Here is a 114168-nt window from a genome sequence, read left to right as displayed (position 1 = left end):
GGGTTTGTCCTCGTCTTTGGCGTGCGCGGTGACGGCGGCCTGGGCTTCACCGGCTAGCTTCCTCCAGTGCTGCCAGGCCTGTTCGTACGTCTCGGTCTGCTCTGGCGGCCACGGGGTCACCGTGGGACGGCCGTAGGTGTCCCGCAGTTCCAGGACCCGGCCGTGCGCCTCATCGGCCGCCTTCTGCATCTCCACGAGACCGTCGAATGTGTGTGCCACGTTCATGGATCCTATGTTGCTCGCGCTAGGCAGCCTCGCATCGTCGACCGCCGCGCCCGCAGGTCATGCGTTCTCGGCAGTGGTCTCGCCTCCATCTGTCCGACGATGGCTTCCGCTGGGCCGTGCCTCTTCCGCCGTCGCCTTCAGTGGTAGGCAGCGGCCGCAGGTCGGCCGGTCGCACACCTGCAGCGGACCGTCCCATCGGTGGCGTCCTTCCCAGCGCTGTTCGTAGCACAGCTGGTCAGGCCCAGACTGCGGCGTCACCCGCAGTGCGCAGCGCATGGCCGACCGGGCCGCGGTCAGCGCCCCGAGCACGGTGGGTGGAGCCGACGAAATGCGGATCGAGCGGTGACGGAATGCGCGGATGGGAGCAGGTCGGGCAGCTGCTGGGGGTTCAGGAGTGCTGCGGAACTGGACAACCGTCGCACGGCGATCGACGGTCGCGGCAGCCGGGTTGGCCCGTTTCACTCAAAGTGATCTCCGGTTGGCGGGTCGGTGTCTAAACTTCTTCCAGCTCTCGCGGGGAGCGCCATTGACGAGGAACGGGGGGCTAGATGGCCCAGGTGCGGATCACGGGGGAAGTTCCGAATCTGAGGATGCTGCTGGATGACCTGAACAGCAGTCAGGAATTCTCGATCGGTGCATCCACGTCCATCATCCGAGTCGAGCAGGACAGCCACCGGCTCGGCAACGCTGAGCTCGTCACCTTGATCATCGAGGTTGGCGTCGGTGTGGCCAGCAGCGCTGTGTACGACTTGATCAAGCTCGCGGTGCTGTCCGCCCGCAGACGCGGCACCCTTACGACGGAGGGCTTGGGCGCGACCCAGAGCTTGGAGCAGCGTCCAGAGGAGGAGACGGCGGAGCCTGATGCCGTCGACTCCGGGGCCTGAGGTGTTTGCGGCGCCCCTGCTGTCTGCGGGTCCATGCGGCTGGCATCTGGACCTGAGAAGCCACATCCTCTTCAGCCCGGACCGCTTTGAGAGCGACGAGGATGCCCGGGACTTCTGGCACGCGACTTACCAGCACGAGATCGCCCATTGGGTTCGCTACCAGACCTCCAGCATTGGGCTGCTTCTGGTTCTGCTGCAGCGTGCACGCGCGATCACGGCCCAGCGGGCGATCCAGGAAGTGCCCGATCGAATGCGCGATCAGATCGTCGAGCGGTTCAGGGCCGGGCACCCGTTATGGTCGTACGAGTCCGGTTACGACCCTTCCATGGCAGGTTCCGAGTTCGCCCTCATGGGCCAGATCTGGCTCGACCTGCGCTTCACCTACGAGGCGCTCCTTGACTTCGAGAATCTCAGAGGAGTCCGCTGGCGCGCTGCGGATGCCGTGGGAAACGCGATCTCCGACACGGCAGCTGTAGTTCTTGATCACGGTTGGTCGTGACGGTGGTGTCGTTGCTGGTGGCAGGCGGTCGCGACGGCTTGGTGATGGCGTCGCCAGGCGGTCCAGTGCAGGACGTGCTCGCGGTCGCGGACGGGTGGCGGCAGCACGAGGGCTCGCAGGAGCCGGATGAGTTCGGGGCAGCTCAGCGGGACGAGCGCGGGCTCGTCCTCGGCGGCATCGTGGACGGCGGTGGCCGTGAGGGCAAGGACGGCGGCGGCGATGAGGGAGAACAGTGACCAGCGCATCCAGGAGTTCCAGCAGGTCACCTGGCCCTGGTCGAGTCCGGTGAAGCCCTTGGCGAGTTGGAAGGTTTCCTCGATCCGCCACCTGCGACAGATCACTTCCACCAGCGTGCCGAGCGAGACGTCGCCGGGTGCCCAGCAGCGGAAGTAGGACACCTCACCGGTGTAGCGGTGCCGCCGCGCGACCAGCACACTCGTCCCGGGCTCCTTCTCGTTCCGGTTCTCCTCGGGAGCGTCGTCGGGGCGGACATCGAGCCAGGCCCAGTCGTACTCGCGGGTGCCCTTGGTGCCGTGTCCGGTCTGCCGGCGCATCCACTGCCCGGGCCGCACTTTATTGATCATTTTGCGGGCCTCCCACCGGCGTCCGGTCCCGTCGATGACCTGGTAGGTGGCGGCGATGCCAACGGTGTAGCCGAGCCCCAGCGCCCGTATGCCCCGGCGTAGTTCGCGCCCGCAGTACACCTCGTCGCCGGCGAACCAGCGGGCCTTCAGCCCGGCGGCGAGCGCGTCGGTGACCATGGCCAGCGCCTGCTGCGGCTTCGTCGCGAAGGCGATCTCCTCCGGCACTCCGGCGACCTCGCGGCGTTCCTCGTCCGCAGCCCAGTCCGCCGGGAGATACAGGGCCCGATCGATGATCACCTTCGTCGTCGCGGTGACCGCCGCCAGGTGTACCGCCACCTGGCACAGTCCGACACCGCCGATTGCACCGGAGTATTGACGGCCGGCGCCCACGCAGTCCGTGGACGACTTCGCATCCCCCGTCTCGTCCGCCACCAATACCACGCTCTGACCGGCGAGTTCATCGATCACGAGGCAGGCGATCTCCTGCCGGGCCCGCTCATGGTCGAACCGGGCGCGCGAGAGCAGGTGCTGCAGCCGGTGCGGGCCCGGATGTCCCAGAACCTGCGCGAGCGTCCAGCAGTTCCGCGTGTCCACCTCCAGCAACAGCCCCGCGACCAACTCCGCCGCCGTCGCCCGGGCTTCACGTCGCGCGAAGCAGCCCGCGACCGTCCGCATCGCCCTCCCGAACGCCTCGCCCCACGCCCGCTCGGCTATCGTTGCTTCCGCGGCCACCGCGTCTTGATACGTCGTCACAAACGTTCATGATCACGGTGGCCGTACTCATGCCCGCACCCGCCCCGGCAACTCACTGACCAGCGCAGACGCTGGAACTACAGCTGCCGTGTCCGACGCGTGGCGAGCGGCTGAGTCTTTTTCTGGCATGACCGCGCATCCAGGCAACGAGATAGCCGACGGTCTCCTGCGCGGGCGAGTGAGACCCGTTGTGGTCGACGGAGTCCACCTGACCACCCGCTCGTTGTGGGAGAGTGCCTCCACGCTGGATGAGCTTCGGCCTAAGTGGAATGCCAATGCGAGCAACTTGGTCGAACTGTCCAAACTTGTCCGCTATAAGCTGGACGAGCCGGTCTACGGCGACGCATGGAAGGTGGCGAACCAGCTCTGCCGGGCGGGTACGACACCCGAGATGTTCCTGGTCGTCGTACACATTGCCACCAACCCCGCACTGCCTTACTGGGGCTCGCCGATCACTCGCCTGCAATGGGAGGACCTGTACCCACCAAGCCGGTTCCTCAGGATCTATGAGTTCATCGCCCGGAACATGTACCTGCACGACTTCCCGGGGCTGGGCCAGGAGGAAGGCATCGCCTACGTATTCGACCAGATCCCCCGCAAGGCAGGCGTGAGCTATGCCGGCCCGATCACTCACGCCGAGCCCGGCCTGGACAGTCATCCCGCAGCCAACCAGCACTTGGTCGGTGATCTCAACGCCGTCATTCGGTGCGGCCTGTACCTCCGCCACCACTGGAGCGAGTCGCCGTTCAGCTTCGTCTTTCCCAGCACCTCGCATGTCTCCGCGATGGCTGACGGCGGGAAGGGCGAGATCGATCACCTCAGGCTGGTCTGGAGCGCGGCGCATCCGCCGCTCATGCAGTTCACCGACGGTCTCTGGACCGGACCCTTGTTCCACGACAGGTGTCCAGCGTTCCTCCTCAACGCGTGGGCGCACAACACCTTGGATGCGCTCATCACAGGCGGCGATCCGGGAGATCAGTCATACCTCCCGGAACAGTCGCGGCAAGATGGGGTGTTCGAGCGCTTTTGTCAGCGGTATTTGACCGACAATGTCGCCGTCTGGTAGCGGAACGGCTGCACCGCACGATGGCACCGGGGCGACACTGCTGGCATCTCCTCCAGGTCCTCGAACGGCAGCGTCTCCTGTATGGGAGATCACCGCACCTGCCCGTCCGCGGGTTCTTTCAGGCTGTCAGCGAAGATCGGGTGTGCTTGTAGGCCTGTCGTGGGTTACGAGGTACGGCTCGTCAGATGACGGAATGCACCGGCACGGAACACCCGACCGACGACGCCGACGGACGGCCGTTCACCGGGAACCCCTCTCACTCCAGCACGGGAACTCCACACAATGCGAGCCATGTTCCCGCAGGTCAGCGAATTCCGTCGGTAGCCCGGTGGGGTCGGCCAGCAGTCGCACCACCTCGTCGATCGCAGCACAGCCCTGGCGGTAGCCCGGCAGCTCGCCCGGGGGGACGCCTGGGCCGTGGACACGGTCGGCCGTGTCCACGGCCTGGCGCCATTCCCGGGCGCCCGGCTCGTCCTGCCATGTCGCCATCGGCCCTCCGCCCGTTCCTTCCCGCGCCGGTTCCCCCTCCTTGTAGCGTCCGGGCTCCGGTCAGGGCGCTGGTGACACCGCCCTCTTCACCCGGACGGCCCCGGCTCGGCCGGACCCAGGTCCTCGCGGAGGCGAACGAACCGCACGGTGCGGTGCCGGGTGGTGCCCACCTCGATCTCAGCGAGCAGCGGCGTGACCACCCGGTGGCCTCCGCCGGGCAGCGCCTCCCGGACGCCTTCGGCGAGCGCCCGGCCGACGGCGGCGCGCTGCCTGCTGTCCAGCTGCGCGGTCTGGGCGAGGGTGCCGTCCGGGAGCCGGACCACGAGGTAGGCGGGGCGGGCCGGGGAGCCCGCGATCGCCACGATCTCCGTGTCCACCGTGTCGACATGCTTGATCTTCAGCCAGCGGGTGCGGCCGGGAGCGTACGAGCTGCCCAGGCCCTTGGCGACCAAGCCCTCCAGGCCATGGGGCCGGAGCTCCTCGTACCAGGCCAGGGCCTCCATGCGGCTGGTGGTGGCGGGCACCGGCTGGATCACACTGGGCGGTGGCCGCAACAACTCGCCGAGCCGGTCCAGGCGTTCCTGCAGCGGGCGGGGGCGCAGGTCGGTGCCGGTGATGGCGAGGCAGTCGAAGACCAGGTACACGATCGGTGGCCATCGCCGGCGGTCGCGGCCGCGGCGGCGGGCCAGCGCGGTGAAGTCGAGGCGGTCGCCGACCACGGCGCACAGCTCTCCGTCCAGGACCGTTCCGACCGGCAGATCGTGCAGCTCGTCCAGGACCTCCGGGGCCATCGCGCCGAGGTCGCCTCCCTGCCGCGAGTACAGGACGGGACGGTGTTCTTCGAGGACGCCGGCGACGGCCCGCCACCCGTCGGCCTTGACCTCATAGCGGGTGTTGGCGCCCGGCCAGTGGTCCTCGGCAGGAAGGTCCCGCGCGGTGACGGGGCGTACGACATCGACGGGCGGGCGTACGGGGACATCCTCGCGGGCCATGGCCTTCAGCGCACCGGACGAGCGCTCCGCACCGGGTGTGACGCGCGGGGAGCAGAAGCAAGATCCACCGGTTGGCCGTGCCCGCCGGCCCGGTCGCGAGTGTCGTCGCCGTAGCGGCTGGTCGGGCAGGATGGCCCCGTGGGGACATGGCACGTCACGATGCAGTTCAGGCCCAGCGGCCCGGCCGTGGAAGGCACCTGGACCGACCACGCGGTGGCGTTGGAGAAGTTCCGCGGCTGGCTGGGGATCCACGGCAGCCGTGACGGAGTGACCATCGTCTTGCTGGAGGACACCGGCGCGGAGCGTGAGCCTCTGCGAACGTGGACGAAGGAGCGGGGCGAGGTCATTCACCGTGCCGCATAACGCATCCGGCCCCCGCGACATGGCGTCAAGGGGGCCGGAGTTGGTAGCGGGGACAGGATTTGAACCTGCGACCTCTGGGTTATGAGCCCAGCGAGCTACCGAGCTGCTCCACCCCGCGTCGATAGACCGCAGCCTACGGCATGCGAGTGGTCCGAGCGCGCCATTACTCGCGGCCGAAGCTGTACGGGCGACTCCAGACGGTGCCTCAACCCCGGTCCGCTGAAGCGATCTACGGTGCGGTGTCTTCAAGGAGTTGAGGGCCGTTGTTGCGGACGTTGTTGACTGCTGTGGAGACCGGCCGGGCGTCCAGGTGGCCGTCGGCGGGCTGGGTCAGCAGTGCGCGCAGTTCGTCGGGGTTCTGGTGGTGGGGGTCGAGCCACGCGTCGTAGTGCTCCGGGGTGAGCGCCAGCGGCATGCGCGGGTGCACGTGGCCAGCTGCGTCGGTGGCCTCGGTGGTGATGATGGTGCAGGTCATCAGCCAGGCGGACGGGTCGTCGTCCTGCTTGACCGCTGGATCGCGCCAGTACTCGTACAGTCCGGCGAGCGCCATCACCTGGTCGTTCTCGGGATGGATGAAGTACGGCTGCTTGCGGGCCTTGCCCGTGTCCTGATCTTTGAGCTGCTGCCACTCGTAGAAGCCGTCGGCGGGCAACAGACAGCGGCGCTTGGCGAACGCGCGGCGGTAGGCGGGCTTCTCGTGCACGGTCTCCACCCGTGCGTTGATCATCCGGGCGCCAACCTTCACATCCTTCGCCCACGACGGCACCAAGCCCCAGCGCAGCGGCCGCAACTGCCTGCCCTCCGGTGCGGCATGATCATGTCCACGCGCGGTGCGCTCGAGGACAGCCCACACATCGCTGGTCGGCGCGACATTCCAGTTCGGCGCGAGCGTCTCCTCGGCACGCCAGTCGGTGACCTGGAAGAGCTGGACCAGATCCTCGGCACTGCGGGTGGAGACGTATCGGCCACACATGCAGCCACTGTGCCACCGGCCGGGCTTACGACTCCTAACAAAAGTGCTGGGCTTTGGCCTGGTCAGCGGTCGGTGTCGTGCACGAGGCCGCCAGGTAGCAGGACGCGGTCAGCCGCGCAATCGCACGCGCTAAACCCGGCGACGTCGACGGTCATCCGGGATATTGGTCGCCATGGATGAGGTCAAGGTCGTCGTCGCCCATTCCGAGCGCGCGACCCTGCGCGTCGGCGACGTGTTCCTGAAGGTGGACGCCGATCACGCACGCATCGACGTCGAGGGCGAGGCGATGCTCCTGGCGCCGGTCCCGACCCCGAAAGTTCTGTGGCGCAAGCCGCCCGTGCTCGCGCTCGGCGCGCTGCCGGGGTGTCACTGAGCGAGATGGTCGCACGGTCCCGGGACCAGAGCAGATGAGATGGTCGGCGCCCCGGTGCTACTCAATCACAGCCCCCTATGGTTGGGTGGATCCGGCAGATGGGACGCGTTGTCGGCGCAGGAGCAGCCCTGCGGGCCGCCACAGGGCGAAGGCCAGGCCGAGGCCGAGTGGGATCTGCAGGAACTGCTGGATCACCGGAGGCCCGGGCTTGTCCCCCCGACTGAGCGGGGCACTGCCCTGGGGATCGACGGTCACCGTGTAAGTGCCGCCTACCACCCACTTCCAGCCCATGAGCCCGTTCTCCTCGAACGGAGCCAGCGGTGGGCCGTCGAGGACGGTGACCGTGTAGCGGTGGACACCCGGATCCATGCCGTCATCGGCGGACCACTGAATCTGTCGGACCCTGACGTGTTCGGTATGCCCGTGCTGGTGCAGTGCCTGCTGTTCCAGCTCCAGGTTCTGCAGGATCAGCACCCCGAAGAGGCACACCGCACACAGCAGCCACCGGAGGTCCAAGTACCAGCACGTGCACAGGAACACGCAGCCGAGGAGGATCGCCAGCGCGCACAGCAAGTCGATCCACTGGGCGTGCGCGACGAAGGCCGTGCGCCCGATCAGACGCACGATCGCCCACAGCGCCAACGCTGCGCCGGTGCTTGCGGCGCCCACCAGCACCCGCCAAGCCACGCCTGTCCGCCCTGTGCCTGCTTTCTCCGCGCTCACCCTCACCCCTGCTTTCGACGAAACCGCCGGCCTGGTGGTGCACGCGTTCCAATGTATGGATTGTTGAACGATCCTTCAATAGGATGGTTCAACATTCCATCGTCGGCTTCGCGGACGCGGAACGGCAACCAACCGGAGGGCTTCAGGAGATGAGCAGGCGTCAGTTCGAAGAGGTGGACGACCACGGGCAGATCCTGTTCAGCGACGACCCCGCGCTGCGGCTCGAGGCCGTCCTGATGGGTCTGGAGACCGCGGAAGGCACAGTCACCCTCGATCACGCACAGACACGTCACATGCCCGCTGCCCTCTTCGAGTTCAGGCGTTCCCTGCGTGTGGGCGGCTACGGGATCCAGTACGCCGTGCCGGAGGCGGCCTCGATCGACGAGGTACCCAAGGAACCGCAGATCGAAAGCGCCATCCTGTTCGGCATGAGGCGCCTACCGCCTGAATTCTCCGACCTGCGCCTGCCCGACCCGCCAAGGTCAGACGACGAGGGCTGTCTCGACGAGAAGCGGCCCACCATATTCGACGAGCTGCGCATGCGCGAACCACCGCGACGCGACCCCGACGAGGTCTACTTCGGCATGAAACGCAGGCCGCCCGGCGACGCCGACCTGCGCTCGATCCCCGGCTGGGAACTGCACGAGATCCCCGATGACCAGCCAGGGCCGTGGCAGGACTTCGGATACACCTACTCCCGGCTGGAACTGCGGACGCCCGACGGTGAGCTCTACTCGCGGATCTGGGTCCCGCACGACCCCGAATGGGAGGCCGCCGCCCTGCGTCACGGATACGTCGTGTGCCTGTGCGGCGTGAGACTGGGGGTCCGCTTCCCGTACGGGATGACCGACGCGCAGTACACCCCGAGCATGCGCTACGAATACTTCCGTTACGGATGCGCAGTGGGTCTGACCGTCGGCGGACTCGTCGCCTACGTCAGCCACCGCTGACGCGCAACACCGAGCCGGCACACATCGAGTACGAACCGGGCCGCGACGCGGCGTTCGAGCGGGCCCGGCGGACGATGCGGTTCACCTGGTACGGGATGCCGGCGCGGCGTCCCCTCGCGAAGATCGAAGCAGGTAACAACTTCAGCGCTCACATGGTGACAGCCGGCACGCTCAACCCGACGACGGACCCCGCGTCGCCGCACAACTGTGGTGACAACTACCTTGCTCAATCACACGGGGACGGCACTCGGCCGCCTCGGCGAGCCGTCGCCGACGGCGTGAGCACGGCGGGTGCTGCCATCCGGAAGTTGCACGGCGCACCGTTGCCGCCGTGGCCCGGCCAGAGCGGCCGGAGTCTCGACAAGTTGGCGGCGGATCTCGACGGCGAGTGCGAGTGGCTCCTGACGAACGGCGTCGTGCCCGCCGACCTGGTCACCCGCAACCGCCAGGTCGCCGAGGCCGTGCTCCGGCCGTGGCCTTTGGCGTTCGCGCACGGCGACCTGCAGATCGCTCACGTGTTCGTCGACGGCGACGAGATCACTGGCATCATCGACTGGTCCGAGGCGGGCCAGGGCGATGCCCCATACGACCTCGCCACCTTCACACTCGGACACGAGGAGCACCTCGGCGACGTCGTCGCCGGCTACGGCACCGACACCGACGTGATCCCACGCGTGGTGGTCGTTGCGAAGCCTGCTGGCGGTTCGCTGGCTGAGCAAGCACGGCTTCGACCTCGCACCAGGCTGCGAGGTCGACGTACTGAGAGCCCGGCTGTGAGGCTGCACGGGCTCGACTACCACGAGTGCGTTCTGACGCATCGAGCAGGCCAACTCCTCAAGCGCATCGCCTGCCCTCACTCCCGGCAAAGTGCGGTGCGCAGTCGACGCCAGCAGATGACGGCGCAGCCGAGGGTGACGAACGCGTGGTGGATGTCGTCGCGGATCTCCCAGCGGGTGCGCAGGCGGCGGAACCAGTGCAGCAGCGCGATCGCTCCTTCCACGACCCAGCGGTAGACGCCCAGGCCGGAGCCGTGCCCGGTGCCGCGCCGGGCGATGTGCGGGGTGATCTGGAACCGGCGAACCCTGTCCCGGTAGACCTCGTGGTCATAGCCACGGTCGGCGTAGAGGTGCTTGGGGCGGCGCAGTGGCCGGCCGCGCTTGCCGCGGATCGGCGGGACGGCCTCGATCAGCGGGATCAGTTGGGTGACGTCGTTGCGGTTGCCGCCGGTGGTGATCGTCGCGAGCGGGATGCCGTGTGCCTCGACGATCAGGTGGTGCTTGCTGCCGGTCTTGCCCCGGTCCACCGGGGACGGACCGGTAGCCGGCCCGCCCTTCATCGCGCGGATGTGGCTGGAGTCGACCGCAGGCCGGGAGAAGTCCAGCAGGTCTGCGGCCCGCAGCTCGCAGAGCAGCAGCTCGTGCAGGCGCTGCCAGACCCCGGCCTCATTCCAGTCCCGCAGCCGTCGCCAGCAGGTCATCCCCGAGCCGAAACCCAGCTCCTGGGGCAGAAACTCCCAGCGGATCCCGGTGTACAGCACGAACAGGATCCCACACAGCACCTTGCGACTATCCAGACGCTTACGACCTGGACGCCGCGGATTACGCGGGACGACCGGCAGTAGCGGCTCGATGCACGCCCACAACTCGTCTTCGATCTCCCAGGGCCTGGCAGCGGTCTTCCTGGTCTCGACTGGCTCGCACCCCCTTCGGTCAGCATCAACGAAAACTGACACGCCGTCATTCCCGGAGGTCCAGAAGCCGCCTTTTGTTAGGAGTCGTTATCGAAGAACCATCTGGCGCCCCCGTGCCGGGTCGTGTCCCGAAGCTGCGGCAGGGCGTCCGTAGTGCCGACGCGGGACATGGTCGTAGTTCTCATGGCCAGGCCCGTGCTCGTACGTGATGAATTGAACCGGTTGGCCAGCTCAACAGCGTCACCGAGGGCCGCGACACGACAGGTCGGAGGTGCCGATGGCCGCGCGAAGTGGACGGTGCTGGCAGATCGGCGGGGGGTGCCGGGTTCAGTCGAGGGTTTCGTCCGACAGGACGACTTCGGCTTGGGCGGCCCACTCCCGTACGGCGGGGCCGTACCGTTGCGCGCTCCAGTACTTGCTGCGGATCATGCCGTCCGTGGTCATCTGCGGCGTCTCGGGGTAGCCGAAGTGCTGGATGAGGCCGGCTGACATGGCGGAGGTAGCCGCGATCAGTGCTGGCCCATTCTCGGCGAGGTCGTCGATGTCGAAGACTGACGTTACTCGGGGTGTCTCCGTTGTCTGATGGGTGCCGAGCTGACCACCGATGTGCCCGCGTGGGTGCCGCAGTTCGGCTGGCAGTTCGGGTGCGACAGGACAGATGGTCGCGGAGACCGTGGCAGGACCGCCGGCGGCAGCCCGATCCCGCGCATGGCGGGCCAGCAGGCGCAGACCGGACCAGATGTCCACGACCAAGTCCTCGTCGATGATCCGGCTCACAGCCGCGGTCTCGTCCTGGTGGCCCGGCGTGGCAAGGGAGGCGCGGTCGGAGGCGAGGGCGGCGAAGGAGCCGGCGCCACTCTGGTGCAACTCGCACGCGATCCAGCTGGCCTTGGCTGGCTCGCGGCCGCCGTGCGCGATCAGGCGGCGGCTGCCCACCATCACGTGGCGGACATGCACCCCTCGCGGGAAGACGAGCAGGTCCTTGTCGCGGGTTTCCTGCTGGAAGGCACGGAGGGTCCTGGTGTCGAGGGTGAAGTCGCCGCCGAGATCCGGGACCAGGGTGACGACGACGTACGTCTGGTCGCTCACGTCCAGACGGCTGATCAGGTCGCCTTCGTAGCGGAGCAGGTCCTCGTGGCGGGTCTGGCGGCGGGCGAAGCGGTCCTGATAGGCGGCCGCGACCTCGGACTCAGACAGGTAGATGATGCTGGCCCCGTTGCGCCTGGGGTAACGCAGGCCCTCGTTGACCAGCACCCCGTGCGGGGCGGAGGGGCTGCGGAGCACCGCGATCATCAGCAAGCCCTGACCGGGCTTGTCCGGGTCCTCGATCTGGCGGACGTCGAAGGTGGGCAGCGGGTGGACCATGTCGGCGACGATGCTGCGGTATCGCAGCACCTCACTGTCGCTGAGCGCGACGCCGGGAAGCCCGGCCGCTCGGGCCTGGTCGTCTTCGGCAACCCCGAGGAGCAGCACTCCGCCGGCCGTGTTGGCGAGCGCCGCCACGTCACCGGCCAAGTCCCGTTTGGCCTTGTCGTTGCCGCCGTAGAGCTCCCCCTTGAACTCCAGGTCGTAGGACTCGGAGACCGAGTTCGTCTTCAGGGCGGCGATCTGGGTGTACGAGACCGCGTCCAGCGGGGCTCCGAAGAGCCCTTCCAGACGACGGGAACGAAGAGCGACCATGCCGCCAGATCCTGCCTGAACCACCCCTTTTTGTCACTGAGATTGACAACTGTCCCGCTAGTTCCGGCGCGGCACCACGACGAGGTCAGGGAGCGTGTTCCATGTGTTCCTCGAGCTCGACGGCGAGCGCGGGGTCGGGACGGGGCACGAGGCCGTAGTCCTCGTCGGGGTCGGCTTCGAGGCGGCACACGGCATCGGCGAGTTTGAAGTGATCAAGTGCCCAGCTGAACACTCCTGCGGCCGCGCAGGTCGGCACGTCTGCGCGATCGCCGGAAGCGAGCGGGGTGATGGCGGCGATCGCGGCGGCGACGGCGCGGGGGGTATGGCAGCTGTTGGTGAGGGGCGTGGGGGGCTCGGTGTCGATGCGCGGGTAGAGGTCGCCTCCGGTGTGGTGGTGGAGGGTGAGGGCCTGGCGATACCAGAAGCGTGCAATGTCGTCCTCGCTGCACTGCGTGTGGTGCAGGTAGAGGCAGTAGGCGGCGGTGGCGACGCCGGCGCCTGCGGCGAACTGCCACCAGAACTGGGCGCCTTCGGAGCGGTCGGAGAGGTAGAGCAGGCAGGCGAAGGTGAGCGCCCCGGCCGGCTCGATGCGAGAGCGTGAGTTGACGAGCTGGGCCATGGCCTCCACCGTGTCGGGGTCGCGTACGACCCGGCAGGAGAGTTCTGCCAGGTTCATGGCGGCCCGCCGGTAGACCGGTGGGTTCGCGGGCACCGGCTCTGGGCGCGGCCGGCCGGGGGCCTCGGCTGTGACGAGGCGGGCGCATTCGTCCATGGCGTCGGTGGCCCGGCTCAGCGCCCGGCGCGCGATCCGGCTGAGCATCGCGGCGCTTTCGGCGTCGTCGAACTCGAAGCCGGGCACCATCACCTGGGCCTGAGGCAGCAGGTCGTCGATGTGGTCGTGGTCCTCCCTGCGGGTCATGCGATCTCCTCCGCTTCCGTTTCCTTGCTGTACTGCACCCCGAGGTCACGCGCTAACCGCCGGCGCGCGGCATGAACGTGCGAGCGCACCGTCCCCGCCGAGACGCCCATGATCTCGGCGACCGTCAGCACGTCGTAACCCAGCACGAAGCGCATGACGACGACGTCCATCTGCCGTTCGGGCAGGCGCGCGATGGCGGCGTACAGGCCGAGCGAGGACTCCAGCACCTCCAGCTGTCGGCGCGTGGCCATGCGCACCTTGGCGAAGGTCGCCGTCTCCACCAGGGCCGTGTTGCCGTGGCGCAGCACCATCTGGTTGGCGAGGGTGCGGCGCAGCACGGAGTGGGCGTAGCGCTGCACGCTGGGCTGCGTGAGGACGTCGGACCAGCTCTCCAGGAGCTGGACGAAGACTGATTCCACCGTCTCGATCGCGGCCTTGCGCTCCCCGAGGTGTAGGTACGCGTAGCGCAGGTAGGCGCGGTGGTAGCGCTGGTAGAAGGCCTGGAAGTCAAGCGGCGGGTCTGGCACCGGGCGGGTCATCGGGCCTCCTTCGCGCTCTCACCTGAGGCTGCCGGCTCGGTGGTTCCACGCCGTTCACGGGCGATCTCAGCCGCTCCGACACGAACCCCGGCGCCCAGGAGTCGCCGTCCGAACAATGCGACGTCCCGGCCGAAGACGCGCGCCGCGACTGCCGCTGACGTCACGTCGCCCCATCCCCAATCCACCACGGCTCCCCTATCGGGTCGACGCCGGACGAAGCCCGGCGCGTGATCACTGTATGAAGTCATCCCATCGCACAGAGGCCTCGAACGTTCAGTCGCTCCACAAGACTTTTTGGCGAACAGGCGCACGCCCGTTTACGCGCGCCCCCTTCCCGAAGACGCCGCACGGCCCCTGGTGGCGGCAGCTGTTGGCGCCTTCCGCAGATCGAGGAAGAAGATCACGCTGCGGGTACGGCCGTGCCAGCCACCGCTGTAAAGCCCGCCTCGCGCGACATGGGGACGAAGTCATGTCGCGCATTCGAACGTATTATCGATTATAGTGGAGGTCTGGGGGGACGCAGATCAGGGAGGGGCACGCGAGAGGCGGGAGGTGCAGCACTGTGGATTTACTCATCTGCACGTCGCCTCCGGATACTCCGCCCGCTACGGCGCATCCCTCCCCGGTGCCCTCGTGCAGCGCGCTGCCGAGCGTGGGATGACGACGCTCACGCTCACCGACCGGGACACCGTCGCGGGCACGGTCCGCTTCGCCACCGCCGCCGCGGCCGCCGGTATCCGCCCCGTCTTTGGTGTCGACGTCGCCGTCGCCCCGCTTGCCCCGCCCGACCCGGCCGCGGGTCGGCCGCGTACGCCCGTGCGCGGCGGCGCCCACGTGGTGGAACCGCCGCTGCGGATCACCCTGCTCGCGCAGAACGCGGCCGGGTGGGCACGGCTGTGCCGCCTGGTGTCCGCCTCCCACACCGAGGCCGGCGGCGCGGCGCCGGTCGTGTCCTGGCCCACCCTGCGTACGTACGCCGACCAGGACCTGGTGGTGCTGCTCGGCCCGGCCTCCGAACCGGTGCGGGCCCTGTCCGCCGGCCGCCCCGACGTCGCCGAGCAGCTGCTCGCGCCGTGGCGGGAGGTGGCCGGCGAGCGGCTGCGGCTGGAAGCCATGTACCTGGGACGGCAGGGCACCGGCGCGGGCTCGCTGCGGCTGGCCGCGCGCACCGTGGGCCTGGCCGACCAGCTCGGCGTACGTACGGTGCTGACGAGCGCGGTCCGCTACGCCGACCCCGACCAGCACCGGCTGGCCGACGTGCTCGACGCGGCCCGGCTGCTGCGGCCCGTCGACCGCCGGCACCTGGACGGCGGGGAACGGTGGCTGAAGGACCCGGCCGCCATGGCGGCGGCCGCCGACCGCATTGCCCAGGCCGTCGGCGACGACCCCGCCCGGGCGGTCCGCCTCCTGGCCGAGACCGAGGCCACCGGCCAGTCCTGCACCCTCACCCCGGCCGATCTCGGGCTCGGGCGTCCCCACTTCCCCGAACCTGCTGTCGTCGGCGCCGGCCCCGAGCGCGGTTCGGCCATGCGGTTGCTGCGGCAGCGGTGTGAGACCGGGATGGTCGCCCGTGGCCTGGACACCGACGAAAGTGCCGTACGACAGCTCCGCTACGAGCTGGACGTCATCGGTCGGCTGGGTTTTGAGGGGTACTTCCTGGCCGTGGCCCAGGTCGTCGCGGATACCCGGGCGCTGGGGATCCGGGTCGCCGCGCGCGGCTCCGGCGCCGGCTCCATGGTCAACCACAGCCTCTTCGTCGCCACCGCCAACCCGCTCGAACACCGGCTCCTGTTCGAGCGCTTCCTCAGCGAGCGGCGTACGTCGTTGCCGGACATCGACCTCGACGTGGAGTCCGAGCGGCGCCTGGAGGTGTACGACGCGATCATCAAGCGGTTCGGGAAGGAGCGGACCGCGGTCACCGGCATGCCCGAGACCTACCGGGCCCGGCACGCCCTGCGGGATACCGGCCTCGCCCTCGGGATTCCGCCGCAGGTCGTCGGCGACATCGCCATGAGCTTTCCGCACCTCCGCGCCCGGGACATTCGCGGCGCCCTGGCCGAGCTGCCGGAGCTACGCCAACTCGCCTCTCAGGCGGGGAAGTTCGGACCGCTGTGGGAGCTCGCCGAAGGCCTGGACGGGCTGCCCCGCGGCTACGCCATGCACCCGTGCGGAGTGATCCTGTCCAACGCGGCACTGCTGGACCGGCTTCCGGTGCAGCCGACCCCGGCTGGCTACCCGATGGTGCAGGCCGACAAGGAGGACGTCGAAGATCTCGGCCTCCTGAAGCTCGACGTCCTGGGCGTCCGCATGCAGTCCGCGATGGCGTACGCGGTCGCTGAAATCCGCCGCACGACCGGACGCCTGCTTGATCTCGACAACCCCGACCACGTCAGCCTGAACGACCAGCAGGCCTTCGAGATGATCCGCGCCTCGGACACCGTCGGCCTCTTCCAGCTCGAAAGCCCTGGTCAGCAGGATCTGGTGGGACGTCTGCAGCCGCGGCACATGCAGGACGTCGTCGCGGACATCAGCCTATTTAGGCCAGGACCCGTCTCAGGGGGCATGCCCGCTTTGTATATCGCCGCCCGGCACGGCGCCGCCCCCAAGTACCCGCACCCGGACCTGGAGCCAGTGCTCAACGACACCTACGGCGTGGTCATCTGGCACGAGCAGATCATCGCCATCCTGTCGAAGATGACCGGGTGCGACCGTGCCGCCGGTGATGTCGCCCGACGCGCCCTGGCCGACCCCGACCGGCTGCCGAAGGTCGAGGCCTGGTTCCGTCGCACGGCCGGGGAGCGCGGCTACGCCAAGGAGGTGCTGGATGAGGTGTGGGAGATCGTTTCCTCCTTCGGCGCGTACGGCTTCTGCCGCGCGCACGCGGTGGCCTTCGCTGTCCCCGCCCTGCAGTCCGCGTACCTGAAGGCGCACTTCCCGGCGTATCTGTACGCCGGCCTGCTGGAACACGATCCGGGCATGTGGCCGCGCCGGGTCCTCGTCGCCGACGCCCGCCGCCACGGCATCCCCGTGCTGCCCGTCGACGTCAACCACTCCCGCGGGCAGCACAGTGTGGAGGAGACCGGACAGGGCTGGGGGGTGCGCCTGGCGTTCTCCACGGTCAGGGGCATCAGCGAGGCGGAGACCGCCCGCCTGGCGGCCGGCCAGCCCTACACCGGGCTGCAGGATCTGTGGGTGCGCGCCCGCCCGTCTCTGCCGCTCGCGCAGCGCCTGATCCGCATCGGCGCCCTCGATGCCCTCTCCCCCGGCCTGACCCGGCGGGACCTGCTGCTGCAGGCGGTCGAGTTGCACCGGCAGTCCCGCAACCGCACCGCCACCGACGGGCAGCTGCCGCTGGGCGGCGAGCTGGTGACCGCGGCCCCGAGCGGGCTGCCGGAGATGACGAGCCGCGACAAGCTCGGCGCCGAACTCGACACCCTCTCCATCGACGTGAGCCAGCATCTGATGGAGCACCACCACCGGCTGCTGCGCGAGCTCGGCGCGACCGATGCTGCTCACCTGCGCGGCTTGGTGCCCGGACAGAAGGTGCTGGTCGCCGGAGTGCGGGCCTCCACGCAGACGCCGCCGATCCCGTCCGGCAAGCGGATCATCTTCTGCACCCTGGAGGACGGCTCCGGACTGGTCGACATCGCCTTCTTCGAGGACTCCCACGAGCACGTGGCGCACACCGTGTTCCACTCCGGGCTGCTGCTGGTGCGCGGCACCGTCGAGGCGCGCGGCCCGCGCCGCACCGTCGTCGGCGAGATGGCCTGGGACCTGGACGAGGTGGCCGCCGCCCGCCGCGACCACGGCCCCCAGGCCGCCCTCGACCTCCTCGGCCGCACCGGCCCGGCCCCCACCCCCGCACAGCCGAACACGCCCCAGCGCACGCTCGCCGACGGAACGGCCGGGGCTCGGCTCCACCCGTACGCCGACCTCCAGCCCGCCGGGACCCGCTCGGCGGATCTGCGACGGCTCGGCCACCGAAGTCAGGGAAGCGCAGGGTGATCATGATGAGCGGCCGCAGCATCCTCCGCCTCTCTTTGGACCTGCCGCCCGACACCTCCGCCGAACTCCTGGAACGGTTGCGCCGCTTGCTGGAGGACTTCACGCCGCGCGTGCAGATGCTCGAGGACGGCGCTGTCCTCGACCTCACCGGGGCGATCCGGTGGTGGCAGCGCGACGCTCGCGGCATCACCGAACTCGTCCAGCTCCGCACGCTCGCCCACTTCGGGGTGCGCAGCTCGGCGGGCGTGGCCGGAACCCCGATGCTCGCCGCCATGGCGTGCGCCCTCACCCCGCTCGGGCGGCGCACCGTCATCGACGACTCCCCCGAGGCGATCGCGGCATTCCTTCGCCCCCGTCCGGTACGGGAACTGCCCGGCGTAGGCGGGAAGACCGCCGCGTTGCTGGGCGAGTACGGCCTGCGCACCGTCGGCGACGTCGCCGACGTCCCTCAGCACACACTGCAGCGCCTCCTCGGAGCCCGCGCCGGCCGCGCCCTCTACGAGCACGCCCAGGGCCACGACACCACGGTCGTCGACCCCACCCCGGCCCCGGCGACCCTCAGCACGGAACACCGCTTCCCCCGGGACGAACTCGACCCGGCCGCCCACCGACGCATCCTGCTCGCCCTCGCCGACGACCTCGGTGCCCGCCTCCGCGCCACCGACCAGATCGCCACCGGCGTGACCTGCACGATCCGCTACGCCGACCTGAGTGCCACCCGCCGCAGCCGGACCCTGCCCGAAGCCACCCAACACACCGTCCTCCTCGCCCGCGCCGCCTACGCGGTCTACGACTCCCTCGGCCTCCAGCGCGCCCGGGTCCGCAGCATCGCGCTGCGCGCCGACGCCCTTCGGCCCGCGGCCCGGGCCACCCGGCAGCTCACCCTCGACTCGGCGGACGACCCCTCGCGATCGAAGCCGTCGCCGATCGCGCCCGCGTCCGCTACGGCCGCCAGGTGCTCTACCCCGCCGCCCTCGCCATAAGCTCCCGTCCCCCGTCAGCCCGGCATCAGGACGGAGGTGGCCGCCCAGAGGACGCGCGTGGACGTCGTGCGACGTAACTACCCCAGACGCCCGCGATGTGGCCCATTGCTTGGGTGCCGATGCCGGATCCACTTGGTTTCTGCGACCATCTACCCATGGTCGACAGCTGGGATCGTTCAACGCTGCGCGCACTGGTTGGCGAGGTCGTCTCGGGGCTTGGCAGCCTGACGCACCGGGAGCTGAACCCGGCCTTCGAACAGCTGGGGATGCCACCGGTCCCTGATGACGCCGGCAGCAAGCGCGAGCGGATCGAGATGAGTCTCAGCCAGGTACCCGACGCCGAGCTGCCACAGGTCACGCAACGCCTCCTGGAACAGAGCCACCTCCACGTGAGTCCGTCGCGGCGCTACCGGCTCGAGGACCTGCTGTGGGAAGAGGACGCACCGCCCGAGATACCCAAGAAGGCCCGCCGTGAACTGGCGCGCGCCCTCGACCTGTCGGAGTTGGCCCGGCACCACGACCGTTTCATGCGGCTACTTGAACGATTCTGGATAGCCGAGGACTCGGGCCTCTCCTTCGCGGAGCTGGAGGGCCTGCTGTTGAACGGGGTGCGTCCGGTGACGCTGAGGGACCGCATCGAGCGGTATGTCTTCCGTAATCCCGGGGACTGGTCCACGGAAGACCTTTTCGACAACCTCGGGGCGTTCGAAGCCGGGGACGCCAGGCTCGCCCGCTTCCTCGAGGGCCTGGTATCGGCGGATGTCCTCCTTGACGAGCACCTCCAGGAGAAAACCGTCAGTACGATCAACGGTCATCTCCAGGCTGCTGGAGTCGAGTTGAGAGTGACCGGCAACGATGGCGGCTATCCAGTGTTCACCGTGGTATCGACCCGACTGCCCGGCAACCGGCGGCCGAAGAACATCATCTTCGCCTCGTTCACCAAGCCGGACATCCGCTTCCAGTCCTCAGTGGACAACGACATCGAGATCGTCGGAGGCAACCCGGACGACACCCTCGTCTATGACCGTGAGATCCCCATCGAGGGCCTGCGCTGGCGTGATCTGCATGCCTGGTGGCAGGACACCCGCGAGATCAGCAGTGACACCGAGGCCAGAGGGGACCTGTACCAACGACTCCTCACGAGCCTGCCGGACAACTCGGAAGGCCAGAAGAACCTCTTCATCGCCTACCACCAGATCCTCGGGCCCTCCCCGGAGGATCCCGCTCTCCTGCCCGAAGTGTGGCTGCACTGGGACCACAGGACCGTTCAGGAGCGCGGCCCCGAGGCGTTGCTGCGCTCCCGCATGGATTTCCTGCTGCTGCTGCCACATGGACAGCGTGTCGTCCTGGAGGTCGACGGATCCCAGCACTACACCCGCGACCGCGGCCGCACTCCGGATACAGGCAAGTACGCGGACATGGTTGCCGCTGACCGAGATCTCAAGCTCAGAGGGTACGAGGTGTTCCGCTTTGGGCACGACGAACTCAAGCGTCTCGATGCCGCCCAGACCCTTCTGCGGCATTTTCTCCCGGACATGTTCCGCCGCTTCAAGGTAAGCAACTGACGCCGGGGTCGGTGCAGGATGCTAGGTACAGGCCAGCGCGCCAGTCCGACCGATACCCGCGAGGGCTGCTCAGACAAGAGGCAGCTGACCGAGCGGCCGTCCGTGATCGGCCTGCGCTTCCAGCACAGCATCCACGTCCGGCTCCCTCGTGAAGGCCGGGCCCTCCCAGTGCGCCGGGACCGCCACGGGTGTCAGGCGCACCCCGGTGCCGTGGACGCGCGCGGTGTCGAAGAGGGCCTGCAGCAGTTGCAGGCCTGCCAGGTCGAGCGCGCCGAGGCGGGCATGCCACGTCTGGGTCTCGGGGTCATACGAGGCGATTCCGCGGAGCCTGTCGAGTTGCTCCTGCCATTGAGGATTGGCGGCCGGCGCTGTCCGGATGGTGGCCTCCAACACCCATGCGTCCTCAGGAGAGTTCGGCAAACTGGTCATGCAAGGGACGGTAGACGTCGCCACTGACAACTCACCCGGTCAGGTGAATCCGGAGTCTGAACAGAACCCTGGCGCCCACGAACACGTACTGACAGACGTGGACCCGATCCGAGAAGTGCACCTGTCCGAACCCGGCCTGCTCGTCATCGACGTCGCGGGCGCCGACGAAGCGACTGTGATGGCTTTCCAGCACGCCGTCGCCCGGACGTGGGGGACGGCGACGGCCGAGCGTGCGACGCGGGATCCGGGTCAGCCCGGCGTACGGATCCGCCTGTACACCGATCTCCGACAAGCGCTTCCCGGGCCCATGGACGCGGAGGAGTCCGGAATGCAGTGAGGCTGGCTCCGTCGCTACGGGGGAAAGCGGCGGAGCCAGCCTGGCTCTACGGTGCCATACCGGCGTGCGACGTGCTCGCTTCCTGAGCAGAAGTCGCCTCCGCAGGAGTTACCTGAGCACCTTCAGGGGGTGAGTTCGTCCAGGAGGTGGGCTCCGTTGTTGCGGACGTTGTTGACGGCGGTGGAGACGGGGCGGACGTCCAGGTGCCCGCCGGCCGGCTGGCCGAGCAGGGCCCGCAGCTCGTCGGGGCTCTGGTGGGCGGGGTCGAGCCAGGCGTCGTAGTGGTCGGGGGTGAGGGCGAGCGGCATGCGAGGGTGGACGCGGCCGGCCGTATCGGTGGCCTCGGTGGTGATGATGGTGCAGGTCATCAGCCAGGCGGCCGGGTCGTCGTCCTGCTTCACGGCCGGGTCGCGCCAGTACTCGTACAGCCCGGCGAGTGCCATCACCTGGTCATCCTCGGGATGGATGAAGTACGGCTGCTTGCGCACCTTGCCGGTGGCGGGGTCCTTGGCCTGCTGCCACTCGTAGAAGCCGTCGGCGGGCAGCAGACAGCGGCGGCGGGTGAACGCGCGACGGAACGCGGGCTTTTCGTGCACCGTCTCGACCCGCGCGTTGATCATCCGGGCGCCGATCTTCACGTCCTTCGCCCACGACGGAACCAGGCCCCAGCGCAGCGGCCGCAGTTCCCGCTGCACGTTGCCGGAGTCCTCTTCGTCGCGGGGTGTGCGCTCGAGGACGGCCCACACGTCGTTGGTCGGGGCGACGTTCCAGTTCGGCGCGAGCGTCTCCTTCGCGGGGACGTCGGGCACCTGGAAGAGCGGCGCCAGTTCCTGCGGGCTGCGAGTGGATGAGTATCGACCACACATACCGCCACTCTTGCACTAGGGCGTGTGTCGAAAGTGGATCTTGAGCGTGAGATGATCTTGATTCGTGGCGCGGGGAGATCTGACGGACGAGCAATTTGCGCCGTGAGGCGCTGTCGATTCGAGCGGAGGTGTGAGACCTTCGCCGCCGATCCTGTCGCAGCAGGAGGGCGGAGCTGAGGGCAGCCTGATCCGGGTGATGCCGGGGAGGGCGGGAGCAGCCCTGACAACGTCGGGACGTGCCAGTACTGCCAGATGGTGCGGGTCCGGTCAGCGTGGTGGAGAGGAGTACGAGAGGAACCGGCGCCGTTACGTCCTAACTTCGTCACCGGCTCAAATCTGGTGGATATGGGCCGGGTGCGGTGCGCACGGCCGTTCGCGGCCGGAACTCTGAGGGCGTCTTATTGTTTGCGCCCAGGAGGCCATGAGGAAAGCCTGCGGCGTACTCATGGCGATGCCGCTGGGATACAGCCGGGCTCCTACTTCGCCAAGCGAATCACAGTGAACACGGGAACCACCCATCCGCAGTTCCCGGTTGGCGGGCATCCAGCTTGCGGGCCGGGATAGGCACATCGACTGCTGAACGGGATGGGTGGGGCGGAGCCGCCGTAGTACTCCGAGCCGGGGAAAGCCCGGCACATGGGGAAGGGCGGCAGCGGTTTTGAGGGGGGAGGAGGCTGCAATGCCGAAAGACGCACAGGTGAATACCAGTGCATCGCTGGAGGAGGTCCCGCTGGGACCGCGTCAGCGGGTATCGGAGATGCAGGCCAAACTTCACCGTTGGGCGGTGGCCGATCCGGGCCGCCGATTCGACGACTTGTTCAACCTCGTGCACGATCCGGCGACGCTGGTAGTGGCGTTCGACCGGGTGGCCGGCAACCGGGGAGCGCGAACCGCAGGCGTGGACGACCTTACGGTCGCCGACGTTGAGGAGCGGATCGGGGTTCCCGGGTTCCTGAACGACCTGCGTACTCAGATCAAGACGGGTGCGTTTCGGGCACTTCCGGTACGGGAGAAGAAGATTCCCAAGCCGGGCGGGTCGGGGAAGGTCAGACGACTGGGGATTCCGACGGACACGGCATAGCGCCGTAGCGTCCAGGCAGTCTTTGGGTTCTTTGACGGTGACCCACCCGTTCCACGCGCTGGCGGGCCAGCAGTTGGACATTCTGTTCGTCAAGCGGCGCAGTGGCGCGCTGGTCTTCGTCTGCGCGTACGGCGTAAGCCGGAGTGTGACGTTGCCGCAGGAGTGGACGGATCGCGGCGGGGAGCCGGGCGGGGACCGGCTCGCGGTCGAGGGGCTGAGTGCTCTTCGTGCGCTGGTGGATGCCCTGGTGAGCCGTGGTGCTGGCGCGAGCGGAGGCGGATCCTGATGCGACGAGAGTTGTGTCGCGCATCAGCCCCGGGGCGGGCGGAAGCGAGGGGCCGTGCCGTCATCACCGCAGTGCCGCGTGGAGATGGTGATGGTGCTGGCCAACATGGTCGAGTCCGCGTTGGGAGGCAGCCGTGATCGTGAACGGGACCTCGAAGATCACAGCGTCCCACCGCTTGAGGACAGCGGCGGTCTATCTGCGGCAGAGCACGTTGATCCAGGTCCGCGACAACACCGAGTCCACGTTGCGGCAGTACGCGCTGGGCGACGAGGCGGTCCGGCTGGGCTGGGACCGCGAGGATGTGCTGGTCATCGACGCGGACCTGGGCCTGTCGGGGAAGTTCGGGCAGGTCCGGGAGGGTTTTCGCGATCTGGTCGCCAAGGTCTGTCTGGGCGAGGTCGGAGCGATCTTCGGCCTGGAGGTCTCGCGTCTCGCGCGGTCCTCGGCCGACTTCGCCCGGCTGCTGGAACTCGCGCGGCTGACGGACGTACTGCTGATCGACGACGACGGGGTCTACGACCTGACCAACTTCAACGACCGACTCCTGCTCGGCCTCAAAGGATCGATGAGCGAGGCCGAGCTGCACATCCTGTCGAGCCGGCTGCAGGGCGCGAAGCGGGCCGCCGCCGAGCGCGGCGACCTGCGGTCCCCGCTGCCGGTGGGCTACGTCTACGACGACGAGGGCAACTGCGTGATCGACCCGGATATGGAGGTGCAGGCCGCGATCCGCGACGTCTTCGCCGCGTTCGCGGCCGGCGGCTCGGCCTACCAGGTCGTCGCAGCATTCGTCGACCGACGCTTCCCGCTCCGCGCCTACGGCGGCGCGTGGGCAGGCCAGTTACGGTGGGGCAAGCTCACCCACGCCCGGGCACTGGGGGTACTGAGCAACCCTTGTTACGCGGGCACGTATGTCTATGGCCGCAACACCACCCGGCGCCGGGTCCAGCCGGACGGCAGCGTGCGCACCAGCCTGACGCGGGTACCCCGCGAGCAGTGGCCGGTGGTCCTGCATGACCACCACGAGGGCTACTGGACCTGGGCGGACTACGTGGCGGCCGAGGCGAAGCTCAAGGCCAACTGCACCCGCGACGGCGCCAGGCCGGCGCGTGAGGGACTGGCCCTGTGTCAGGGGATCATGTTCTGCGGATCGTGCGGACGCCCGATGACCACCCGCTACCACTCGAGCGGCCGGGCTGCCTACGAATGCTCGCTGTCCCGGGCCGACCACGAGGCCACCGCGACCTGCCGCTCGATCCGCGCCGACATCGTGGACGACGCCGTGGTGGCGGCACTGCTGGAAACCCTCAGCCCTGAGCACATCGAGCTGGCCCTGGCCGCCGCCGACGAGGTCGCCGGCCGGCACACCCGCTCGCACCGCGCCGCCGAGCTGGCGGTGGAGCGAGCCCAGTACGACGCGGACCGCGCCGAGCGGACGTTCACCGCCGTCGATCCGGAGAACCGCATGGTCGCCCGCACCCTGGAAGCCCGCTGGGAAGCCAGACTCGCCGCACTCGACCAGGCCCAGGCGGCCCTGAACAGCGCCCGCGAAGCCAAGCCGGCCCTGCCGGACCGCTCCGCACTGCAGGCCCTGGCCGCTGACCTGCCCGGACTGTGGCACGCCCCCGACACCAGGGACCGCGACCGCAAACGCCTGCTGCGGACACTGATCTCGGATGTGACCCTGCTGCCCGAGACCGACCGGGCCCGCGCCCGGGTCGGGGTGCGCTGGCACACCGGCGCCACCGACGAACTCGCCCTGACCCGCCCCCGGCTCTCGGCCGACATCCGGCGGACCCCGGCGGCGGCGCGGGAGTTGATCGCGACCCTGCGTCCGGACCACAGCGACGAGCAGGTCGTCGCCGCGCTCGCCGCCGCCCAGCTGACCACCGGGACCGGGCGCCCCTATGACGTGGCGGCCGTCAAGTGGGTCAGCTACACCTACAAGATCCCGGCACCGGTCCCGTTCCGGGACGGGGAGATCTGCGTGAATCAGGCAGCCCAGATCCTGGGCATCACTGCGGACGCCGTCTACTACTGGCTCACCCACGGGCGCCTGGACGCCCGCAAGGATTCCGGCGGCCGCTGGTGTATCCCGTGGAATGACCAGGTCGAAGCCAACTGCCGCCGCCAGATCGACACCTCCGGCCACCTCACCCCCCGCCCCACGACACCGCCGCAGACCTTGCCCGGCGAGGTCAGCGTCCAGCAGGGCGCCGCCCACCTGGGCGTGGTCGAGCACGCCCTCTACTACTGGATCCGCTGCGGACGGCTGACCGCGCGCAAGGACGTCGGGGGCCGCTGGTGCATCCCTTGGGACGACCAGGTCGAAGCCGACTGCCGGGACTGGATCACCCACCCCGAGCAGTTCATGCCCACCGGGCGCCGCCCACTGCCCGCCGAGGCCGCCCGAGCCGACGAGATCAGCATTCCCGAAGCAGCAGCCCGCCTCGGAGTCCTCGACGCGGCCGTGCGCTACCAAGTACGTATCGGACGCCTGCCCGCACATCGCACTCCCAGCGGCCGCATCGCCATCCCCTGGAACGACCAGGTCGAGGCCGCGTTGCGGGCCGACCTGGACCGGCCCAAACACTCCGGCCCCACCGGCCCCGGCAGTCACCCACTGCCCGACACCACCACCGCACGCGGCGAACTGAGCGTCCAGCAGGTCGCCGACCGGCTCGGCGTCCGCGCCGGCGCGGTCTACTACTGGATCGCCCGCCACCGCCTGGACGCCCACCGCGCCGCCGACGGCCGCCTGAGCATCCCCTGGACCAGCGACAACGAGGCCGCCGGTCTCCAACTCGCCGCCCAGACCATGAAATCCGACCTCACAACCCGAACACCCACAGCAGGAGGGGCAGTATGAAGCCACCATGCCCGTGGTCGCTGACCGGGTCGTTCAGGCCGCGCTGAAGCTGGTGCTGGAACCGATCTTTGAGGCCGACTTCAAGCCGGTCTCCTACGGGTTTCGGCCCAACCGGCGGGCTCAGGACGCCATTGCTGAGATCCACTTCTTCGGGACCCGCGGATACCGCTGGGTCCTGGATGCGGACATCCAGGCGTGCTTCGACGAGATCGATCACACGCCGCTGATGGCCCGCGTCCGAAGCCGGATCAAGGACAAGCGGGTCCTTGCCCTGGTGAGGGCGTTCTTGAAGGCCGGAGTGCTTACCGAACTCGGCGAACTTCAGGACACGCACACCGGGACGCCGCAGGGCGGCGTCATCTCTCCTCTCCTGGCCAACATCGCCTTGTCCGTGCTTGATGAGCACGTGCACCGGGCCTGGGAGCCAGACGGTGTGATGGCGACACAGCGACGGCGCGAGCGACGTCGCCTCAAGGATCTGCCGAACTGGCGGATCGTCCGTTACGCGGACGATTTCGTGGTTCTGGTCCATGGGACCGCGCAGGACACCGAGGCATTGCACGAGGAGATCGCGCACGTGTTACTACCGATGGGGCTTCGGCTGTCTCCAGCGAAAACCCAAGTGGTGCACATGAGCGAGGGATTCGACTTCTTGGGGTTCCACATCCAGTGGCGCCGCAAACGAGGCACGAATAAGTGGCACGTCTACACTTTCGTCGCTCAGCGGCCCTTGCGGTCGGTGAAGGCGAAGATCCGTGCCCTGACCCACAAAACGTCACAGCAGGACCTGGGTTACGTGCTGACCAGCTTGAATATGGTCATGCGCGGGTGGGCCAACTACTTCCGGCACGCCGTCGCGAAGAACACTTTCAGCACGTTGGACAACTTCACCTGGTGGAGACTGATCCGCATGTTGCGCGAAAGGCATCACTGGACGTGGTCGGACGTCCGTCGGCGGTTCACCACTGCCTCCGGGCGGTGGCTGCCGATCACGGCGGGTGAGATCGAGCTGCGGAAGATCAGCGAAATCCGGGTCACTCGGTATCGCTACCGCAGCAAGTCGATTCCCAGCCCTTGGCTCTTGCAGCAAACCTGACGGCAGAGGCCGTGGAGAGCCCGTTGCGTTGAGAGGCGCACGGCGGGTTCGGCGAGAGGTCCGGAGAAACGGACCGAGAGTGATCTCGGCACCGCGCTCCGGGCCTACTCAGCGGGCCGTGCTGGAGCTGTTGTTGCCGAAGGGCAAGAAGCCCGGGCGGCCACCGAGATGGACCAGGCGGCAGCTGATTGACGGCATACGCTTCCGGGTTCGCACGGGCATCCCGTGGCGGGACATGCCCGAGAAGTACGGGCCATGGGGGCGGGCGTACGACCTGTTCCGCCGCTGGCAGCGCAACGGCACCTGGCAGCGCATCTTCACCGAACTCCAGGTCAGGGCCGATGCGAAGGGCTTGATCGCCTGGGACCTCAACATCGACTCCACCGTCTGCCGGGCCCACCAACATGCCGCCGGAGCGCGGAAAAGGGGGATCTGCAGAAGGAGCCGCCCGGCGGCGTCGCCACCGAGCCTGACGACCACGGCCTCGGGCGCTCACGCGGCGGCCTGACCACCAAGCTGCACCTGGCCGTCGAGCAGGGGCAGAAGCCCATGTCTATCGTGATCACCGCCGGGCAGCGCGGGGACTCCCCGCAGTTCGAGGTCGTCCTGAGCCGCGTCCGGGTGCCCCGGCTGGGGCCCGGCAGACCGCGCACCCGGCCGAGGCGAGTGCGCGCCGACAAGACACCCCATGCAGCTATCGGGTCAAGCAGCTGCGGTGAGTGGTGATGGTTTCGGTGGCGCGAATGCGATCGCCTCGTTGAACTTCTGGTGGGTGGTCAGGCAGTGGTGGAGCTGGCCGAGCATGCGGTTGAAAAGGTTTCGGAGAGCCGCGTAGTAGCGATCGCCGGTCTGCCTTCGGCGGTTGTAGTGGTCGTGGGCGCCGATTGAGGCAGTGAGTGCGGCGAAAGCCCAGTGTCGGCCGGTTGCGGCCAGGCGGCTGTTCTTGATCCGGCGGTGGCTGACGCGGCGGCTTTTGCCGGACTCGCGCGTCACGGGGGCACTTCCGGCGTAAGCCTTCAGATCGCGGGCTGTGTCGAACCGGGTGCGGTCGTCGCCAATTTCGGCGAGGAGCCGGGCACCGGTCAGCGCGGCGAGACCCGGGAAGCTCGTGATGATCTCCGCGTCGGGGTGCTGAAGAAAGAGCTCCTCGGTGGCGCTCGCCAGCTCGTCGCAGGCCCTGCAGGCGGCTTCGAGCTGGGCGAGCAAGGCAAGTGTTTGGTGTCCCATCGCCGTTTCCACCAAAGCCGGCTGACGAAGCCAGGTCCGGCGGAACACCTCGAGCAGGCGGTCGGTCTCGGCCTCGATCCGGCGCTGGCGGCCAGCCTGTTTGACGGCGGCTTTGAGCTTGCTGCGGGCGAGCTTGGCGGCTTTGGCCTGTGTGGGCGCGATCGCCAGTATCGCTCGAGCCTCTCGTGCCAGTAGCTTCTCGCGCTTGTCGGCAAACGCTTCAAGGACTGCCGGGTAGTACTCGCGCAGATGCGAGCGCAGCCGGTTGTGGGCACGGGTGCGGTCCCAGACCGCGTCCTGCTGGGCTCTGGCGAGGACGGCGATCGCCTTGACCAGCTCAGTGCGTTGTGGCAAAGGGAGTCCCTGTTCGATGAGCAGGGGCTTCTTCGTGTGCGGGGCATGATCGCGACGGGGTAGGGGAGGCAGCGGACGGCGTGTTGTGGATCGAGGAGGGTGCGATGCCGTCGGTGCTGGGGTTGATGGAACGGCGTGAGGCGCGGGCGAGGCAGGATCTCGAGTCCTGGACGGAGGTCCTGGAGCAGGCTCAGGCGGAGGTGGATGCCGCGCGGGAGTGAGTCGAGCGGGCCCGGGTGGGGCGTGAGGAGCTCGTGTCGGTGCTGGCGGAGGAGAGCACGGTGAATATGCCGGTTTCCGTGCCTTCGGGTGGTGAGACGGCTGCCGCCGTGGGATCGAGCGGCCCCGGCGCGGGGCATGGCGAGCGGCCGCCGGTGTGGCGGTCGGGCATGGGTGAGGAGGTGCTCAGCGGCCTGTACCGGGAGGTGTTCGCCGCGGTGGTGGCTGCGTCGGGGCCGGTGAACGGGGTGGAGCTGACGCGGGCGGTGGGCCGGGAAGCGGAGATCAAGAACGAGGTGGAGAAGATCCGTCACCGTGCCTACGTGCTGGAGAAGCGGGGCTGGCTGGTGCGGGCGAAGGACGGACGGTTCATGCCCGCGCCCGCAGCAGTCGGCCGGGGCGCTTCTCCGGCCAGTGCGGAGCGTCCCCGGCCAGGCGCCGGGACAGCCTGATCACGGCGGCCCACCACACCATCTGGGCGTGGTGGTCGGGGCGGCGTTCGTGGTCGCGGTTGAGGCGGCGTGAGCGGGAGAGCCAGCTCAGCGTGCGCTCCACCACCCACCTGCGGGCCAGTACGACAAATCCGCGTCGCCCGTCAGAGCGGCGCACGACCTCGACGCGCACTCCGTGGCATGCGAACGCCTTCGCCAGCGCCGGACCCTGGTAGGCGCTGTCGACCCACACCAGCTTCAGCAGCCGGCCGGGCTGGTCCATGAACGTCTCCAGCAGCGCGGGGGCGGCCTTGGAGTCGTGCACGTCGGCCGTGGTCACGGTGACCTCGAGCAGCAGACCGTCGGTGTCGGTCAGGACGTGACGCTTGCGCCCGTCACGTGCCTTGCCGCCGTCGTATCCGCGACTGTCCTCGCCGACGGTCTCGGAGGCGTCCACCGACTGACTGTCGATGACTCCCGCACTGGGCTCGGCGTTGCGGCCTGAGCGTTCCCTCGCCGTGCGGCGCAGGCGTTCGTGCAGTTCCCGCACGTAGTCGCAGGCCCGCCAGCGGCGGAAGAAGTCGTAGACCGCCCGCCAGTACGGGAAGTCGACCGGCATGGCCATCCACTTCACGCCGTTGTCGACCAGGTAACGCACAGCGTCGAGCATCTCACGGTGGCAGTACGCCTCCGGACGCCCGCCCTGTCTGAGCAGCCAGGCCGGCACCGGCACGGGCTGTCGGTGAAGAGGGCGTGGTGGCGCCAGACGCCGAACAGTTCGGCCTGCCCCTCGGGCACGCTCTTGGGGTTCAGCCGCTTCACGCGGCGCACGATCAGCCGGACGGTGGTGTGGTATGCCTTCTTCTTGCTGGTGAAGGCAGTGAAGGGGACTTCGGCGATCTCGGCGTCGGAGATCCAGCGTTCCTCCCGGTCGTCCCAGACGGCGGCGGTGTACTTGATCGGCGCCCAGGCGTCCTCGGCGATGTGTGCGATGGCCTCGCGGATCTTCTTCCTGACCGCGACCGCGAGCGAGAACCGTGCGCCGGCCTTGCGGCAGACCTCGACGACCTTGTGGGAGAAGTACGCGGAGTCGGCGCGGACGATGATCTGGGCGGTGATGCCCATCGCCCGCACGGTGGCCAGCGCCTCGCGCAGCAGACTGGCCGCACCCTTGCCGGAGTTGGCAGAGCCCTTGCGCAGCCTCGTTGCCACGATCACCGGCGCGCAGGTGCCCGTCTTGACGGTGACGATCTGGAAGTGCAGGCCGCGCTGTCTGGTGTAGCCGAACGAGGCGCCCTGCTTGGCTGGTCCGTAGACCTGCTTGACCTTGGAGTCGATGTCCACGAACACCACCTCGTCTCCGGTGGGGACCAGGCCGGTGTGCGTGGCGAGGTTGCAGGTGAACGCCCGTGCGGCTGACTGCAGTTGGCGTACGTGTCCCCAGGTGAAGGCGCGCAGGAACGTGCCGAGCGTGGAGGGCGCACGCACCCCGCCGAACAGGCGGGACAGGCCACCGTGGCGAAGAACGTCCAGGTCCTCGATGCTGTCCGCCCCGGCGATCATGCCACCCACGATCGACAGGGCCTTCGCGTCGGCTGCCGTACCGGCACCGTTGGCCGCGCCGGTGAGCTTCACCTTCTCGGCCACCAGCCGGGGCAGCCCGCACCGCTCGGCCAGCCGGATCATCGGGACCAGCCCGGCATGCGCGATCAGGTCCGGGTCGTCGAAGGCGGCGAACAGGGCCGCCGGGCTGTGGGAGACTTTCACTTACGAGGTGCCTTGCTTCGTGGGACTGATGAGGGTGTAGGAACTCCCATCATCCCAGGTCAGCGGGCACCTCTTCTTATTTCGTCGTCCACAGACCGACTATCGCGCGGTGGATCCAGGCTGAGTTAGTAGGAGAAGCCATGGGAAGTGCGAATTTTAACATCTTCACCAACCAATTCTTTCGCGAGAAAAAAAGCGCCGCTCGCGTCCCAGAGATAGTACATGCGAGCCCGGTAAATGTACAGCGCCGATTCGGCAACAAGTGGCTCAGAAGTGCGCAATTCGGCGAAAGTGAAGGGGTATCCTCGATTGCCCCCGAATTCGGTACTTGGGATATAGGGCGACTCTGACTGGAGAATCTCTTTGTATGTTTCGTTCCCCTGGTAGGCTCTGTTTATGTTCTCCCGAGAGACTTCGATTATCCAATCAGGAACAGGCCAGCTGGAAATGTCTCTCGTCAGTGGCGGCAGCGAATTCATGGTAACGAAACCGGAGTAACTCGATTTCCATTGCGATGCAAAGCGTTCCCTTCTTTGGGATGCCAAAGTTGAGTCTGTTTCTGTCTGAGCGACCCTCAGGTCGTCTGGGAGAACTCCAGTATAGTCACGCGTGTACCATTTCGTGTCCGGCAGCGGACTGTCGGTACGGTCGCCCTCTACATCGCCCGGCATTTCCCCCGCATCCGGTCTGGGTGTCCCCGCCGCACGGGCATCCTGCCCGTGCGGCGCACGGGCAGGATGCCCGCTCAGCGGGACCTGCCGTCGGCTTATTTGCGTCAGGCTGCCGACAGCTCCGGACACGCCGCGTTGAGCTTGGGCGGCTCGCACGCCGTAGACAAAAGTCATCGCGGTCGTCGCCGAGGGGCTAGCACCTTCCTGGGAGCTGTGGGTCTGCCGGAACCCTGCGGCGAAGAAAGGACGACGCCAGCCTCTCGCCGGCAATCTGCTTGAGCCCGCCGACTCGCTCTCCCGCTGTACTGACACTTCATTGGAACCACGACCCACTGCCCGACCCGCGTCACGCACATCCAGCGATGAACGACGCCCGCTTTCGCCGACGCTGCTACTCTGCCGCTCTTCACCGTCGTCCGATGGCCTGAACGGCGAGGAAAAGAAGTTCCCAAGACGCCTGCCCACCCCGCCGCGCAGACGTGGCGTATGGAATTCGTCGGGCCCGAAAGGTTCGCCCGGCGCGGGTGAGGGCGCACGCAGGCCCGAGGACCGGCCCGGCGCGGGTGAGGGCGCATGTCTGCCAGCGGGGCCTGCCGCCGGGGGCCCCACGGGACCAGTGGCGGCCCGATTGCCGGGCTGCCATCCACCCGAAACCGGGGCCAGGGAGCCTGTCCCGGCCGGGCCAGGCTCCCTGGCGAAGCCTGCTGCGGATGGCGGGCGGGGCAGGCCCGCGGTTGCCGGGGAGGTGAAGGGCTGTCCGCTCAGTGAGCCCCGGCGGCCTCCGCCGCTACTGTTGCTGGGGCCGGCTACCGGGTGGCGTGTGCCGCCCGGGGGGTTCCTGCTGACGGCGTATTGCGCCGGACGGGCACTGCCCAGGGCCGAAGCGGGGCGAGCGGACGGCTGTGGGTTCGGCGCGGGTGAGGGCGCATGTCTGCCAGCGGAGCCTGCCGCCGGGGGCCCCACGGGACTCCGATAGCCCTCAGGAAAGACCGGGCGGGGTTCCGTGGCGCCAGGTGTCGCCGAACGCCGAAGCCCGACCACACCAGCGGCGTCCGTCCCGGCCAGACCAGAACGCCGGCCGACCACGTCACGACCCGGGCCCGACAGACCAGACCTCGAAGGCTCTGCCCGCCCCACGACGGGGCCGGCGCCGGCACCGGCCGACGAATCCCGCACACCCAACGAAGAACGACGCCCACTCCCCCCAGCACCACCGGCACCACTCCGCCTGTCACCGCCGCCCCCCGACGACCCGAACGGCCCGGACGGCCCGGACGGCCCGGACGGCCCGGACGGCCCGGACGGCCCGGACGGCCCGGACAACGAAGAAAAGAAGGCCCCCGCACCCCTGCCCGCCCCCCCACGCAGACGCAACAGACCAGCACCATCAACCTCTCCGCCCGGAACGCCCCCGGAACCAACCGCGGAAGCGGAAGACCCCGCCGCCGGGTGACCCGAACGGGAGAACAGCCGGTCCATGACACGGCGCAGGGACCCGCCACCGCTCCAGCCACTGCTGCCACCCCTCGGACGCATCGGCTCTCCGGGTGACCTGCCCGCAGAGGAAGAGGCGGCCGAAGCGGGACGGCCCCCGCCCAGGGCCGAAGCAGGGCGGGCCCCGCCCAGGGCCGAAGCAGGGCGGGCCCCGCCCAGGGCCGAAGCGGGACGGGTGGCGGGAGCGGGGGGACGGGAGGCTGCCGGCGTCAGGGAAGCGCTGGTCCCGCGATCACGGGAGAAGAAGAAGGATCCGCCGCCGCTCACGGACGTGCTCGCCTCGTGTCCGCCAGTGCCGACGGGCCGTTGACCTTCCGGCCCGCCGGTGCCGAGCCGCCGCTCCCTCAGCAGCGCCGAAGGAGCCTGCGGGGGACCGGCAGGGAAGGGCCTGGCCCCCGCAGCCGCGAGCCTGCCGTCACGCGAGGTGCTGGGCATACCGGAGCCAGTCACACGCGAAGGCCCGGGCACGGGCCCGCTCCCGCTCCGGCTGGGTAGCCGGGGAACAGCAGGACGGGCAGCGGGAGCCGGGGGAGCCGGTACGGACGGCGGGGAAAAGCCGCTGCTGTGGCTGGTTGCGCGGGGGCGGGTGGAGAAGAAGGAACCACTGCCGCCGGCCACGGACGCGCCTGCGGCGCCGGCCCCGCCGCCGGCCGGCCGCCAAGGTTCCGCCCGTCCGGTGCTGAGCCGCCTTTCCTGTCGCCAGGCGGGGGCGGACGGGGCCGTCGGCACAGGTGGCATACCAGGCATACCCGCAGCCGTTCCCCCCCGTGGCGCCGCTGACCGAATTTGTTCGGCCGTCCCGCCCCGCCCGGCCGGCCCCGCCGCCGGGAGCCGGGAAGCCGTGCCCGCCTGAGGTACTGGTTGTGCGCTGGACGGCCTTCGTGGTGGCTGGACGACGAAGAATGGGGAAGGCTGTGGGCGCTCTGGAGGAGCGATGCTTCTGAACGTGCGGGACGCTTCCCGGACGAGCACGTTCGATGGACCGTCGCCGGATTCGTGGCTGATCCCACCGCGCCGCATCGAGACGTGCCGCGCCCCCCAGTCGTCCCGTCCACTGGTCAACTTGCTCGTGGGTCTGGGGCGGCCGGTTTCCGGATTTACCCGGATGCGCCCCTCTGCGACACGAGCCCCGAATCGGCCGCCCAGCAGCTGACCCGGGGGGCCTTTCGGGGCTCTTGGTGCAGTCAGGGGTTTTGCCACGTCTGTCCGGTCGGATGTCCTGTCGGCGGCGTGACGTTCTTCATCCATCAGGTGGCGGAGCGCCTGCAGAACCTGATCGTAGGCCGGGTCCTGGGCGCGCGCGGTCAGGTCGGTGAAGTATTTGCCAAGTGTTGTTCCTGGATCACCCGCCTCGGTAATGGCGTCGGCCACGAAGCGGATCCGGCCGGAGCTGAGTTCCACGGACAGATGTTTTTTCTGCTCACGCAGTTCTACGACAAGATTTGCGTGAGCTTCTGCAATTCGATCCTGCAGGTGCTTCAAGCGTTCAACCGGGAACGTGTACGCGGGAAGTTTCGTCCCGGAGTAGCTGGCGTCCCGGATGCCCTCAAGTCCGAATGAAAGAAGATGGGCCACCTTGGCGGTATCACCCAAAATCCGTTTGATGCCATTTTCGCCGAGAAGTTCCCTGATGTCTTCCATCACCTCGACTGTAAGCCTGGGTTCTTGCGCCCAGCGGTTTTCCAGCACACTTTCGCTGGTTTGGATTTTTTCGTATAGCTCAGGTGCCTCGTCTTCGATGGCCCGCGCCCACCGCGTTTTACGAGTAATATATTCCGTAACTCTCTGCAATCTGCGTGGTGCCTCGGAATGATGATCGGGGTATGGCGTCTCATCGGTCTCCACCGAGAAGAACGAACGACGGAGTAGCATAGTCAGGTTGAGGGTGTTGGGCCCTTCCAGGACTCTGGGCAGCGTGCCGATCCGATAAAGCTGCCGGAAGACGTCCTGGGGCAGCGCGCCCGCGCGAACTAATAGGACATCTCCGTTTCTCAAGTTTTTGATCTTCCCTTCCAGGTCATCGGCTTCGAGATCGGCACGGAACAGCCATCGTTTAGCGTATTCAGGGGTGAACTCTATCGCCACATTCTTGATGGCCATTACGATGGCACCCCGCCTTCCCGCCGGAGCCTGTAGCATGGATTCACGGATCCCGTGAGCGAGCGTGTTCAAGGAAGACTCGCGCACCAATTCAGATATACTGTGCAGCCCGTACACAGGCATGAATTCAACACGCGCAGTTTGACGAGTTGTCGCGGCTACGATGGCCTGCATCCCCCTCGCCGAGGCCCCATTCGCCCGCCCCATGCTTCTACTGATTAAGTCTCTGATTTCACCCGGTGTTTGCCGCGGTATTTCGAATTGATACATTGCATCTCTTCTGATCGCGCGCGGGCCAGTCTCCGGAACCTTCACATCTGGCTCAACCGACCACGGTCCCAGAAGCCGTGTCTTCAGCTCGCTATTCGGCCCGGTGCGCGTGAAGAGAATTCGCGGCGCGTGCTTCCAGAGGAATGGCTGGAGAAAAATAGCCCGGTCAGCGCCCAGGAAGTCCAACAGGGCGGTAGCCTCGCCCGAATCATCACCCAACGAGTCGTTCGCGGCGACGAAAACCAGCGCCGAATCTGCACCCTTGCCAATTCGCAGATTATGGGGATCTTGCCGGGCGTCAGAGCTGTTGAATTTTTCCTCAATCCGCCTGATGCCCTCCCGTTGAGATTCGAATATGAGTACGTCAAGATCACGCTGCATATCTCGGGAAGCAACTACGGTTATGTTGCCCCAGTATCCGTTCTCCCTTAAGGAGGCTATCGCATGAGGGGTCGCCGACTGGTGTCCATAATGCGGCGTATCCTCCACATAGAAAATGACACTCTTCAGATTCCCGAGGAATCGACGCACCTCAGCGTCGCCCTCTCTGGCCGGCGTGTAACCGGTTCGCTGGGGTGGTGCTACCGGACCGGGTCTCTCATAACCTGATTCCTTTCCGGTCGGAGCTCTCAGGTAGCCTCCCAACGAATGGTCAGAAAGCCGGCGTGCTGCCCGCCTGGCGGCGTTGTCCCCCGGCGTTCCTTTTCGGGGAGCGGCATCTCGAACAGTCAACGAGTGGTCGGTCGCCCATTGCGCCGGACGGGCGCTGCCCAGGGCCGAAGCGGGGCGAGCGGGCGGCTGTGGGTTCGGCGCGGGAGAGGGCGCACGTCTGCCGGTCCCCCCTGCCGCCGGGAGCCCTTGGGGACCAGCAGCGGCCCGGCTGCCGGAAGGCCGTCCGCCCAGGCTGGGATGCCGGATCTGGGCGGCAGAGCCCGGGCGCTGCGGGTCCGGGGGGAAGAAACCGGCGGGGCGCGACGGGCCGGCGTCACCGTAGTTGCTCGCGCGGCGGTCCGTTCCGCCCGGCAGGAACCCCGTCGTACGCGCCGTTCCGTAGGTCGAGGCAAGCTCCCGGGACCGGAGCATTGCCTCCTGCGCGCCCTTGGTCGCGTAGACATGGGCGACGAGTTTGATCATATGATCCAGCAGGTCACGCCGGTGGGCAGCCGCCGACTCCGGCGCATCCCCGCGCGACAGCAGACCATGGTGATCCATGTTCACCTGTCGCGCGGCCCAGACCAGCTTTTCATCGGACAATTTCCCTCGTGCGTCGATTGAGGCCAGGGTGGTCTTGTCCGCCTTGGTCAGGTCGCTGGGCCCGGCCGGGGACGCGGCCCGCCCTGCGCCGGCCGGCGGCGGCGACCTGAAGTCCCGTACGGCGGGAACCGGGCCACCGGACGGATCGCCCACCGCAGGCCCGGGCCGCGAACGCTGTGCCCGGCCCTGGGCCGCAGTGCCGTGCGGGGAAGGGTCATCACCGGATCGGGCACCGCTTCCGCCGGGCGGACGCGTCAGCGGATCCCGTCCGGCGCTCTCCCCGGCTCCCGACGGCTCGGCGTCCGGCGCGTGGTAGGGACGAGCGGTGTGCCCGCCGGTGCGGGCCCCCGCACCCGCGGGTGGTGTGCTTGGACGTGTGCCGCCGGACGCCGCGGCGTCGTCGGTCCGGGCCGGTGTGCCGGGGTCTTCCCGTCCGGGGCCGCCACGCGTTGCCGGGGACCGGTCCGGGACATGCTCGGCGGCAGGAACCCCGGAGGTGACGGCGGTGACGGAGGTGACGGCCGTCGGTGACAGCGGCCGGCCCGCCGTGGTCCCGCCGGCCGAGGCCGTCTTGGTGGTCTCGCCGGCTCGTCGCGAGCCCGGGCCGGAGGCGCTCTTGTCGCCGACGGCGTCGGTCTGCGCAGCGCGGTCCGGGCCAGGTGTTCCCGGCCCTCGTGTGCTGCCGTCCCCGGCGTCGGTGGCCGCGGTGGCGAGCCCCGCCGCCCGGCCGCCGGCACCCACCGCCCCGGCCGGGACCACGCCGTCGCCGTGCGCGGGACCAGGTCCGGGCGGGGGCCCTGCGGCACCCCTCGTGCCGCCCTCGCTCACCGACCCGGCACCCAGGGGTGAGTCACTGCCGGGGACAGGCGCTGTCCCGCCGTGTGCCGTCATCCCACTGCCGGGCCCCCCGGTACCGCCGCCGCGACGACCGCGTCCGGCTGGGGCCGGCCGGCGGCCCGGAAGAGATCCGGCCTCCCGGCCGCCGCGGGCACCGCCGACGCCGCGGTGTGCTCCGCGTGGGCTGCCGGCCCGCGTCCGCCCACGCCTTCGGTCTCCCTGACCCCACCGGAGGGCATCGCGCGTGCCTCGGTCCGCGCGAGGGTCGAAACGGCGGGCTCCGCCCCGGGAGCGGCGGGCTCCGTCCCGGGATGACCGCTGCGCAGCTCAGTGTGGAAACCGGGCAGTCCACCGGGCACGGCCGCGCCACCCGCCGTGACCGGCCCGGTCGCGGACGTCCCGGCTCGCGGCGGTCCCGATTCGGCCCGAGCCTGCCCGGACACCGTGACATCCCCGGCCCCAGCCCCGGCCCCAGCCACGGCCCCAGCCCCGGTCCCAGCCACGGCCCCAGCCCCGGTCCCGGGAGCGGCGACCGGACCCGTCCCGCCCGCAGCCACCGGCCCCACCTGCGCCTGCGCCTGCGGCGGCCCGGCCGCGCGGGAGGAGACACCGGCATTCACGGATCCGCCGGAAGACACGAACCGTGACATGCCAGCCGGAACCACCGACCCCGGCAACCCCGTTCCCGGCAACCCCGATCCCGTCGCCCCGGGAACCGTCGACCCGGCTCCAGCCGGCCCCGTTCCCGCCGTTCCTGTTCCCGCCGTTCCTGTTCCAGCCGACCCCGTCGACCCCGCCCCCGTTCCCGGGACCGTCGACCCGGCTCCCGCCGCCTCCGGCTTCTCCTTCGTGTCGCCGGTCTTGAAGTCCTGGTCCGTAAACCCGCCACCGCCCTCACCATGGGGGATGTCGATGTGGGGAACGTGGATGTGGGGGCGTTCGGCCATGACACCGACCGCTCCCGAGATGAAACCCAGTCCCAGACCACCGTTGTAACCCGAGGCCGCGTTACCGATGACCGTGGCACCCAGCCCCGCCGCCCCGCCCACCGCGGCCCTGGCGGGCAGCGACCTCAGCCCCGCGGCACTCTTCCACTCCGTGAAGTTCTCCGTCTTCCACGCCGGCCGCGTCACCGCCGGCGGCGTCACCCAGCTCGTCATCTCCGCCCGGACCTCGGCCACACGAATGACCCGCTCCGGGCCCTTGAGGCCCTCCGCGTCAGCCCTGCGCGCCCCGAACTTCTCCCCCAGCCTGCCCACCGCGGACTGCACCCCATGGATCAGACCCGCGCCCAGCACGCCACCGGCCACACCCGTCAACGCGCCGAACGCCGTGGCCTGCGTGTTCCACGACTGCCGCACCCCCGCCGCCATCTGACCCGCCTGGATCCCCACGTCCAGACCCACGTTGAAAGCCGTGCCCGCCAGCGCGCCGTTGACCATCCTGCCGCCCAGCTCACCCGCCGAGCGCGCCACACCCTTGTCCACACCCAGCCGCTCCAGCAACTGCGCGATCCGGCTCGCGGAAGCCGCACCCGCCGCCTGCAACGCACGCGAGAACGACGCACGCGCGGCCACCGAACGCAAAATCCGGCCCAGCAGCGTCCTGGCCACCACCGCCGCCGCGGCCTCCACCGCCTCGATCAACGCCGAAACACCCGGCACCCACGACCACGGCAGCAACGCCGCCAGCTCCGCCGCCAGCCAGATCATCACCCCGATGATCATCAACTTGCCGTACTGGATCTCCGCCGCGGTCGACTTCGCCGAATCCCCCAACGCGGTCGCCGTCTCCACCAGATCCGGTATCACGGACGACAGCCGGTCCAGCAGATCCGTCATCGCCTCACCGGCCGGACCGGTCGCACTGGCAGCCGCACCGGGAATCACACGCCGCAACGCCTCAAGGATCTCACCCAGCAGCCGGGCCGCCTCCTGGTCCAGCTGCCCCAGCTCCCACAGGAGCCCCTCCTTGACCTTCGGCCACTCACTACCCACCACGATCTTCGCCAGCCAGGCCAACGCCCCCGGCACCTCGATGGTGTCCACGCTCAGCCGTCACTGAGATCGGCGGCGATCTTTCCGGTCGTCTCATCCACCTGCTGGAACACACCCGCCGTGCCGTGCGCCGCGTCCGCCGAACCCGCACCCAGCGGCCCCAGACCCTGTATTGCCTCCACCAGCCCCTGCTGAGCCGGCAGGAAACTCTCCCTCAACTGCCGGCCCTCCTCACCATCACCGATGAACATCCCCCGAGCCCAGCTCCCGCGTCCGCGCCTGGAGCCGGTCCGCGAGCTCCTTCCACCGCTCACCCAGCTCACCCAGGGCCGACCCCACCCGGGCCATCGCCTCGGCGTCATTCCTGACCGTCTCGCTCATCACCGACCACCCCTCGCCTAGGCAGAACACACCCCGCGACCCAAGCATCCGAACCGCCGTCGCACTGCCGTCCCGGGCGCAGCCTGCCCTTCTGGCCGCGAGGAAGTGCCCCAACGGGCCCGTGGTCAGGCGGCGGCGCCACGAATTCACGGGCTACTTCGGTGGTGCGCGGTCGGCGCTGGCAGGTTGTCTCCTGGCCATCGACGAAGCCCGACCGTCGGTTAGGTCCCGGACGAATCTCCGGGCCGCCCCCAGACAGGCCGGGGATGCAACCATTCCCTTCAGAGCTGGAACCCCCGGAAGCCGACCGCGCGTGAGAGACCATAACCGCGGGCACTGACAACGGACCTGCCGGTGATCGACGGTATGGGTGCGCGTTCCCGAATCGAGAGTGCCGGCCGGCCGCTCACGGACGTAACACCTGGCCGGGCCGGCCTTCGCCGTTGCGCCGCCGTCCATCTCGAACCAATCGCGACGGGGATCGTCAACTATCGTCTGCGGCTGTAGACGTACGTTCGACAAGGAGAGCCGACCCGTTGAACCGAGCCTCGGCCGGCAGGTCTCGTACGGTGGCGATCGGTGCCGCCGCGTCGCGGCCCTGCACACTGGTCGTCTGCCGTGGGTGTTGCTGCGGCGATCCGCGGAAGTATCCCGACGACGATCACGTCTGGCAGCTGGAGCGGTTGCGGGCCGGGGCCGAGGCGTCCGGGGGACGCTTCGTGGTGCGGACCGTGGACTGTCTCGGACCCTGCGACCAGGCCAATGTCGTGGTCGTGCAGCCTTCGGGGGACGCGCGGCGCCGGGGTGCGCGGGCGATCTGGATCGGGTTCGCGATGGGGGACGACTGCACCGAGGAGCTGGTGAGTTGGGCGTCCGCCGGAGGGCCGGGGGTCGCCGAACCTCCGGTCGCGCTGGAGTTGCAGTTCGTCCGGCCGCCGCGCGAGGCACGGGCCCGTACGCGTCGCTGAGGCGACGTCGGTCTGCCGGCCGCCCTCTGGAACCACACCTCCCCGTGCGGCACTCTTCTCCCTCGTGGGGACCCTTCCGTATCAAAGCCCGTCGACCGACACGACCGCGCACATGGTGGTGGCCGGTGACGACGCCCTGGCGCACCGGCTGGCCGCCGAACTGCGGGGTGTGTACGGCGAACGGGTGACCCTCGTCGTGCCGCCCACCCAGCGCAGTGTGCGGCCGCCGGTGGTCGGGCGGGCGCGGGCCTCGACTCTGTTCGACCGGATGTCCGCGGCGGTGAACCGGGCCGCGGGCAACGGGGAGGGTCCGCCCAACCGGACGGCCGAACCCGCCGGTTCCGAGCGGGTGTTGGAGGCCACCGAACTCACCGAGTCCGTACTCGCCGAGGCGGGTGTGGAACGGGCCGCCGCCCTCGCACTCGTCCATGACGACGACGAGACCAACATCCGGGCCGCGCTCACCGCGCGCCGCCTCAATCCGCGGCTGCGGCTCGTCATACGGCTCTACAACCGGCGCCTCGGGCAGCACATCGAGGAACTCCTCGATCAGGCCTCGGCGTTGGCCATGACCGTGGCCGATGGTGAGGGAGACGGTGGCGGCGGGAGCGGGGGGATCGGGTTCGATGCCTCCACCACCGTGTTGTCCGATGCCGACACCGCCGCGCCCGCGCTCGCCGCGACCGCCGTCGCCGGGACCAGCAAGGTCGTCCAGACCGATGGGTTGATGCTGCGGGCGGTGGAGCGGCCGCCGCCGGGGCCCGGTGAGGTCGCCGATCCCGGGCTGTGCACGCTCGCGCTGCTGTCCGCCACCACCAACGACCCCGCCGGGGCCGACGGTTCGGAGAGCAGCGGGTCGCAGGGGCCTCGGCTGCTGCCCGACGAGCGGGCCGTGGCGGCGGCCACCGGGCGCGGGACCGTCGTCCTGGAGACGGTGTCGTACGCCGCGTCCGCGCCGTCCGCCGGGCGCAGCGTCGTGCCCTTCGGCTCGCTGCTGTCGCGGCGGCTGCGCTGGTCGTTCGCCGGACTGGTGGGGTGTGTGGTGGGGCTGGCGGTCGCGTCGATGCTCGTCACCGGGGAGCCCCCGCTGCAGGCGACCTATCTGACGTTGCTCGATCTCTTCGCCATCAACAACCCCGCCATCGGTCAGCCCATCGGGCGGCAGATTCTTCAGTGCGTTGTGGCAAAGGGAGTCCCTGTTCGATGAGCAGGGACTATTCCGTGTGCGGAGCATGATTGCGGAGGGATAGGGGCAGGCAGCGGACGGCTTGTTGTGGATCGAGGAGGGTGCGATGCCGTCGGTGCTGGGGTTGATGGAACAGCGTGAGGCGCGGGCGAGGCGGGATCTGGAGTCTTGGACGGAGGTTCTGGAGCAGGCTCAGGCGGAGGTGGATGCCGCGCGGGAGCGGGTCGAGCGGGCCCGGGTGGGGCGTGAGGAGCTCGTGTCGGTGCTGGCCGAGGAGAGCGACGTTGATACGCCGGTTTCCGTGTCGTCTGGCGGTGAGACGGCTGCCGGTGTGGGATCGAGCGGCCCCGGCGCGGGGCAGGGCGAGCGGCCGCCGGTGTGGCGGTCGGGCATGGGCGAGGAAGCGCTCAGGGGCTTGTACCGGGAGGTGTTCGCCGCGGTGGTGGCTGCGTCGGGGCCGGTGAACGGAGTGGAGCTGACGCGGGCGGTGGGCCGGGAGGCGGAGATCAAGAACGAGGTGGAGAAGATCCGTCACCGTGCCTATGTGCTGGAGAAGCGGGGCTGGCTGGTGCGGGCGGGGGACGGACGGTTCATGCCCGCGCCCGCAGCAGTCGGCCGGGGCGCCTCTCCGGCCAGCGCGGAGCGTCCCCGGCCAGGCGCCTCGACAGCCTGATCACAGCGGCCCACCACACCATCTGGGTGTGGTGGTCGGGGCGGCGTTCGTGGTCGCGGTTGAGGCGGCGTGAGCGGGAGAGCCAGCTCAGCGTGCGCTCCACCACCCACCTGCGGGCCAGTACGACAAATCCGCGCCTGCCGTCGGAGCGGCGCACGACCTCGATCCGCACTCCGTGGCGGGCAAACGCCTTCGCCAGTGCCGGACCCTGGTAGGCGCTGTCGACCCACACCAACTTCAGCAGCCGGCCCGGCTGGTCCATGAACGTCTCCAGCAGCGCGGGGGCGGCCTTGGAGTCGTGCACGTCGGCCGTGGTCACGGTGACCTCCAGGAGCAGGCCCTCGGTATCGGTCAGGATGTGACGCTTGCGCCCGTCACGTGACTTCCCGCCGTCGTATCCGCGGCTGTCCTCGCCGACGGTCTCGGAGGCGTCCACCGACTGACTGTCGATGATTCCCGCGCTGGGCTCGGTGTTGCGGCCTGCGCGTTCCCTCGCCACGCAGCGCAGGCGTTCGTGCAGCTCACGCACGTAGTCGCAGGCCCGCCAGCGGCGGAAGAAGTCGTAAACCGCCCGCCAGTACGGGAAGTCGACCGGCAGGGCCATCCACTTCACGCCGTTGTCGACCAGGTAGCGCACAGCGTCGAGCATCTCGCGGTGGCAATACGCCTCCGGACGCCCGCCCTGCTTGAGGAGCCAGGCCGGTACCGGCATCGCCGCGCGGACCTCGGCCCACTCCGCGTCCGTCATGTCACTGGGATAGCAGCCTGCCCGCCGTCCCGGAGCGATCGAACCGAACCTGTGCGCGTAGCAGTCGCACTCCGGGGTGACCGCGGTGGACGCGGGTACAGCAGAGATGGTCAACTGGTCGGACAACGGGTCTCCTTGCTCGTGACCGGCCTCAACAACCACGTCACTACCAAGGGGCCCGTTTCTTCATGCCCGCGACCACACCGGCAACTCTGTCCGAACGATCACCCGCGCCGCAGGCTTCGAACGAGATCCGGTTTGCCACAACGCACTAAGTTCTCCAGACGCTCGTGATGTGTCTCGGTGCCCGCATACGGGTGCCGCTGCCGGTTCCTCTTGGTTTCTGCGACCATCGCCGAATGGCCGAGAGCAGGGATCGTTCAGCGCTTCGCGCACTGGTCGGCGAGGTCGTCGCCGGCCTTGGCAGTTTGACGCACCGCCAGTTGAACCCGGCCTTCAAACAGCTGGGCATGCCGCCGGTCCCAGATGATGCCGGGAGCAAGCACGACCGGATTGAGCTGAGCGTCAGCCAGGTACCCGACAGTGAGCTGCCGCAGGTCACGCGACGCATCTTGGAACAGAGCCACGTCTATGTGAGTGCGTCGCGCCGCTACCAGCTCGAGGACCTGCTGTGGGAAGAAGACACACCGCCCGAGATACCCAAGAAGGCCCGCCGTGACCTGGCGCGCGCCCTCAATCTCTCGGAGTTGGCTCAGCACCACGACCGCTTCATGCGGCTACTTGAACGATTCTGGATAGCCGAGGACTCAGGCCTCTCCTTCGCAGAGCTGGAGGGCCTGCTGTTGAACGGGACGCCGCCGGTGACACTGAGAGGCCGCATCGAACGGCACGTCTTCCGCAATCCCGGGGACTGGTCTACGGAAGACCTCTTCGACAACCTCGGGGCGTTCGAGGCCGGGCACGCCAGGCTCGCCCGCTTCCTGGAGGGCCTGGTATCAGCGGACGTCCTCCTTGATGAACACCTCCAGGAGAAAACCGTCAGCACGATCAACGGTCATCTCCGGGCCGCTGGGGTCGAGTTGAGAATGACCGGCAACGACGGCGGCTATCCCGTGTTCACCGTGGTGTCGACGCGACTGCCCGGCAACCGGCGGCCGAAGAACATCATCTTCGCCTCGTTCACCAAGCCGGACATCCGCTTCCAGTCCTCGGTGGACAACGACATCGAGATCGTCGGAGGGAAGCCGGACGACACCCTCGTCTACGACCGTGAGATCCCCATCGAGGGCCTGCGCTGGCGTGATCTGCATACCTGGTGGCAGGACACCCGCGAGATCAGCAGTGACACCGAGGCCAGAGGGGACCTCTACCACCGACTCCTCAAGAGCCTGCCGGACAACTCGGAAGGCCAGAAGAACCTCTTCATCGCCTACCACCAGATTCTCGGGCCCTCCCCCGGGGATCCTGCTCTCCTGCCCGAAGTGTGGCTGCACTGGGACCACAGGACCGTTCAGGAGCGCGGCCCCGAGGCGCTGCTGCGCTCCCGCATGGATTTCCTCCTGCTGCTTCCTCATGGACAGCGTGTCGTCCTGGAGGTCGACGGATCCCAGCACTACACCCGCGACCGCGGTCGCACTCCGGATACAGGCAAGTACGCGGACATGGTCGCCGCTGACCGGGATCTCAAGCTCAGGGGGTACGAGGTGTTCCGCTTCGGCCACGACGAACTCAAGCGTCTCGACGCCGCCCAGGCCCTTCTGCGGCAGTTCATCCCGGACATGTTCCGCCGCTTCAAGGTGAGCAACTGACACCATCCGTGTCGGCCAGCGTGCCGGTCCGATACCGGCGCGGGCTCCTCAGGCCAGAGGCAGCTGACCGAGCGGCCGGCCACGATCGGCCTGCGCCTCCAGAAGAGCGGCCACGTCCGGCCCCCTAGTGAAGGCGGGGCCCTCCCAGTACGCCGGGACCGCCACAGGCGTGAGGCACACCTCGGTGCCATGGACGCGCGCGGCGTCGAAAAGGACCTGCAGCATCTGCACGCCCGCCACATCGAGCGCGCCCAGGCGGGCATGCCACGTCTGGGTCTCCAGGTCGTACAAGGCGATCGGCCGGAGCCTGTCGAGTTGCTCCTGCCATTGAGCATCGGCGGCCGACGCTGTCCGAATGGTGGCCTCCAACACCCATGCACTCTCGGAGGAGTTCGGCGAATTGGTCATGCAAGGGACGGTAGACGTCGCCACTGACAACTCGCCCGGTCGGGTGAATCCCGAGCCTGAACAGAACCCCGGCCGTCCACGAACACGTACTGACAGACGTGGATCCGATCCGAGAAGCGCACCTGTCCGAACCCGGCCTGCTCGTCGTCGACGTGGCGGGCTGCGACGATGCCACCGTCTTCGCCTTCCAGGCGGCGATCGCCCAAATCTGGGGGACTTCGACCGCCGAGCGCACCACCCGGGATGCCGGCCAGCCCGGTGTGCGGCTGCGGATGTACACCGATCTGCGGCAGGCCCTCGAGGAGACCTCGTCTCCGAAGCCGGCGCCGTCGGCCACGTAGACAGGCATGGTCCGCCACCACGGGGGGAGTGACGGACCACGCCTGCGTCCACGGTGCCACACCCGTCCCCGGCGCGCGCAGTCTGCGGGTGAAGCCACCGCAGAAGAAGGCGACTTCGTCCGACTGGCGGCGTTAGGTGCGGGCCGGGCTGTTCAGAGAAGGCGCAGGACGCCGACGACCTTGCCGAGGATCTGCGCGTCGTCGCCGGGGATCGGCTCATAGGCGGGGTTGCGGGGCATCAGCCACACCTGACCGTCCTGCCGGCGCAGCACCTTGACGGTGGCCTCGTCGTCCAGGAGCGCGGCGACGATGTCGCCGTGGTCGGCGCTGTCCATCTTGCGCACGGTGACGATGTCACCGTCACAGATCGCCGCGTCGATCATGGAGTCGCCGACCACGGTCAAGGCGAACAGGTCGCCGTCCCCCACGACCTGCCGGGGCATCGAGTAGACGTCCTCGACCATCTCCTCGGCGAGCAGTGGTGCGCCGGCGGCGATCCGTCCGACGAGCGGCACGTCGACCGGCGCCTCGCTCCTGCCGCCCAGGTCGGGTGCCCACGAAGGCCTCACCCGGTAGGCGCGCGGCGTGTGCGGGTCACGATAGAGGACGCCCTTGCGCTCCAGCGCCATCAGCTGGTGGGCCACCGAGGACGTACTGGCGAGCTGCACGGCCTGGCCGATCTCCCGCATCGACGGCGGGTAGCCCTGCAGGTCGACAGCCTCAGTGATGTAGCGAACGATGGCTGACTGGCGGTCGGTCAGCTCCCCTTCAGCAGTCCGGGGGCCCGGGGGCCGGCCCCGGCGGGCGGGCGCGTTGCTCTCCATTCGGGACACCTCCGTACAAGATCCCTGCGGAACGTGACCCTAACCCGGCCCACCCCACGAATGGAACACTGTTTCGATATAGGTCGCCTTCCACCAGATCCGGCACGTGGGGCCGATGGGCACCCTCGGCGCCGGATGCCGCTCCGCCTGCCGTATCGATACGAAGGCACACACCCTGTCCTGGGTGCGTGCCTTCTGCGTTCAGAGGTGCGGCGTTACCCCATGGCGGCATAATCCTGCGGCGCCTTGCTCAGCCTCTCGAACATCTGCTCTTCGCTCATCCCCCGCCAGGCCACTGCGGAGGCACTAGCGATCTTCCGGAACAGGACGTCGGCGGGGATCGGCGGCAGACCGGCGAAGAGGGGGTGATGGTCTGCACCTGCGCCTTCGCTGAACTCGCGGTGCAGCAGCCACACAACCTCGGCGAACATGGCGTAACTACTCTGGTGCTTGTTCCACAGGCACCGCAGTGCATCGCCGCCGAAATCGCGCTTGATGAAGCCCCACAGGTACGACATCTCTGCCGTCTTGTCCGGGAGCTGATCGTCATTCAGGTACCGGACCCAGTCATTCAGGATGTCCCACCGCAGCGCGTTGGTGATCACACCGGCTGGTGCCACGCTCTGCCGCAAGTCGGCCGCGAACTCATCGTTGAACGTCATCCGGCGACCGTAGCTAGAACGACACCGGCGCACCACGGCGCCCGCCGCGCCGATCGTGACGCCGATGTCGCCGGGCGGTCAGCGAGGGGCCTGACTCCCCGGCCGTCGTTGATAGCCCAGCCGGAACGCCGGGCCGCGGAGAGGTCGCTTCGCACCCTGTAGGGCCACGGCCCACTTCGGCGATGCGCTGACAGTACGGAGGAGCCCCGGAACCGCGAGGTCCCCGGGCGCTCCGGCCTACTTCTCCGGCTCCAGCACCCTCTGTGGCGGGGATCAGTCCAGTACGACGGGCAGCGCTGGCGTGCGCCCTTCTACTACGGCCTCGACCAGGTCTGCCAGACGTACGGGATACACCGTCTCCGTGGCGGCCCGCAGGTCGCTGACGGTCCACCAGCGGGCTTCACAGATGTTGTCGGTCTGCGATGCCCGGTCCGGGGCGACGTCGGCTGCCGAGACGCGGGTGAGGAAGTACTTCTCCACCTGGCGGACCAGACAGCCGCCGACGACATGGTCCTTGCTGCGCTCCGCGAGCTGCGCCCCCAGTTCGACCGCCTTCTCGTCGATGCCGAGTTCTTCGCGCAGTTCGCGGAGCGTTGCCGTGGCGTGGTCCTCCCCGTCCTCCAGTGAGCCGCCGGGCGTCGCCCAGAAGCCGCCCTCCTCGTCGTAGCGCAGCAGCATGACGCGGTCGGCGGCGTCGAGGACGATGGCGCGGGCGGCTTCCCGCAGCGGAGGGATGGAGGTGGTCATGCCCTCCAGTGTGGCCGTTACTGTCCGGCTGCGGCTTCCTGGTCCTCCCGGGTCCATTGCACGATCTTGGGCCAGGGAATGCGGAGGGGATCGTGCTGCTTGGTGGCCTGGATCGCCTTCCACAGGCCGCTGTTGTGGGAGCGCTGGCCGACAAGGCGGTTGAGCCATTGGGAGGTGTCTTCCCACCCGTCGAGGGTTGCGGCCGTGAGCGCGTCGTACAGCTGGCCGGGTCCGGTGCCGGGGTAGCCCCAGGTGTACTCGGTGGCGCCGCCGGAGGACGGCAGCGGGTCGATCCGCAGCTCGCCGTCCGGGGTGGGGGTCAGGGCGAAGACGCCGTCGCTGGATTTGTCGCCGGCGATGACGGTGTGCTCGCCCCAGCCGGCGGGCGGTTTGCCGGTCGGCCATTCGATGGCGAGGTCCGGGTGGTCGGTGTCGTCGACGTGGCTGTGCCCGGGCTTGAACTCGGCGACCCAGCGTCCGGCCGGGTCGGTGTAGAGCTGGGTGAGATCCTCGAGCTCTTTTTCGAGGAAGCGGTAGTGCTTGAGGGTCGGTAGGTGCGTCTCGTTGGTGAGCAGGCGCATCAGTCGTCGTGTGGGCTTCGCCCGCAGTGTCGTCACGGTCTGTGGTGGGAGCGGGGTCAGCTGAGCCCGGTAGTCCTGGGCGACCGGGCCCGCCGTGCTGATCAGCTCGCGGTTGACGGTGGTGAAGACGTCCTCGGGCGAGTAGTGCACCAGGTGTCCGGCCAGGGAGCGGGCCGCTTCCCACAGGGCCTCGCCGTATGGAGAGTCCCATGGCTGTTCGGCTTCGGCCGCCCGCACCTCGTGGAGTTCCGCGGCCGCGTGCCCAAGGTGGAGCTCGCGGGCAGCGGCAGTCCGGACGGCCGTCTCGATCGCCAGCGGCCACTCCGGTGCCGCTGGGCGGGCCGGTGCGTACCAGCCCTCGCCCCGCCCGGTGGCATTGGCGATCTTGGTGCGGGCCTCCTCGAAGGCGCTGAGGGTGTCCGCGGCGAGCACTGTCCAGGCGTGCGGGAACTGCGCGTGCATCTTGTTCTCGTACGCGGCGAGGATCCGCTCGCGGTGCTCGGGCCAGGCGGTGGTGCTGTCGGCCACGGTGAAGGCGGTGCCCTCCCCCATGGTGCGTGCGCGGCGCACCGCGTCGGGCGTGCAGGTCCCGCGCCACCACAGCGGCAGGTCGTGGCCCACAGCGCGGGCGACGACGTCGACGTCGGGAATCCCGGCGTCCCGTACGGGGACGGTCGCCGGGTCGGCGGGCGGCCGCTCGTGTTCCTCGGCGCGGGGTTTGATGAACTTCGGTACCGAGCGGGGCAGTTGCTCCGGCTGACTGCCCTCGGGCGGGTCCAGGCGGAAGGCGTCGACGTCGGGGGCCCACCGCTCGTCCCGGCCGCGGAACGGCAGTGCGTCCGGGACCAGGACGACGGCGTCGCGCCACAGGGCGGGAGGCAGTAGCTGTGCGGCCGCGCGGGCCGCCCTGTTTTTACTGATGTCGTACTCGAGGCCGCTGTAGCGCTGGACCCACACGATGGGCCCGTGGTCGGTCTCGAAGAGGGTCACGTGCACGCGGATTTGCTCGCCGGTGCGCCTGCTGCCGGGCAGCAGCACGTCATCGGCGAAGGTGACGGGTGCCGGGCGGGTGGCCGCGGGCCGCCGGTACAGCGGGGCGGCGTCGTCGGGCAGGGGCCGGCCGGTGTCCTGGCACCAGCGGTCTATGGTGTCCGGCCGCCACCACGGTTTTCCGTCGGTGTCGGTGCCGTCCGCCTTTGGCAGCCGGTCGCCCTTGGCGAGCAGGGTACGTGCGTAGCTCTCGGAGATACGCACCCGGCGGGCGAGCTGCGCGAGCGTGTACCGGGTGCCGAAGTCGGCGCGGTCACGATCATTGCCACGGAAGGGAAGTGACGTCATGTCACCCACAGTACACCCGCTAAAAGCGGAAGCGCTTTTCATTGGAAGCGGTTTGGCTTGAAGTTGTGCGGCATCCGCTTTCGAGGATGGGTAGGCTGCCACTGTCGCATCGCGGCGGGCTGCTCGTGCGCGCCCCGTCCGGGGCGGCGCCCCCCCGTCCGCCGCGGCGGGCACGGTCACAGTCGATGACATATAAAGAGCGTCATGGACTTCCGCCCCATCCCCCGCGACTCCCACGCCTTCCAGCAGTCCGTCACCGCCGCTGAGATCGAAGCGATCGCACGGCGGGCCCTCGGCAGCCGTATCCGGGTCACGTCGGCCGTCGAGCTGGCGGGCGGCATGTACAACAACTCGTACCGGATCACTACTGAGGGCCTGGAGCGGCCCATCATTCTGCGCATCGCCCCCGCCCCGGCAGGCCAGTTCACCTCCGAGCACGAGCTGATGCGCAACGAGTACGCCACGGTCCCCTACCTCGCCCCCGTCGCGGACCTCATCCCGCGCGTGCTGTTCGCGGACTGGTCGCACGAGATCACCGGGCGGGACTGGATGCTGCAGAGCCATCTCGACGGTGCACCCGCCCCCGACCGCCTCGGCGACTACCCCCGCGACCTCTGGCCGGGCTTCTTCGCCCAGCTCGGCGAGATCACGGCGCGTGTTCACACCGTCCGCGGCCCGCACTTCGGTCCGGTCGCAGGCCCAGGACACCACACCTGGGGTATGGCCGTGATCGCCTCCCTCAAGGCCATCGCCGACGACCTGGGCAGCCTCGGCCTGGACGCGGCGGACGTAAGCAAGGTCGCCGATCTCGCCGCCGAACATCGCAACGTCCTGGACGAGGTCACCGAACCACGACTGCTCACCGGCGACTTGTGGACCGTCAACACAATGCTCGCGGCGGCTCCCACACCAGTAATCAGCGGAATCCTCGACCTGGACCGCACCCTGTGGGGCGACCCAGCCGCGGACTGGACGATCCGCATGGCCAGCGCGAAGGCCGACGAGCGCACCGCGTTCTGGGAGACCTACGGCCCCCGCGCCACCTCGGCGGCCGACGCCTGGCGCGCGCTCGTCTACGAAGCCCGCCACCTGGGCGCCATCCGCCTGGAACGCCACCGCCTCCACAACAGCGAGGGCGTCCGCGACAGCTACGCCACCATGGCCGCCGTTCTGGCCCAGTTGACGTGAGCGAGAGGAGACCGACCACATGCGGTACCGGCCGGTGACGAAGGAGAATGCGCTACGCAGTTACGGCGCTGCTGCTCTCGCCCACGAACGTATGACCGCTGATGGCACCGTCGAGCCCGGCTGGTCCGGCCCCGCCGACGTGCAGAGCAGCTTCGCATCCTGGTACGGGAGCGCCACTCGGCTTGGCGCGACCGCGGAGGAACTCGGCAACGCCGTTGAGGTAGCCCGCGCCGAGCGGAAGGCGGATCTGATCGAGCGGGAGAACGAGGTCCGCGCCCAGGATGCTGCCCGGGCAGATCTGCTGAGCGACGTCGCCACGGCGATCGATTACGACCCGGACGTCGCACCCTGGTAGCAGTTCGGAAGCCCGCTACCTGGCCGGGGCCCGCTTGGATGCGGAGTCTTCTGGGTGCGCTCCGCACTCAAAGTGCACTTCCCCGAACGGTACGGACGGGAATTGCCCGACAACACGTGTGAAGGCGGTCGCCCCATCCCCGGGCGACCGCCTTCACGTTGTACGGCAGGGTCAGCGCGGCGCGGTGGATCCCCTGGGAGGCAGCGTCGCAGGCCCGGGGTGCCGGGCGCAGTTCATGCCAATGGACAGGTTTCGGGTCACCGGTCGGCGTCCTCCTGTGCAGCCCGTTGCTCGGCGACGAACGCGTCCTGGGTGCGCACGTAGGCGCGGAGGTCGATGTCGTGTACGAGGACGGGCGGGGAGGGCAGTACCGAGGCGCCCGCTGCGATGAGGAAGGTACGGGTGGCTGCGTCGGCCCCACGTTTTGTGCGGGGCGCCTGGTAGAGGAGATAGGCCGCCTGGAGCCAGGCTGCAAGCGCGGCTGCTGGCGTTGGGTGCTCGGTGGCGAGCAAGCCCATGGCCTGGTGGCGGATTGCCTGCCGGTCGGCCTGCGGACCGGTGGCGCAGTAGATCAGGTGCCCGTCCGTGATGATGCGGGAGGTGTCTCCGCCCCGGGCGGCGATCCGGGTGGCCATCTCGGCGGCGGCCTGATGGGCGGCTCGGCCGCGCAGCAGGCACATGCCCTCGGCGATCCGGCCGTCAGGCAGGGCGACATGGTTCCTCACGACATCGCCCTCGGACGTCTGCGCGAAGCGCGCGTTGGCGTGGGCCTCGAAGTCGCGCATGGTGCGGCTGGCCGGGGTTTCGGTTCCGCCTTGGTAGGTGCGCGTGTCCGGGTCCCAGACGGCGCCGTCCCGGAACCGGGCGGGTTCTCCGATGCGGAAGAGATTGGGGTTGTCGTCGGTGATGGGGGTCCGGAAGCGCTCTGCCCAGCGGGCGCTGTAGCGGCCTTCGGGGTGCCGGCTGCTCGCCGCGGCCCGGTACCGCCAGCCTTCTGCCGCTGTGAACGCCACTTCGAACGCTGTGGCCCGCTCGGCGGTGTCACGGCTCCGGTGCAGGGCGGTGATCAGGGTGTGGTGTAGGCGGGACGCCACTGTGGACTGCTGCTGCGCGCAGTCTCGGATGAGCTGTTGGGCGGTCGTGTTGTTGGTCCGCAGGAGGAGTCCTGGGACGGGGAAGCAGGCTGCGGTGATCACTGCGGGGGCGGCGGGCAGGGTCAACTCTGGCTCCTCGGGGCGACGGTGATGGTGATCTGGCGCAGGATGCGGTCGGCCTGGGTGTCGACGGTGCGCGGATCGTGGCCGGTGACGATGACATGGCCAAGGCGGCCGCGGTTGGAGGTCACCGGGCCCACGTCTGCACCCTCAACCGCGCGCACGCGTACGGCTGGGATGGTGGCAGTCACCTCCGGCAGGCCGGTGACGGAGACCAGCCGGCCCGGATGCGGCGTGGTCAGGAACCGGACGGTGGCGTACCCGCCGGATGCCGGGGCGAGGGTGGCCGGATGGCCGAGTGCGATGTCCCACAGGGTGCGCCACGGGTCGATGCCGAGAGCGTGCTGGATGAGGACGCCGATGTGTCCGGCGCCGAGACGGGCGCCGATCTCCAGGACGGTGCACCGGCCGTCGGGACCGAGGACGAGTTCGGTGTGGGTGGCGCCATTGCGTACGCCGACCGCCGCGATCGCCCGGTCGGCCTGGTCGAGCAGGGCGCGCTCGGCGACCGCGGGCAGGCGGGCGGGCAGCGCATGGCCCAGCTCGACGCGGTGGATTCCGCCAGTGGTGTGCTTGCGGGTGATGCACAGGTGGGTGGTGACACCGTGCTGGGTGATGGACTCGACGCTGAACTCGCGGCCACACACGTGCTCTTGGACCAGGGTGCACTCGTCGCGCGGCATGCCGTAAATCGTTCTGGCCGCGCGGGCGGCGTGCCAGGCCGGCTCGAGGCCTTCGTGGCCGGTGACCACGGTGACGCCGGCCGATCCGGCGCCGTCGGCCGGTTTGACGACGCAGGGGAAGGCGACCGCCCCGGCCGCGTCCAGGGCCCGCAGCTCACCCAGGTCCGAGACGATCGTGGTGCGGGGCGCGGTGACGTGGCCGGCTTCGAACGCGGCCGCCATCACCGCTTTGTTGCGTGCGGCGGGCGCGCGTTCGGGATCGTTGCCGGGCAGACCGAGCGCGGCGCACGCGCGGGCGGCCAGGTCGGTGAGGTACTCGTTGACGGTGAGCAGGGCCTGCACGCCGATCCGGCGCCCGTAGCCCGTGATGTCCGCGAGGGCTTGCCCGGGCTGAGTGAAGTCGGTGACTAGACAGCCCGCTAGGAGCCGGCGCAGCTCGCCGGAGTAGGTGGTGAGAGTGGCGGCGTCGGTGACGGCGTGCACGCGGTGGCCGGAGGCGGCCGCGGTCCGGGCCAGTTGCTCGGACTCGGGGCCGGCCGCCTCCAGCAGCAGGACCGGCAGGCTCACCGGTAGTCCGCCCGTCCGCCCGCACGGCGCATGCAGAGGGTGAAGCAGTGGAATCCGCCGCCGAACAGGCGGCGGTGCCGGTGGCGGACCGGGATGACGGTGAAGCCCTCCCCTTCCAGGGTCTTGATCAGCCCGGCGCAGTCGGCGTTGACCAGCACCCGCTGCTCGTCCAGGGACAGCACGTTGATGTCGATGTACGGGCTGGTCAGCAGCAGCTCGGAGTCCGTGTAGACGGGGAACTGGCCGGGCTCCGGCTCGGGCGGCACGATGAACTTCCAGTTTTGGAAGGGCGCGGGGAGCAGGTCGCGCAGTCCGGCGTGCCGGGCGAGGAACACCCCGGGCTTGAGGGCCAGCAGCATGGAGTCGATGTGGTTGTCGGCCATGCGCCACACCCGGTGGATGCGGAAGCGGCCGGCCACGTGCCGCTGAAGCCAGTCGACGCCGAGCCGGTGGTTGTCCTGCGCGATGTTGACGATCAGGTCCTGGCCCAGGCGCAGCACCTGGGCGCCGTCCAGCATCATCTCGATGCCGACGTCGTACGGGCTGGGCTGCGGGTCGGTGACCGGTTCGGTCGGCCCCCCGAGGGTGGTGGCTGTGGACTGGGCGTAGGAGAGGTCGAAGCTGGCGTCGGTGAGGGTGGGCCGGGGCATCGTCGACCAGCGGGCGCCGGCGTCGGCGTAGCGGCGGAAGACGGGGGTCAGCAGCCGGGTTTCCAGGTAGCGGCTGCGGATCGCGGGCGCTGTTTCGATGATCTCGTCGCCGAGGATGAGGGTGTTGTCGCGCACGTTCAGGGCGGGGGTCGGGGTGGACTGCCAGCCCAGCCCGGCGATCGGTAAGGCGTCTGCGGGCAGTGGCAGCGGCCGGTGCACGGTGATCCCGAGCGAGGCGAGCGTGGCGGCGAAGGTCTCGACGTCCTCGTGGAGTTCCTCGGTGTACCGCTTGCCGATCTTCCACGTTTCGGCCTGCCCGCCGCTGCCGCTGGCGGCAAGGCGCGGATAGGCCCAGTCGGAGCGGTAGCCGCCGATGGCCTCGTGGAAGAACAACTCGAACGTGAGGTCCCGGTCGTGCCCCACGTAGTTCTCCGCGGACCCCACGATGATCTCGCTGAGGGGGGTGAAGTCGTCGTAGCTGTTCAGCATGGGTTTCGTCCTCGATCCGTCTCGTCAGGCGGCCGGGCTGCCGCTGGCGGCTGCGGGGAAGGGAAAGTGCTGGCTGGTCAGGGCGCGGCCGTGCCGGGCGTGCAGCACGATGTGGTCGTCGCCGAGCTGGAGGGTGCGCTGCTCGCTCCAGCCGGCGTAGCGGTACTCGCCGTCGGCGACGTGCACGAGGGCGAAACGGTGCTCCCCGGCCTGAAGGACGAGCCCGTCACCGCGCTCGGCGATCCGGACGGTGGTGGTGCGGCCCTCCAGCGGGGTGTCGTGGCCGAAGTCCATGAACCCGGACGGCAGGGCCAGAACGGGCGGCAGCGTGGCGGGCGGGCGTCGTGCGGGGGCGGGCTGCCGGTTGACCAGCACGTCGGCTTCGGCGAGCTCCTCCTGCCACGGTTCGGGGAAGAGCGCGGCGAGCTCGCGGGTGAACAGGGCGTCGATGACCGCGTGGACGCGCCGTGCGGGCCCGGTGTTGCGTACCAGGTGCTCGCGGGAGAAGTCGCCGTACCAGAGGGTGCCGGGCTGCCACCGGTGTTCGGTGCCGTCCAGGACGAGGACCGCGCCGGGGTGGGTGACGATCGGGATGTGCAGGCGCACCATGCCCCGCCGCAGGTCGTACTTGGGGTCGCAGTGCGGCTGGGAGGCGGCGCTCGGGCCGAGGGCGAGCAGCCGTACTGCGTTCAGCGGGGCCGGGATGGTGTCGAGGATCTCTTGCAGGTAGGGCAGGTGCTGAAGCCAGTCGGTGGCGGCGTAGTCGTCGGGGCCGGGGCCGCCGGGGTCGGTGCGGTCCGGGTCGCCGCCGGGGCTGCGCAGCGGCAGGACGCGCCAGTCGGTCGGCGTGTCCGGGCCGATGCGGCCGGCGGCGTAGTGGGTGCGCTGGCGCTCCCACTCGTGCTCGGTGACCTGGGCGAGTTCGCGGGCGAGTCGGGCCGGGTCGAAGACGGGGGTGAGGCGGGCCGCCGGTGCGGGCCGCGCGGAGGTTGTGGTGCTCATCGGGATGTGCCTTTCGTCAGGCCGCCGCGCGGCAGTCGGCGGCGAAGCGGGTCTCCAGGGCGTTCCAGATGGCGTCGTGGCGGGCCGGGGTGTCGTAGACGGTGGAGAAGGTGAACTGGGCGGCGCCACCGGAGGGCGGGTCGACGATGGGCATCGACACGATCACGCCGGTGCGGGTGGTGGGGTCGTAGCCGAGGCCGAGCTCGGTCAGCGTGCGGTGGAAGGTGACGCCGTCCGGGACCGTCCAGTGGCCGGGGACGTGGGATTCGGTGACGGTGCGCTCGGGTGCGGCGTTCGCGTGCACGATGTGGTGGGCGAACACCTCGTAGATGTGCCAGGACCCGGTGACCTGGGCGTTGACCTCGGTGTACAGCACCTGTCCGTCGGGGGTGACGATGGCATCGGTGCTGAGACGGCCGCGGTATCCGACGTCCCGGTAGGCGGCGGCGAGGCGGGCGGAGCCCTCCAGCAACTGCTTCTCCACTGCCGGGGTGAGGTCGCGCAGGGGGACGCTCTCGTGGCTCAGGCGCCGGCCGGTGTAGCGCAGCTCGCCCATCTCGGTCGGCTGGATACCGGTGTCGGTGAGGTGCTGCTCGCAGTACACGGTCCGCGCGTCGGGGATGAACTCCTCGAGGACGACGGGGAAGCGGCCGCCGGCCGAGGCCCACGCCCAGCGCTCGGACCAGTACGCGGTGACGCCCTCGGTCAGGTCCCCGCCGCCCAGCTGGTGCAGGTGGCGGGCGCCGGCGTGGCCGGTGGCCAGCAAGGGGTCGGCCACGAGCAGCTCGTTGCCCACCCCGGCCCCGTTGTGGGCCTGCTTGACCACGACCGCCCCGGCGTTGTTCAGCAGCTGCTCGGTCGCGGCGGCGGCCTCGCCCGGGTCGCGGACGACGGTGCCCGCCGCGACGGGCGCCCCGGCCGCAGCAGCGAGCATCCTGAACGTCGCCTTGTTGTTGACGAGTTCGCCGCCGCCCTGGGCGAGGAAACCGGCACCGGGCAGCTTCTCGCCCAGACCGAGGGACATGGCGAAGCGGGCGACGGACGCGGACGGCCACAGCGCCCACACCTCCTCCACGGCCTGGACGCCGCCGTGCTCGGCGAGCACGGAGCGCACTCGGTCGAGGAGGTCGGGGTGGGTGAGCATCTGCGGGTCGAGCAGGCGGCCGCCGTACTGGCCGGGCGGCACTGTCACCAGGTGCAGCCAGCGGGGGTCGGTGCCGGTCAGGGCGGTCGAGTAGCGCAGGAAGTGCGGGTCGGGCGGGGCACACAGGACGACGAGGTCGCCGTTGCGGGCACCCCACAGCGCGCGCTGCGTCCACGCCCACAGGTCGGTGCGGTTGCGGATGGCCGGGTCGATGTGGTTGGCGACGATGATCCTCAACGCATGCTCCAGATCGGGGAGTTGGAAGGGGTCAGGGTTGAAGAGAGAGCGGCAGGCGGGCGAAGGTCCGCATCGTGGCCGTGCGCCGGCGCGGTGCCGACCCGGCCGGGCGCGGCAGGATCACGGTGTCGAGCAGGGTGTCGACGAGCGCGGCCAGGACGCGCTGCGCCATGACCGTGCCGAGGCAGGCGTGGGCGCCCCAGCCGTAGCCGAGGTGCCGGTTGGGCGTACGGTCCAGCACCAGCCGGTCCGGCCGGGCGAACACGGCGGGGTCGCGGTTGCCCGCAGCGAACAGCACGGTGACCTTCTCGCCGCGACGCACCGCGATGCCGCCGATCGTGACCTCGGCGGTGGCCAGGCGAGTGGTGCCCTGCACGGGGCCGTCGAAGCGGACCAGCTCGTCGACGGCCCCGTGCACCAGGCCGGGGCGCTCGCGCAGTGCGGGCAGGATCTCCGGATGGTCGGCCAGGGTGTGCAGCAGGTTGCCGAGCGCGGCAGTGAGGGTGGAGTAGCCGCCCTGGAACATCACGCGGGCCGTGTGCCGTACGTAGGCCGCCTGCTCCAGGCCGGCACCCGCGGTGCGGGCTCGGACGTGGCCGAGCAGCCCGGCGGGTTGGCCGGTGGTGGTGAACCAGGAGTCCACCAGGTCGCTCAGCTGTGCGCGGGCGCGGCGGCCGGGCTCGATCAGCTCGGGGTTCAGACCGGCGTCCATGCTCCGCATGATCGTGTCGGAGATCTCCGCCCACTCTTCCAACGGCGGGGGCGTGACGCCGAGCAGGTCGGCGATGGCGACCAGGGCGACGGGCTGCGCGAGCTCGCGCATCGCCTCCACCACCGGCAGGGCAGCGACCTGGTCAAGCCGCTCGCCGATCATCTGCCGGAGACGGTCCTGGAGGGCGTCCAGGTCCTGGGCGTGCAGCGCGGTCATGAACAGACTGCGCACGCCCGCCTGCTGGGGCGGGTCGAGGACCTGCACGCTCAGGTGCGCCTCTGCTACGGCGATGCCGAGCCGGCGCGGATCCCGCGCGAACGTCTCATGCTCGCGCAGCACGCGCACGCAGTCCTCGTACCGGGTGATCAGCCAGCACTCCATTCCCTCGTGCCAGGCCACCGGCGTCTGCTCGCGCAAGGCGGCGAGCTGCGGGTACGGGTCGGCGAGCGTCGCCTCATCCAGCGGGTCGTAGCCCACCGGGGATGTCATCGGCCGTGTGGCCATCGCGGGAGGTCTCCTTCACAGCAGAGGGGTGATGCGGTCCCGGCCGCCGGCGATGCCGGCGGCCGGGATGCGGACAACGGGCCTCGGGAAGTGCGAGGCGATCAGTGGTCGTAGCCCATGACGGCCCCTCCTCTCATCCGGAGGTCTCCCGGCCCGAACCGGCCGGGGATGCACTCAGCCTCGCCTGCACCCCTCCGGAAGGTCATTGCGCCTGTTCAGGACCCGGATTGCGGCTTGCCGCAATGCTCGTTTCCGGCCTGCCAGGACAGCGGCGCCTGGGATAGCGTGAAAGGGCGGAAGGCCATTTGGCCGGAGCCCTTGGGTGCTGGCCCGGCCAGCACATCAGCGGGCCGGAGTCGCGTAGCGGCGGAGTGCGCTGTGGTGTCAGTGGCCCGCACTATGGTGAATTTCGTTGAGGGGGGTGTTCCCGTGCTGTCTGGCCGCAGGTACCGGCTTTCGCTCACTGTTGATCAGGCCGCTTTGTGCGAGGAGTTCGGGAACGTCTGCCGGGCAGTGTGGAACACCGGTCTTGATCAGCGGCGTCAGTACAGGCGTCGCGGCGGATGGATGAACTTCGCACCGCAATGCGCAGAGTTAGCCGAGGCCAAACGCGAACACGACTGGTTGAAGGCTGCGCCGTCGCATATCTTGCAGCAGGCCTTGAGGGACTTGGACGGAGCCTGCCGAAGGCACGGCACGTTCAAGGTCCGCTGGCGTTCGAAAGCGCACTGGTCGCCCTCGTTCCGGTTCCCTGATGCCAAGCAAATCCAAGTTGAACGCCTCAGCCGTAAATGGGGGCGCGTCAAGCTGCCGAAACTGGGATGGGTTCGCTTCCGCTGGTCTCGTCAGCTCGGCGGGGTCGTGCGGTCGGCAACAGTCAGCCGGAAGGGCGCGCGCTGGTTCGTATCGTTTCTCGTGGACGATGAGCAGGACGCACCCGCCGTGCACGCGATGCCGGACACTGCGGTCGGGATAGACCGCGGCGTGAGGGTCGCGGCGACGACAAGCGCTGGCGACTTCCATGACCGGCCGTTTGTCACCGGAGGCGAGAAGACCCGCTATCTCAGGCTTCAGCAGCGGCTCGCGCGCCAGAAGAAGGGTAGTGCGAACCGACGCAAGACGATCGCGGCGATGAACCGGATCACGGGGCGAGTCACCGACCGTCGCGCGGACTTCTGCGCCTACCTGGCGAACCGCATCACGTCCCGCAACGCGCTGGTAGTCCTGGAAGATCTCAAGACGCGCACCATGTCGAAGTCGGCGTCCGGCACGATCGCCGAGCCAGGCCGGCGCGTGGCCCAGAAACGGGGCCTGAACCGAGCCATCCTCGACAAGGGATGGCACAAGCTAGAACTGGCCCTCACCAGCGCGGCCCGGTCCACGGGCACGCGAGTGGTAAAGGTCAATCCCGCGTACACGTCGCAGACGTGCAACCGGTGCCGGGTGGTGGACGCCAACTCCCGTAAGAGCCAAGCGGAGTTCGTGTGTACCGCCTGCGAGCACACCGCGCACGCTGACGTCAACGCCGCGCTCAACATCCTCGGGGCCGGGCAGGCCCTGTCAGCCTGCGGAGACCTCGGCACCAGCCGGTCTGCGAAGCAGGAACCCGTAAGCCGGGCGACCGGCCGAAACCTCTCATAGAGGAATCCTCGGGCTTCGGTCCGAGGAGGAAGTCAAGGGGGCGCCCATGACCGCCGCAATCACCCGCTCGCGACGTGCTGCCATCGCGCGGGAGGCCGCGTTGATCCGCAGACGCTGCCAGCGCACGGGTTTCACCGCCGAGCACATCGCCGCGGCGATCCGCGAGGAGCTCGCGGAGGTCACCGAACTGGAGGCGTGGCGCCTGGCGTTGGGCTGGTCGAGGGCCGACACCATCGCGCAGATCGGGGAGCTGTATGTCGCGGACGGGCTGCTGCCGCCGGGCTTATCGGAGTCGATGCTGTGCCGCTGGGAACACGACCCCGAGGACTGGCCCGGGCAGGACTACGCGGTGATGCTGTGCCGCGCCTACCGGGCCACCCCCGAGCAACTGGGACTGCACAAGGTTGCGCGTGTACGGCAGTTGTCGGCGTGGACGGCGGAGCTGATCGGATACGGTCGCAACGACGCCGGCGTTGCCGCATCCGGCCGGCAGGAAGGGGCGGATCCGATGACCACCGATGCGGGGCTCCCCTCGGTCAGAGAGTCCCTCCAGCTCGCGCTCCTGGCGGAACCCGAGGGCAGCCCGCTGGTCGACGAACTCGCCGAAGCCGCCGCCGACCACTACCACCTCAACTACAGCAAGCACCCCGTCCCGGTCCTGTTCAGGGAAGTCCGCGCCGCGCGCACCCTGCTGGCCGGGGTGCTCCCCGCCGACACGGGCGGCACCGAACTGCACCGTCAGCTCGGCCGGCTCTCAGGACTCCTGGGCAATCTGGCCTTCCACCTCGACGATCCGGCCGGCGCACGCACCCACCTGGGCACCGCCGTCTCGTACGCCAACCGGTGCGGTGATACGGCGCTGGCGGCGTGGGCGTACGGGGCGCAGAGCATGGTGGCCCGCCACACCGGCAACCTGACCGCCGCGTACACGTACGCCGAGCGCGGCGTGGCCGCGGCCCCCGCCGGCCTGGTCCGTGCCCAGCTCCATGCCTGGGCGCTGCTGCCCACCCTCGCCCAGCAGGGCCGCGACCGGGAGGCGGCTGCCGCCCTGGACGTGGCCTTGACCGAACTTGAGGCCGACCCGGCCGGCCAGGCCCCGGGCCGTTTCGGCTTCGACGAGCCCGAACTCGCCCTGCACCAGGCCGAAGCGCACCTCACGCTGGGCCGCACCGAGGAGGCCCGCACCCGCGCCGAGGCCTCCGCGGCCGCCTGCATCACCGGCACCCCCGGATGGGCCGCCGCCACCCTCGTCCTCGCCCAGGCCGAGGCCTCCGAGACGCCGTCCGATGCCGCGCAGCGCGCCCTGGACGTCCTCGACCGGGTGCCGCCGAGCCGCCTGCGCGCCACCGCCCGTACGCGGCTGGAGCGCCTGAACGGCCTGCTCTCCGCCCGCCCCGCCGAGTACGTGGCCGATCTGCGCGAACGCCTGCGCACCCTGCCGCCTCCCGTAGACGCGTCCGGCGCCGCATCGGCGTGACGCCGTTGCTGGGCGTGGCCCGGCTACGGAACGGGGGACCGGGGTCGATCCGGGGTCATTCGTCGTCTTCCTCGGACACGTCGTCGACGTGGCCCGTCGCGTCGTAGAAGGCGTCGTCGTCGTAGCCGACGCTGACGTACTCGGGCTCGAACAGGTCGTCATCTGGGTCGATGCCCTCGGATGACCGCATCACCTTGACCAAGAACTGCTCTGCGTCGGCGAGTAGATCGGGGTCATCCAGCCAGACGCCGAACTCCAGACCCAGCCGTGAGCTCTCGGTTCCGTTGGTGCTGCCCAGCCACAGCCGTTTGGGGGTGAAGCCGGTGACGTCGGCGACGCCAGCCGGAGATCCGTCCTCGTCGTGCCACCACAGATGGCCCAGGAGGAACATCTTGGCGTGGATGAGGGGCACGGGACGGCCTCCGGTCTTGCGGAACCCGAACGAGCGGATACTCGGGACACGAAGTCCCTCCGTCCGGGGCGAGTAGGGGCCAATCACCGGGGGCGGGCCGTCATAGCGGGACACCAACTCGGTCATCTCGGCGAAGACGTCGGCAGGGAAGCCGTTGCCCTGCTGGGCGTACTGCTTGAGCCGCTCGAACTTCTCCCTCCCCCGCTTCTTCAGCTCCTGCTTCGTGACGACCACGCACGCCGACGGGAATCGATCGATCGCGCTCAGGAGAGCCGGGTCGTCCAGCCAGGGCACGCAGCCGAGGACTGCGGGTCCCAGGGAGCGGTACTGCCTCCAGCGGCCGTCGGGATCGGTGAGGAAGTCGTCCATCCCGGTCACCAACCCAGTGAGCACGTCCGTGCCGAAGTAGGCGTTGCCGCTGCGCTGACCGATCCCGGCCCGGAAGTGAAAGGTGTCTGGGAACTTCAATCTGTCGTCGCTCATCGTTCCTCCCCCGACCAGTTGTGAGATGAGCACTCTCGCCGAATCGGGTTGGTTGCAGATCCATGGGCTGCTCGGGACGGCCGCCGTTGACGCGCGCCGTCGGGCTGAGGTCACGGGCGGCGGAAGCCGCGGTCGGGGTCGCGGGCCAGATCGGGGTCGAAGGCTGCGAACCAGTCGTGCGGAGCGAGATTGGTCATGCCCAGCGACTGATGGATCTCGTTGTCAGGCTGCTCGATGCCGTCGAGGGAGTGGTCGAACAGCATCAGCACGTCGTGATCCTGGAAGAGGACGTCAGAGCAGGCGTCCCAGTCGAAGTCCGCTCGGTCTTCGGGCAGGTCCGCCACGGTGTCCCGCACGAGCCGCGGCCGGTTGCGCGTCAGGTCCTGGGCGCGGGCGATGCCGAGGTGCAGGGCCATCTCCTCGCCGGTGCTGCGCGGCTCGACCTCGGCGTTGGACGAGCAGTCGGCGGCGAGATCGTCGAAGGCCCGGGCCATCTGCCGCCGCCAGGGACCGTCTTGGTGCCAGGTCACCCGCGGCAGTGAGCCGAAGAGTCCGCCGGCGCTCCGCTGGACCGGTTGATCACCCAGCGCGGACACCTCCTGCCACGCCTGGTCCGACAGTTCCTGAAGGGCCAGGTGCAGCACCGCTCGCGTGCACGCGGTGAGGGCCTCCTCCCCTTCGTCGTCTTCTTCGTCCCAGTCCTCGCTCAAGGGGTCAGCTCCGCCGTAGCGGGCGCGGGAGCGCAGGTGCTCGCGGACACGGTGCGCGGCCTCTTCGGGGCGGCGAGCGACGTGTCGATGATCAGCAGTTCGTCGGAGAACGGTTCGGCGCTCAGCAGGACGCCGGCCTCCGTGAGGAGGGCCGTCTCCGTGTCGCCGGAGACACGGGGGAGGACCACGGCGTACTGGTTGTCGGTCAGCCGGTCGATGATGCTGGAGGTCAGCCCGGCGACGACCCAGGGGTCGTCCCAGGGTGCGGCAATGTGGAGGTCGTCGATCACAAGGACATTGCCCGGAAGGTCGACGACGTCTTCGTACTCCGGGGTGAACTGGCCGTCGGTGTCGAAGAGCTGTTCCGCCACCACCGCGGGGAAGGACTGCTCGTCGGCGATGCGGTCGTGAAGGTTGTGGGCCTTCCAGTACAGGCCGCGCGTCGCACGCACTCGGGCCACCGTCTCGTCGTCGGCGAGGAGGGAGATCTGCCAGGTCTGCACGCCCTCCGCGGCGGGATCGATAAGCCGGTGGACATGCCGGAACTCCAACGTCAGGGTGCTGGGATCCGCCTTGGCAGGAGACCTGGTTGCCTGATCGGTCATCGACTTCCTCTCGCCGTGCAGCCGCCCGCGACAGGGTGCCACTCCCCCAGGCTAGCCAGCACGAAGCCCGCTCCGTGCGTCATCACCAGCCCTCGGCCCAGCGGCCCCTTGGGGTTCGCGATGCGGCAGTCAGGGGGTCAGCGCAAGAGGCTTCTCGTAATGCGCTCCACCATGCTGCACATGCGCTCGAACACGCGATAGGCATCGGCACGTTGGCGTGCGTTGGGGCTGAGGCAGGCGACGAGGACCACTGCAACGACGGGCACGGCAATGACAAGGGCCACGGAAAGAGGGGGCATGCCCAGAAGGTATGGCGCTGAACGGGGCCCTTGCTGAGGTCAGTTGGCCATTGGAAGCCCTGTGCCCGGAGCCGATAAAGGTGTAATACATCAAGAGCTCGCGATCTTGAAAGCAGGCTCTGAGAACTCGGCCAGAAATGATCGATGATTGACGCAACTGGGGTGCTGTGACGCCGCGTACGAGCAACTGCACGAAGCGGCTTCTGGCAGGCCGGGCATCCGTCATTCGGTGCCACGGTTGCCGGGGATACGACTCCCACCACGGCGGGATCGAAGTCCATGAGCACGTAAACGGTCCCGCTCCAGCCCCGGCCCGAAGCCGCCGTGCTGCCTTGGCCGTCGCCGCCTTCACCGCTACGTCACGCGGGGCCATGCTGGTTCTGGGGGTGACGGTGATGCCGGTGGACAGCAAGCCGAGGCGGCGCCGATGCAAGTACAGGCGCTGTCGCCGTCTGCTGCCGAAGAGCGCGTTGCCGCGCCGCCGGTACTGCGGCCCGAACTGCGTGGCCGGCGCGTATCGGCTGCGAAAGCGGCGTGAGCGGGCCTGGAACCTGCTGACCATCACGATCGACGCCGAGGCCGCGGAGTTCCTGCACACGAGCACGGGGCGGCAGGAACGGTTGCTGGCGTGGCAGACCTGCGGCGGACCGGTTTGCCGTGTGGTGCTGCGGGCTGGTGTCCGGCGTCGACGGACCGCCCGGTATTGCAGCGCACGGTGTCGTCAGGCCGTCTACCGCGAGCGGAAACGGACTCCCACCACCTAGATGACCACGACACGGTGCCGTAACGGTGTCCGTTTTATTCGGCCGGCTGTGACGGTACGACGTCATGATCAGGTAGGCAGGGCGAGAGCACCGCCCGTTCTCGCTTCCGTCACCAACCCGGTCGGCTTCGCGGGCAGGGACTCATTGCGCGGAGGAGCCCAGGAGCACGCCGGCCAGCGTTCCTGCGAGCAGGAACGGGCCGAAGGGGATCCTGGTCGTCCTGCCGGCCCGGTCGGCGAGGATGAGGCCGATGCCGTACAGGGCGTCGAACAGGTACCCGGCGAAGGTCCCGACCAGGACCGATCGCCCAGCCGTACCGGCCCGGGAGGGCGCCCAGGACGACGGCGAGCTTCACATCGTCGAACCCGGAGCCCTTGCTGAGGAGGAAGAGCACGAAGTAGCCGCCGCCCAGGGTGAGGGAGCCGAGCAGCGCGGATGTCCAGCTGCCGTCGGCGTTGGGCAGCACCGCGGCGACGCCGAGCAGGACGAGCGCGGCCGAGGCGAGCGGCAGGGTGAGCACGTCGGGAAGCCGGTGCTCCGCGAATTCGACGGTGGCGCGCAGCACGGCGGCAGGGGCAAGCAGCAGCCAGACCACCAGCTCGGGGCGGGCCCCGGTGGCGGCCGCCAGCAGGGCGCAGACCACGGCCGTAGCGGAGGCGACGGAGAGGGTGCTCGGCCCGTGGGTGTCCCCGGCGGCGCAGCGAGCACGCCCCAGCCAGCCGCCGCCGGTCCCGGTGAGGGGATGGCCGACCGGGCACGCTGACCGCCAGGGTTCCTCGGGTGGCGCGGAGAACCGGTACGCGGGAGGGGGTATGAGCACGCCCGTGCCGCATCCCCACAGGACGGTGGCCGTGATGATCAGCAACGTCTCCACCGGACGGAGCTTAGGGTCACGCCGGTGTCGGGGTAGGACGGCAAGACGCGCGGAGAGGATCTTCGGCGCTATCGGTCTTTCTGACCGAGTGGTGACCATCCTCCGCAGCCGACGGCCGACTACTTGATCACGTAGACCGTGGCGGAGAGGCCGATCCAGACGACGTCGACGAAGTGCCAGTAGTAGGACACGACGTCGTTTAGGTGGGCCTCGATCGCGGCGGTCGCCTGCTCGAATTTGACGCGGGTGGCGAGGTGGACCGGCAGGTCCTGCGACTCCACGCTGCCCACGGCGATCCGGACGCGGTGCGAGCTGATGGCGCCACCATCAGGTGCGGGCCGTGGTCAGGTAGAACACCGAGCCGTACGGGTCGGAGGAGCGCGAGAGCCTTCACGTCACCACGCTCATCCCCGAACCCGCTGAGTAGGCAGGTGAGGGAGGAGAGCACCAGGATCGTGGTGTTCGTGGCTGAGAATACGGGCCCCGGGCCCTCGGCCATGTGATCAGGGTCAGTCACTGATCGCCGGGTGAAGTACATCGCGAAGAAGGCCGCGAAGAACATCAGCTCGGAACTCAGTCAAATGATGGTTCTTCCGACGCTGGTGAGGTTCGGCCGGTTGGCCGACGGGTGAGCGTGCCCGGGTTCTACTGCCGTTGCTGTCGCCACGACCGACATTATGTCGGTCGCTTATCCAGCCCCTCACGCGGAGGGGTGCCATTCGGAGTCTGTGCAGGCCAGTTGTCCTATGAGGCCGCAATGGAAGCCCTGTTGACGTGCCACCGGATGACGTACGGTGCCATGTACGACTGCGAAGGGAGGAGCTGGTCCGGGAGGGCCGCGGATGAAGCCGCGAGGACCTCAAGGTCCCAATGTTCGCCAGGTGGGGGAGGAAGGAGGAACCGGGGATGATCGAGTGGCACTGTTTCCCGGCCGAGGTGGCCGCAGCTCTCGTCGCATACGTGATCATCTGCGTGATCGTGTGCATCTTCCCTGCGCTTCGGCGAATGACTGTGTGATCTTCTGCTTTCCAGGGCCGAGATCCACAACAGCCACCGCCGTCGCGCCGCTCAGTCACTGAGCGCGGGATACCAGGCGAGCGTCGCTCGCACCGATACGGGACTGAGCTTAGCTATCGCGGAGGAGGCGCGATAGCTCGAGGCGGTACGGCACTGCCGTACCGCCTCCTTCCTTGATCCAGTTTCGGGATCGGAGTCGCCATCAGCGCAGGTCAGGAGCGTTCCGTCCACTCCTTTAGGGCGGCGGCCAGGGCGCGCACGTCCACGTGCCCGGCGGACACCTGGTCGGCGAGGTCGGCGGCTTCCTTGGCGGTGAACCGCACGGGCAGGCCGGACGCGTACAAGTAGCCGGCCGCGACCGTCGCACCGAAGAGTTCGTTGCTGTGCTCCAGGGCCGGCACCCGGGCGAGCGAGTGGAAGAGGGCGGCGGCGCGGTGATGCGGCCGCGGGTATACGGGTTCGTCCAGTACTCGGAAGGCGTGCCGTGCGCGGGCCGCTTCCAGCGCTCCCCAGTCTGTGACGTCCGGGTCGCCCAACTGTGTGCGGGCGATCTCCATAAGCCATGGAAGATCTACCGAGAGGTCCACTGCGCCGCTGCCCGCCTACGCCGCGGACGCGGCGGTACCGGGCTGCGGGCCGAACCGGCTGGCGAACTCCTCACGCACTCCGGGCGTGGCGAGGAAGAGGGCGCTGCCCTCGAGGAACCGCGCCTTATTGAGCTCCTGGGCCAGGACGCGGCCGGCGTACACCGTCGGATCCTCGTGCCGCTCGTGCGCCTCGCGTTCCAGCTGCTCGTACTGCTCGTCATCGATCTCGATACGGAGTTCCCTGGCCATGCCCCCACGGTAGCCGGACCAGACGCTTGGCGGGGAGGGCTCTGAGCAGAAGGGCCGTCGGCCGGCGGGTTCTCCCAGCCTCGGGGTGTGCGGGCAAAGCGGGTCACGTACGGCACCTCGCGGAGCTGCTCGGCCCCAACGATGCTCGAATGGCTTCCTACGCGAAGGACCCGCGCTGCATCGCCATGGCCGAGTCCCTGGTGCCGTTGCTGCGCCGCGCCTGTCCCGAGGGTGCTGGTGGCTTCGGCGGCTCGTACCAGGTGAATCTGGACGATGAGGAGGCCGTCGGCCTGGGCGGGGTGGAACTGATCAGGGCCGCGATGCGCCGGGCGGCCCGTCAGCTGGGCTGGAAGGTCAACACGATCGGGTGGATCGGCACCCGCTTCGGCACGATGGTCGCCGTTCAGGACACCCGCGACGTCCCCGAGGAGTACCGGCCGGTGGTCGACGCGGCGATGCACGAGCGCATGAGTGCCGCGCTGGCCAAGGTGTGGGGCGAGCCGGGTGTGGCCCCCGTCCAGCGCGGCACGGTCGCTCTGATGACACAGGAGTTCCGCGCGGCCGTCAGCGCGGCGGACGCCTGACCCGCCCGAGTGCCTCGGCCGGTGCGAGGGGTACATCTACCGCGTGACGGGTGAGCGGGTGCGGCGGCCGGTAGTCGTGGACCGGGCGCGGGAGATCGTGGAGAGCTACGAGGGTGGCGTCACGCTGCGCAGGTGATGTACCTGCTGGTCTCCGAGGGAGTGCTGCCGCACACGCCGTCGATGTACCGGCGCCGGCCCTCCTGGCTGGCGCAGGCACACAGGGAGGGCGGCTTCCCCGATCTGGTCGATACCCTGCGCGAGGTACACGTTCGTGGTTTTGGTGCGTCGGTCCGCGACTTGCCGCACAGGGACGCGCAGTTGGTGCGGGGCGCGCTGCCCGCGCGCGAGACGGGAACACGTGGACTATTGCCGGATTCATGTTCGAGTAAGGGGGTCTGAAGCCGGACATGGCTGGCGTTTTCGGTTGAGAGGGATCTTCCCTGTGGTGCTCGTCACACGAAGGGTGGCGGCAGCAGGGTTCCGGTTTGCGCAAAGAAGCGAGCCGCCCGGCTGCCGCACAGGCGAGGGGCATGGTGCGGCACATGGTGCGGCCTGGCGCAGGGGTAACTGCGAAGCAACGCAAGCCACTTGGGTGTAATCGAACGGCTTCGTTCCGTGAGAATTCTGGTTCGACCGATGCACGATCGCGCCCTGCCGCACGCCATCGGAAGCAGAGGGCGCGTTCGGGCGTCGCTCCGGGTCCGGGGGAGGGGGCCCGCCCATTCAGCGGAGGGATGAAGGCCTGTGTCATTGCGTCTACTTGGGGATGTGGTCCTCGTGGTGCTGGCTGTGCGGGTGCTGGGCCGGGACGCGGTGGCGCTGCTGCGCCGCGCGGCCGCGGCCGGGGTACGGGTGGGGGTCAGCGAGCTGCGCCGCAGCGACCACGAGGACGGGCAGGCGTGAGGCGGGACTTCGCGGAATATTCAGCCGGCGCTACGCCGATGACAGAGCTGCCGTTGGACTTCGAGGCGTTCCACCGGATGCACCGCCCGGCGTATGTGCGCTGGGCGAAGACGTACCTGAACAACCAGGCCGACGCCGAGGAAGCGGTCGACTGCGCCTTCGAGCAGCTGCTCATGGCCTGGCCGCAGGTCCTGGCGAAGGAAAGCCCGGCCGCCTACGCCTGGCAGGTGATGAAGAACCGCACGGTCGATGCGGGCCGGGCCCGCGGCCGCCGTGAGGCACTGGTCGACACCGCGGCCTTCGAGACGGCCGCACTGCGCGATGCGGTCGACCCCATCGGCCAGCTGGAGGAGAACATCACCCTCTTCCACGCGATCGAGACCCTGCCCGAGCGGCAGCGGGACGTCACCGTGCTGCTCCACGTCCTTGGGCACTCCGTCCGCGAGAGCGCCGACCATCTCGGCATCACGCCGGCGGCAGTGCGCTCCACCGCCCGCTACGCACGGCGCCGCCTGCAGGAAACCCTCGGGCTGGCCAAGGAAGGACACGCCGATGACGTCGCACATTGACCAGCTGCTGGCCAAGGCCCGACTGGTCAACGAGCCCTACACCCACGAGGACATCGACGCCGCGGCCGACCGCATCGCCGCGCGGGTCGCCGCCCGCCGCGCCGATCCCGGCACGGATGCCGGCCCGGCGCCCTGTAATCCACCACAGCCCCCAGGACACGTCGGCGCCGACGCGGCGGCGCAGGATCTGCGCACACTGTGCGAGACGGCCGTCATGAGCACCGGGGCCGTGGCGAGCCTGCGGCACTTCGTGGCCCGCTCGCTGCCCGAACCAGCAGGAGCGCGGGTGCTGGGGTGCATCCTCCAGCTCACCGAGCGGGAAGACTCCGCACGGTTTTGGTGGCAGTACGCCGCCGGGGCCGGAGACAGCCCCGCCGTCTACTGCCTCTACCTCCATCACATGGCCCACGGCGAACAAGGAGAAGCCGAGTGGTGGCACACCCAGACGGAAGTGTCCTGCGCCCGCAGCGCAGAAGAAGCCGGGCCACAGGAACTGGCTACGACCCTGCGCGTCCTGCAGGGCCTGAAAACTGGCGAAGAATTGTCAGACCTGGCCACGAGAACAGCGGTGGTCAGCGCCGTCCTTGACTACGTCCCCGCAGCAGTGGCCTACGTCGACGACGACCTCGACCTGCCCCTGCCCGACCCCGACTTCGCCGACCACATCACGTCGCTGACCACGACGCTCGCCCCCCGTGCACCCCGCCGACGAACCTTCGACCCCTTGGCGGAACGCCACTCCCGCTGGAGCGCACCGCCATCGGCCGCGCCAGCCCGTCCGGCCGACCTCATGTCCTGTTTCCCCACATCACCGACAAGCCCGCCCGCATGGAAGTGGAACGACAGCGGCGGGGCGTTCGGCCACACACAGCGCGTCGGCGACTTCGCGGCAGCCCGCCGCCGGGACCGGGCCTGGCAGGCGTTCTGGCAGCACTGCGAAGACTGCGCCGACTGCGATCCCTCCGGAATCCCGTGCCGTACCTACGGCACTCTGTGGTAGCCCATCGCCAGGAAGCGCGCCGCCCCCAGTCCCTCCGCGATGTCGCTCAGCCCTGGGGCGGGTTCACACCAGCTCGGGTGAGACGACGGCTCCGGAACCTGCGCACAAAAACCGCGGGCGCCAGCCTGTGCGCCGAAACCTTCCCGGCCCGGTCCGGAGGCCCGCCCGGCTCAAAGAACCACCGGCTGGCACCTCGTCACGACGTGGAGCGCATCCTCCCCACTGGCGAGGCCCATGCCCGCCCCGCACACCACAAGACAGGCACCAAGCCCCGCCGCGGGGGCGGCGAGGGAGCCCAACTCTGTCTGAAGACAGAGTTGGGCTCCCTCGCCGCATGCGCGCAGCCGACCCTTGGGATCGATCACCAGGCGGGGTCTACGGTCCTACTGGAGGTCAGCCGATGCCGGTGACCTGGAGCGCGGTGGTCCAGTTGTTCTTGATGGCGCTGCGGGCGGCGGACAAGGTGATGGTGCCGTTGCAGACGGCGTTCTTCAGCTTGGTCTCGGTGCCGTCTTTGGTGTACGCGGTCTTCGTGCCGTAGTGCGGCTCGGGCCACAGGTTGCCGGGGTCGCGGGGCGCACCGCCGAGCTCCAGCGGCACGAGGTGGTCCTCCTCGTAGTCCGACATGTTGGTGTCGGAGTACCCGTAGTCGATGATGCCCTGCGCCTTGAGGGGGTTGGTGTAGGACGTGGAGGGCCGGACGGTGGCAGTCCAGCCGGACACGCAGATGGTGCTGTGGATGTTCGACTGGGTGACGTCGGGGTTGTATGAGCCGGGCGTGCAGGACGAGTCGGGCAGCGGCAGGTAGGACTGGGAACAGGCGGAGGCGTGCGCGGTGCCGCTCACCGCGATGATGAGGCCGGCGGCGGCCATGCCGAGGGCGGTGGTGGTGGCGGTGACGCGGCGCAGAGGTCGCATTTGGGGTCTCCCGCTTTTGGCCCGGAGGCGAGGTTCCGGGCGGCTGACGGAATGACAGCACCGGCCGGGTCTATGCGGGTAGACGTGGACGGTGAACTTCTCGTGACCTGCACCTTTTCCTTACCAGGGCATAGGCGAGCCTTGTCCAAATCCCCAGTTTCGCTTGGGAGTTGCGTCGAAGAATGTGGTCGCAGGCGAAGGGCTTGCCGAGGTCCTCGACGGCACTCTGCCCCCTGATCCAGTGATTCACCAAGAGCCCGCGCAACACCGGAGTGACGCTCAGCCGGTGCGGAGACTCGAGGGGTCCTGCAGACGCCCATGGCCCGGCGGGCAGCGCGGACGCATCCGCGTGAACAAGGAGTGGTGCCGGTGTGTGGTTCAGTCGAGGCCGAGGGTGCTGAGGGCCGTGGTCCAGTCGGTGACGATGGCCTTCTGCGCCGCTGTCAGGGAGACCTTCCCGGCGCAGACCGCGGTGTGGAGTTTCGTCTCCACCGGGTCCTTGCGGTTGTTGACCCCGCCGCCCGTCTTGTGGCCGGGGTCCGGCGGCTCGACCCACAGGTTGCGGGGATCGTTGGGGTCGCCGCCGAGTTGGAGACTGATCAAGTGGTCGTACTCGGCATCGCCCATGGGACCCTTGTAGCCGTACGAGGCCGCGTTCAGCGCCTTCTCCTTGCCGGTGACGGACGTGGACGGCCGGATGCCGGAGGTGTAGCCACCCTTGCGGCAGATCGTCGACTTCAGATTCGCCTGCGTGACCGCCGGAGAAATCGCGCCCGGCGTGCACGCCGGATCCTCCAGCGGCTCCCCCTTCTCATACCGGAAGTGGCAACTGCCCGCTGGAGGCTGCTTCTGGACGGTGTAGGTGGTCTGCGGACCGGCCCCGACCGCAATCGCCCCCGCCGGGCCGCCCCGCGCGTCCGTACCCGACGGTCCCGTGGTCGAAGTTCCGGCCGGGGACTCGGCAGATCCGCCCGTTGCGGCCGGCGAGCAGCCCGCCAGGAACACCGCGGCGAACAGCACGGATGACGCGGCACGGTAGCTGGAGTACATATTGACCCCTCACGAGCAGGCAATGGCTGGGCACATACTGCCCGGTGCGCGCATCAGCACACCGGCCGGGGCCCGCGCCAAGAAGCACGGCAGAATGCGGGGGTGCGCCACCGCGCAGCCCGTCGCTTGCGTCCGCGCTCACCGAAACTCTCAGCGCCTGCCCCGAGCAGCCCAATCACGTCACCCTCGCCCACCGCCCCCCGCACCACCCCGCGCGGCCGGAAGTCCCTCGCCCGAGTCCCACGCCGGGCTGTGCACGACGCCGTACTCGCGGGCGAAGCGGTTGGCCTCCGCGGCGGAGCCTGTCATCCGGTGCAGCCACAACCCATACGCCACGGACGCGACCTGCCCAGGCGTCAGATGCAGCCGCCATCGCTTGATCCCGTGATCACACGACGCCGAACGGACCTGCTCGGCCAGCCCCTCGGCCGGTGGAACTCGCAGTCGGTCGGCGAGGCTGACGAACACGCGCAGTGCCGCCATCTGCGACGGGATCAGCTCCACCAGCTGCCGGTCCGGATCCGTCTCAGCGGGCGTGGACTCGGGCCGGGGACGGGACTGGGCATAGGCAAGCGTGTCGTGGCCGTTCGGCGTCAGACGGGCCGCCCACCGTACGGGCCGACCCTCCAGCGCCGACAGCTCCGCGCAGTCCTCCCGCCCGGCGAGCTCCGCCAGGCCCTGGTTCTCCAGGGCGTTCACCTGCTGCTGGTGCGGCAGGAGGAGCTCCGTGTCGAGCGTCCAGCCGTGCCTGGCCGCCTGCCCGCGCTCGCGCAGCGCCTCCAGCACGGACAGCGCCTGCTCCCAACTCCTCATCCCACTCCCCCGCGTTGTGTGCCGCGCCCGTACGCGTTCGCCGACCGTAGACGTCGATGCCGGTCCAGGCAGCGCCAAGCCGGGGAAGGCCAGCCCAACGGGGGAACCCGTCCAGCGCTCAGTGCGCCGTCGGCCAAAGCCAGCTTCACGGCCTGGCCGCCGGTGAGGAAGTGCTGCCGCGACCGCCGACGCCCCTCGCGGCAGGCCAGGCAGGCGCTCATGGTCTCGTGCGCGGGACAGTTGGCGTAGGGTGGAGCAATCCGACGCGGGGTGGAGCAGCTCGGTAGCTCGCTGGGCTCATAACCCAGAGGTCGCAGGTTCAAATCCTGTCCCCGCTACTGAAACCTGAGGGGCCAGCACGATGTGCTGGCCCCTCAGGCGTGTCCAGCCCCGGCGCACGCGGCGTTACTGCCCGCTCGCCAGGCGAGCCGCACTGCACCGTGGGCATAAAGGGACGCGGACACACGGGGCATCACGCGGAATGCAGCACCGACCCGTACGCATACGGGCGGCCCCTGATGGCCGATGCGGTGGTGCGGGCCCGGCCGGCTCAGTGGCCCGAGGGCTGCTCCCTCTGCGGCGTCTTGGCTGATCAGCCCCAGTTCTTCAGCGCCTCGGCGACCTGGCGCACGTCGCGGCGTCCCTCGATGGCATCGATGACCAACGCGATCGCCTCCTGGCTGCCGACCTTGACCTGGATACCGCTGGCGTGGAGGTAGGCGTAGGCGACCTGCGCGGCGAACAGCTCGTTCGAATGCTCGAGGGCAGGAATCCGCGCGAGGGCGTGCAGGAGCGCGGCGGCTCGGTGATGCGCAGCCGGGTAAACGAGGGTCCCCATGACCTCATGCCGGTGGCGGGCGATGGCGGCGGCCAGCGCGCCGTAGTCGGTGACGTCGGGGTCCCCGGGCACGAGGTTCTGCGCGATATCAAGCAGCCATCGCTCGTCGATGAGCACAACGGGCGGCATCAGGCGGCGTGGCTCCTGGAGCCGGCCCCGAAGCGGTCGGCGAAGGCCTGCCCGTGCTCCTCGACGAAAGCCTTCGCGCCCTCGAGGAACCGGGTGCGCGCAAGGTCGGTGGTCAGCCGCCGACTCGCGTACTGATCTGGGTCCACGTGGTCGTCTGCGGCGAGACGCTGCAGCTCCTGGTATGTCTCGTCGTCGACCTTGATGCGGATTTCCTTCGCCATGCCCCCACGGTATCCCCGCACGACCACCGGCGGGGAGGGATGAGCTGGAGTGGTCCACCACAAAGACCAGGCTATGACGCGCACGCGCCACTCACGGACAGCACGATTGGCCTTTTGACCAGGTCAAACGTTGGCGATGGTCCCGCGGAACGGATGGGCGGCAGGAGAGAGCTCCCGGCGCCGGGCCGGGGCCTGGCGGGCATGAGGAACGCCTTCGCCGGCGGCGCAACGCAGGACACCTTCAACCGCCACCCCGGAGCACACTGCGCCGCGCCCGACAGCTACCGGCCGGAGATTGCCCCGCCGGCGATCCTCCTCCTCGCCCACCCACTGCTGCGTGCGCTGAACCAGGACCTCGAGTATCCCGACGACGAAGACGACGCGTAGCCGCTCCTCAACGTCACTGCCCCTTGGGGTCCTCGCGAGCCCGCCACTCCCGGCGGGCGTACGCGCGTACGGCATCGCGCTCCGCCTCCGTACAGCCGTCCTGAAGCGGCGGCGGTATGTCGCCGGTCAGGCTCGTGCCGTTCCGCAGGTCGTGCTCCGCCAGATCGCTGGCGACGCTGGAGGCGTCGGTTCGCAGCTCATCCGCTTCGTCCGGTCCGCCGGGCTCCTCCTGGTAGGGCAGGGGCAGGTAGCCGCCCGGCGGGCGGCACAGGGCGAGCACGTCCAGGACCACCGCCGTCTCCAACAGGTCGTCGCGGCACTCCATCGCCTGGAGACCCACGTCAGCCAGCACCCGGTCCCGGTCGCCGCGCTCGTGCGCTGCGGCCAGGTCCCGGCGGTCCATGACCTGGCTGTAGAGCAGGGCCGGGATGAGCTGGCCGATGCGAACCAGGTGCTCGCCGTACACGGCCTGCGCCGCCCGGCTGGTCACCCAGCCCGGCCATGGCTCAACTGCGGACGCTCGGTGCGGGATCATGCTCGTCACGCTACCGGCCGCTTGCGACATTCAGGCCGGACACCGGACAAGCCCGCACCGCAAAGGAATTGGCCGGTGAGTTCCGTCGAGGGGGGACCGTCATGACGGCTGATGCCGTGCGATACGGCTCAGGTGGCCTGGGGCCAGGCACGCAGCAGGTCGGCGATCCGGGCGGCGGTGCAGGAGGGATCACGCAGCATGTCGCGAAGGGCGACGGCGTCCTCGCGCGTGGGCTTGACCGGGATCCCGGAGGCTTCCAGGTACATCACGCCGGTTGCGGCGGCCACGGCCATGTTGGAGCGCTCGAGCCAGCGGCAGCGCCCGAGGATGTGCACCAGCGCGGCGGCGCGGGCGTAGGGGCCGGCGTAGACGGGAGTATCCAGTAGTTCGGCCCGGTGGCAGGCGACTGCGGCCACCGGCACCCCGTAGTCGTCGGGGGCGGGATCTGCCGCGCCCGCGATCTCCGCGACCTGCAGAATCCAGGGGACGTCGATGTACAGGTCCATTACGCGGCGTGCGCCCCCGAGAAAGGACGGTCGGCGTCTTCGGCCTCGTCAAAGACCCTCTGGTGTTCGTCGAGGAAGCGCCTCGCTGCGTCCAGGCCTCGCTGCCGCAACCCACCGACGTCTTCCCGCACGAGAGCAGCGATGTAGTCGCCGACGCTCATGCCGCGGTCCTTGGCCCGGGCCGTGGCAAGTTCCGCGATCTCGTCGTCGACGCGCCAGCCCTTCTGTGTCTTCGCCATCTTCTGCTGGTAACAGCTGGTACCAAGAGGTGGAGCGTCCTTCCCCCGGACGTGCCCACGGGCATAGCCGCCGGACGGGACCGTGAGGCGCCCGGCGGCCGCGGACCGGATCCGAGGGTCGGCAGAGCTGAGGAAGAGGCCTGCTGCTGTCCGTAAGTACTGGGAGACCGAGCCAGAAGTGAAACGCGTGTGGGCAAGGACCCTGGAACCGGCCGGGCATCGCGGCACCGCGGCGACTGGGGGCCCGCACGATAAAGAACGGTGCCAAATCAGGTCACCGCGCAGGGACCGGCCACAAGTTCCGTGACGCCGCCCAGTGTTGGGAGCGGCACCGGGTACAGACAGCATCCACCTGCCTGCACTCCCCAACCGTCCAGCACCGCCCGAGAGCTGACGTCCACGAGATCGGCCAGTGGTGCCCCGACGGGGTGCTTGTCGTCGGCGCAGGACGAGCAGCGGGCGAAGCAACAGCGAGGGGCCCGGCGGCAGGCGCCGGACCCCTCGAGGAGCCGTCGGGTTAACGGCCCGGGTAGCGAACGGCTTCCTGCAGCTCCAGCAGGGGCTGGCTGAGACCGCGGACATCCTCTCCTGCTGACCGCACGGCGTGGGTTAGCGCGAGCGTCGCGTTCGCGATGGCCCGTTGCGCCGGGTCGGTGACTTCCTCCAGGGCCATCTCGGCAAGTTGAGCGTGGTGCTTGGCATCGCGGTGATGGTTGGCCACGAAATCCCTCCTGATCCTCGCCATCGACCGTACGGCTCGGCACTGACAGCGCCCGAGCTACCCCCGCGGGCGCAGGGACGACAGGGCTGATGAGATGTCCGGGGGGAGCAGGCTCGAGCTACCCCCGCGGGCGCGGGGACGACCCGGCACCGGTACTCGTACGGCATCAGGGGGCCGAGCTACCCCCGCGGGCGCGGGGACGACTACGCGGCGGTGACGAGGCTGGACTGCTCGATCGAGCTACCCCCGCGGGCGCGGGGACGACGACCACGCACCAGCCGTGAGCATCCGCTCAAGGGAGCTACCCCCGCGGGCGCGGGGACGACAGGCCCTGCTCGGTGGCCAGGTACATACGGATCGAGCTACCCCCGCGGGCGCGGGGACGACCCGGGGTCGACGTGGGAGTTGCCCGGGATCTGGGAGCTACCCCCGCGGGCGCGGGGACGACCGTGCCGTGCGGTACGCCGACCTTGGCGGCCAGGAGCTACCCCTGCGGGCGCGGGGACGACCCGTTCAGCCCCGCGGGGCCTCCTCTGGGAGGGGGGCGAGGGTGAGCAGGCCCTGGCCGTAGCCCTTGGCGGGGCCGATGCCGGCCAGCAGGGCGTTACGCAGTGCGTCGGGGTCGGTGACGCGCAGCCGTCCTTGGAACGTAGCGGTGGAGACGGTGACGCGGGGCCCGCCCGTGCGCTTGTGGAAGCGCAGGATGTCGCGGGCGGTCAGAGCGACGGGGGGCGCCGGGGGCAGGGCTTCGTCGATGCGGAGGCCGGGGGCGGGCTCGGTGGTGGGTGCGGTGGGGATGGTGAAGCCGTGGCGGTCGGCCTGTTTGAGCAGCCAGCCGATCTGCTGGTCTGCTGTGCGGTGCGCGACGCGGAAGCCGCGGTGCCGGGTGGGTGTGCCGGGCGTGTCTGCGCCGGCTTTGAGGCGGGCGGTCTGCTCGTCGCTGGGTTTGTCGGGCCGCTGCACGGACTGCACGGGGTTGGCGGTCAGCCGGAAGGCGAACTCCCTGCCGAGGACGATGCGTTGGAGCAGGGGCGTGTAGTCGGCGATGAGGGGTTCGCCGCCGTCGGCGCCGGGCCAGCCTGCCTGTTCCACCAGGTGTTCCCAGGAGGGCCGGCTGTTGGTGAGGACGAGGATCTCGGCGCGGTGGGCGGTGTTGGTCTCCAGGCGCCACAGGATGCGCTCGGCGACGGGCTGGACGGCGAGGCCGCCCAGGACGGCGGCGTGCAGCCGATGGGGGTTGGAGAGAAGGGCGAGCGCGCTGCGGCGGCGCGGGTTGAGGGCGACCTTTGACAGGTACGGCATGTTCGTCACCAGCCCAGGAGGGCGAAAGGGTCGTGACCGGGACCGGTCTGGTCGGGCGTGGGCCCGGCCGGGTGGCCGGTGGGGATGGTCACCCACAGGTGCCGCACGGCGCGCCGGCCGAAGACGGTGCCGGTCTTCAAGCTGTAGGTGTCAGGGACATCGTCGACGAGAAGGTCTCCGGAGGGATCCTCGACGGTGGCGTCCAGCACCACTTGCGGGGTGCGGATCTGGCGGCGGCGGTGCGCGGACGCTTGCCAGGGCACGTCGGCGAGCACCTCCTGCAGGTCGGCGTCCGGGCGCAGGCCGAGACTGACCGGGCCGGTGGGCGGACAGGAGCGGCGGCCGAGGGACAGCGGGAAGACCGGCTGCCGTACGGCGTGTTCCAACCCGGCCAGAAGCGGGGCAGGGCCGCGCAGGACGGCGGTGAAGACCGCGTCCTGGAGGTAGTAGCGCTGGGTGACGCCGGTGTACTTGGCCGGGCTGGTCTTTTTCTGCAGGCCTTTGGCGTCGACTTTCGCCGAAGGCAGGGGAAGGCCGCGGTGGTCGCTGACGGTGTGGTAGTCGCGCAGCAGGGTGCCGGGCTGGTCGACGCGCACGCCCAGGTGCAGGCCGAGCAGGTCGCTCAGGGATGCCTCGCGGGACCGGCCGTCGGCTGCGGCGAGCAGGCCGAGGATGCCCGATTTGGTGGGCTGGGGCAGGGTGTCGCGCCGGTTGTAGCGGGAAGGGCCGCCCCAGGACTGCAGGGGGGCGGCCAGCCTGAGGACGAGCATGGCCTGGTCGGTGGTCATCGCGCACCGGCCTGTGCGGTCTCGGCCTGGCCGAGGTCGCCGTCGGCCAGCCATGCGCCGACCAGGGCGTCCACCTGGTCGAGGAGGGCGGGGAAGGCGAGGGATGGGCCGAACGTGTCGGTGAGTTTGTCGGCTTCCAGGGCGTAGGTGGCCACGGTCCGCGTCGGCACGGTGCCCCACGTTTGTGCGACGGAGGCGAGTTCGCCGGCCAGGCGCACCGCGGATTCGGCGGCCAGGCCGCTGTGGCCGGTGACGGGCTCTTCGAAGGCGGAGACCAGGTTGACCGGCTGGCCGGTGCGCACGGTGACCAGGACCAGGTGGGGCAGGGTGCGGTGGGCGAAGGAGTTCTGGTGCCCGGTGGGCATGGAGCGGGTGAAGGCGTCGATGAAGCGGACGGCGGCCTCACGGGTGGCCTGTGGTGAGGTGAGGTTGTCGCGCAGCTGGTGCACGCCGAGGACGGCGTAGCGGTAGAGCGTGGAGGAGTTGAACTCCACGGTGCCGATCATGCCGGCGCCGCTGTCTTCGGTGTTCTCGTCGTCCACGGCTGTGTAGTAGTCGAACTCGGTGCGCACGGCGTGCGTGGACAGGGCGTGCGCGACCTGGACAGCGGCATCCACGTTCAGGGCGGGCAGGTCGGCGACCATGCGTCCGAAGAGGGCGACCTCGGCCGGGTGCCCGGTGGACAGGGCGGACACCACGGGCAGCTTCGCCACCTCTTCCTTCAGCCTTTTTTCCGGCAGGGCGAGGAGTTCCCCGGCCCGCCCGTCGAGGAGGGCGACGAGGCTGTCGAGCTGCCGCTTGCCGAAGAAGAGCAGGTAGGCGGATTGCTCCTCCTTCTTGGACGACTTGGTGATGCCGAGGGGCTCCAGCAGGGCGGCGGCCAGCCGGTCCGCCTGGGCGGCGTCCAATCCCGCGCCGCCGTCGGACGCGGGCCGCGCAAGCCGCTCCGCGAGGAGGGCGGCGATCCGTTTGGTGCGGGTGGCGCGGTCCGCGACCGCCTCGGCTTTGGCGAACTCCACCCGGGTGGCGCGCTTCCACGCCTGCGAGGAGACGCGGGCACGGCGGGCACCGCCGTACAGGGCCTGTTTCGGAGTGCCGGAGTCATCCCTGTTGATGTTGGACGGCGGCAGGCTCTGCAGGATGTGCACCTCGACGAACAGGGAAGGCTGGGTCATCACAGGACTCCTTCGACGGTGAGACGTCCCGCTCGAGACCGTGCGGGACGGAAAACAAGAAGCTGACGCCGTCCAGGCGCCCGTACACAGCACGAGGCGTGGTGTGGCGAGGCGTTGGCCAGCAGCGGTCGCAGGGAAGACGCCCGCGGGCGCCGGTCAGAAGCGAGCTCGGTGGCCGCTGCCTCCGCTGCCAGGGGACTGGGCGCGACACGACAATTCGTCAGCTGCGCTGGGGCGTTGATTCCATGTGGAAGTCGCGGTCCCACCGGCTGCGGATCCGGGACTGCTCGTCCGGCCGTTGCGGGTCGTCCCAGCGCCGCAGCGCCTGGCGCAGTCCGTCGTAGTCGAGGCCGATGCCTGCCCGGCGCAGCAGCGGCACCAGTCCGCGCAGATGCTGCGCCAGTTCCCCCGTGTCGAGGGAGGTGAGCAGGGCGCCGAGTCTGCGCTCTATTGCGGTGCGGTCCACACCGGCGTCCCTGACCAGCAGAAGGCGGCAGGCGCTCCCGGGACTGAGACCAGGGGTGTGCACCGTCGTGCCCCGGCCCTGCTGATGCACGCCGAACACGGTAAGCGCCGCATGCTCGGCGACCAGGTCGCGCGTGAGGGCGCCCCTGTTACGTAGCTGCGAGCCGATGCGCGTGCGGTAGAACGGCCACACGGCGGGCACCGTGCCGGCTTGACGGCCAATCCCAGAGCGCAGCGCCGCCAAGTGGGCACCGGCCGTGGCGGTTTGAGGATCGAAGACGGCCCAGAACGGCCTGACGACGGGCTCGTCGGACAATGCATCCTGTGCGGTGCCTTCAGGGCCGGGGTCGGTGTACTGCAGGCCCCAGGCGCGCAGCACCCTGCCGTTGTCCGCCGTCAGCCAGTTCCGCAGATCGCGGTAGAGGCGGGTGTAGTCCAGGCCGGTGTCCGCCTGCCGCAGCAGAGGGATCAGGCCGCGCAGGTGCTGCACGAGTTCGTCGAGGTCCTGCGCGGTCGCGGCAGCGATCAGGCGGCGCTCTGCGGCATTGTCGGACAGCACTCCCTCGCGCAGGCGGCGCACCGCCGTGCCGAGTCCGACACCGGACCGGTGAACCGGCGCCGCCGCGGCCTGCTGGTGCAGGCCGAACAGGGTGAGCGTGGCGTGCTCAGCCTGGTAGGAGCCGGGCAGCTGCTGCGCGGCCTGCTGGTCGTCGGTGAGCTCCACACGGTGCAGATGCCGCATGCCGGGCGCGCCACCCGGCTCGCATCCCAGCCCGTCCCGCAGCGACCGCAGGCCGCGCTCGGCCCACACCGGCACAGACTGCCGCCGGCCCTGCCCCTGTGAGCGGGCCACTACAGCTTGGGTGAACTCCTCCCAGAAGAAGGGCCGGTAACGTCGACTGGCCGACGTCGTCGAGATGCTCATGCGGCACTCTCCCCCTTCACGGCGCGCGTCTCAGCGGCCCGCGGCAGGATCTCGTTCAGCCGCTTACGGAACACCCCGGTGGCCTTGCCACTGCGGAAAACGACCTCCTTGCCGTTCACCTTCTCCGTACGCCCCACCACCGCCCGCGCCGGCACGACCGCCAGCAGCGCGTCCGCTTCTCCTGCGGCCGCCTGGAACAGCGTCAGCTCCCACGCCCGCTGCGCCTGCTCCAGCAGGTCGTAGTCCTCGCCGATGGTGCGCAGCCCGGCCAGCAGGCGCCGCATGCTGCCGTCGACGGCATGCAGGAAACGCGCCGAGGGCCGCTCCCCTTTGTCACGGGGCAGCGGATCCCCACCCGCGGCGCGCCGCAGGTCGGCGTGAAAACCGTCCAGGGCGCGCCCCAGTCGGTCAGCCTGCTCGGCGCACTCCAGCAGGGCCGCACGCAGCCAGTCGTCGGCGGCGACGAGGGAGACAACGGGCAGCGGGAGAGTGTCGGCGATGGCGTTCTCCACCACGGCGGACTGATTGCCGTACTCCAGCGCGGCAGTCTCCACCCCCAGCGGGTAGTCGGCGGGCAGCACCCCGTCCGCACGCAGGTCACCGATCTGCCGCAGCAGCACGGAGGTGTACGGGCCGTCGCCGTCCTCAGGCAGAGCGAGCGCGAGCAGGGCACCCAGCCCCTGCCAGGCCGCCCGCCCGGACATGTGGCGGCGAGGCCGGCGCGGAGGCTGCCCGGGCTTCGGCTTCGCCGTGTGACTCCACGCGGTGTGCGGATCGGTCTCAGGCGTCTGGGCCAGCCGGTCCCCCGCGCACACGACCACCTGCCGCACCCGCAGCCCCTCCTCGGTCTCCTCGCTGATCAGCCGGATCCTGCGGGACTGAAAGGTCAGCAAGTCCAGCAGGCCGCCAGCGGGGCGGGCAGACCATTCCGGGCCCGCCGGTGACTTCCAGCCGAGCGACGCCGGACGCTCGTCCCACGCCCACTGAGGGCGGTCGGTCTCGTCCAGGCCGTCGGGCAGGACCGGCATGTTCAGCAGCAGCGTCTCGTACAGAGTCCGGCCCGTCGGGACGATCACACCGAGCTGCCCGAGCGGACCCGTCGGATTCCCGGTGGTCTTCCCCGCCTTGGCCTGCGGATCACCAACAGCCCCGGTCTTGATGGCAGCAGCGTCCCAGCACTGCGCGTGCACCAGCCACCGCGCCGCCTGCACACCCGTCAGATCCAGATGGTCTGCCTCGCTGAACGCGCTGAACAACGGCACGTTGTTCCCGGACGCGATCGACGGCACCAGCAGCGTGGCCGGCTTCGCCTCACCGCTCAGCGCCGTCAGCCCCGCAACCTGCCCGAAGGGCCGCTCAAGATCGAAGAGCCGGAAGCGATCGCCGTACCGGCTGGTGAGATAGTCAGTGAGCCGCTCGACCTCCTCGGGCGAGAAACGTCCCCGCTCGAACCGCTCCCCCCACTCCCGGCGCGAACGAGGCGCCCCGAGCGCATCCAGGACCACCGGCAGCAGCAGCTGACGATGCAGCGCGGGCAGCATCGTCGCCACCGGCACACCCAGACGGCGGATGGTATGCGAGCCGACCAGCGCCCGCAGCAGCCCGACGTCATCCGCCTCGCCATCCAGACCGGCAGCAGATAACCAGCCCTCCCGGACGAGATCACCCGTTGTCTCCATTGCGGTTTCCCCTCCCGGCCCGTGCGGCACCCCGCCCCGGGGCACACCCGTCGGCATCCCAACTTGCCGCCTATGACAGCAAGTTGAACGCTTTATCCGACCCGCCCTACGGTGGCACCCAATGTTCACTACTTGCAACCGATTCACGCAGATCCGTTGATGACACCGCCCTGCGAGCGGGTACGCTCCCGGCAGCGCGGCGCCCCGACTCCCCGGCGCCGGGGGTGCTCCCGTTCAGTACTTCACGTCGTCCCCGCACCTGCGGGGTCCACCAAACAGCCGACGGGGCGCCGCGCCCGCCTCACAGCCGCTCGACCACCAGCCCGAGCACACCGTCATAACCAACCCGCTGCCCGCCCACGACCGCCCAGCCGTCCTCCCCCAGGACCAAGGCACGCGCATAACGCAGCCACGGGTGGGCCTCCCAGCCTGGCAGCGCAGTCAGCGCCCGTTCCGCTTCCTCGGTGAGCCGGGCAGGCAGCCGCACCGTCCCGCCCAGCAACCGCTCAACCACAAGCTCGTCCAGGGCTTCGCCATGCGAACCGAGCCGCGTCCCGTCAACCGCCGTGTAGCCGCCCGCGAGGCGCCGCACGATGACCGCCTCAAGGCTGCGTTCTCCGTCGCGTACCACGGCGTCGAGTTCCTCCTCGGCATGCGCGCGGCTGCCGGCGTAGTGCAGGCCCTCCAGCGTCGCCGCCGCCCACTCACGCGGACGCGTCAGCACGAACGCCTCCGCGTTCTTCTCACGCACGGTCTCCCTGGCCAGCCAAGCCTCGCGCGCCACCGACTCCCCCCACCCGGCCGGACACAGCTCCACCTCCCCATAGGCTCGCGCGACCAGACCGGGCACGTCCTTCGGGATGCTCCAGCAACCACCAGCCGCCCAGCTGCCCGCCCTGGCGTCGTTCTCCGGCAGCGGGCCCGCCACCTCCGCCACGAGGGCCGCAGCCCGCAGTAGCAGCCACTCCCTGTAGATCGCCTTCGACGCGGGCAGGAAACGCGGTCGCCCCTGAACGCCGCCGACCACACCCGTCACCAGGACCCGCGGCACCTGGTGCACGGCGGGACGGTGCGTCCCCTCATGCCGGTGCAGCCGCCCGATGCGCTGCAACAGCAGGTCAACCGGCGCAAGATCCGTGATCAGCGCGTCGGCATCCACATCGAAGGACTGCTCGGCCAGCTGGGTGGCCACCACCACCATGCGCCCGGGCCGCTCGGCACCCGGCCCCATCAGACGCAGACACCGCTCCGTCCGCTCCGCGCGGTGCGCCGCACAAAGCCGCCCGTGGAGCAAATGCAACTCCCCCGCGAAGCCCCCCTTGCGCAACGCCTCGTGAATCGCCTGAGCCCGGTCCACCTGGTTGACGACCACGAGCACAACCCCGCCAACCGCCACCGCCTCCCGCGCCGCCGCAGCCACCGCCGCTCCGTCCTTCCCGGCATCCGGCAGCCACCCGACGTGAACTGGCCCCGACGCCCGCCAAGACGGCACAACAACCCGCGAGCTTTTCGCCACCGGCTTCCCGTCCACCGCGAACGCCGCCGTGACACACGGGTAGCCGGCCGGCTCCGGCACCCGCTCTGTCACATCCGCCGCCCCCAGAACACCAGCAAGGTAGGCATCGACAAAGGCCTGCCGCTGCGCCGGCGGCAACGTCGCCGACAACAAGACCACCGGCACCCCGGCCTGCCCCAGCCACCGCAGCGCCTCCAGCAGGAACTGCCGCATGTAGACGTCGGCCGCGTGGACCTCATCCACGATCACGACCTTGCCCGCGAGGCCGGCGAACCGCAGCATCACATGCCGCGTCCGCGTCGCCGCGTACAGCAGATGATCAACGGTTCCGACAGCGAACGCGGTCAGCAACCCCCGCTTGGCACCCAAAAACCACTGAGGCGGCCCGCTGCCCTCCCGACCTTCCGCAGCCGCCAGATTGTCCGGGGCCGAGGGCATACCGAACTCGTCGTCCTCGTCGATCGCGCCGTACACATCCCACGGATCGGACACGGACCCGTCCGCCTCCCCCGCCCCAGCCCGCGTCTTCCCCTCCCAGATTTCACGCCAGCGCGGATTGAAGCGGCGCTTGCCGTGCAGGAGCGCCACCTGCGATTCCAGCTCCGGGCCGAACGAGCGCACCCACGCCAGCACCTGCTCGTACATCGGATCGCTCGTCGCCTGCGTCGGCATTGCCACGAACACACCGTCCAGGCCGAACCGAGCCGCCAGCACCTCCGCCGCAGCCAGCGCCGCCTTCGTCTTCCCCTCCCCCATCGGCGCCTCAGCCACCAGCAACCCCGGCATCGGCAACGACCACGCCCGCTCCACAAGCTCCACCTGCGAAGCACGAGGCGTCACCCCCAACCGCTCCGTCAACGGCGCCAACGGCGAATACGGCAGCGATAGATCACGCCAGCCGCCCCGCAGCCCAAGGCGATGCCAGGCCTCCTCCGCCCGCCGACACGCCCCAGCCGGCGAAACATTCCGCGCATCGGACAAGCCCGGAAAGTGCTCGCTGTCACTCGCGATCCAGTCCGCCATCACGATCAGACCAGACAACGCCAACTGCTCAGCCTTGGTCAGTGCTCCAACCGGGCACACGGCCCGGAGATCTTCAAAGCCCACCGCCCACGTGACCACATCCACCAGCGCACGCTGAACCTCAACCCAGCCCACTCCCCTGCCCTGCACTTCCGGGTGAGCAGGCCGCAGACTTCCTACTGGCGGAAACGTCCCGTGATGTCCAGCCACCAGAGGCCACACCCAGGCAGCAGCATCCACGTCCCCCCACTCTGCCCTCATCCGTGGCAACAGCATCGCCGCGCCCGCCACGTCGTGTCGCCACCGCCGCCTCTTGTCGGTCGGTAACCGTCCCCACGACAGCCCCGTCGCAAGGACCGCCGCCGCCTCGGCGGCGTCCACCGCCTGGAATGCCGGACACGCCTTACCACAATCGTGGATGCCGCTCACCCACGTCAGCCACGCCCGCCCACGTCCGCCGCTGATCTCGTCAAGCCTCTGGCGAAATGATCGGGACAGATACCCATCCCACATCAGTCCAGCTACAGCAGCCGTATCCAGGAGATGCCCAAGCAGCAGATGAGTCCGCCCGCCATTGCGCGCAGCCGATTTCCCCCACAATTTCGCCACCCGCGCGATGACCTCATCCGCCAGGTCCATCGACCGCATCAGCTCCCCGATCGACTGCTCGTCTTCCACCAGCCCCGCCCCCGGCCCCTGCCTACAGTTGAGCGGCACCATAGAGGGCACCACTGACAACGCCCTTGAAATGCCGGTCCGCCTCACGGAGCAGGTGAAGGAAGATGAACACTCTTGCTAGCATCGCCGCAGGTCAAGAAGTGTCGTCCCCGCGCTCGCGGGGGTAGCTCTCGTGGATACCGCACACCCACATCAACCACGTCGTCGTCCCCGCGCTGGCGGGGGTAGTTCGGACGCGTTCGGCAACCCTCTGATCGTCGGCCCGTCGTCCCCGCGCCCGCGGGGGCAGCTCCCCCATCTGGTTCGCCAGCACCTTGGCCTGATCGTCGTCCCCGCGCCTGCGGGGGTATTCGGGGCAGCCGACCGGGCTGGACTGCCTGGTGATGTCGTCCCCGCCCGAAGGGGTAGCTTCTCGTCCCCGCGCCCGCGGGGGTAGCTCTGGGCTCTCCGGAACCGGAAGCTCGAACCACTCGTCGTCCCCGCCCCGCGGGGGTAGCTCGCGGGATGACTTCACCACGATCAAGGATGCACTGGTCGTCCCCGCGTCCGCGGGGGTAGCTCGTACGGGCGGATGTGGTTCTCGATCATCGACCGGTCGTCCCCGAGTCCGCGGGGGTAGCTCGCAGACCATCAGTGTCCTTGCCATCGAGATCGGGTCGTCCCCGCGCCCGCGGGGGTAGCTCCGGCCTGGTCCCCACCAGGCCGTCGGTCCATCCGTCGTCCCCGCGTCCGCGGGGGTAGCTCGGACATCGGTCTCGGCGAGTCACCGAACGGCTCGTCGTCCCCGCGCCCGCGGGGGTAGCTCCCGGTTTGAGTTGATGACGCCCACGGAATGAGCGTCGTCCCCACGCCCGCGGGGGTAGCTCGAGCGAGGCAGGGATTGCCCGTGCGGCACTGGCGTCGTCCCCGCGCCCGCGGGGGTAGCTCGGTCATGCGGGCCATCGAGCTGATCGAGGACGCGTCGTCCCCGCACCCGCGGGGGTAGCTCGAACACGGTCGCCATCGACCGCGCCCATAAGCAGTCGTCCCCGCGCCCGCGGGGGTAGCTCGTACTTCTTCCGCATCCGCGACACGAACTGGGCGTCGTCCCCGCGCCTGCGGGGGTAGCTCCCCACTCGGAAGCCGAAGGTCGCGGTCGCGTCGTCCCCGCACCCCCGGGGGTTGCTCGGACGCCTTCGGTAACCCACTCCTCGTGGGCCCGTCGTCCCCGCGCCCGCAGGGGTAGCTCGCCGGGCGTCGTCTCAGACACGGGCTGCCTCCGGTCGTCCCCGCACCCGCGGGGGTAGCTCTGTGAGCGAGCGTCGCCTCAAGGCCGCTGCCGCGTCGTCCCCCGCACCCGCGGGGGTAGCTCCATGGCCGTCAAGCAGCCCAACGGCCAGACGATGCCGTCCCCGCGCCCGCGGGGGTAGCTCGAGGACGTACCTGATGCTGCTGACCGCCGTCGTGTCGTCCCCGCGCCCGCGGGGGTAGCTCTCAGATCCTGGCGTTCTTCGGCCGCAAGGGCTCGTCGTCCCCGCGCCCGCGGGGGTAGTTCGCGGATCGTGGCCACGGCAACCGTAGCCGTGGAATCGCCCCTGCCTGAGGCTTTGTCCCGTAAATGATCTCTGCGGCGATGGAGTCGCGCCTGCTCGATCGACGGACGGAAGAGTGAGCTGCATGACGGACTCAGCAGACCTGGCGCTGGCGCACCGCGTGGCTGATCAGGCAGACGAGGTCGCGCGGCACTACTTCCGTGCACCTGGCCTGGGTGCCGAGGACAAGCGCGACGGGAGCCCGGTCACCGTGGCGGACCGGGAGATCGAACGTGCCCTGCGCGCGTCGATCCGTGCGGACCATCCGGGCGACGCGTTCGTTGGTGAGGAGTTCGGCGCCCATGGGCGGAGCAGCCGCCGATGGATCATCGATGCCATCGACGGCACAGCGAGTTTCCTCGCGGGCGAGCCAGAATGGAGCACCCTCATCGCCCTGGAAGAACACGGCGTCGTGACCATGGGCATGGTCTCCGCCCCCGCGCTCAGGCGCCGCTGGTGGGCAACCCCGGGCGGCGCGGCCTGGATGGGGCCGTGCCCCTCCGATCCATCAGCACCGCCGCGCCAACTGACGCTCACGGCGGGAGGAAACGCCAAGGATGCTGCCATCGGAATCTGGCCCCCTCCGTCCCGATTGAGCGCAACCGAACGCGCGGTTGCGGCGCGGCTCGCAGCAGGCACCGCAACCGTGCTCCCCGCGCTCGACTGGTCCACGGTGGACCCCACCGCACCGCCGCCCCGCAAGCCGTCCACCGGATCCGGCACCTGCCACGGCGCTCTCCTGGTCGCAACAGGAAAAGCCGACGCCTTCCTCCTCCTGGGCGCCGGCCCCTGGGATATCGCCGCACTGATCCCCATCGTCGAGGAGGCCGGCGGCACCTTCAGCGACCTCTCCGGCCAGCGGCGAACGGATACGGGCGCCGCGCTGTTCGCCCGACCCGGCCTCCACCAACAGCTCCTGCACATGACCGCAGCCCCCAACTGACCAGCTCACCAGGGCTGTTTCACCCCGTCCCAGGGGTTACGGGACAAGCTTTGTGGCGGGGGTTGTCCAGACACAATCCCCGATGGAATCCTGACGATGCCGATCTGGACGGATGTTGTCTCCCTAAGGGGCTAGTACTGCAACCAACATCAATGGCTTCGGTCCCGAGGCTGTTGTGTGTGCCAGCCACGCAGGCTATTGACCAGGCGGGAGGTCCCCGCCCAGAACTGCGCGCCCCTCCCCCACGATCAGGGAGTGGACGTCCCAGCGTTCCTCAACCTGGCGCTGCTGCTCTGGCGTCCGATAGTCCCCCGCACAACCCGGATCGGTAGCGTGCTCCTGCCTCAGATCCTTGATGACCACGAGTTCCGTCGTGTACTTCTTGCACAAGTCATCGGTGAGCCCAGCCATTTTGCGCGGTCCTGCTAGGGCAACGGTCACCTGCCACTCTCTGATCGAACGGGCGGCTTCTCTCGCCGCCACGACGGCCGTCGCCGAGTCCTCACCAAGCGGTGCCGCCCACGCATCCATGAACTTGTCATCAGCCTGATGGCAAGCGCAGAGAAACCCCGCGTAGGCAGCCCGCCGCACCTCCTGCTGACGCTCCAGCCGCAGCTCCAGACGGTCCCGTTCCTTGTCCGCGCTCTCCTTGCGCCCCTTGAGGAGCGTGAACGCTCCGGTGACCGAAACTCCAGCGAGAGCGAAGAGGCCCCCGGACAGTGCACCGAACAGCTGTGACACTTGCTCCCCCTCCGTCACGGCAGCTGTAGTTCGTGACTCGTGAGGTTCCTGTCATGCGATGGCCACTGCTGTGACGTTGTTCCAGCGGCGGTGGCAGGCCGTCGCGCGATGCTGGTGTCGGCGACGCCAGTTCGACCAGTGCAGGGCGTGTGCCGGATCGGTGTCCTGGCGGGGCCTTGGCAGGGCGAAGACCCGCAATAGCGCGAGGAGTTCGCGCGGGCTGACGGGCACCATGGCCAACTCGTCGTCGGAGTTGGCGGGGTGGGCGCGTTGCCGCTCGTGGAGGGCGCCGACGGCCAGAAGTGCGTAGGCGATCATTGACATGAGGCTCCAGCGGTGCCAGGACGTCCAGCAGGTGACCTGGCCGGTGTCGAGGTGGGCCAGGCCCTTGGCTCCCTGGAAGTCCTCCTCGACCCGCCACCTGCGGCAGACCGCGCTGACCAGCACCGATATCGGCTGCGGGTCGGGGTGCCAGGTCCGGTAGAAGGAAAGGGTGCCGGTGCGGCGGTGGCGTCGGACCAGGACCTGGCTGTGCCCGGCGGCCTGTCCGGGCGGCGCATCGTCGGGGTTCACGTCGATCATCGCCCAGTCGTAGAGCCGCTCGGCCTTGGTGCCATGGCCGGTCCTCAGCCGCATCCAGGCCCGCTTCGGCACCCGCTCCAGCAGCGCGGTGACCTTCTTCTTCCCGGCGCCCGGGGTGGTGACCCGGTGGCTGGTGGGTACCGCGATCGCGTAGCCGTAGCCCAGCGCACGGATCCGCGCACGCAACTCCCGTCCACCGTAGACCTCGTCGGCGGCCACCCACGCGGTGTGCACCCCCGAGGCGTGGGCGTCCTCCAGCATGTCGCCGGCCAGTTGCGGCTTGGTGGCGAACACCCTCTCGTCGGGCACCCCGACCAGCTCACGGCGCTCGTCGTCCGCCGCCCATGCCTCGCCCAGGTACAGCCGACGGTCGACCAGCGCGTGCCCCTCGGCACTCACGTAGGAGAGGTGTACCGCGACCTGGCACAGCCCGATCCCGCCCAGCGCCCCGGAGTACTGCCGGGCCGCGCCGACCGCGTCGAGGGACGACTTCTCATCGCCCGTCTCGTCCACCACCAACATCACCTCCCTCTCGCCGAGTTGCTCCACCGTCCAGGCCGCGACCGACCGGCGGACTGCCTCGGTGTCGAAGCGGGCCCTCGACAAGAAGTGCTGCAGGACATGCGGACCGCTGTGGCCGATCGCCTCGGCCAACGACCAGCAGTTCGCCGATTCCTTGACCATCAGCAGCCCAGAGACCATGTTCCGGCAGGTCAGCCGGGTCTCCCGGCGCGGGAAGCAGCTCGCGAACCGGCCCATCAACCCCTCGAACAGCCCGTCCCACCCGGCGTGTACTACCGTGGCCTGCGCGGCCACCGCTTCTTGATTCTTCGTCACACAAGATCACGATGCCGGTGGCCGTACCCCTGCCGCAGGCACCCCACCCACCACGCTGGCCAGCGGCGATGCCTCACGCCTCACGAACTACAGCTGCCGTGTCAGCCCTGGGCCTCCACCCCACGGCGAACGACTCACCGCCGAAGGTACTGATCTTTATCTCAGCGCTTGACGGTCACTCCAGCAATGGCAGCCCGGTTCCGGCAAGGAATCCACGCAGGAGATGCGGCGCCTTCTTGATCTTGCTGAGCGCTGCTTCGGCGGCCTCCGCCAGCTCACGAATCGAACGGAATGCGCGGTTCGCAAGGAGATCTTTGACGATCTTCCACAGGAGCTCCACCGGGTTCAGCTCGGGGGCGTAAGGCGGCAGCTGGACGATCCGCAGCCAGCGCTCCTGCTCCTTGGCCCACTCGCGCACCTCGGCGCTGGTGTGACTGGAGTAGTTGTCCCACACGAGCGTGACGGGGCCGCCGAGGCGGGCGTGCAGCATGGTCAGCAGGAGCGGGAAGTGCTCCTTGGTGTACCCCTCGCTGCTCTTGTGCCACACGAACAGTCGCGGCTCGAAGCCGGGCCGGTAGGCGACGAACGCCACCATGTTCTCCCGGTCCCCGCGCGACCCGTTCAGCTTGATCACCGGTGTGACGCCCCGCTGCCCCCAGGTACGGCCCACCACCCCGGTGAGCGCCGCCCCGGACTCGTCCTCGAAGACGATCCAGCACCCCTCGGTCACCGCTTGCCCGGATGGGACACCGCCGGCCACGTCTGCGTGCGCCATGCTGTGATCGCCTCCTCGTCGCGCTGGACCGCCTGCGTCTTCGGGACCTGCCACGACCAGCCCAGACGGTCCATGAGGTACCACACCCCCGGCACCGTGAACCGCACCCCGAACCTCTCCTCGATCACGCGCGCGATGCGCGACAGCGTCCAGCCCTGGCCCTCCCAGCCGTGCGCCGACGCTCCCAGGCGCAACACTCGCAGCAACTCCTGCTCCTGCTGCGGCGTCAGATACGAGCGGGACCCGTTCGGCCGCGCCACAAGCGCCTCACGACCGCCCGCCCGCCACGCGGCATGCCACTGGCCGACCGCCTGCCGGGACACCCCCAGCAGCCGGGCCACCCGCACCTGCCTCACACCCTGTTCGAACAGGTCGGCGGCCTGCATCCGCCGCGCCTCCCGCTCAGCCGGCCCCCAAAGCGCGGCATTCGAAGTCCCCATACCGCCCTTATGCCCACCCTGACAGATCGTCAAGAGTGGCCTTAAAGATCAGTAGAAACCCGACCCGCCACGCACATACCAAACCCTCGCGAATCACCCCAACGAAGGACCCTCACAGGAACTGCACCCAAAGAGGGGTCTATCATGATTTAGGTGTTTTTAGGCCCTTTGGCCTAGTGGTTTTTGGTTGGTCCGACTGGCTTATACCCGTCCGGCGGTAAGGCGGCCGTCGAAGAGCTGGTCGAACTCGTTCAATGCTGCCTTCCACTTGTTGTTCCAGCGTTTGCGTCCCCGGCCGGAGGGGTCGAGGGCGAGGGTGGCCAGGTAGATCCTCTTGAGTGCTGCCTGTTCGTTGGGGAAGTGTCCGCAGGCGGTGGCCGCGCGGCGGTAGCGGGCGTTGAGGGACTCGATGCTGTTGGTCGTGTAGACGACCTCGCGGATGGAGTCGGGGAAGGCCAGGAAGGGTACGAACTCGCTCCAGGCGCGCTGCCAGACGGTGGCGATCGAGCCGTATTTGTGGCCCCACTTGGCGTCGAACTCGTCGAGCCGCTCGCGGGCCTGGGCCTCGTTGACGGCGGTGTAGACGGGCTTGAGGTCGGCGGCGACCTCGGGCCAGTCCCGCCGGGAGGCGTAGCGCAGGCTCTGCCGGATCAGGTGAACGACGCAGCGCTGCACAACGGTTTGGGGCCACACGTTCGCGACCGCGTCCGGCAGAGCGGACAGCCCGTCACAGACGAGCATGAGGACGTCTCTGACCCCGCGATTACGCAGGTCGGTGAGGACTTGCTGCCAGAACTTGGCGCCCTCGCCACCGTCGCCGGCCCACAGGCCGAGGATATCGCGGTAGCCGTCGGCGGTGACCGCGATGGCCACGTAGATCGGCCTGTTGGCGACCTGCCCGTCCCTGATCTTGACGTGGATGGCGTCGACGAAGACGACCGGGTAGACCGCGTCGAGCGGGCGGGTGCGCCACTCGTTCATCGAGTCCAGGGCCTTGTCGGTGATCGTGGAGATCGTCTCCTTGGACGTCTTCATCCCGTACACCTCCTCAAGGTGCGCGACGATCTCCCCGGAGGTCATGCCGCGGGCGGTCAGCGAGAGCACCATCTCGTCCAGAGCACCGGTGCGACGGGCACCCTTGGGCAGGATGCGGGGCCGGAAAGTGCCCAGCCGGTCACGGGGGATCTGCAGCGTGATCGGCCCGACCTCACTCATCACCTTCTTCGTGCGATACCCGTTACGGCCGTTGCCGCCCGAACGCGAGCCCCGCCCGCCGCCGCGCTCGGCCTCGGCGGCCAGATGCTCATCCAGCTCGGCCTCCAGGGCGGCCTGCATCAGGTGCTGCGTGATCGCGGGCAGCAGACCGTCCTCACCGACCAGCCTCAGCCCACCACCGCGGACCCTGTCCTGGGCCAGCAGCGTCAGCGCGTCCAGCAGGTCCAGGCCCAGCCCGTCCACGGACTCCTGCGTTCTCCTCATGCCCGCACCGTCCGCGGCCGCCCCGTCAGTGGCAAGCGACACGCCGCCCACCGTCTCGAGAGAGTGAGTCTTCTGGATCGTCATCAGGTGTCCCTTCCGGTGAAGTTCCCACCTAATTCATGACACTCCCCCAAAGAGGTTCAGTGCGTGTCAGTTTGCGTGGTGGCGGGTGCCGACCCAGTGGTTTGCCTCGTAGCCGGTTTTGAGGAGGGTGACGTGTCGGTCGGGGTATTGGCCTCTGTTGAGGGTGAAGAATAGGCCGTCGGGCATGATGATGGTGATTTCCAGTTGGTAGATGTTCGCGATGAGGGCGGGTGCTATTTCGCCTGCGGCGTTGTCCCAGCTGCGTGGTGTTCTGAGGTTTTGGATGGTTTGGAGGCGAAGGGAGTCCAGGTCGTTGGCGGGGACGCTCCAGTACGCCTCTAGTAGAGCGTTCTTAAGGTCGGTGTGCTCTTCGGGTGTGGTGAGGGCGGCCATGCGGGCTTCGTCGGCGGCGAGGCCGTCGAGGAACTGGCCGTGGCCGTTGGTCCAGTGGGGGCGTTGCGTGGGGGGTTGGTGCATTTCCGCGGTCAGGACGTCTGCGAGGTCGGTGCGTATGTCGTGTGGCGTGCGTGCTGTCCGTCCGTTGTGGTGCAGGTGTACGGGTGCGGCGGGTGCGGCGGGGCGGGGGGTGAATGTGCTGTGGAGGACGGCGTTCATGAGGCAGTCGCCGTCCGCGGGGGGGCTGACCACGTGCAGGGCCCTGTGGTGCTCCGGGGTGAATTCTTGCAGCCTCAAGTGTTGTGCGCGGGTCAGGTCGGCCGTGTGGTTCGGCGGGAGGGGGGGCGGGTCCTGCGATGCTGAGGTACGAGAGCCGGGGGCGCCGGGGTGGTGGAGCCCGTGGGCGGGTGCCGACGGGCCGGGCATCGTGTCCGCGGTCCGGACCGGGGCCGGACCGTCAACGTCCATGCCGTGGAAGGCGTCCGTTCCGTCCGGACCGTACGTGCGGGACTCCAAGACTCTGCCCGGTTCCCTGGTGGTCTCTTCCATGACGTCGGCGACCACGTCTGAACCCGGTTCATCCGAGGGAATAATCGCCTCGCGCGGAATAATCAGCCCCGCTTCTCTTCTCAATACGACAGCAAGCCACTCCGGAATCCGCCTAATATGTGCTGCCGACGACGTACGCATATAGTACAGCCTTTTCCCGATCGGATACGACACGCCCCGGCCGTGGACTACTATGTTGGCGATTTTATAGGAAGAGATTTCCTGCTGCGTGTTCCATTGTTCCTTCTCTTTGGTGGTTAGGGTTTTGGCGGCGGCTACGAGGTGTTCGTCCCCGGGGACTTCGGGGATCGCTTCGTTGCGCCATGCGTCCGGCAGATCGAAACCTAGTCTCCGCATTCCGTCGAAGAGGACGTGTGAAATCTTCACCGCATTGCGCTCTCCCGGCACCCTTAGGTTGGTGTGCAGATACCTCCCGATCTGGAGTTGTTCCAGCACGCCGTCCATTCTTGGAACATCAACAGCTAGTGACTTGGATATTGTTCGCCACTGGTGTATGTCATCTCGGGTGAGCTGGCGCATGGCGTCGAGTGCCCGCTGGTCACCGACCCTTATGCTGCTAGAGGTGGGCAGTGTGGCCCGGTCGATTGCGAAGGGGAACCCAATTTCTCGGAGTGCACTCTCTACCTCTGGGCGCGGCACGGCAGGGGCAGCGACGGGGACACCGTTTTTGATTCTGGCCAACCTGTGCAGGGTGTTCCCGAAGGGCACTTGAATCCGCCGTCCGTCTATTTCTACCGACACTTGAAAAGTACTAGGAATGGTGCCGTTTTTTACCATCATCAGCAATTTCGGGTCGGCTTTGATTTTGTTGATGGCGAGGATCATTCTCTTGTCGAATTCTTTTTCAACAGATGTCCTTGCTGGCTTTGCCAATGCTCGCGCCGAAGGTGGGCCGCCGACCTCCGCCTCGAGCACGGCGAGGGCGTCTTGCTGCGCCGGAGAGAAATACGGGCTCCGCCCCGGCAACACCCCGGCAGGAACGTCCACATCCATGTCATCCGGCCCCCTCCCAGGCCCGTCACCACGCGACAGACCACCCGGCCCCCCCACCCCCCGACGCCCACCCGCGTCCGGACCCCGACCGTCGACCACTTCCTTCCCCCCGTCAGCCGTCGGCACAAGCATCCACCGCGTCGGAACCCCCTCCGCCCGCAGACCCTCAACCGTAGACACCGCCGGAATTTTATCCCCCGACTCGATTCTCCACAAAAGGTGATAGAGGCTAATTCTCTTGCCGTCAATCTCCACCTCATCCTTATTAGCTTTAGGGTGGACCCATCCTTCACCCTTGAGATGCTCAGACTTGTATCGACGGATCACCTGCAAAGTGGAAGCAGGGTTAAACTTCTTAGCGCGGCCAGGGCCGACACGAAGGACAGATGGTTTCAGGTCGATCCCCAGGCCGACCAATCCGTCGTACACTTCTCGCGATATTCGAAGTCCTGTCTGGTTAGCCTCGTTAATCCGTCTTCCGAGGTCGAGGAAGTGCGTTTTTCCGTTGCCATCCTTGATGCTTATACCACGATAAGGCAGCGGAATCGGACCATTGAAGGTTCCGACGCGAAATTGCCTGGCGACTCTCAAGTAAAGATCCGATGTCCAAATATCACCATCATCCGGAACGTCAAATCTTTCCGGAATGATTCCGCTTTCGCGCAAGTGATCCATCTCGCCCTTCACCAGTGGGCGTGCGCGGCCTTTGCGCAGGTCGTCGAGCAGGCGTCCCAACGAGACACGCATCCCCACTTTTACACCACCCACGCCCGGGCGGTGACCCCGTACATCCCGTACCTCACTGTCCAAGGTGAGGGGGCCCGCCCAGTCGGTACCGGGGTGTTTTTCGTGGTAATCGATGAAGAGTCCGGTTCTCAGAGTGGCAGCTTTTTTCATAGTGATCGTACTGGTGACGGGGTTTCGGTAGAGGGCGGACAGGACGTGCTGAGCCGCGGGTGAGGGGCCGAGGAGTCCTCGGTCGATGCGGATGAGCCAGTTGTCGAGGCTGGTGAGTTGCTCGTGGGTGAGGGCGTCTGCCAGGTGGCGGTCGGCGTGGGTGGGCGGGGCGTAGCGGACGGCGTTGAGGTAGGCGAGTTCGAGGTAGGGTTCGTCGGCTTTGTCGGCGAGGGCGTGCGGGTCGTCGGGGTTTTTGGCGCGGTGGTTCCTGAATTCCTGGAGGCGTGTGCGGGCGATTTCGGCGCGATAGGTGATGGCCGCGTGGTGGAAGGCCACGGCTTCCCGGGGGGTAAGCGAGCGTTTGCCGGAACCGGAGCCGGTGCTGAGACCGCGGACGATCTTTTCCAGTGTCGGCTGAGGAGAGATTAGGTCCACATGCTTGATCATCCGTCGGAGGAGCTGCCCGTCCTCGTACGGGATTTCGCGTACGTCCGGGATAGGGCGTCGGGATACTGGCATGTCCGGCACGCCCCACGTGGTGCCGGATTCGATGCCGGCGGGCCAGGACTCGGCGGGAATGGGGGGAAGGTTTCTCTTTTCCACATCATCGAGTACGGCCTTGAACTGCTTTGTCGCCCGGTCCGCGGCGGCCACGTCCTCGGGGGTGTGTCCCGGTGTGCGCGGCACTTCCGGGTGGGAGGGCCCGGCGGACGGCGGGTACGGCACGTGAGAGGGCGCACTCCTGCCGGCCTCCCCTGGCGCCGGGAGCCCCACGGGACCAGCAGCGGCCGTCCGCGGGCGGGGCTGGAACTGGCCGCTACCGGCGGTCCCTGACAGCCGCGAAACCGCACCCGGCGCGGGATGCGCAAACGCGCCGGAAGACCCGCCCGGCGCGGGTGAGGGCGCACGCAGGCCCGACGATCCACCCGGCGCGGGATGCGTAAACGCACCGAAAGGCCTGCCCGGCGCGGGTGAGGGTGAGGGCGCACGCCAGTTCGACGATCCACCCGGCGCGGGGGCGGGCGCACGCAGGCCCGAGGACCGGCCCAGCGCGGGGGCGGGCGCACGCAGGCCCGAGGACCGGCCCGGCGCGGGGGCGGGCGTGTACCAGGCCCGTGGGCCCGTCCCACTCCCGCTCGTGCCGCTGTCCCGTCCCGGGCCGGGCGCGGGGTTCTGTCCCCGGGTGTACACGGCATGGTACTGGCCGGCCGGCCCGCCGGTGGCGTACACCGGCGGTCCTGCCGCGGACGAAGGACGCCGCACACCCGCACCCGCCGCCGCACGGGCATCCTGCCCGTGCGGCGCACGGGCAGGATGCCCGCTCAGCGGGAGATACCGGCCCTCTTCCCCTCTCCCGTTCCACCCGACGGCCGGGCCGCCGCCCGCGGGCACCCCGGGGCGGGCGGGCCCGGCGGACAGCGGGTACGGCACGGGAGAGGGCGCACGTCTGCCGGTCCCCCCTGCCGCCGGGAGCCCTTGGGGACCAGCAGCGGCCTGGCTGCCGGAAGGCCGTCCGCTCAGGCTGGGATGCTGGATCTGGGCGGCAGAGCGCGGGCGCTGCGGGTCCGGGGGGAAGAAACCGGCGGGGCGCGACGGGCCGGCGTCACCGTAGTTGCTCGCGCGGCGGTCTGTTCCGCCCGGCAGGAACCCCGTCGTACGCGCCGTTCCGTAGGTCGAGGCAAGCTCCCGGGACCGGAGCATTGCCTCCTGCGCGCCCTTGGTCGCGTAGACATGGGCGACGAGTTTGATCATATGATCCAGCAGGTCACGCCGGTGGGCAGCCGCCGACCCCGGCGCATCCCCGCGCGACAGCAGACCATGGTGATCCATGTTCACCTGTCGCGCGGCCCAGACCAGCTTTTCATCGGACAGTTTCCCTCGTGCGTCGATTGAGGCCAGGATGGACTTGTCCGCCTTGGTCAGGTCGCTGGACCCGGCCGGGGACGCGGCCCGCCCTGCGCCGGCCGGCGGCGGCGACCTGAAGTCCCGTACGGCGGGAACCGGGCCACCGGACGGATCGCCCACCGCAGGCCCGGGCCGCGAACGCTGTGCCCGGCCCTGGGCCGCAGTGCCGTGCGAGGAAGGGTCATCACCGGATCGGGCACCGCTTCCCCCGGGCGGACGCGTCAGCGGATCCCGTCCGGCGCTCTCCCCGGCTCCCGACTGCTCGGCGTCCGGCGCGTGGTAGGGACGAGCGGTGTGCCCGCCGGTGCGGGCCCCCGCACCCGCGGGTGGTGTGCTTGGACGTGTGCCGCCGGACGCCGCGGCGTCGTCGGTCCGGGCCGGTGTGCCGGGGTCTTCCCGTCCGGGGCCGCCACGCGTTGCCGGGGACCGGTCCGGGACATGCCCGGCGGCAGGAACCCCGGAGGTGACGGAGGTGACGGAGGTGACGGCCGTCGGTGACAGCGGCCGGCCCGCCGTGGTCCCGCCGGCCGAGGCCGTCTTGGTGGTCTCTCCGGCTCGTCGCGAGCCCGGGCCGGAGGCGCTCTTGTCGCCGACGGCGTCGGTATGCGCAGCGCGGTCCGGGCCAGGTGTTCCCGGCCCTCGTGTGCTGCCGTCCCCGGCGTCGGTGGCCGCGGTGGCGAGCCCCGCCGCCCGGCCGCCGGCACCCACCGCCCCGGCCGGGACCACGCCGTCGCCGTGCGCGGGACCAGGTCCGGGCGGGGGCCCTGCGGCACCCCTCGTGCCGCCCTCGCTCACCGACCCGGCACCCAGGGGTGAGTCACCGCCGGGGACAGGCGCTGTCCCGCCGTGTGCCGTCATCCCACTGCCGGGCCCCCCGGTACCGCCGCCGCGACGACCGCGTCCGGCTGGGGCCGGCCGGTGGCCCGGAAGGGATCCGGCCTTCCGGCTGCCGCGGGCACCGCCGACGCCGCGGTGTGCTCCGCGTGGGCTGCCGGCCCGCGTCCGCCCACGCCTTCGGTCTCCCTGACCCCACCGGAGGGCATCGCGTGTGCCTCGGTCCGCGCGGGGGTCGAAACGGCGGGCTCCGCCCCGGGAGCGGCGGGCTCCGTCCCGGGATGACCGCTGCGCAGCACCGTGTGGAAACCGGGCAGTCCACCGGGCACGACCGCGCCACCCGCCGCGCCACCCACCACGACCGGCCCGGTCGCGGACGTCCCGGCTCGCGGCAGTCCCGATTCAGCCCGAACCTGCCCGGACGCCGTGACATCCCCGGCCCCAGCCCCGGCCCCAGCCCCGGTCCCGGGAGCGGCGACCGGACCCGTCCCGCCCGCCGCCACCGGCCCCGCCTGCGCCTGCGGCGGCCCGGCCTGGCCGGCCAGGCCGGAGGGGACATCGGCATTCACGGGTACACCGGACAACGCGAACCGTGACGCGCCGGACGAAACCCCCGACCCCGTTCCAGCCTGGCCCGTTCCCGTCGACCCCGTCGTTCCCGTTCCAGCCGCCCCCGTCGTTCCCGTTCCGGTCGACCCCGCCCCCGTTCCCGGGACCGTCGTCCCGGCTCCCGGCGCCTGCGGTTTCTCCTTCGTGCCGCCGGTCTTGAGGTCCTGGTCCGTAAACCCGCCACCGCCCTCACCATGGGGGATGTCGATGTGAGGAACGTGGATGTGGGGGCGTTCGGCCATGACACCGACGGCACCGGAGACGAACCCGAGTCCCAGACCACCGCCATAACCCGAGGCCGCGTTACCGATGACCGTGGCACCCAGCCCCGCCGCCCCGCCCACCGCGGCCCTGGCCGGCAGCGACCTCAGCCCCGCGGCACTCTTCCACTCCGTGAAGTTCTCCGTCTTCCACGCCGGCCGCGTCACCGCCGGCGGCGTCACCCAGCTCGTCATCTCCGCCCGGACCTCGGCCACACGAATGACCCGCTCCGGGCCCTTGAGGCCCTCCGCGTCAGCCCTGCGCGCCCCGAACTTCTCCCCCAGCCTGCCCACCGCGGACTGCACCCCATGGATCAGACCCGCGCCCAGCACGCCACCGGCCACACCCGTCAACGCGCCGAACGCCGTGGCCTGCGTGTTCCACGACTGCCGCACCCCCGCCGCCATCTGACCCGCCTGGATCCCCACGTCCAGACCCACATTGAAAGCCGTACCCGCCAGCGCGCCGTTGACCATCCTGCCGCCCAGCTCACCCGCCGACCGCGCCACACCCTTGTCCACACCCAGCCGCTCCAGCAACTGCGCGATCCGGCTCGCGGAAGCCGCACCCGCCGCCTGCAACGCACGCGAGAACGACGCACGCGCGGCCACCGAACGCAAAATCCGGCCCAGCAGCGTCCTGGCCACCACCGCCGCCGCGGCCTCCACCGCCTCGATCAACCCCGCAACACCCGGCACCCACGACCACGGCAGCAACGCCGCCAGCTCCGCCGCCAGCCAGATCATCACCCCGATGATCATCAACTTGCCGTACTGGATCTCCGCCGCGGTCGACTTCGCCGAATCCCCCAGCGCGTTCGCCGTCTCCACCAGATCCGGTATCACAGCCGACAACCGGTCCAGCAGATCCGTCATCGCATCACCGGCCGGACCGGTCGCACTGGCAGCCGCACCGGGAATCACACGCCGCAACGCCTCAAGGATCTCACCCAGCAGCCGGGCCGCCTCCTGGTCCAGCTGCCCCAGCTCCCACAGGAGCCCCTCCTTGACCTTCGGCCACTCACTACCCACCACGATCTTCGCCAGCCAGGCCAACGCCCCCGGCACCTCGATGGTGTCCACGCTCAGCTCTCCCTGAGATCAGCGGCGATCTTCCCGGCCGTCTCATCCACCCGCTGGAACACACCCGCCGTGCCGTGCGCCGCGTCCGCCGAACCCGCACCCAGCGGCCCCAGACCCTGTACCGCCTCCACCAGCCCCTGCCGAGCCGGCAGGAGACCCTCCCTCAACTGCCGGCCCTCCTCACCATCACCGATGAACATCCCCCGAGCCCAACTCCCGCGTCCGCGCCCCGAGCCGGCCCGCGAGCTCCCCCCACTGCTCACCCAGCTCACCCAGAGCCGCCCCCACCCGGGCCATCCCCTCAGCGTCATTCCTGACCGTCTCCCCCACCACCAACCACCCTCTCCGTCAACACCCCGGCCACCACCACGAGCCACGGCGAGGCGGACCCGCGACGACCCAGCGTTCGCCCCCGCCCCGGAGCACCTCCCCCAGCCAACCGCACCGCCCGCCGCCAGCCCACCATCCCCCGCGCAGCGTGCCCTTCCGACCCCGGGGGAAGCACCCCAACAGGCCCACGGTCAGGCGACCTCCGCGAGAATTTCCAATAAAACGGGTCTGTCAAACGAACGGGTCTTCCAAGATTTTCGTAGCCGTTGATCGGGTCAACTGGCCTGTGGTGTCGGCTGGTTGGCGGCGTCATCCTGGTGGTGTGTGCGATACGGCTGGAAGACCTGTTACCGCAGCTGGCCGCGGTACGGGTCGATCGTGTGGAGGCCAGCGGTGATCTGCTGCGTATCGCGGCCCGGACCCGGGACGATGCCGCAGCTGTCTGCCCAGGGTGCGGGACGGAATCGGACTGGGTGCACTCCCGGTACGTGCGGCATGTCGCGGACGAGGCGGTGGGTGGCCGGGCCGTCGTCATCGACCTGTCGGTGCGCCGCCTGTACTGCGAGAACTCCGATTGTCCCAAGACCACCTTCGCCGAGCAGGTCGCCGGGTTGACGGTGCGTTACCAGCGGCGCACCCCGGCCCTGCAGCACGTGGTGAACGCGGTGGCCGTGGCGCTGGCGGGATCGGCCGGTGCCCGGCTGCTGGCCGTGCTGCACTGCGCGCTGTCCTGGGTAACGGTCCTGAACTGCCTGATGCGCATCCCCGTGCCGTCGGCGGCAGTCCCGCGCGTGCTGGGTATCGACGAGTTCGCCCTGCGCCGGGGCCACCGTTACGCCACGATCATCATCGACGCCGCCACGGGCGCGCGTGTCGACGTGCTCGCGGACCGCGCGAAGGAGCCGGTCGCCACCTGGTTGCGCAAGAATGCGGGATTCGAGGTGGTGTGCCGGGACGGGGCCGGCAGCTTCGCCCAGGCCATCACTGACGCGGCACCCCACGTCGTGCAGGTCGCGGACCGCTGGCAGTGCGCCATGAGGCGCCTGTGCGCCGTGAGGCGCGGTGAATCGAAGGAGGTGCAAGACCTCCTCGCCAGGCTGTCGCAGCAGCCTGGTGGGAGCTGAGCGCAGTCCGACCCGGGAGACGCCGGGGAGGGCGGGAAGCAGCGCTGACAAAGCCGGGACTGCTCGGAACTACCAGACAGGCCGGGTCCGGCGAGCGAGATCAGACACGGCAGCTGTAGTTCGTGAGGCGTGAGGCATCGCCGCTGGCCAGCGTGGTGGGTGGGGTGCCTGCGGCAGGGGTACGGCCACCGGCATCGTGATCTTGTGTGACGAAGAATCAAGAAGCGGTGGCCGCGCAGGCCACGGTAGTACACGCCGGGTGGGACGGGCTGTTCGAGGGGTTGATGGGCCGGTTCGCGAGCTGCTTCCCGCGCCGGGAGACCCGGCTGACCTGCCGGAACATGGTCTCTGGGCTGCTGATGGTCAAGGAATCGGCGAACTGCTGGTCGTTGGCCGAGGCGATCGGCCACAGCGGTCCGCATGTCCTGCAGCACTTCTTGTCGAGGGCCCGCTTCGACACCGAGGCAGTCCGCCGGTCGGTCGCGGCCTGGACGGTGGAGCAACTCGGCGAGAGGGAGGTGATGTTGGTGGTGGACGAGACGGGCGATGAGAAGTCGTCCCTCGACGCGGTCGGCGCGGCCCGGCAGTACTCCGGGGCGCTGGGCGGGATCGGGCTGTGCCAGGTCGCGGTACACCTCTCCTACGTGAGTGCCGAGGGGCACGCGCTGGTCGACCGTCGGCTGTACCTGGGCGAGGCATGGGCGGCGGACGACGAGCGCCGTGAGCTGGTCGGGGTGCCCGACGAGAGGGTGTTCGCCACCAAGCCGCAACTGGCCGGCGACATGCTGGAGGACGCCCACGCCTCGGGGGTGCACACCGCGTGGGTGGCCGCCGACGAGGTCTACGGTGGACGGGAGTTGCGTGCGCGGATCCGTGCGCTGGGCTACGGCTACGCGATCGCGGTACCCACCAGCCACCGGGTCACCACCCCGGGCGCCGGGAAGAAGAAGGTCACCGCGCTGCTGGAGCGGGTGCCGAAGCGGGCCTGGATGCGGCTGAGGACCGGCCATGGCACCAAGGCCGAGCGGCTCTACGACTGGGCGATGATCGACGTGAACCCCGACGATGCGCCGCCCGGACAGGCCGCCGGGCACAGCCAGGTCCTGGTCCGACGCCACCGCCGCACCGGCACCCTTCCTTCTACCGGACCTGGCACCCCGACCCGCAGCCGATATCGGTGCTGGTCAGCGCGGTCTGCCGCAGGTGGCGGGTCGAGGAGGACTTCCAGGAGCCAGGGCCTGGCCCACCTCGACACCGGCCAGGTCACCTGCTGGACGTCCTGGCACCGCTGGAGCCTCATGTCAATGATCGCCTACGCACTTCTGGCCGTCGGCGCCCTCCACGAGCGGCAACGCGCCCACCCCGCCAACTCCGACGACGAGTTGGCCATGGTGCCCGTCAGCCCGCGCGAACTCCTCGCGCTATTGCGGGTCTTCGCCCTGCCAAGGCCCCGCCAGGACACCGATCCGGCACACGCCCTGCACTGGTCGAACTGGCGTCGCCGACACCAGCATCGCGCGACGGCCTGCCACCGCCGCTGGAACAACGTCACAGCAGTGGCCATCGCATGACAGGAACCTCACGAGTCACGAACTACAGCTGCCGTGTCCGTGCAGTGTGAATTCCTCAGATGGCTCGGGGCGTATCGCCTCCAGAGCCGACAGCGCCGCGCGCCCTGGGTTCTCTAGGGCGTTCACCTGCTGTTGGTCTGGTGGGAGGAGCTCGGTGTCGAGCGTCCAGCCGTGCCCGCCGCCTGCCCGCGCTCGCACAGCGCCTCCAGCACCGACAGCGCCCTCTCCCAACTCCTCATCCCACTCCCCCGCGTGTGCCAGGTACACGTCCGCCGACCGTAGACGCCCATGGTGTCGGCGTACACGGGTGAGTGCTCAGGCGGGTACACGTGAACGTGCCCGGGCAGGTGAAGGCAGCCGGGCGGCAGGGGTCAACAAATTGGGGTGACAGGTCTCGACCTGGTGGGCATGATCGGTCACTTGTTTCGTCATGTCTGACTTCGGGGGTACGCCACGTCCATCCACCGTGAACGAGCCCGGTCGCTGCCTTGGACTGCCGCCGACCCCAGCCGGAACGCCTTCGACTGGGACAACGACGAGGCGGCCCAGCTGACGGCGCTCGTCGTCCCGATGGTGCCTTCCGAGGCCGGCCGGACGGCTGATCCCGACCGGATGGCAGGCTTTCGGTTCATCGACGAGGTCACCGTGCTCCTGGTGTCCCGTTACGGCCGGTGGGCCTGTGGTTGGGACTACTCGGTCCACAACGGCGGTCCCATCGACGCTTGGTGCTGCGATTTGCACTCGGTCGGAGAGGCGCAGGAGACCGCCGAACGCGTCGTGACCTGCCTGCTGGAGTGGCGCGACTGGCTGGAGGACCTGGCCGAGCGGTTCGAACAGCTTGCACCGCATCCCGACGCGGACGCCGAGGACCGAAGCTGGCATCTGGAACGCGCGGTGACCCGCCTGGTCACCGCGGTCGTCAACAGCACCCACGCCGAGTCGTCCTGGTACAGGCTCTGCGAGACGACGCTGACCTGGTTCCTCACCTCCACCGGCCTGGGCCCGGAAGAGGCGCAGAAGGCGGTGGAAGCCGCTATCGGCGGCCGGTTCAAGAGCCACGTTGCGCCTGCCCCGACCCTGGTCGACACGGTTGGAGAGGACCTGGCGATTAGCCTGACCGGTCGCGGGTTCTATCGTGAGCGATGACGCGCTGGCAGCGTGGTGCAAGGTCAGGGAGCAGGTCGACTGGTCCTCGGCCGCGAGCGTAGGCCCGGCACCGGTGCGCCCGGCCGTCGACGGACTCGCCGCCTGGTTCGACGGTCCGGTCCGCCTTCGCGACCCGGATCGCGCCGGCCGGCTGCTCGCTGCGATGACCCTGTCCCGCGTCGCGGCCTCCCGGGGAGAGCCGCTCACCCCGACCCTTCTCGCCGACTGGCAGAAGTTGGTCCTCGGTGTGAACGAGCTGGGTCTGCGCCAGAGCGACGCCTTCGCCAAGGGCGGGCGGGAACGATACGGCCTTACGCCCCACACATGGCAGGACTTCGCCGCCTGCCTGCACCAGAGCGCCGACCCGTCGGTTCCCCTTACAGCCCGCGCGGCCAGGGCATACCTCGACATCGCCTTCTTCCACCCCTACCCGGACGGCAACGCCCGCCTGGCACTGCTGGTCCTCGCCCACGTCCTGGAGAGGGAAGGAGTACGCCTGGACGAAGTGGGGCCGCTGCAGACCACCCGCTACGCGGACGACCCTGACGGCGCTCTCGACTTGGCGGCTCTGGTCACCGTGCTGATCCGTGCCACTCACCGTCGGGCAACCGCACGGTGAGTGTAGGCTCCCGCCGACGCGGCAGGTGAGCACGTTCAGCAGTACGCGGCTGAGCTCTTATCCGTGTACGCCGACACATGGTGGCCCGTGCTGCTCGTAGGCGGGAAAGGACAGCCCTCCGTGGGAATCCGCTGACGGAATGCTGCCCAGGGTGGCGGAAGGGACGCCCGCGCGAGCGGGGACGCCTCGGCTGTCTCGCTGTGGTTCTCGACGCTCTGTGGCGCTCAGACCGCGGGAGCCTACCTACGCGTCGACGGGCTGCCGACGAAATGCGGTTCGTGAGGCGACGTGAGCCGCATCGTGATGCCAGCGGCGGCCAGCCAACGCCAGTTCGCCGCCGGGCTCCAGCCTCCAGTCCCGCTCGCAGTCGGTTATCGGCGTTGGTCTTCGATCAGCTCAAGGTAGCGGGCGTACTGGGTGTCGGCGATCTTGTGGTTGCGGACGAGGCTTCCTTCTTCCATGCGGTAGGTGCGGTCGGGATCACCTTTGAAGGAGAGCCAGTTGAAGGAAGTGGTCACCCAAACGTCGTCGTAGACGAGGACCTTAGCGTGGGTGCTCTTCAGACGGGTGAAGGTGAGTTTGTCCTGGTAGCGGGCGGCGAGGTTGGTGATTTTACGGACGGCAGCGGGGTCGGTTTTGGTGTCGTTTTCTTCGTAGCCGTAGGCGATGTCCACGTTCACGCCGCGGGTGAGGCGGCTTTCCAACTTGCTGAGGAAGGTGGTGGTGATGATCGCACTCTTGATCCACGGCGAGATGATCAGGAGGCGGCGGCGGGCGTGGGTGAGGGCGTCGTCAAGAACATCGGGGTGCTCGAAGACGCCGATGGCGCGGATCTCGTCCGCCTGCGGCTGTGGGGCTGCTGGCGGGCCTGGTGTGGGGGTCTGGGAGCCGAGCTGGAAGGCCGCCTCTACGGCACGGTGCTGGGTGACCTCCTGCAAGGGAACGCGGGCCTCTTCAAGGTCGGGTTCCAGGAGGGGGCGTTTGGGTGGCGGTGCGACGGTGATACCGAGGGACTTGGCGCCGCCGTGGCCGAGCAGTGCGAGTTCGTGGGCCTTGCTCAGTTCGCCGTCGACGACCACGCCGATCTCGATTTCGGCGCGGCCTTCGTCGGCGTACACGAGGAGTTTGACCGGCAGGACGCGGCGTGCCTTGGCCTGGGTGATGCTCTTGACCTGAAGGACCTCGCGGTCGGCGGTGCCGTTCTCACGGAGGAGGGCGGTGATCTCGGCTGCGGTGATGTCGCCGTCGTCGAGCGGACCGGAACGCGCGACGGGCAGCATGATCATGCCGTCTTCCTCGGCCTGTCCGCGCGGGATGGTGGTGCGGCGGTCGTAGGCGGCTGCTCTCCACAGCATCTGGTCGAAGACGAGTGGCTGGTTGACCCGCACGGGTGCTACGGCGGCCGCTTTCTGCGCGGTGATATGGCCCTTGTCGGTGAGCCGCAGGCCCGGCGTGCGGGCGGTATCTCCTGCGGCAGGCCGGGCCCATTTCAGGTCGTCCGAGCCGAACAGCACGGCGACGGTCTGGTCGACCATGCGCTCGGGGAGGCCGAGCAGGCCGGCAATACTGGGTGGGCTGGTCACGTTGTGGTCGACCAGACGGAGCACAAACTCCTCCATCAGGGGGAGTTCCTTGCTGTCCTGGGCGAGGACCTCGGCCGTGATCCGAGCGACGGGCAGCGCGGCGTCGACGATCTGGACGAGTTCGAGTCCGGGGCGCGCACTTTGGAAGCGGACGGCCAGGAGGCTGTCGGGACTAAATGTAGGCATCGCGGATCTCGCAGTCTTCCGGGTGGCCGCTCATGTAGTCGAGGACGTCGCGCAGGGCGCCAGGTTTGCTGCGGCAGAATCCGGCGTCACCGACGATGATCAGGCCGTAACGGGCACGGGAAAGGGCGACGTTGATGCGACGCCAGTAGGGCTGGCCAAGGAACCCAAAGTGACCGCGGACGTTGCTGCGGGTTACCGAGAACACGACGAGATCGCATTCGCGGCCCTGCACCGCGTCGACGGACAACACCTCCGGCGTGACGTGCTTGAGCTTGCGGGAGGCCAAGCGCCGGGTGAGTTCTTCGACCTGGCGGCCGTAGGGGGCGATCACCAGGACATCGAGTCGCTTCCCTGCCGGGGTCTTAATGACCTGTTTGTCGATGGCCTGGTCGATGACCTCCAGCCGACGCATCGCGAGCTGTGCTTCGAGGCGATTGGAGATGCTGGTCTCCGCGGTGGACCGCTCGGATTCGCGCCGGCCGGGCAGGGTGCTGGTGTCCAGCCACAGCACAGGCTTGTTCACCGTGTCGTAGCCAGGCAGCACATGGTCATTGGGCGAGATCAGTTTCCCGCCGTAGAAGCAGCTGCTGATCATGTTGCCGATCGCCGGCGTCATGCGGTACTGCTCGCGCAGCAAGTGCTTGACCGGTGCCTCGGTGCTGTTGGCGAAGTACTGGAACAGGGTGGTCATCACCAGTTCGGGGATGAGCTGGTGATCAGACATGATCTTGTCGTCGCGCAGCAGGTCCTCATCGATGGGGGGCAGCTGGTTGGTGTCACCCACCAGCACCCACCGCTTGGCCCTGGCCAAAGGCACCAGGGCTTCGGTGGCGGTCGCCTTCGAGGCCTCGTCGAAGATGCACAGGTCGAACTCGAGGTCCCGCGCCGCCGGGTGGCCGAGAAAACCGAGCGCGGTGCCGCCGATAACGTGCCTGGTCCGCAGGAAGCCCGCGATCAGGTTCTGGTCGGTGCCGATGCGCTGCAGCCACTCGCCCTGCAGCCGCAGCAGGTTCATCAGCTCCCGCCCGGGGCCGGACGGGCCGAGGAGCGCCTCGACCGCGTCGCGGGCGTCGGCGGCACTGAGGTCTTCACGCAGGGTGAGTTCACCGTCGAGCGTGGACTGAACCTCGGTGAACAGCTCGGCGCGCTGGTCGAGGAGCTGTTCGCGACGGGCGCGGGTGGTGACAACTTCCTCACCGAGTTCCCGGGCAGAGGTGGTGCGGTCCGGCACGGGCTGGTTGGCCAGTTCCTCGAGCCGGGCTGAGACGTGCGCCACGTTGGCGGCCACGGAGGCAAGTTCCTCCAGTAGCAGCGCTGCCTTGAGGTGGCGGGCCTGCTGGCCGCTGTTGGCGGCCACCGTCTCAAGGTACTTCTCAGCCCGCGCGCGCACGCCCTGGGTCCACTTCTTGACCTGTTTGTCGAGAAGCAGCGGCTGGGCGCTCTCGGCAACCCGCGGATCGTCGACGCGGCCCAAGCGGACCAGGCCGGTGATGCCGGCATCTTCAAGACGCTTGAGCGCGTTGTCGATGGCGATGTGGGTCTGGCTGACGATGAGAATGCGGGCGTTGGGGTCGCGGCTGAGGGTCTGCTCGACAATCTCTGCGATAACCGTGGTCTTGCCAGTGCCAGGCGGTCCTTCGACGAGCAGGAGGTCCTGGGTGCCCAGGGCATGGGCGACGACGTCCCGCTTGCTCCTGTCGAGATCGGCGCGGACCCAGGTCGTGACCTGTGCGGGCGGGCGGACCATGACGGCTGCTGGATTTTCAATGATCTGCCGCAGGCGGGGATTGGCGGTCTGGCCCGCCGCGACGGCGCTCAGGGCATCGCGCTGCCGGTTGATGGCGTTCTGGCTCGGCCCGAGGAAGGGCAGCAGGACGCCCCGGGCGGGCAGGACCGACTTGGGGCGCGTCATCCGCAGCACCACAGTGTCGTCGGTCCGGTTGGTGATCTCGCCGCGGTCGACGGGCCGACTGTAGGGGTACTCGGCCACCGACCACTCGTCCCCGACCTCCGCGATGGTATCGGGGGCAGTCAGGTGGAAGACACGGGTACGGCCGCCGCCTTCCATCCGTTCGTACTCGATCGGCTGCCGCCCGTTGGCCGCGACCTCCTCCCGGGCCTCCAATACCCGCCGCCAGCCGTCGAAGAGATCACCGAGTTGCTGGCGCTTGCCGTCCTTGGCCTTCTCCTCCCGCGCCTCCAAGCTCGCATCCAGGCTGTCCAAGAGCAGGGTGAGTCCGTCATTCGCCGGGTCCTCGCCCGGATCGTCGAACGTCCAGGTCAAGACAGGCCCGAGCTTGAGGGAGGACTCGCGGCGCTTGGCCATCCACTCCTCCGTCCGCTCCTCCGCCGAGACGATCACGCAACGGTCCCGATGCTCCTCGTCGTTGACCAGACGTAGGAACAAGGTCCGGCCGAACACCCGCACCGTGGTCGTGTCGACCTCTCCGGTCTGCGGGTTGTAGCCGTAGTCGACGTGCACGGTGCCGGAAATGTCCGCCAGGACAGCCGACTTCACCTGCGCCCAGTCAATCTCTTCACCCGGCGGCGTGCTGCTGAGGCTTTCGGCCGCGCGGCGGGTCATCTTCAGCCAAAGCGCGTTGCGGCGGCGCGCCGCACGGCTGCCGCAGACCTGTTCCGCCTCCAGGAGCCGGTGCTCCAGCACGCTGGCGTTCGCCGGCCGCTTCTGCGGGTCGTAGTCGATGCAGGACTTCAGGATGCCGCGAATCTCTGCATCAAGGTCCAGTTCGTCGAGCACGTTGGCCAAGTCGGGATAGTCGCGGGCCTTGCTGTGTGAGAGGACCTGAATGGCGAGAACCGCATAGGCATACACGTCGCGGACATACGGGATCGCGTCACTTTGCTCCGGCGGCGCATACAAGGCGGAACGGAAGTCGGCCACAGTCTCGTCCGTGGCGGCTACGGCCTTGGAAAGAATCTTGGCGATCCCGAAGTCGGCAAGCTTGATCGTGCCGTCAACGGCCAGCAGGACGTTGCCCGGCTTCAGGTCCCGGTGCTCGATCTGCTTCTCGTGCGCGTAGGCGAGAGCGGACACCAGTGGCCGGCCGATGCGGGCGAAGTAGGCCGGCCAGTCGAGGGGTCGACCATCCGCCATCTCTTCCTTGAGAGTGCGATCGATCCACTCAAGCGCGATGAAGTACCGCTCGAGTTCATCATCCCAGCCGGAGTCGAGCATCCGCACGATGTGCGGATGGTCCAGCGCCTTGAGCGCCGAAGTCTCCCGTTCCAGGAAGATCCGGGTAATCGCATCGTCTTCCCGCTGCTTGAGCAGCTTCACGGCCACGTGGTCGCCACTCGCGCTGGTGACGTCCACGGCCCTGCGGACCTCGGAGAGACCACCCTGGCGTGCCTCCTGGGGCAGTAGCAGAAACCGCCCGTTTATCGTTGTCCCCACCCAGTGCTCCTTGCTCAACCCCGCTGCACTGCAGCCCGCCCAATTGCCCATCTTGCCAGCGGTTTTCTCCCCGATCAGCAGTTTGGGTCTCGGGCAGCCTGGACTTCGCGGCTAATGATCTACGCGGGCGGTTCTCCCCTCCCCAGGGATCCGGCCGTCATGACGTGTCGAGGCAGGTCAATTCGTCAGCGGTGCGCTCGCCCAGAGGGCAGTCGCCGGAGCAGTGTCAACGGTGGCAGGCAGGACGACCGACACGGTTCCACCTACTGCCCGGACCGTGGATACCGCCGCCAATACCACCAGCCGCCGGCTGGGCAACGGCATCGCCGTCCACGGCCTGGGTCCTCGCGCCCGCGGGAGTAGTTCGGCGTTGATGTCCGTCAACGCCACGATCGACCGCTCATGCGCCCGTAACTGCGAAGCAGGCGAAGGGAAACGGGCACCCTTGTTAGCATCACTGCAGGTCAAGAAGTGTCGTCCCCGCACCCGCGGGGGTAGCTCCGCGAGGGCGGAGGCCAGCTGCTCGGGGGTGTTGTCGTCCCCGTACCCGCGGGGGTAGCTCGAGGCCTCAGCTCTGTTCGCTGAGACCGGGCACGTCGTCCCCGCACCCGCGGGGGTAGCTCCGCCTACGGTCCGGGCCAGTCCATCGCGCAGCCGTCCTCCCCGCGCTCGCGGGGGTAGCTCGGTGATGTACTCGCGCACCGACTCCTCATCGCAGTCGTCCCCGCGCCTGCGGGGGTAGCTCCCGTGGAGCTGTGTAGCAGCGGCGAGGTCTGCGGTTGTCCCCGCGCCCGCGGGGGGTAGCTGACCACGCTGGACTCGCCGCCGCTCATCACGTTGTTGTTGCGCCTGAGACGCGGGTTGTCCGCGATCATGAGGCCGGTGTTCACTTCCCTGCGTCGTCGTCCCCGCCGACGCGGGTTTGTCAGCATCGGTGCAGCGCTTCTTCTAGATCGTGGCCGTCGCCTGCCAAGGGCGGCTGGCTCACCGGCCACATCAACTCGGCGATTGACCGCTCTCCTGGCCACGTAACTGCGAAGCAGGTAAAGGAAAATGGGCACTCTTGTTAGCATCACTGCAGGTCAAGAAGTGTCGTCCCCGCATCCGCGGGGGTAGCTCGGCGCTCGGGATCGTGAAGGAGTAGCCCCGGACGTCGTCCCCGCATCCGCGGGGGTAGCTCACGATGCCACAGTGGCAGTCCGAGTCTCTGGACGTCGTCCCCGCACCCGCGGGGGTAGCTCGTTGGTGTTCGTGAAGTCGACCGCGGCTGTGGTGTGTCGTCCCCGCGCCCGCGGGAGTAGTTCCCCGACTGGCCGCCCGACGACGAGACCGAGTAGGTCGTCCCCGCACCCGCGGGGGTAGTTCGCGGTCCGCATGAACGTCATCTGGCACGAAAGCGTCGTCCCCGCGTCCGAGGGGGTAGTTCCGGCAGCGCATATGCGGTCGGTGAGGTGATCCTGTCGTCCCCGCGCCCGCGGGGGTAGCTCCCGGGTCGCGGACAGGGTCCGGCCGGTGGCCCGGTCGTCCCTGCGCCCGCGGGGGTAGCTCGGGCGGCGCGCTGATTCCGGCCTGAAAGACGGGTCCTCCCCGCGCCTGCGGGGGTAGCTCGAGCACCACCGACGCCAGCCGGGCCACGTCCGGGTCGTCCCCGCGCTCGCGGGGGTAGCTCAGGGATCGTCAGGCCTGGGCTTCTGCGTCGCGTGTCGTCCCCGCGCTCGCGGGGGTTGCTCTCATGGTTGTGGCCGGGTGGGGGGAGCCTCCACGTCGTCCCCGCGCCTGCGGGGGTTGTTCGCTCAAGACGCTGGGCACGGCCATGGACTTGGCGTCGTCCCCGAGCCCGCGGGGGTAGCTCGTCGCCTGTGGTGCCTGCCTGGTAGGCGAGGTAGTCGTCCCCGTGCCTGCGGG

The 114168-nt window shown here is 69.2% G+C and carries 101 protein-coding genes, 2 tRNA genes, 5 pseudogenes and 2 CRISPR repeat arrays (1 of these 110 only partly in view); of the genes and pseudogenes, 42 read left to right on the top strand and 66 right to left on the bottom strand.

Features of this window, described 5'->3' with window-relative positions; genetic code table 11:
- On the bottom strand, window positions 1-225 hold the 5' portion of the coding sequence (locus OG819_RS55960; RefSeq protein WP_323139494.1) for a hypothetical protein. Its footprint begins 63 nt before the window's first position; the window shows 225 of its 288 coding nt (coding positions 1-225); the start codon lies at window positions 223-225; its stop codon lies off the left edge, out of view.
- Window positions 226-773: 548 nt separating this feature from the next.
- Here OG819_RS55960 and OG819_RS55955 point away from each other — a divergent pair.
- Both OG819_RS55955 and OG819_RS55950 read left to right on the top strand, forming a co-directional pair.
- Window positions 774-1109 carry a hypothetical protein gene (locus tag OG819_RS55955; RefSeq protein WP_266657876.1) on the top strand — a complete coding sequence of 112 codons (336 nt, stop codon included), beginning with the start codon at window positions 774-776 and terminating at the stop codon, window positions 1107-1109.
- The gene (locus OG819_RS55950) at window positions 1087-1608 is read left to right on the top strand and encodes a hypothetical protein (RefSeq protein WP_266657874.1); all 522 of its coding nucleotides are present in this window, start codon (window positions 1087-1089) and stop codon (window positions 1606-1608) included. Before OG819_RS55955 ends, OG819_RS55950 begins: the two co-directional genes overlap by 23 nt.
- On the opposite strand, the gene OG819_RS55945 is transcribed toward OG819_RS55950, so the two are convergent.
- Window positions 1593-2945, bottom strand: coding sequence for an IS701 family transposase (locus OG819_RS55945; RefSeq protein WP_266657872.1), 1353 nt, complete (start codon window positions 2943-2945; stop codon window positions 1593-1595). The genes OG819_RS55950 and OG819_RS55945 overlap by 16 nt on opposite strands.
- Window positions 2946-3072: 127 nt before the next feature.
- On the opposite strand from OG819_RS55945, the gene OG819_RS55940 reads away from it, so the two are divergent.
- Window positions 3073-4011: a hypothetical protein gene (locus OG819_RS55940; protein WP_266657870.1), complete on the top strand. Its 939-nt coding sequence runs from the start codon at window positions 3073-3075 to the stop codon at window positions 4009-4011.
- Between the two features lie 240 nt (window positions 4012-4251).
- Here the strand turns inward: OG819_RS55940 and OG819_RS55935 are convergent, their stop codons facing one another.
- Complete coding sequence (locus OG819_RS55935; protein ID WP_266657868.1) at window positions 4252-4500, bottom strand: hypothetical protein; 249 nt, start codon at window positions 4498-4500, stop codon at window positions 4252-4254.
- Between the two features lie 86 nt (window positions 4501-4586).
- Entirely contained in the window at window positions 4587-5492 is a 906-nt protein-coding gene (locus OG819_RS55930) for a DNA ligase (RefSeq protein ID WP_266657866.1), read from the bottom strand.
- Between the two features lie 138 nt (window positions 5493-5630).
- On the opposite strand from OG819_RS55930, the gene OG819_RS55925 reads away from it, so the two are divergent.
- Entirely contained in the window at window positions 5631-5855 is a 225-nt protein-coding gene (locus tag OG819_RS55925) for a hypothetical protein (protein ID WP_266657864.1), read from the top strand.
- Between the two features lie 41 nt (window positions 5856-5896).
- On the opposite strand, the gene OG819_RS55920 is transcribed toward OG819_RS55925, so the two are convergent.
- Both OG819_RS55920 and OG819_RS55915 read right to left on the bottom strand, forming a co-directional pair.
- Window positions 5897-5973: transfer RNA gene (locus OG819_RS55920), tRNA-Met, on the bottom strand.
- A 111-nt stretch (window positions 5974-6084) separates the two neighbouring features.
- Window positions 6085-6828 carry an SOS response-associated peptidase gene (locus OG819_RS55915; RefSeq protein WP_266657862.1) on the bottom strand — a complete coding sequence of 248 codons (744 nt, stop codon included), beginning with the start codon at window positions 6826-6828 and terminating at the stop codon, window positions 6085-6087.
- 172 nt (window positions 6829-7000) lie between these two features.
- On the opposite strand from OG819_RS55915, the pseudogene OG819_RS55910 reads away from it, so the two are divergent.
- A pseudogene (locus OG819_RS55910) lies at window positions 7001-7192 on the top strand (aminoglycoside phosphotransferase family protein); the annotation flags it as partial.
- Between the two features lie 84 nt (window positions 7193-7276).
- On the opposite strand, the gene OG819_RS55905 reads toward OG819_RS55910, so the two are convergent.
- Complete coding sequence (locus tag OG819_RS55905; RefSeq protein WP_266657860.1) at window positions 7277-7888, bottom strand: hypothetical protein; 612 nt, start codon at window positions 7886-7888, stop codon at window positions 7277-7279.
- Between the two features lie 185 nt (window positions 7889-8073).
- Here OG819_RS55905 and OG819_RS55900 point away from each other — a divergent pair, with 185 nt between their 5' ends.
- Both OG819_RS55900 and OG819_RS59460 read left to right on the top strand, forming a co-directional pair.
- Window positions 8074-8874 (top strand): hypothetical protein, encoded by an 801-nt coding sequence (locus OG819_RS55900; protein ID WP_266657858.1) that lies wholly within the window; start codon window positions 8074-8076, stop codon window positions 8872-8874.
- Window positions 8820-9464: pseudogene (locus tag OG819_RS59460) on the top strand (phosphotransferase family protein); the annotation flags it as partial. The gene OG819_RS55900 and the pseudogene OG819_RS59460, both read left to right, overlap by 55 nt.
- A gap of 263 nt (window positions 9465-9727) precedes the next feature.
- Here the strand turns inward: OG819_RS59460 and OG819_RS55890 are convergent.
- The 4 genes from OG819_RS55890 to OG819_RS55875 all read right to left on the bottom strand — a co-directional run bounded on the left by OG819_RS55890 (window position 9728) and on the right by OG819_RS55875 (window position 13702).
- On the bottom strand, window positions 9728-10528 hold the full coding sequence (locus OG819_RS55890; protein ID WP_266657949.1) for an IS5 family transposase: 801 nt from the start codon (window positions 10526-10528) through the stop codon (window positions 9728-9730).
- 363 nt (window positions 10529-10891) lie between these two features.
- Window positions 10892-12244, bottom strand: a complete 1353-nt coding sequence (locus tag OG819_RS55885; protein WP_266657856.1) for an ATP-binding protein — start codon at window positions 12242-12244, stop codon at window positions 10892-10894.
- An 85-nt stretch (window positions 12245-12329) separates the two neighbouring features.
- Window positions 12330-13163 (bottom strand): hypothetical protein, encoded by an 834-nt coding sequence (locus OG819_RS55880; protein WP_266657854.1) that lies wholly within the window; start codon window positions 13161-13163, stop codon window positions 12330-12332.
- The gene (locus tag OG819_RS55875; RefSeq protein WP_266593107.1) at window positions 13160-13702 is read right to left on the bottom strand and encodes an RNA polymerase sigma factor; all 543 of its coding nucleotides are present in this window, start codon (window positions 13700-13702) and stop codon (window positions 13160-13162) included. Before OG819_RS55875 ends, OG819_RS55880 begins: the two co-directional genes overlap by 4 nt.
- Window positions 13703-14254: 552 nt before the next feature.
- Between OG819_RS55875 and OG819_RS55870 the strand changes: the two genes are divergently transcribed.
- From OG819_RS55870 to OG819_RS55860, 3 genes are all read left to right on the top strand, one after another.
- Window positions 14255-17707 carry a DNA polymerase III subunit alpha gene (locus tag OG819_RS55870; protein WP_266657852.1) on the top strand — a complete coding sequence of 1151 codons (3453 nt, stop codon included), beginning with the start codon at window positions 14255-14257 and terminating at the stop codon, window positions 17705-17707.
- A gap of 5 nt (window positions 17708-17712) precedes the next feature.
- Window positions 17713-18690, top strand: a complete 978-nt coding sequence (locus tag OG819_RS55865) for a hypothetical protein (protein WP_266657850.1) — start codon at window positions 17713-17715, stop codon at window positions 18688-18690.
- Between the two features lie 155 nt (window positions 18691-18845).
- Window positions 18846-20255 carry a hypothetical protein gene (locus OG819_RS55860; protein ID WP_266657848.1) on the top strand — a complete coding sequence of 470 codons (1410 nt, stop codon included), beginning with the start codon at window positions 18846-18848 and terminating at the stop codon, window positions 20253-20255.
- 69 nt (window positions 20256-20324) lie between these two features.
- Here OG819_RS55860 and OG819_RS55855 read toward each other — a convergent pair whose 3' ends face one another.
- Window positions 20325-20684, bottom strand: a complete 360-nt coding sequence (locus tag OG819_RS55855; protein WP_266657846.1) for a hypothetical protein — start codon at window positions 20682-20684, stop codon at window positions 20325-20327.
- Window positions 20685-20781: 97 nt separating this feature from the next.
- On the opposite strand from OG819_RS55855, the gene OG819_RS55850 reads away from it, so the two are divergent.
- A complete protein-coding gene (locus OG819_RS55850) occupies window positions 20782-21021 on the top strand; it encodes a DUF6207 family protein (RefSeq protein WP_266657844.1) in 240 nt (79 codons plus the stop codon).
- Between the two features lie 122 nt (window positions 21022-21143).
- Here the strand turns inward: OG819_RS55850 and OG819_RS55845 are convergent, their stop codons facing one another.
- The gene (locus tag OG819_RS55845; protein ID WP_266657842.1) at window positions 21144-21887 is read right to left on the bottom strand and encodes an SOS response-associated peptidase; all 744 of its coding nucleotides are present in this window, start codon (window positions 21885-21887) and stop codon (window positions 21144-21146) included.
- Window positions 21888-22566: 679 nt separating this feature from the next.
- Between OG819_RS55845 and OG819_RS55840 the strand changes: the two genes are divergently transcribed.
- The 5 genes from OG819_RS55840 (at window position 22567) to OG819_RS59005 (ending at window position 27724) form a co-directional block, all read left to right on the top strand.
- Window positions 22567-22968: a hypothetical protein gene (locus OG819_RS55840; RefSeq protein WP_323139493.1), complete on the top strand. Its 402-nt coding sequence runs from the start codon at window positions 22567-22569 to the stop codon at window positions 22966-22968.
- A 37-nt stretch (window positions 22969-23005) separates the two neighbouring features.
- Entirely contained in the window at window positions 23006-23254 is a 249-nt protein-coding gene (locus tag OG819_RS55835; protein WP_266648312.1) for a DUF5372 family protein, read from the top strand.
- Window positions 23255-23387: 133 nt separating this feature from the next.
- A complete protein-coding gene (locus OG819_RS55830; protein WP_266648310.1) occupies window positions 23388-26120 on the top strand; it encodes a recombinase family protein in 2733 nt (910 codons plus the stop codon).
- A gap of 7 nt (window positions 26121-26127) precedes the next feature.
- Complete coding sequence (gene ltrA, locus OG819_RS55825; RefSeq protein ID WP_241756759.1) at window positions 26128-27216, top strand: group II intron reverse transcriptase/maturase; 1089 nt, start codon at window positions 26128-26130, stop codon at window positions 27214-27216.
- The gene (locus tag OG819_RS59005; protein WP_323139492.1) at window positions 27119-27724 is read left to right on the top strand and encodes a transposase; all 606 of its coding nucleotides are present in this window, start codon (window positions 27119-27121) and stop codon (window positions 27722-27724) included. The genes ltrA and OG819_RS59005 overlap by 98 nt, the downstream gene beginning before the upstream one ends.
- A gap of 194 nt (window positions 27725-27918) precedes the next feature.
- Here OG819_RS59005 and OG819_RS55815 read toward each other — a convergent pair whose 3' ends face one another.
- A complete protein-coding gene (locus OG819_RS55815) occupies window positions 27919-28797 on the bottom strand; it encodes a transposase (protein ID WP_266657838.1) in 879 nt (292 codons plus the stop codon).
- A gap of 254 nt (window positions 28798-29051) precedes the next feature.
- On the opposite strand from OG819_RS55815, the gene OG819_RS55810 reads away from it, so the two are divergent.
- The gene (locus OG819_RS55810; RefSeq protein WP_266656376.1) at window positions 29052-29468 is read left to right on the top strand and encodes a hypothetical protein; all 417 of its coding nucleotides are present in this window, start codon (window positions 29052-29054) and stop codon (window positions 29466-29468) included.
- Here the strand turns inward: OG819_RS55810 and OG819_RS55805 are convergent.
- The 3 genes from OG819_RS55805 to OG819_RS55795 all read right to left on the bottom strand — a co-directional run bounded on the left by OG819_RS55805 (window position 29386) and on the right by OG819_RS55795 (window position 32059).
- Window positions 29386-30117: an IS5 family transposase gene (locus tag OG819_RS55805; RefSeq protein WP_266656374.1), complete on the bottom strand. Its 732-nt coding sequence runs from the start codon at window positions 30115-30117 to the stop codon at window positions 29386-29388. The two genes, OG819_RS55810 and OG819_RS55805, sit on opposite strands and share 83 nt — an antisense overlap.
- Window positions 30078-31214 (bottom strand): IS1380 family transposase, encoded by a 1137-nt coding sequence (locus OG819_RS55800; protein ID WP_266656372.1) that lies wholly within the window; start codon window positions 31212-31214, stop codon window positions 30078-30080. The genes OG819_RS55805 and OG819_RS55800 overlap by 40 nt, the downstream gene beginning before the upstream one ends.
- A 125-nt stretch (window positions 31215-31339) precedes the next feature.
- Window positions 31340-32059, bottom strand: coding sequence for a hypothetical protein (locus OG819_RS55795; RefSeq protein WP_266657836.1), 720 nt, complete (start codon window positions 32057-32059; stop codon window positions 31340-31342).
- Between the two features lie 2550 nt (window positions 32060-34609).
- Here OG819_RS55795 and OG819_RS55790 point away from each other — a divergent pair.
- Together OG819_RS55790 and OG819_RS55785 are read left to right on the top strand one after the other, a co-directional pair.
- Complete coding sequence (locus OG819_RS55790; RefSeq protein WP_266657834.1) at window positions 34610-34939, top strand: hypothetical protein; 330 nt, start codon at window positions 34610-34612, stop codon at window positions 34937-34939.
- Window positions 34940-35878: 939 nt separating this feature from the next.
- Window positions 35879-36181 carry a hypothetical protein gene (locus OG819_RS55785; protein WP_266657832.1) on the top strand — a complete coding sequence of 101 codons (303 nt, stop codon included), beginning with the start codon at window positions 35879-35881 and terminating at the stop codon, window positions 36179-36181.
- A 1709-nt stretch (window positions 36182-37890) separates the two neighbouring features.
- On the opposite strand, the gene OG819_RS55780 is transcribed toward OG819_RS55785, so the two are convergent.
- From OG819_RS55780 to OG819_RS55770, 3 genes are read right to left on the bottom strand one after another with little or no spacing between them, the layout of a single operon-like run.
- Complete coding sequence (locus OG819_RS55780; RefSeq protein WP_266657830.1) at window positions 37891-39888, bottom strand: hypothetical protein; 1998 nt, start codon at window positions 39886-39888, stop codon at window positions 37891-37893.
- Between the two features lie 2 nt (window positions 39889-39890).
- Window positions 39891-40088: a hypothetical protein gene (locus OG819_RS55775; RefSeq protein WP_266656364.1), complete on the bottom strand. Its 198-nt coding sequence runs from the start codon at window positions 40086-40088 to the stop codon at window positions 39891-39893.
- Window positions 40075-40218: a hypothetical protein gene (locus tag OG819_RS55770; RefSeq protein WP_266656362.1), complete on the bottom strand. Its 144-nt coding sequence runs from the start codon at window positions 40216-40218 to the stop codon at window positions 40075-40077. Before OG819_RS55770 ends, OG819_RS55775 begins: the two co-directional genes overlap by 14 nt.
- Window positions 40219-40754: 536 nt before the next feature.
- Between OG819_RS55770 and OG819_RS55765 the strand changes: the two genes are divergently transcribed.
- The 3 genes and pseudogenes from OG819_RS55765 to OG819_RS55755 all read left to right on the top strand — a co-directional run bounded on the left by OG819_RS55765 (window position 40755) and on the right by OG819_RS55755 (window position 43045).
- Window positions 40755-41186 (top strand): (2Fe-2S) ferredoxin domain-containing protein, encoded by a 432-nt coding sequence (locus OG819_RS55765; protein WP_266656360.1) that lies wholly within the window; start codon window positions 40755-40757, stop codon window positions 41184-41186.
- A 112-nt stretch (window positions 41187-41298) separates the two neighbouring features.
- Window positions 41299-42360, top strand: a pseudogene (locus OG819_RS55760) (NAD-binding protein); the annotation flags it as partial.
- Window positions 42361-42478: 118 nt separating this feature from the next.
- On the top strand, window positions 42479-43045 hold the full coding sequence (locus OG819_RS55755; RefSeq protein WP_266647764.1) for a hypothetical protein: 567 nt from the start codon (window positions 42479-42481) through the stop codon (window positions 43043-43045).
- Here OG819_RS55755 and OG819_RS55750 read toward each other — a convergent pair.
- Window positions 42963-43919 carry an IS5 family transposase gene (locus tag OG819_RS55750; protein WP_266647766.1) on the bottom strand — a complete coding sequence of 319 codons (957 nt, stop codon included), beginning with the start codon at window positions 43917-43919 and terminating at the stop codon, window positions 42963-42965. The genes OG819_RS55755 and OG819_RS55750 overlap by 83 nt on opposite strands.
- Window positions 43920-44173: 254 nt before the next feature.
- Window positions 44174-44380, bottom strand: a complete 207-nt coding sequence (locus tag OG819_RS55745; protein ID WP_266657828.1) for a hypothetical protein — start codon at window positions 44378-44380, stop codon at window positions 44174-44176.
- Between OG819_RS55745 and OG819_RS55740 the strand changes: the two genes are divergently transcribed.
- On the top strand, window positions 44366-45562 hold the full coding sequence (locus tag OG819_RS55740; RefSeq protein ID WP_266657826.1) for a hypothetical protein: 1197 nt from the start codon (window positions 44366-44368) through the stop codon (window positions 45560-45562). The two genes, OG819_RS55745 and OG819_RS55740, sit on opposite strands and share 15 nt — an antisense overlap.
- 48 nt (window positions 45563-45610) lie before the next feature.
- Here the strand turns inward: OG819_RS55740 and OG819_RS55735 are convergent, their stop codons facing one another.
- Complete coding sequence (locus tag OG819_RS55735; RefSeq protein WP_266657824.1) at window positions 45611-45970, bottom strand: hypothetical protein; 360 nt, start codon at window positions 45968-45970, stop codon at window positions 45611-45613.
- A gap of 98 nt (window positions 45971-46068) precedes the next feature.
- Here OG819_RS55735 and OG819_RS55730 point away from each other — a divergent pair, with 98 nt between their 5' ends.
- Window positions 46069-46311, top strand: a complete 243-nt coding sequence (locus OG819_RS55730; protein WP_266657822.1) for a DUF6207 family protein — start codon at window positions 46069-46071, stop codon at window positions 46309-46311.
- A gap of 152 nt (window positions 46312-46463) precedes the next feature.
- Here OG819_RS55730 and lexA read toward each other — a convergent pair whose 3' ends face one another.
- The 4 genes from lexA to OG819_RS55710 form a co-directional block, all read right to left on the bottom strand.
- A complete protein-coding gene (gene lexA / locus OG819_RS55725) occupies window positions 46464-47135 on the bottom strand; it encodes a transcriptional repressor LexA (protein WP_266657820.1) in 672 nt (223 codons plus the stop codon).
- Window positions 47136-47350: 215 nt separating this feature from the next.
- The gene (locus OG819_RS55720; protein ID WP_266657818.1) at window positions 47351-47797 is read right to left on the bottom strand and encodes a hypothetical protein; all 447 of its coding nucleotides are present in this window, start codon (window positions 47795-47797) and stop codon (window positions 47351-47353) included.
- Window positions 47798-48070: 273 nt separating this feature from the next.
- Window positions 48071-48544, bottom strand: coding sequence for an NUDIX domain-containing protein (locus tag OG819_RS55715; protein ID WP_266657816.1), 474 nt, complete (start codon window positions 48542-48544; stop codon window positions 48071-48073).
- A gap of 17 nt (window positions 48545-48561) precedes the next feature.
- Window positions 48562-50463 carry a hypothetical protein gene (locus tag OG819_RS55710; protein ID WP_266657814.1) on the bottom strand — a complete coding sequence of 634 codons (1902 nt, stop codon included), beginning with the start codon at window positions 50461-50463 and terminating at the stop codon, window positions 48562-48564.
- 204 nt (window positions 50464-50667) lie between these two features.
- Between OG819_RS55710 and OG819_RS55705 the strand changes: the two genes are divergently transcribed.
- Window positions 50668-51651 (top strand): aminoglycoside phosphotransferase family protein, encoded by a 984-nt coding sequence (locus OG819_RS55705; protein WP_266657812.1) that lies wholly within the window; start codon window positions 50668-50670, stop codon window positions 51649-51651.
- Window positions 51652-51685: 34 nt separating this feature from the next.
- Window positions 51686-52006 carry a hypothetical protein gene (locus tag OG819_RS55700; protein ID WP_266657810.1) on the top strand — a complete coding sequence of 107 codons (321 nt, stop codon included), beginning with the start codon at window positions 51686-51688 and terminating at the stop codon, window positions 52004-52006.
- Window positions 52007-52263: 257 nt separating this feature from the next.
- On the opposite strand, the gene OG819_RS55695 is transcribed toward OG819_RS55700, so the two are convergent.
- The 6 genes from OG819_RS55695 to OG819_RS55670 are packed head-to-tail and all read right to left on the bottom strand — an operon-like array spanning window position 52264 to window position 59208.
- Window positions 52264-53226, bottom strand: coding sequence for a hypothetical protein (locus tag OG819_RS55695; protein ID WP_266657808.1), 963 nt, complete (start codon window positions 53224-53226; stop codon window positions 52264-52266).
- Window positions 53223-54470 carry an ATP-grasp domain-containing protein gene (locus tag OG819_RS55690; protein WP_266657806.1) on the bottom strand — a complete coding sequence of 416 codons (1248 nt, stop codon included), beginning with the start codon at window positions 54468-54470 and terminating at the stop codon, window positions 53223-53225. The genes OG819_RS55695 and OG819_RS55690 overlap by 4 nt, the downstream gene beginning before the upstream one ends.
- Window positions 54467-55609 (bottom strand): glycine amidinotransferase, encoded by a 1143-nt coding sequence (locus OG819_RS55685; protein ID WP_266657804.1) that lies wholly within the window; start codon window positions 55607-55609, stop codon window positions 54467-54469. The genes OG819_RS55690 and OG819_RS55685 overlap by 4 nt, the downstream gene beginning before the upstream one ends.
- A 24-nt stretch (window positions 55610-55633) precedes the next feature.
- Window positions 55634-56611, bottom strand: a complete 978-nt coding sequence (locus tag OG819_RS55680; protein ID WP_266657802.1) for an aspartyl/asparaginyl beta-hydroxylase domain-containing protein — start codon at window positions 56609-56611, stop codon at window positions 55634-55636.
- A 16-nt stretch (window positions 56612-56627) separates the two neighbouring features.
- On the bottom strand, window positions 56628-57992 hold the full coding sequence (locus OG819_RS55675) for a hypothetical protein (protein ID WP_266657800.1): 1365 nt from the start codon (window positions 57990-57992) through the stop codon (window positions 56628-56630).
- A 31-nt stretch (window positions 57993-58023) separates the two neighbouring features.
- Complete coding sequence (locus tag OG819_RS55670) at window positions 58024-59208, bottom strand: cytochrome P450 (protein WP_266657798.1); 1185 nt, start codon at window positions 59206-59208, stop codon at window positions 58024-58026.
- A 399-nt stretch (window positions 59209-59607) separates the two neighbouring features.
- Between OG819_RS55670 and OG819_RS55665 the strand changes: the two genes are divergently transcribed.
- Together OG819_RS55665 and OG819_RS55660 are read left to right on the top strand one after the other, a co-directional pair.
- The gene (locus OG819_RS55665) at window positions 59608-60849 is read left to right on the top strand and encodes a transposase (RefSeq protein WP_266657943.1); all 1242 of its coding nucleotides are present in this window, start codon (window positions 59608-59610) and stop codon (window positions 60847-60849) included.
- A 46-nt stretch (window positions 60850-60895) separates the two neighbouring features.
- Window positions 60896-62326, top strand: a complete 1431-nt coding sequence (locus OG819_RS55660) for a Twin-arginine translocation pathway signal (RefSeq protein ID WP_266657788.1) — start codon at window positions 60896-60898, stop codon at window positions 62324-62326.
- Window positions 62327-62381: 55 nt separating this feature from the next.
- Here the strand turns inward: OG819_RS55660 and OG819_RS55655 are convergent, their stop codons facing one another.
- The 4 genes from OG819_RS55655 to OG819_RS55640 all read right to left on the bottom strand — a co-directional run bounded on the left by OG819_RS55655 (window position 62382) and on the right by OG819_RS55640 (window position 64835).
- Complete coding sequence (locus OG819_RS55655) at window positions 62382-63221, bottom strand: hypothetical protein (protein ID WP_266657786.1); 840 nt, start codon at window positions 63219-63221, stop codon at window positions 62382-62384.
- A 110-nt stretch (window positions 63222-63331) separates the two neighbouring features.
- Window positions 63332-63931: a hypothetical protein gene (locus OG819_RS55650; protein WP_266657784.1), complete on the bottom strand. Its 600-nt coding sequence runs from the start codon at window positions 63929-63931 to the stop codon at window positions 63332-63334.
- Entirely contained in the window at window positions 63928-64536 is a 609-nt protein-coding gene (locus tag OG819_RS55645; protein ID WP_266657782.1) for a hypothetical protein, read from the bottom strand. Before OG819_RS55645 ends, OG819_RS55650 begins: the two co-directional genes overlap by 4 nt.
- Window positions 64537-64673: 137 nt before the next feature.
- Window positions 64674-64835, bottom strand: a complete 162-nt coding sequence (locus OG819_RS55640; protein WP_266657780.1) for a hypothetical protein — start codon at window positions 64833-64835, stop codon at window positions 64674-64676.
- A gap of 332 nt (window positions 64836-65167) precedes the next feature.
- On the opposite strand from OG819_RS55640, the gene OG819_RS55635 reads away from it, so the two are divergent.
- Window positions 65168-65599: a hypothetical protein gene (locus tag OG819_RS55635; RefSeq protein WP_266657778.1), complete on the top strand. Its 432-nt coding sequence runs from the start codon at window positions 65168-65170 to the stop codon at window positions 65597-65599.
- A 141-nt stretch (window positions 65600-65740) separates the two neighbouring features.
- Here OG819_RS55635 and OG819_RS55630 read toward each other — a convergent pair.
- From OG819_RS55630 to OG819_RS55615, 4 genes and pseudogenes are all read right to left on the bottom strand, one after another.
- Window positions 65741-66473: pseudogene (locus OG819_RS55630) on the bottom strand (prepilin peptidase).
- Window positions 66474-66592: 119 nt separating this feature from the next.
- A pseudogene (locus OG819_RS55625) lies at window positions 66593-67149 on the bottom strand (heme-copper oxidase subunit III).
- Window positions 67150-67702: 553 nt separating this feature from the next.
- A complete protein-coding gene (locus OG819_RS55620) occupies window positions 67703-68047 on the bottom strand; it encodes a fic family toxin-antitoxin system, toxin component (RefSeq protein ID WP_266657776.1) in 345 nt (114 codons plus the stop codon).
- A 45-nt stretch (window positions 68048-68092) separates the two neighbouring features.
- Entirely contained in the window at window positions 68093-68326 is a 234-nt protein-coding gene (locus tag OG819_RS55615) for a hypothetical protein (RefSeq protein ID WP_266657775.1), read from the bottom strand.
- A gap of 149 nt (window positions 68327-68475) precedes the next feature.
- Here OG819_RS55615 and OG819_RS55610 point away from each other — a divergent pair, with 149 nt between their 5' ends.
- From OG819_RS55610 to OG819_RS55590, 5 genes are all read left to right on the top strand, one after another.
- On the top strand, window positions 68476-68910 hold the full coding sequence (locus tag OG819_RS55610) for a hypothetical protein (protein WP_266657774.1): 435 nt from the start codon (window positions 68476-68478) through the stop codon (window positions 68908-68910).
- Window positions 68911-69042: 132 nt separating this feature from the next.
- Complete coding sequence (locus OG819_RS55605) at window positions 69043-69309, top strand: hypothetical protein (protein ID WP_266657773.1); 267 nt, start codon at window positions 69043-69045, stop codon at window positions 69307-69309.
- 369 nt (window positions 69310-69678) lie between these two features.
- Entirely contained in the window at window positions 69679-69813 is a 135-nt protein-coding gene (locus tag OG819_RS55600; RefSeq protein WP_266657772.1) for a hypothetical protein, read from the top strand.
- A 38-nt stretch (window positions 69814-69851) separates the two neighbouring features.
- Entirely contained in the window at window positions 69852-70382 is a 531-nt protein-coding gene (locus tag OG819_RS55595; RefSeq protein ID WP_266657770.1) for a sigma-70 family RNA polymerase sigma factor, read from the top strand.
- Complete coding sequence (locus OG819_RS55590; protein WP_266657769.1) at window positions 70366-71382, top strand: hypothetical protein; 1017 nt, start codon at window positions 70366-70368, stop codon at window positions 71380-71382. The genes OG819_RS55595 and OG819_RS55590 overlap by 17 nt, the downstream gene beginning before the upstream one ends.
- A 393-nt stretch (window positions 71383-71775) precedes the next feature.
- On the opposite strand, the gene OG819_RS55585 is transcribed toward OG819_RS55590, so the two are convergent.
- The 3 genes from OG819_RS55585 to OG819_RS55575 all read right to left on the bottom strand — a co-directional run bounded on the left by OG819_RS55585 (window position 71776) and on the right by OG819_RS55575 (window position 74163).
- A complete protein-coding gene (locus OG819_RS55585; protein ID WP_266438997.1) occupies window positions 71776-72300 on the bottom strand; it encodes a hypothetical protein in 525 nt (174 codons plus the stop codon).
- Between the two features lie 378 nt (window positions 72301-72678).
- Entirely contained in the window at window positions 72679-73350 is a 672-nt protein-coding gene (locus OG819_RS55580) for a hypothetical protein (RefSeq protein ID WP_266657767.1), read from the bottom strand.
- Between the two features lie 180 nt (window positions 73351-73530).
- Entirely contained in the window at window positions 73531-74163 is a 633-nt protein-coding gene (locus OG819_RS55575) for a DUF6417 family protein (RefSeq protein ID WP_266657765.1), read from the bottom strand.
- A gap of 264 nt (window positions 74164-74427) precedes the next feature.
- Here OG819_RS55575 and OG819_RS55570 point away from each other — a divergent pair.
- Window positions 74428-74501 (top strand) — tRNA-Met (locus OG819_RS55570).
- A 254-nt stretch (window positions 74502-74755) separates the two neighbouring features.
- Here OG819_RS55570 and OG819_RS55565 read toward each other — a convergent pair.
- Entirely contained in the window at window positions 74756-75130 is a 375-nt protein-coding gene (locus OG819_RS55565) for a fic family toxin-antitoxin system, toxin component (protein WP_266657763.1), read from the bottom strand.
- A complete protein-coding gene (locus tag OG819_RS55560; protein ID WP_266657761.1) occupies window positions 75130-75351 on the bottom strand; it encodes a hypothetical protein in 222 nt (73 codons plus the stop codon). The genes OG819_RS55565 and OG819_RS55560 overlap by 1 nt, the downstream gene beginning before the upstream one ends.
- A gap of 201 nt (window positions 75352-75552) precedes the next feature.
- Between OG819_RS55560 and OG819_RS55555 the strand changes: the two genes are divergently transcribed.
- The gene (locus tag OG819_RS55555; protein WP_266657759.1) at window positions 75553-75738 is read left to right on the top strand and encodes a hypothetical protein; all 186 of its coding nucleotides are present in this window, start codon (window positions 75553-75555) and stop codon (window positions 75736-75738) included.
- Between the two features lie 13 nt (window positions 75739-75751).
- Here OG819_RS55555 and OG819_RS55550 read toward each other — a convergent pair whose 3' ends face one another.
- The 10 genes from OG819_RS55550 to OG819_RS55505 all read right to left on the bottom strand — a co-directional run bounded on the left by OG819_RS55550 (window position 75752) and on the right by OG819_RS55505 (window position 87290).
- On the bottom strand, window positions 75752-76273 hold the full coding sequence (locus OG819_RS55550) for a hypothetical protein (RefSeq protein ID WP_266657757.1): 522 nt from the start codon (window positions 76271-76273) through the stop codon (window positions 75752-75754).
- Between the two features lie 128 nt (window positions 76274-76401).
- Window positions 76402-76779, bottom strand: coding sequence for a fic family toxin-antitoxin system, toxin component (locus OG819_RS55545; RefSeq protein ID WP_266657755.1), 378 nt, complete (start codon window positions 76777-76779; stop codon window positions 76402-76404).
- Window positions 76779-77018, bottom strand: coding sequence for a hypothetical protein (locus OG819_RS55540; protein ID WP_266657753.1), 240 nt, complete (start codon window positions 77016-77018; stop codon window positions 76779-76781). The genes OG819_RS55545 and OG819_RS55540 overlap by 1 nt, the downstream gene beginning before the upstream one ends.
- Window positions 77019-77535: 517 nt before the next feature.
- Complete coding sequence (locus OG819_RS55535) at window positions 77536-77739, bottom strand: hypothetical protein (RefSeq protein WP_266657752.1); 204 nt, start codon at window positions 77737-77739, stop codon at window positions 77536-77538.
- Between the two features lie 54 nt (window positions 77740-77793).
- A CRISPR array of direct repeats spans window positions 77794-78248; the repeat unit is 28 nt; unit sequence GAGCTACCCCCGCGGGCGCGGGGACGAC.
- A gap of 4 nt (window positions 78249-78252) precedes the next feature.
- Window positions 78253-79041, bottom strand: coding sequence for a type I-E CRISPR-associated protein Cas6/Cse3/CasE (cas6e, locus tag OG819_RS55530; RefSeq protein ID WP_266657750.1), 789 nt, complete (start codon window positions 79039-79041; stop codon window positions 78253-78255).
- Window positions 79042-79046: 5 nt separating this feature from the next.
- A complete protein-coding gene (gene cas5e, locus OG819_RS55525) occupies window positions 79047-79829 on the bottom strand; it encodes a type I-E CRISPR-associated protein Cas5/CasD (protein WP_266657748.1) in 783 nt (260 codons plus the stop codon).
- Window positions 79826-81004 carry a type I-E CRISPR-associated protein Cas7/Cse4/CasC gene (cas7e, locus tag OG819_RS55520; RefSeq protein WP_266657746.1) on the bottom strand — a complete coding sequence of 393 codons (1179 nt, stop codon included), beginning with the start codon at window positions 81002-81004 and terminating at the stop codon, window positions 79826-79828. Before cas7e ends, cas5e begins: the two co-directional genes overlap by 4 nt.
- A gap of 220 nt (window positions 81005-81224) precedes the next feature.
- Window positions 81225-82394 (bottom strand): type I-E CRISPR-associated protein Cse2/CasB, encoded by a 1170-nt coding sequence (gene casB, locus OG819_RS55515; protein WP_266657745.1) that lies wholly within the window; start codon window positions 82392-82394, stop codon window positions 81225-81227.
- On the bottom strand, window positions 82391-84073 hold the full coding sequence (gene casA, locus OG819_RS55510; protein ID WP_266657743.1) for a type I-E CRISPR-associated protein Cse1/CasA: 1683 nt from the start codon (window positions 84071-84073) through the stop codon (window positions 82391-82393). Before casA ends, casB begins: the two co-directional genes overlap by 4 nt.
- Before the next feature lie 301 nt (window positions 84074-84374).
- Window positions 84375-87290: a CRISPR-associated endonuclease Cas3'' gene (locus OG819_RS55505; RefSeq protein ID WP_266657741.1), complete on the bottom strand. Its 2916-nt coding sequence runs from the start codon at window positions 87288-87290 to the stop codon at window positions 84375-84377.
- A gap of 1656 nt (window positions 87291-88946) precedes the next feature.
- Here OG819_RS55505 and OG819_RS55500 point away from each other — a divergent pair.
- Complete coding sequence (locus OG819_RS55500) at window positions 88947-89804, top strand: inositol monophosphatase family protein (protein ID WP_266657739.1); 858 nt, start codon at window positions 88947-88949, stop codon at window positions 89802-89804.
- A 195-nt stretch (window positions 89805-89999) separates the two neighbouring features.
- On the opposite strand, the gene OG819_RS55495 is transcribed toward OG819_RS55500, so the two are convergent.
- From OG819_RS55495 to OG819_RS55470, 6 genes are all read right to left on the bottom strand, one after another.
- Complete coding sequence (locus OG819_RS55495) at window positions 90000-90545, bottom strand: hypothetical protein (RefSeq protein WP_266657737.1); 546 nt, start codon at window positions 90543-90545, stop codon at window positions 90000-90002.
- Window positions 90546-90596: 51 nt separating this feature from the next.
- Complete coding sequence (locus tag OG819_RS55490) at window positions 90597-91964, bottom strand: IS701 family transposase (protein WP_266657735.1); 1368 nt, start codon at window positions 91962-91964, stop codon at window positions 90597-90599.
- Between the two features lie 175 nt (window positions 91965-92139).
- The gene (locus tag OG819_RS55485; protein WP_266657733.1) at window positions 92140-92739 is read right to left on the bottom strand and encodes an IS630 family transposase; all 600 of its coding nucleotides are present in this window, start codon (window positions 92737-92739) and stop codon (window positions 92140-92142) included.
- The gene (locus OG819_RS55480; protein ID WP_266657731.1) at window positions 92691-93179 is read right to left on the bottom strand and encodes a winged helix-turn-helix domain-containing protein; all 489 of its coding nucleotides are present in this window, start codon (window positions 93177-93179) and stop codon (window positions 92691-92693) included. The genes OG819_RS55485 and OG819_RS55480 overlap by 49 nt, the downstream gene beginning before the upstream one ends.
- A 201-nt stretch (window positions 93180-93380) precedes the next feature.
- Complete coding sequence (locus tag OG819_RS55475) at window positions 93381-94742, bottom strand: IS256 family transposase (RefSeq protein WP_266647762.1); 1362 nt, start codon at window positions 94740-94742, stop codon at window positions 93381-93383.
- A 66-nt stretch (window positions 94743-94808) separates the two neighbouring features.
- Window positions 94809-98252 carry a hypothetical protein gene (locus tag OG819_RS55470; protein WP_266657729.1) on the bottom strand — a complete coding sequence of 1148 codons (3444 nt, stop codon included), beginning with the start codon at window positions 98250-98252 and terminating at the stop codon, window positions 94809-94811.
- A gap of 1077 nt (window positions 98253-99329) precedes the next feature.
- Here OG819_RS55470 and OG819_RS55465 point away from each other — a divergent pair.
- Entirely contained in the window at window positions 99330-99491 is a 162-nt protein-coding gene (locus OG819_RS55465; RefSeq protein WP_266657727.1) for a hypothetical protein, read from the top strand.
- Between the two features lie 866 nt (window positions 99492-100357).
- On the opposite strand, the gene OG819_RS55460 is transcribed toward OG819_RS55465, so the two are convergent.
- Together OG819_RS55460 and OG819_RS55455 are read right to left on the bottom strand one after the other, a co-directional pair.
- Window positions 100358-102289, bottom strand: a complete 1932-nt coding sequence (locus OG819_RS55460; protein WP_266657725.1) for a hypothetical protein — start codon at window positions 102287-102289, stop codon at window positions 100358-100360.
- Between the two features lie 2 nt (window positions 102290-102291).
- Window positions 102292-102489: a hypothetical protein gene (locus tag OG819_RS55455; protein WP_266657723.1), complete on the bottom strand. Its 198-nt coding sequence runs from the start codon at window positions 102487-102489 to the stop codon at window positions 102292-102294.
- 447 nt (window positions 102490-102936) lie between these two features.
- Between OG819_RS55455 and OG819_RS55450 the strand changes: the two genes are divergently transcribed.
- The 4 genes from OG819_RS55450 to OG819_RS55435 all read left to right on the top strand — a co-directional run bounded on the left by OG819_RS55450 (window position 102937) and on the right by OG819_RS55435 (window position 107079).
- Window positions 102937-103743 carry an ISL3 family transposase gene (locus OG819_RS55450; RefSeq protein WP_323139496.1) on the top strand — a complete coding sequence of 269 codons (807 nt, stop codon included), beginning with the start codon at window positions 102937-102939 and terminating at the stop codon, window positions 103741-103743.
- 206 nt (window positions 103744-103949) lie between these two features.
- Window positions 103950-105314 carry an IS701 family transposase gene (locus OG819_RS55445; RefSeq protein ID WP_266657721.1) on the top strand — a complete coding sequence of 455 codons (1365 nt, stop codon included), beginning with the start codon at window positions 103950-103952 and terminating at the stop codon, window positions 105312-105314.
- Window positions 105315-105884: 570 nt separating this feature from the next.
- Window positions 105885-106460 (top strand): hypothetical protein, encoded by a 576-nt coding sequence (locus OG819_RS55440; protein ID WP_266657719.1) that lies wholly within the window; start codon window positions 105885-105887, stop codon window positions 106458-106460.
- The gene (locus tag OG819_RS55435; protein ID WP_266657717.1) at window positions 106450-107079 is read left to right on the top strand and encodes a Fic family protein; all 630 of its coding nucleotides are present in this window, start codon (window positions 106450-106452) and stop codon (window positions 107077-107079) included. The genes OG819_RS55440 and OG819_RS55435 overlap by 11 nt, the downstream gene beginning before the upstream one ends.
- A 371-nt stretch (window positions 107080-107450) precedes the next feature.
- Here the strand turns inward: OG819_RS55435 and OG819_RS55430 are convergent, their stop codons facing one another.
- Window positions 107451-108848, bottom strand: coding sequence for a hypothetical protein (locus OG819_RS55430; protein ID WP_266657715.1), 1398 nt, complete (start codon window positions 108846-108848; stop codon window positions 107451-107453).
- The gene (locus tag OG819_RS55425; RefSeq protein ID WP_266657713.1) at window positions 108835-112314 is read right to left on the bottom strand and encodes an AAA domain-containing protein; all 3480 of its coding nucleotides are present in this window, start codon (window positions 112312-112314) and stop codon (window positions 108835-108837) included. Before OG819_RS55425 ends, OG819_RS55430 begins: the two co-directional genes overlap by 14 nt.
- A 422-nt stretch (window positions 112315-112736) precedes the next feature.
- Window positions 112737-113069: a CRISPR direct-repeat array (repeat unit 28 nt; unit sequence GTCGTCCCCGCACCCGCGGGGGTAGCTC).
- Window positions 113070-114168: the final 1099 nt, after the last annotated feature.

This window comes from Streptomyces sp. NBC_01549 (assembly GCF_026339955.1).
GTDB lineage: Bacteria > Actinomycetota > Actinomycetes > Streptomycetales > Streptomycetaceae > Streptomyces.
The sequence above is the reverse complement of the archived record's forward strand: the minus strand, read 5'-3'. Positions and strand labels throughout refer to the sequence as shown.

Bases quoted from the DNA above. Each gene is read 5' to 3' on its own strand.
- OG819_RS55805 (WP_266656374.1), bottom strand. From the start codon at position 30,117: ATGCTCGACGCTGTGCGTTACCTGGTCGACAACGGCGTGAAGTGGATG.
- OG819_RS55705 (WP_266657812.1), top strand. From the start codon at position 50,668: ATGGACTTCCGCCCCATCCCCCGCGACTCCCACGCCTTCCAGCAGTCC.
- OG819_RS55590 (WP_266657769.1), top strand. From the start codon at position 70,366: ATGACGTCGCACATTGACCAGCTGCTGGCCAAGGCCCGACTGGTCAAC.
- OG819_RS55680 (WP_266657802.1), bottom strand. From the start codon at position 56,611: ATGAGCACCACAACCTCCGCGCGGCCCGCACCGGCGGCCCGCCTCACC.
- OG819_RS55575 (WP_266657765.1), bottom strand. From the start codon at position 74,163: ATGAGGAGTTGGGAGCAGGCGCTGTCCGTGCTGGAGGCGCTGCGCGAG.
- OG819_RS55865 (WP_266657850.1), top strand. From the start codon at position 17,713: ATGAGCGGCCGCAGCATCCTCCGCCTCTCTTTGGACCTGCCGCCCGAC.
- OG819_RS55500 (WP_266657739.1), top strand. From the start codon at position 88,947: ATGACGGACTCAGCAGACCTGGCGCTGGCGCACCGCGTGGCTGATCAG.
- OG819_RS55580 (WP_266657767.1), bottom strand. From the start codon at position 73,350: ATGTACTCCAGCTACCGTGCCGCGTCATCCGTGCTGTTCGCCGCGGTG.
- OG819_RS55710 (WP_266657814.1), bottom strand. From the start codon at position 50,463: ATGACGTCACTTCCCTTCCGTGGCAATGATCGTGACCGCGCCGACTTC.
- OG819_RS55900 (WP_266657858.1), top strand. From the start codon at position 8,074: ATGAGCAGGCGTCAGTTCGAAGAGGTGGACGACCACGGGCAGATCCTG.
- OG819_RS55565 (WP_266657763.1), bottom strand. From the start codon at position 75,130: ATGCCGCCCGTTGTGCTCATCGACGAGCGATGGCTGCTTGATATCGCG.
- cas7e (WP_266657746.1), bottom strand. From the start codon at position 81,004: ATGACCCAGCCTTCCCTGTTCGTCGAGGTGCACATCCTGCAGAGCCTG.
- OG819_RS55655 (WP_266657786.1), bottom strand. From the start codon at position 63,221: ATGAGCGACGACAGATTGAAGTTCCCAGACACCTTTCACTTCCGGGCC.
- OG819_RS55550 (WP_266657757.1), bottom strand. From the start codon at position 76,273: ATGATCCCGCACCGAGCGTCCGCAGTTGAGCCATGGCCGGGCTGGGTG.
- OG819_RS55845 (WP_266657842.1), bottom strand. From the start codon at position 21,887: ATGTGTGGTCGATACTCATCCACTCGCAGCCCGCAGGAACTGGCGCCG.
- OG819_RS55455 (WP_266657723.1), bottom strand. From the start codon at position 102,489: ATGTTCATCGGTGATGGTGAGGAGGGCCGGCAGTTGAGGGAGGGTCTC.
- OG819_RS55560 (WP_266657761.1), bottom strand. From the start codon at position 75,351: ATGGCGAAGGAAATCCGCATCAAGGTCGACGACGAGACATACCAGGAG.
- OG819_RS55770 (WP_266656362.1), bottom strand. From the start codon at position 40,218: ATGAGCGAGACGGTCAGGAATGACGCCGAGGCGATGGCCCGGGTGGGG.
- OG819_RS55685 (WP_266657804.1), bottom strand. From the start codon at position 55,609: ATGCTGAACAGCTACGACGACTTCACCCCCCTCAGCGAGATCATCGTG.
- OG819_RS55475 (WP_266647762.1), bottom strand. From the start codon at position 94,742: ATGACGATCCAGAAGACTCACTCTCTCGAGACGGTGGGCGGCGTGTCG.
- OG819_RS55955 (WP_266657876.1), top strand. From the start codon at position 774: ATGGCCCAGGTGCGGATCACGGGGGAAGTTCCGAATCTGAGGATGCTG.
- OG819_RS55840 (WP_323139493.1), top strand. From the start codon at position 22,567: ATGCCGAAAGACGCACAGGTGAATACCAGTGCATCGCTGGAGGAGGTC.
- OG819_RS55555 (WP_266657759.1), top strand. From the start codon at position 75,553: ATGAGGAACGCCTTCGCCGGCGGCGCAACGCAGGACACCTTCAACCGC.
- OG819_RS55775 (WP_266656364.1), bottom strand. From the start codon at position 40,088: ATGTTCATCGGTGATGGTGAGGAGGGCCGGCAGTTGAGGGAGAGTTTC.
- OG819_RS55720 (WP_266657818.1), bottom strand. From the start codon at position 47,797: ATGACGTTCAACGATGAGTTCGCGGCCGACTTGCGGCAGAGCGTGGCA.
- cas6e (WP_266657750.1), bottom strand. From the start codon at position 79,041: ATGCCGTACCTGTCAAAGGTCGCCCTCAACCCGCGCCGCCGCAGCGCG.
- OG819_RS55885 (WP_266657856.1), bottom strand. From the start codon at position 12,244: ATGGTCGCTCTTCGTTCCCGTCGTCTGGAAGGGCTCTTCGGAGCCCCG.
- OG819_RS55545 (WP_266657755.1), bottom strand. From the start codon at position 76,779: ATGGACCTGTACATCGACGTCCCCTGGATTCTGCAGGTCGCGGAGATC.
- OG819_RS55440 (WP_266657719.1), top strand. From the start codon at position 105,885: ATGGTGCCTTCCGAGGCCGGCCGGACGGCTGATCCCGACCGGATGGCA.
- OG819_RS55430 (WP_266657715.1), bottom strand. From the start codon at position 108,848: ATGCCTACATTTAGTCCCGACAGCCTCCTGGCCGTCCGCTTCCAAAGT.
- OG819_RS55595 (WP_266657770.1), top strand. From the start codon at position 69,852: ATGACAGAGCTGCCGTTGGACTTCGAGGCGTTCCACCGGATGCACCGC.
- OG819_RS55795 (WP_266657836.1), bottom strand. From the start codon at position 32,059: ATGACTTTTGTCTACGGCGTGCGAGCCGCCCAAGCTCAACGCGGCGTG.
- ltrA (WP_241756759.1), top strand. From the start codon at position 26,128: ATGCCCGTGGTCGCTGACCGGGTCGTTCAGGCCGCGCTGAAGCTGGTG.
- OG819_RS55425 (WP_266657713.1), bottom strand. From the start codon at position 112,314: ATGGGCAATTGGGCGGGCTGCAGTGCAGCGGGGTTGAGCAAGGAGCAC.
- OG819_RS55645 (WP_266657782.1), bottom strand. From the start codon at position 64,536: ATGACCGATCAGGCAACCAGGTCTCCTGCCAAGGCGGATCCCAGCACC.
- OG819_RS55640 (WP_266657780.1), bottom strand. From the start codon at position 64,835: ATGCCCCCTCTTTCCGTGGCCCTTGTCATTGCCGTGCCCGTCGTTGCA.
- OG819_RS55755 (WP_266647764.1), top strand. From the start codon at position 42,479: ATGCCGTCGGTGCTGGGGTTGATGGAACAGCGTGAGGCGCGGGCGAGG.
- OG819_RS55665 (WP_266657943.1), top strand. From the start codon at position 59,608: ATGGTGAATTTCGTTGAGGGGGGTGTTCCCGTGCTGTCTGGCCGCAGG.
- casB (WP_266657745.1), bottom strand. From the start codon at position 82,394: ATGAGCATCTCGACGACGTCGGCCAGTCGACGTTACCGGCCCTTCTTC.
- OG819_RS55930 (WP_266657866.1), bottom strand. From the start codon at position 5,492: ATGGCCCGCGAGGATGTCCCCGTACGCCCGCCCGTCGATGTCGTACGC.
- OG819_RS55735 (WP_266657824.1), bottom strand. From the start codon at position 45,970: ATGACCAATTCGCCGAACTCCTCCGAGAGTGCATGGGTGTTGGAGGCC.
- OG819_RS55670 (WP_266657798.1), bottom strand. From the start codon at position 59,208: ATGGCCACACGGCCGATGACATCCCCGGTGGGCTACGACCCGCTGGAT.
- OG819_RS55855 (WP_266657846.1), bottom strand. From the start codon at position 20,684: ATGACCAGTTTGCCGAACTCTCCTGAGGACGCATGGGTGTTGGAGGCC.
- OG819_RS55915 (WP_266657862.1), bottom strand. From the start codon at position 6,828: ATGTGTGGCCGATACGTCTCCACCCGCAGTGCCGAGGATCTGGTCCAG.
- OG819_RS55465 (WP_266657727.1), top strand. From the start codon at position 99,330: ATGGGCGACGAGTTTGATCATATGATCCAGCAGGTCACGCCGGTGGGC.
- OG819_RS55585 (WP_266438997.1), bottom strand. From the start codon at position 72,300: ATGCGACCTCTGCGCCGCGTCACCGCCACCACCACCGCCCTCGGCATG.
- OG819_RS55620 (WP_266657776.1), bottom strand. From the start codon at position 68,047: ATGGAGATCGCCCGCACACAGTTGGGCGACCCGGACGTCACAGACTGG.
- lexA (WP_266657820.1), bottom strand. From the start codon at position 47,135: ATGGAGAGCAACGCGCCCGCCCGCCGGGGCCGGCCCCCGGGCCCCCGG.
- OG819_RS55540 (WP_266657753.1), bottom strand. From the start codon at position 77,018: ATGGCGAAGACACAGAAGGGCTGGCGCGTCGACGACGAGATCGCGGAA.
- OG819_RS55950 (WP_266657874.1), top strand. From the start codon at position 1,087: ATGCCGTCGACTCCGGGGCCTGAGGTGTTTGCGGCGCCCCTGCTGTCT.
- OG819_RS55715 (WP_266657816.1), bottom strand. From the start codon at position 48,544: ATGACCACCTCCATCCCTCCGCTGCGGGAAGCCGCCCGCGCCATCGTC.
- OG819_RS55880 (WP_266657854.1), bottom strand. From the start codon at position 13,163: ATGACCCGCAGGGAGGACCACGACCACATCGACGACCTGCTGCCTCAG.
- OG819_RS55935 (WP_266657868.1), bottom strand. From the start codon at position 4,500: ATGGCGACATGGCAGGACGAGCCGGGCGCCCGGGAATGGCGCCAGGCC.
- casA (WP_266657743.1), bottom strand. From the start codon at position 84,073: ATGGAGACAACGGGTGATCTCGTCCGGGAGGGCTGGTTATCTGCTGCC.
- OG819_RS55480 (WP_266657731.1), bottom strand. From the start codon at position 93,179: ATGGGGACTTCGAATGCCGCGCTTTGGGGGCCGGCTGAGCGGGAGGCG.
- OG819_RS55615 (WP_266657775.1), bottom strand. From the start codon at position 68,326: ATGGCCAGGGAACTCCGTATCGAGATCGATGACGAGCAGTACGAGCAG.
- cas5e (WP_266657748.1), bottom strand. From the start codon at position 79,829: ATGACCACCGACCAGGCCATGCTCGTCCTCAGGCTGGCCGCCCCCCTG.
- OG819_RS55485 (WP_266657733.1), bottom strand. From the start codon at position 92,739: ATGGCGCACGCAGACGTGGCCGGCGGTGTCCCATCCGGGCAAGCGGTG.
- OG819_RS55860 (WP_266657848.1), top strand. From the start codon at position 18,846: ATGGTCGACAGCTGGGATCGTTCAACGCTGCGCGCACTGGTTGGCGAG.
- OG819_RS55660 (WP_266657788.1), top strand. From the start codon at position 60,896: ATGACCGCCGCAATCACCCGCTCGCGACGTGCTGCCATCGCGCGGGAG.
- OG819_RS55610 (WP_266657774.1), top strand. From the start codon at position 68,476: ATGGCTTCCTACGCGAAGGACCCGCGCTGCATCGCCATGGCCGAGTCC.
- OG819_RS55940 (WP_266657870.1), top strand. From the start codon at position 3,073: ATGACCGCGCATCCAGGCAACGAGATAGCCGACGGTCTCCTGCGCGGG.
- OG819_RS55875 (WP_266593107.1), bottom strand. From the start codon at position 13,702: ATGACCCGCCCGGTGCCAGACCCGCCGCTTGACTTCCAGGCCTTCTAC.